Raw genomic sequence first — 115,343 nt, 5'->3', positions numbered from 1 at the left:
AAACGAGCACGGCCGCGTAACGCTCGTAGGTGATGGCTCTGTTGTGCCAAGTGAGCAAGCACACACTTTACTTGATAACTATATTGCCCTATACCCCGAAGCCGCTAGCTATCGCAATGCGCACGACTTTCAATTATGGCAACTAGACGTAATTCGTGTGCGTTACATTGGCGGTTTTGGCAAAATATTTTGGCTTGAGCAAAACGAATGGCAATACGAGGCAAAAAACTGGGATGAAAACCAGCAGCAAAGCATGATAAGTCACATGAACGATGACCATCAAGATGCTATGTCGCTCATATTAATGCAGCACTACAGCGTAGCTGATAACACCCCAATAATGAGCGGCCTATTACCCACTGGTTTTTATATACAAAGCCAAAAGCGTAATTACTTTATTAACTTTAATACCCAGTGCAACAGCCCGTTAGAGGTTCGTAAAGCGCTGGTTGCGCTAACCAATCAAGCACGCAATAACCTAACAGCAGAGGAAACAGTATGAAAAAATTAACACTCTTACTAAGCACTGCACTACTACTTAGTGCCAATGCGGCATATGCAGACGAATGTACACTCAGCCTAGATGCAAACGATATGATGCAGTTTTCAACTAAAACATTAAGCGCCCCTAAAAGCTGTAAAAAAGTAACCGTAAAGCTTAGCCATGTGGGTAAATTACCTGCCAATGTAATGGGTCATAACTGGGTGCTTGCTAGCGAGCAAAACATGCAAGCTATAATAACCGATGGCAACGCAGCAGGGCTTAGCAACCACTACTTAAAGCCTAACGATACTCGTGTGCTTGCAGCTACAGACATTATTGGCGGTGGTAAATCAACGCAAGTTACCTTTAACACAAGCACTTTAACCGCCGGGACTAATTACACGTACTTTTGCTCTTTCCCTGGACATTACGCCATGATGAAAGGCACATTTACGCTTAACTAAATATCAAAGGTGTATTGCACTAACACAGTGTAATACACCCAACTTTATTATTGGCAATACGTTTGCTCGCCGCGTTTGGCTAACGCTTTAAAAGCAGCTTGTTGATGCTGTGTTTGCACATAACGAGGTGGCAAAGGGTTAACCTGCAACTGATACCCTGTTTGGTTAGCTTGCACACTTGTAACCGGCGATATCCACACAACATTTAGCTCTGGCGCTAAACGCTTAATAACGCGCGCTATACCTTCGCCATTTTTCACATGAAAATCGCCCGCTATATGCATTACCTGCGCATCTTTATGATTATTTAAATAGTTAACGATAGACTCCCCCATGGTTTCATCCCAGGTAACTTGCGCAGCATAATAATTTTCGTTTTGACTTGGCGTGCCATGGTGCATTGAGGTCATAAAACGTTGTTTATAATCACTGGGGGATGTATCAATAGCGGCTGCAATATAGCTCTGCTGTGTTTCATCAAGCTTATTTAGGTAACTTATGCCTTGCCTGCCAATACAGGTAACAATATTTTTAGGGGCATTTGCAGCTATTACATCGCTATTGTTCGTTTTTGCCAGCTCTACTAGCGCACGGTAGTCACTTTTGTAGTTAGGCCACGCTTGGGTTTTATCAATTAAGTATTGCTCACCAATTTCACTCTTAACGTACTGGTTTAAAGTATGCTGATCGGCGCGGCTAAATTGCTCAAGCGACAGCGCAGTGTGTTTATTACTTTTGCTTAATTGCTCAAATAACTCAGCCTGAAATAAATGCACACCCGGGTGCGTATGCCATTCACCTACTAAAACCACATCGGCATTTAATAGCTTGGGCTCTAATAATACAGAGCTAACAGGCTTTGCTTGTGCATTGTAAAGTGCTGAGTAATATAACGATGAGCTTTTATCAGGCGGCACCGTGGCTGTTGTGCTACAACCACTCAAACCCGCAACTAACGCCAAAGTTAACATAGACTTTTTCATACACACCTTTCAAAACCTGTTAATACAAATAATTATCAATATCATATACTTGTAATACCTATTAAGCCAGCCAAACTGCTGCTTACCTACATAATCAAGGAAATGAGCGAAACGCGCATTTATATGCCTTAACTTTGCTTGTAAATATTAAATAGCTTTTGATAGCAATGCCTTAGGTAATTTGTTAAAACTGTATAAAGTAGAAACATGAGCGTGACATCGGCAGAAGTATGCTCGATTCGCGGCCTATAAAATTGTTAGATGTTAAATGGAGTTCTATGAAGCATCCACTTTTTAGTGAAAACATGGAAGATGGTTTTAGCCTATTCTTACTAAAATGTTCAGAATCAAGAAGCTGTCTCTTATTTGGTACCTCAGCTCTTTTGTTATTTATATTTGCAAGTCAAAACACCAGTTTTATGAGTTTCCTTAATGAACACTGGTTTGGTAACATTCTTAAGATTTTATGTGTAATTGGAGCTTTATTAAGTTGGTTTTCAGCACAAGCACATTCATATAAAAATGGACACTTTAAACTAGTAGCTTCCATATTCTTACTTTGGCCCATTAGCTATATATACTTGTTTTATATACATTTAACTAAAAAACCTAACGTAAATATCAAATGAAAAAATTATAGCTGGCTGTTTTTTGTTCCTAAAACCATCTTGGTCAACTATATTTTTCCGCTTATGTAAGCGTTAGGCACTGGAGAAGGTTTAATAGATGGAACCAAATTATTCAGAATATTCTATTACTGAATTGCAAGAAGCTATCACGTCTATTGATAGGGCTTTGTACCCTGAACGCTTTGAGCTATTAAAAGCCGAACTATTAAATAGAGACGAGGAAGAGCATAATGCTTCTCAATTAGTAAGTCTTTCATCAAAGGACTTACTTATTAAGCTCAGCAATGCATTTTTTGTAATTCCGTTGATGATCTATGTAGGAGTAGATGCACTTAATAGCGGTGAAATACTCCTTAAAGGAGCAGCTATATCAAAAAATGAAAACTTTATATTATTTACATTAAGCGTAATGTTTTGTTTTTTAATCTCAGCGGTACTGACATGTAGCCTGTTTGTGGATAAGAGCAAAAGCTCCTGACAAATACATTATGTCGTTCATAAATTCACTAGGACACAGTTCGATTGGTAGTGTTTTTCTGGAGGTTGATAATATTTTCAACTCAGGGCAAAACATGCTGCACAAGCTAAGCAAAAACAAGTTATAGAGAATAAGAAGACGGTGAAGTGTATTTAAAAACTCTATAACTGAAATAAAAAGGCCGCAGTAATAAATACTGCGGTCTTTGTTTTTAGCTAAATGCTTTTAGTAAGCGCCTGCGCTGTAAATAAGCTCGTAGCTGTGGCTGTAAATTTCAAGGATATTACCAAACGGGTCTTCCATGTAGATCATGCGGTACGGCTTTTCACCCGGGTAGTAATAACGAGGGGCTTGCATACGTTTTTTACCGCCAGCTTCTACAATACGCTCAGCTAAACCTTCTACATCTGGGTCTTGAACACAAAAATGAAAGATGCCTGTTTTCCAGTATTCAAAATTGTCTTTTGGGTTTTCTTGGTTTTTAAATTCGAAAATTTCGACACCAATACGATCCCCTGTAGATAGGTGTGCTATTTTGAATTTTTCCCACTTTTCGCCAAATACTTCTGTGCACATTTCGCCAATTGGGCTTTTGTCTTCGGTAATTAAAGTCGGTTCCATTATGGTGTACCAACCCATAACCTTAGTGTAAAACTCGACTGCTTTTTCAACGTCGGGAACCGAAATACCAATGTGCGAAAAACTACGTGGATATGTATGACTCATAATGCTTCCTCTTTAACTTGTGACTTATCTTGTGACTAGTTGATGGAGTTAGTTTACGAACCGACCAACATTAAGTAAAATTATCATTAATCATCATTTTGAGTACGTTTTGTAATGATAAATCCAACATGGTTAAATACGTTTTGTACTTTGGTTGAGGTAAATCATTTTACCCAAACAGCTGAGCGCCTTTATATGACCCAATCTGGTGTAAGTCAGCACATTAAAAAGCTAGAGCAACAAGTTAACTGCGCTTTGCTTGAGCGCTATGGTAAGCAGTTTTCGCTTACTCCTCAGGGCCAAAACTTATATCAGCAGGGCAGCCTGCTTCTTAAAGATTGGCAATTTTTAGAACAACAATTAAAAGATGATTCGCCGTACAGCGGAGCGGTAAAGATTCAATCTCCGGGCAGTTGTGGTTTAAAGTTTTATAATCAATTATTAGCACTGCAATCTGAGCATAAAGAACTAATTATTGATTACCGCTTTGCGCCCAATGTAAGTGTTGAACAAGCTGTAGCAAACCATAGTGCCGACATTGGGTTTTTAACTCAAGCTCCAACATTTAGCGAACTAACCAGCCATAAAATAAGCCAAGAGCCACTACTACTTGTAACGCCTGCAGGTATAAACATGCCTAATTGGCAAACCCTGTGTGAGCTAGGGTTTATTGCTCATCCCGATGCAAGCCATCATGCGCAGCTACTACTAAGCGAAAACTACAGTGAGTTTGAGCATATTGACCAAATAAGACGTACGGGATTTTCTAACCAAATTAGTTTAATACTAGAACCTGTAAGCTTAGGGCTGGGTTTTACGGTATTACCTGCTCATGCTGTTGGCGCATTCAATAAACCACAACTTATAAAAACACATCATTTAGAATGTCCGGTTAGTGAATCTATTTATGTGTGCCATCACCGAAATAGGCCGTTGGCAAAACGTATGAATACAGTAATTGAGCTAATAAAGGCGGGAGTAAATAGTTAAAACGTAAACCCCCTTTACACCCACGGCACTTAATACCATAAGCAAAAGGGGGAATAGAAAATTAGTTAACGCTTTCTAATTTTGCTTTTAAATCGAGTAAGTCGGTTGCGATAGTATTTGGCTGTATTTCCCACGGATCGAAAATAGATTCTTTAGATCGTTGAATCCACGCCGCGCGCATGCCGTGCGATATGGCACCGGTTACATCAAACGGGTTACTTGATACAAGCCACGTGTTTGCGCCTGTTGAATTGGTTTCGCGTAAAAAGTGGCTATAAACCCCTGGGTTTGGTTTAAAGGTTTTAACGTCGTCGGCACTTACTACCCCTTCAAAAAGTTCACTAATACCTGCGGTTTCTAATAAGGTATGAACTGCGTCGGCAGCTCCGTTTGAAAATGCAAACAAACGGTAATCCTTCGCTTTTAATTGCTCAAGGCCTGCTTTTACATCGTCGAACGCAGGAAGCGTTTTATAAAGCTCTAGCAGTTGCCCCTTTTGATCTTCACTTAGCTCGGTTTTGTGCGCTAAGCAGGCGTAATCGAGTGCGTGTTTTGTACATAGCGAGAAAGGAATATAATTTTGCATTAATCCACGTCTAAATGAATACTCTAATTGCTTTTCGCGCCATGTATTTGAAAATGCTTGGGCGTTATCGCCAATCATGTCGTCGAGTAAGGACAGTACGCCGTGAGTGTTTATTAGCGTACCGTATACGTCAAATGCAAGTGTAGTTGCCATGTTTGCTCCGCAATAAAATAAATTAAGTTGGTTTTAGAGTACTTGCTTACAGCTTAACTTAATTTGAACGAACGCTCAAATTAATAAAAATTATAAGCATCGAGTGCTAAAATATCCATTTCTATATCTTCATGTATTTTTTCAACTTTACCGTCACTACTTCCAAGCGCTGCAAAAAGAGGTAAAAAGTGCTCCTGGGTAGGGTGATTAAATAAAGCATGGGGTGCTTCATTTAAATAGTTAAGTAACGCTTGGGTGTTTTGCGCTATTAATTTTTGCTCAACCCAATGAGTAAACTCATTAACCATTTGAACACGATTAGGTGTAGCAGGGCTTTTAAATATTTCACGTAGATTGTGACTAATACCGCCGGAGCCAATAATTAATACGTTATCGCTGCGCAGTGGTGCAAGTAACTGCCCGTATTTATACATCGCCTGAGCGCCTAAACGCGTGTTAATAGACACCTGAACAATGGGAATATTAGCTGCTGGGTACATTAAGCGCAGCGGGATCCACACACCATGATCCCACCCTTGATCTGCACTTTTCACCGTTTTAATACCCGCTTTGTAAAAGTACTCACTAATCGCATTAGAAAGCTTAGGGTCCCCTGGTGCGGGGTATTGAATTTCATACAGGGGCTTGGGGAAGTTATAAAAGTCGTGAATAGTATGCGGCGCATCTCCTGATGTAATAACTATATCGTGCGCTTCATCAAAGTGGGCAGAAAACACCACAATAGCACGAGGCTTACTAAGCGTTTGAGCTAATGATGCAAAAAAATCTGACGTAGCCGATTGCTGAACAGCCATCATTGGCGAGCCGTGAGATATAAATAAAGCAGGCTGAGTCATACTAAAACCTTAAACAAGTAGATGCGTTATAAACACTATATAAGTTTCTATTTTGACGATAAATATGATACTTATTTATACATTATCAACAAAGCATTGTTAAAAAATGGATAAGCTCACCACCATGAAGACCTTTTTAGCCGTTGTGCAAGAAGGATCGTTTTCAAAAGCGGCCGATAAACTCGATATTTCGCCGCAGTTAGTCAGCAAATATATTTCTGCATTGGAAGATAATCTACGCACGCGTTTATTACACCGTACAACGCGAAAAGTAAGTGTTACAGAGGCTGGAAATCAGTATTATCAGCGTTGTCAGCAGGTGGTTATTGATATTGAAGACATGGAAAACTCACTAAACAACTTAAGCGAAAATGTATCGGGTGTGCTTAGTATTAGTGCGCCTATGTCGTTTGGTACTAAGCATTTAGCAGGTTTGTTGGTTGATTTTCAAAAGCAGTATCCAAATTTAAAGTTAGATTTACGGCTCACAGACCAATATGTAGATATAGTAGAGCAGGGTATTGATATTGCTCTGCGCATTGGTGTATTAAAAAACTCAACGTTGATAGCTAAAAAAATTGCACCTATACACCTAGCGGTGTTTGCATCACCCGACTATTTAGAACGCCATGGCACGCCACAAACGCTTTTAGATTTACAGTCACATAATTATTTACGCTATTCCCACAGCGAACCCACAAAACGATTATTTGGAGTTAATGAGTTAAAAAGCGAGCTAAAGCTTGAAAGTAACTTTGTGGCTAACAATGGTGACTTACTACTAAATACAGCCATTGCTGGAGGTGGTATTGCTATGCAGCCCACATTTATTGCTGGCGAAGCGCTGGCTCAAGGCAAAGTAGTGCGCATTTTAAATGACTACGAACCCGACCCAATGGGACTGTATATGGTGTACGCTAACAGACAGTTTTTACCTAGTAAAGTACGTGCATTTGTTGATTTTACAAGTGACTTTTATGGCGATACACCTTACTGGGATTTAGCGTAATAAAAAGTAAACCGCCTAACAGGCATTATATAAAAGCTAAATTTTTAAAAAATTCCGTAGTAAATTTCTTAGTACTTTAAACACCTCTTGATTACTGTGTTGCTGATGCTGTAATACATCAACATTAGCCAACCAACCCATTTCTTCAAACTCAAGAGGAAGTTTAACCAGCTCACCACTTTGTACTGCATCTACAGCTACATGGTTTGGTAATAAGCACCACCCGTTACCTTGTATTGCTAGCTCGAGTAATACAAAGTAATTATCGGCATACCAAATCTCTGGGCTAATTTTTAGCTGAAAGCTGCTTGTTTGTGTATTGCGCGAACGAAGAAGAAGTTGTCGATGTAGCCGAAGGCCATCCATATTTTCACATCTGATTCCCGCTAAAGGGTGCGACTTAGCAACATATAAATCAAATTTTACCGATCCAATACATTCATAGTCTAAGTAACTCGGTATATTTAATTCACTAAAAATAATACCCGTTATAGGCTTTTCGCTGTTTAGCATGTCAATTATGTCATGGCTCGATGCACTTAAAAACTCAAGCGATACGTAAGGATACTTACTTTGCTGCTTGCTAATAATACTCGCGATAGTTTTAAACGGGATCCCTTCGTCAAGTGCGATAGTGATTTCGGTTGGTGTTTTTTCGTTTAGTGCTAATGCAGAGTTTGTTAATCGCTGGTGTTGATTAAGCACGGCCCTAGCCTGGGGTAGTAACTGTTTACCGGCTTCGGTTAATTGTGGATAGCGCCCTGTGCGCTCAAATAATGTCGCATTACAGTCTATTTCTAAATTAATAATATGCTGGCTTATTACCGACTGCGCTTTACTTAAACCGCGCGCAGCAGCTGAAAACGATCCAGCTTCAACGGTAGCCACAAATGCTTGAAGCTGTTCAATACTAAACATATCGCTTTTCCCGATATTAAGTAACTAACACATATCTTTATAATGAATGAAAATACAGCCATCGTCATCAACTTAAGAAGTTATTTATATATGAACACAGCAGAACGTATTTTTCAGGCACTAATATTTGAGATGATAGCATTATCTTTTGTTGTACCTGCATCATCTTATTTTGGTGGGTTTGCAACAGGAAAAATGGCAATAGTAGGTATTGGTTTATCAATCTTCGCCATGCTTTGGAATTACATTTACAACATAGTGTTTGATAAAATAGTTGGGCATAACCGAATCGAGCGAGGTTTAGTAACCCGCATTACGCATGCATGTGGCTTTGAGCTGGGTATGGTGGTTATAACGCTGCCAATACTTGCTTGGTATTTAAATATTACATGGCTAGCCGCTACAGCATTAGAAGCTGGCTTTTTAGTTTTTATACTTATATACACGTATATTTTTAATGTGTTGTACGATAAGTACCAACCTTACAAAAAATGGGTTAATAAATCGCAATGTGCTTGATATTTTTAAGTTTATAAAAGCAACGTTGTGGGGTATTGAGATCGTTTTGGCAAAAGCGCAATGGCAATAAATAACGGTAAACGTGGTTTTTAATTAAACCAATTAGCACTGCTCAATTGACTAAGTAGTGCTAATTTACTATTTGTACAATTTACCGGCTAACTGTAATGGGGGTTTACAGTAACTTTTTACTTTATATATTTAGCTCTTTCGATATGTTCCACACGCTCTCACCACCTGGATGAAGCGCTGCATGATACCGATATGCGTAATATGTAATAGGCACGTAATATGTAATAGGCACGTAATAATGCTTTTGACTACCTAATAACTAAGTTTAAAAACTTCGTTTTTAAACGCCAGCAAGCTGCGCTTATACAAATGCCCAACAATCAATGTACTTACTACTAAGCGTTGCTTGAAAATCAACCTCATTAGCTATAACGAGGTGTGCCAAGCAAATGGCACACCTATTTTGTTATGTGGGTATGGGGGCGTTTTCTGCAATAAGCTGTTTAGATTTCAACTCACTCCAAAATTCGCTTGGTATGGTAACTTTCATTGAAGCTACATTAGCTTTAATTTGCTCTTCCGTGCGTGCGCCAGGAATAATTGAGGATACCGTTGAAGGCGCCTCTGCGAATTGCAGTGCAGCTGTTTTAATATCAATCCCATGTTTAGATGCAATATCGCTTATTGCATTAAACTTTTGCTGCATAGGCCCTGGAATTTTAGGTGAATAATTAAAGCGGTTACGACCGGCTAAAAAACCACCATTAAGCGGAGCACCAATGACTGCTGAAACACCTCGTTTATCAAGCATAGGAAAGGTTTTATCAAGTGCCTGCTTATGATCTAAAATTGAATATTGCAGCGCTAGTAAGCAAATATCAGGGTCTGACATATCAAGCGCTTTATAAATAGCATGAGGTGTATTTATTCCAAAACCCCAGCCTTTAATTATTCCTTCATCACGCATTTTAGTTAACTCAGGAATAGCCCCTTTTGCTGCCTGATCAAAATACTTAAGCCAATCATCTCCCATATCACTATTTTGCGGTGATAAATCGTGAATATAAACAATATCAAGTGAGGCAACACCAATACGATGCAACGTGTCTTCTATTGAACGACGCGTACCTGATGCAGAGTAATCATATTTATAATGAAAAGGTGAGTGATCAGCCCAATGCCAACTATTTTCTAGAGGCTCTGCTGAAGGGGTAAGAAGGCGACCTACTTTTGAGGATAAAACATAATCTTCACGCTTTTTGTTTCGAAGTAAATCACCGAAGCGCCTTTCACTTAAGCTTAAGCCGTAAAAAGGTGACGTATCAAAATGACGAATACCAGAATCCCATGCTGCATTTAGCATTGTTAAAATTTCTGCATCGCTTGATATAGTATTAAAGCCATTCCCTGCGGCAAGACCGCCTAAGCCCATTCTTGATTCAGGCCGGTAATGCCTAGCGTTAGTAACATCGTTTGTGGGCAGACCAGCGCTTTTATCTATTGATCCTTTAGTTTGCATAACACTGCCGTTAGACATTTTTACTTTTAATTGTTCAGCCAAAGCTGAAGCACTAAAAATAGAGCCTAAACTTAAAGCAGCGCCTGCTTTAATAAAATTTCTGCGAGATACCATGTAACTATTCTCCTTGAGTAAGGTTAAATATCTACGCTATAAACTAGTATAAATACCAACCAAACTCAAGCAAGAGGAAAGCAATAAATACCAATAGTTTCAATAAGATGACTAAATTAACAAACGCTGAACGCGCACTTTAATTAACATTTTAGAATGATTATTTTCTTTACTCGTACAGTACTTTAATATGCACAAAATAGTGCACTTTAATAGCTTGATAAAAAAGCAAACTTCCAAATTGGTGCACGCCTTAATACTCATTTACACAACATAAAAATGGTTACATTTATTCAAGTGTAAAAATTAGTAAACAAAATCGGAATACATAAAAAGAGTGAATACCAAAGCTTAATTAATCTCACTAGCAAAGCGATTGCGGTAACGCTTAGTTAATTTAACCGAACGTAGCTGGTCGCTAATTAAAGTAAATATTAGTGAAGCGTTTGTTTTTACAGGTTTACCTTGGCCTAAACGGCGTATTTGCCTTTTTACCAGTGCCATAGTGGCAAGCCCTGCGAGGGTTTTATCTTGCCAAGTAACATTGGGTAATACGGCTAGTTGCAGTGGCTCATTTTGCCATTTGTTTGGTAAATTTGGTTGGTATGCAAGCGCAGTGGCAATACCCACGAGGGCCACTCCACTTTCAATCACGTTGTTGGCAATAGATAAGCGACTAATGCCGCCGGTGGTCATTATTGGGATTGATGAGCGGTTGCTAATCGCTTTTGCAAACTCTAAAAAGTATGCTTCGCGGGCAAGTGTGCGTTCGTCACCTGTTTTACCTTGCATTGCAGGTGCTTCGTAGCTACCACCCGATAACTCCACAAAATCAACATTGAGTTCATTCAATAAATCCACTACAACTTGCGCGTCACTGGGTTCGAACCCACCACGTTGAAAATCTGCAGAGTTTAACTTTACTGAAACCGAAAGGGTGGGGGAGCAAGCTGCTTTAATACTGCGGGTTATTTCGAGAAGTAAACGGGCTCTATTTTGTAAACTTCCCCCCCATTTATCGTCGCGCTTATTGGTAAGTGGCGATAAAAACTGGGCAAGTAAATAGCCATGCGCTGCATGTATTTGTACGCCATTAAAACCGGCTTTTTCGGCTTGTAGTGCAGTTTGTGTAAAGCGGGTAATAACATCGTCAATGTCGGTTTGCGTCATCGCCTTTGGTACGCCAAATAAGTGCGAGTGCTTACCCATATTAAGTGCAACACTTGACGCTGATAGAGCCTTTCCACCCATTTTTTTAAATACTTGCCTACCAGGGTGATTAATTTGCATCACCACTTTGCAATTATTTTGCTTTGATAAACGAGCAAGCTCTGCAAAGGCAGTAATATCGGTACTTTGCTCAAGCACAAGGCCACCAGGGCCTGTCATCGCTAAATGATCAACCATTACATTGCCAGTAATAATTAGCCCTGTACCGCCTTTAGCCCATGCGCTATAAACGTTTTTAAGTGCTTGGGAGGGCGTTTGGTCCTCTTGTGCTAGGTTTTCTTCCATAGCGGCTTTGGCAATACGATTTTTTAATACTAAACCACTTGGCAAGGTAAAGGAGGTAAACACAGGGTTGCGCATAATTATTGGCTAATTAAATTGACATTAAAACAACTATAACCTTAAAGTTAGCTTGAAGGTCAACCTACTAAGTTTATGTAAAGTGGAGTTATTATTAGTTATGAAAATAGGCGAACTTGCAAAACTTACCAACATACCTGCCAGCACTATTCGTTTTTACGAAAGCAAAGGGTTATTAGCACCAACCACTCGCAGTGCTAATGGTTATAGGCTTTACACCCAACAAAACTTAGAAAAACTGCAATTAATTAAATTTTCACAAAGCTTGGGGTTTTCACTCAACGAAATACCTTTATTACGTAACGAAAACGGCGAGCTAAACCACACAGTAATAATCGAACGTTTAGAAAAAAAACAAAAAGAAGCTGACATTTTGATTGAGCAAATGCAGAAAAAGTCACAGCGTATTGGCAGTTTAACTGAGTTACTAAACTCTTATTGGGATAAAGGCGAATGCCTGCCAGAAAGTAAATTAAATGAATTACTAGAAGTGATGGATTACAAATAAACTAATACAGCTTATTCAGGGCCTGTTTATCTTTTGAGGCTAAATTTGCAGCAGTATGTTTGGTATTTAGGCAAGGCAGAGTCTATGTAGTGTGGTTATTCCCCATAAACAGACGATAACGTAGTATAAATGCCAAACATGCGCTGCCCTAAGGGTTCTGCCTGAGGCAATTTACTCTTTGTAGCTCGGTTTTTACTTATTATTACATGGATGTAAGCCATTAGAATAACGCAGGAGCAGTTATCGAGCCCACTAAATTACAAACCTCGCGCCGCGATTAAATAGCCCCTAGATTGAACAAACTTTATCCTGAGAGGTCAACAAGCCCCAGTAAGCTGTATTTTATTTATGTTACTTAAGCTTTTTAATGCCAATTAACACACAGATGGCACCGCCAATAATACCCGCCCATGCTTCTATTGGTGTATCACCACTAAATGCGCGGCTTAACTGCGAAGCAGCCGCATCATACACGTCATATCCCCACATAATTAAAGCGATACCTATAACGATTAAAACAATACCTATAATCTTATTATTCATAAACACCTCTGGTTTCTAACGTACATTATTCAACATACTTAATTGAAAACACTTAATAAATCTAATCAAGCTCTAGCTGCGCACGTTCAACGCTCTCACTAGGTAACTCTTTTTGTACCGATACACCAAGCTCTTTAAACTCTGATGCTTGTTTAATTAAATTACCTTTACCGCGGTATAATTGCGAGAACGCTTTGTCGTAACTTTCTTTCGCTTTATCAAGCTGCTTACCTACGCCTTCCATACTTAATAAAAAACCATTGAGCTTGTTATAAAAACGCTCAGCCCGATTTGCCAGCTCTTTTGAGTATTTGGTTTGCTCTTCAAAACGCCAAAGCTGTTTAACAATATTTAAACTAGTAAGCAGGGTAGTAGGTGTAGCTACCAGTATATTTTTTTCGATTGCTTGTTGGTAAATATCACTTTGATATTTAAGTGCTTCTACAAAAGCTGATTCTATTGGTACAAACATAACCACAACTTCAGGCGAATTAAGCCCTGGTAAACGGTCGTACGATTTACTCGCAAGCTCATTAATACGTGCTGTAACGGCGTTTACATGCTCTTTAATTGCTTGATTAGCATCTAGCTCATTTTCAGCGTTCACATAGCGTGTATAAGCATTTAATGATGTTTTAGCATCAATGACTAAGTGTCGACCTTGTGGTAAGTAAACAACTACATCAGGGCGCAAGCGGCCATCTTCAGTGTTAAACGACACTTCGCGCTTATAATCAACGCCAGCACGTAAGCCAGCGCTATCTAAGACGTTTTCGAGCATGAGTTCGCCCCAATTACCTTGGGTTTTCTTTTGCCCTTGTAGCGCGTTGCTGAGCTTGTCGGCTTGATCTGTTATAGCTTGGCTTTTAGCTTGCAAATGCAATAGCTCGGTTTTAAGCGCGGTTCGTTGTTTTATGTCTTCAACATGTATTGATTCCATTTTTTCTCTAAAGCCTTTTAGCTCTCCTTGAACCGGTTTTAATAATTGTTCAATGCTTTCTTGATTTAAGGTTTTAAAGCTTTGTGATTTTTCTTCTAGAATCTTATTGGCTAGGTTTTCAAATTCTTTTTTGAGCATATTTTTACTTTGCTCAATTTGCGCGAGTTGCTCGGTAAAGCTTTGTTGTTTTTGCTCGAGGGTGGTGCGCATATTATTATATTCAACATCGCGTTGATTATATTGCTCACGAAGCGCTGCAAGCTCGCCTTCGGCTTTACGCCAAAAGTGATTGTATTGAATGCTTTGTTTTTCTTGTTCGCTAAAACGCGTTTTAAAATGCTGGGCTTCATCGCGCTGTTCTTGGTGAGTATGTTCTAGCAGTTCGTGATCTTCTTGCAAGGCACTATATTGCAGCTCTTTATTATCAAATTGATTTTGTAATAGGGAAAGCTGTTGCTGCTGTTCGCTTATTTGTAGATGTAGCTTTTTGCGAAGCTGTGTTGATACAACGCCGTAAAATACAACGCCTAACGCAACACCAGCACCGGCGCTTAGCCAATCAATATTAGTGAGTACTTGAGTGAGCATAAAATAAACTTATAAAATTTAGAGACATGCCATCATAACCAATAACACGCAATAGAAGTAGGGGAGCAAAGAAATTACAGACATAAAAAAACCAGCTCAAAATAAGCTGGTCAAGTATTACTAAATTAAGTAATCAAAGGGAAAATCAACATGTGCCCGAGTAAGCTGCAACTTAAATACATAATCACCAAAATAACTAATATTACTGGGTGAGGCTATATAACAACAGGCATTAGAGTAGACCGGAAAACAAAATAATTAATTCAAATTAATTTACGAAAGATCATTTATTTTTATTCGGGTTGATTTAAAAAAATCAAATTATGGGCATAAAAAAAGCCAGTTCAAAATGAACTGGCTTAATCATTACTAAAATTAGTAATCAAATAGGGGGAAATCAACATAAAACCTGTATTAACTGCAATTAATCAACAAGCATAATAGTAGACGCCGCTCTTTGAATTAAGTTCATAAAAAGATCAAAACTTTTAAAATAAAAATTGAATGCTAAATTTTGGACATAAAAAAAGCCAACTCAAAATGGGCTGGCTCAATCATTACTAAAATTAGTAACTAAATGGGGGGAATCAACATGAAAACTTGTATTAACTGCAATTAATCAACAAGCATAATAATAGACGCCACTTTTTTAATTAAGTTCATAAAAAAATAAAAACTTTTAAAATAAGTACTGCACACTAAATTTTGGACATAAAAAAAGCCAACTCAAAATGGGCTGGCTCAATCATTACTAAAATTAGTAACTAAATGGGGGGAATCAACATGAAAACTTGTATTAACTGCAATTAATCAACAAGCATAATAGTAGACGTCCGTTTTTTAATTAAGTTCATAAAAAAGTAAAAACTTTTAAAATAAGTGCCGAACGCTAAATTTTAGGCATAAAAAAAGCCAACTCAAAATGGGCTGGCTTAATCATTACTAAAATTAGTAACTAAATGGGGAATCAACATGATGCTTGTGCTAACTGCAATTAACCAACAAGCATAATAGTAGACGTCCGCTTTTTAATTAAGTTCATAAAAAGATCAAAACTTTTTAAATCAATTTAGTTTTTAATTAGCGATAACATTTGTTGTTCATCAAACTTTGTAAAGCTCATTGATTTATCAGTAAATAACGCATCTACAAGGGCCTGTTTGTCTTGTTGCATTTTAAATACTTTTTGCTCTATTGAATTACTCATTATGAGCTTATACACAAATACAGGGTTAGTTTGGCCAATACGGTAAGCTCTATCAGTCGCTTGTTTTTCTACAGCAGGGTTCCACCATGGATCAAAGTGAATAACTGTATCGGCTTGTGTAAGGTTAAGGCCTGTACCGCCAGCTTTTAAGCTAATTAAAAACACTGATGTTTTACCACTGGTAAACTCGTCGATTACTTTATCGCGATGGCGCGTTTGGCCTGTAAGCATACTAAAGTTAATGTTTATTTCTTCGAGGCGTTGGGCTATTAAATCAAGTGCCGATGTGAACTGACTAAATATAATAATTTTACGACCGAGACTTAACATAAGCGGTAAGTGTGTTGTTAACCATTCAAGCTTAGCAGAGCCTGCTTGAGTGTCTGGATCTATTAATTTAGGGTGGCAACAAATTTGCCTTAACTTTAAAAGTGCCTCTAAAAATGCAAGTTTACTTTTTTGTGCGCCTTGTTCGGCAAATAAGTCTATTAGCTTCTCTTCTAATGAACGTGTAATACCTTGATACATTTCTTTTTGCTTAGGCTCAAACTCAAACTCTTTAGTTAGCTCTGTTTTTTCAGGCAGCTCTTGCGCTACTTGTGCTTTAGTGCGGCGCATTATAAAAGGCATAATTAACGCTTTTAACTGCTCAGCTCTCTCCATATCTGCTTCACGCTCAATAGGCGTTTGAAAGTGCTGCTTAAAGTGGGCTTGAGACCCAAGTAATGATGGCATAGCAAAATCGAGTAACGATTTAAGCTCAAGTAAATTATTCTCGATTGGAGTACCACTTAAACAAAGCTTAAAGTCGGCATTTAAGCGTTTAACTAATCGCGAAACCTGTGCGGTATCGTTTTTAATGTATTGTGCTTCGTCGAGGATTATATTTTCAAAATATAATGGCGAATAATATGCAATATCACGCTTTAAAAGTGGATATGTAGTAAGTATACACTGCGCTTGCGCTAAGTGCTGTAAAGGATCGTTACGATTTGAACCAAAAATAGTGGTGACTTTTAAGCTTTTAGCAAACTTAATAATTTCGTTTTTCCAGTTACTCACCAAACTAGTTGGACACACTATAAGTGTAGGGCCTGCTTGCGGGCGGTTAAATGTACTGGCTAAAAATGCAATAACTTGCAAGGTTTTACCCAGGCCCATGTCATCAGCTAAAATACCACCTAATTGGTGACGTTTTAAAAAGCTAAGCCAGTCAACACCTTGCTGTTGGTACTCACGAAGTGTTACTGAGTCATTTAAGCCATGTAATGAAACCTTAGTAATTGCTTTATCGGGACTATTTAGCTCTTGTAAGTATAGCTCTAATGAGTCGTCGTGAAGCTCTACGTTTATAGCAGTGTGCTTTACTAATTCAGGTAAATACGAAAGCGGAATATTAAATTCGTCTCGTGTTTTTACAAATTCAAAACGCTCTTTAAATTCATTTAATAAGTTAATTGCTGACTTATTAATAACCCCAAACTCACGACCAAGCGGATAGTAGTAAAAAAGTTCACTTTGGCGATTTAATGACTGATATAGCGGGTCAGTATTAGTAAACAACAGCGATGCCTTAGCATCACATAGCAATACTTTGCAGTGCATTTGATGCCCTGCTGCGCGGTGTACATGTAAACTAACTTCACACTGCGGATTAGGACTCGTTACTTTACTTACACTTACTTGCCAACCGCGTTGCTTAAAGCCAGGGAATACTTCGTATATTAGCCAATGCAAATGGATTGAAGACTGCTTTGTAAATACCAGTTCACTTTGTAAACCCCCTTTACAAAATTCAAATCCTAAGTTAATTAGTTCGTTAGTTACAGTATTTTCAAATGCACTATTAATCGTACTTGCAGGTGCAGCACCTGCTAAATAGTTTTTATTTTTATACTTAAATAACAACGAAAGAGATAAACCTTGATCGCCCATAGTTACTTTTAAAACAGCATTACTAGAGATTTTAGGCAATGTTGGCTGTAAATTAGTAGGGTGGGGTATTACACCTGCACCAAAGTTATCGGCAAGCTGCTTGTATATTCTATCAAAGTTAGCGTCATGCAAAGCAGGCATAGTTTGTAAATGTGCTATTTCGTCTGCACTCAATGGGGTGCGAAGACGGCCCGCTTTTAAATGATCTAAATCGAGGTAAGTAGGTGGTGTTGTTTTTAATAAAGCCCAGTTTTGTGTTTGCTCAAGCTTAATAACTAATTGTGAGAGATCTTTATCTTGCTCCCAACTAAAACTTAATGCTTGGCCCGATTGCGCCTTAATTGGCACTCGAGAACGCTGGAAAAACAGGCGCTCTGTAGCTATCAACTGTTGTAAGGCACTAAAACCCCACTGGCCTTTTAGCTCAATACTTCCCACTGCATTTTGTGAGCGTATCCAACTAAATAATCTAAAATCACTTTCGAGTAAGTCACTCGGCGTTACAAAACTATTTAACTGCTGCTCGGTCAGGTTTCGACCTAGCGTGTAATTCTTTTTAGTCTCAACATTCGCTATTTTAGGTGTTAAGAATACTTTGTTATTTTCAATATCTAATACAAATAATAATACTTGCGATGGCGTGTTTTGATCACCACTTTTAAGTGCGCTTAATTCGCTAAACCAGTCATTAATAAAGTAATCTTCGCCATATTCACCAGAGTGCTCTATTTTGAGCTTAAATAAAATAGCAGCTAAGTGTCGGCATTTAGTTTTTACATTACACGTACAATGCGTATCAACAGAATAACCAGTTGGTACTTTACTGATCTCAATACGTTGGTTAAACGATGATCCATTATCCACTTGTACAGTAGAGTCTACTACAGAAAAATTAGGGGTGTGTTCTAGCCAAGTGATTTGACCTTTCTTGTAATATTCTTTGCCTTTATCTAAAACATTTACACGGAAAAGTTTTTTAATAAAGCGTTCAGACAGAGGAAACTGGGTAGCCTGCTCATTTTTAATTTCTTCAAAAATAGCCATTAAATCATTTTTTGATAAGTTAGCAGACATGTCACTCTAAGCATTAAATTTTAAAAATAATCCTGCCAGTATATGCCTTATGTGCTCTGAGCTAAAGCACTATTAACAAGATATAAACTGGTTGGAGCTGATAACTTAGTAAAAAATCAGTTTGTAAGTAAAAATAAGCATCCAATTTTACAAAATAATATTTAAAACAACTGCAATGGTAGAAGTTACATATAGTTAGAAACATAGAAGTAAGCATTACAGATCACGATTTTACTAACAATAATAATAAATGAAGGAATGTAGCTAAAAAGAGGAGATTAGTTAGTAAAAAAGTGATCTTGAAGAAGGAATATGATTATTTGAAGAGGAAATAGGCTAGTAAAGATCAGATTTTTACTAACAAAACAATCTGCCAGATCACTATTTAACTAAGTAAATATGCCTGACAGATCATTATTTAACTAACTAATTAAAGGCACTTAATAACTTAGTTAATTGCTCTAAGCGCTTGTCTGTCATTACTTTATTATCAATTTTGATAGAGACATCACCGCTTTTTAAATTGCGTTGTACCGATATGAAGTTATTTTCTAGTACAGCTTCGCGCTTAACAGCTACTTGTGGCTCTGAAGTTAGGCATTTAGTGATCGCCATTGCACGCTTGTCGTCGCTTGTAATCGCATTTAACTCTTCATCACTAGCAAGGGCACTAACAAGTTGATTAAACGCCTCTTCGTCTCGCTCCTTTGCGCTAACAAGCTTTTTAGCGACTTCGCGACCTACGTGATTAGCAGTCGGGTAAAGCGCAATAACATCAGCAGGAATTTGCTCATAAGCTTTAATTGCATCTGCAATTGCAGTATGCGATACACCTTCTATCGCGGCAATCTCTCTATAAGATCCTTTTTTACCTTGCTCAATAAGTTCATTTTTAGTTTGTTGGTATGCTTGGCCAAGCTCCCATAAACTCGGAGCAATGTATTGATCTGAAGATACCGCTAAAATTTTTGCATCTTGATCAGTAAAATCGCTTGAACTAAGTACTAAATAATCTGCGTTACCTAAAATACAGGCCATACGACGACGTGAACCTGCCAGAACTAAACTTTTGTCACCTTGATCCCAAAGTAGGGCAGGATGTTGATTTCGGCCATCCTCACGAATTGCAGGAAGAATGTCTGATACTGACTTTTCGTTTAGAAGTGCTTGTACACGACGATTTTTGCCATATACACCGGTGGTAGATTCAATATCAGCATGTGCGATCACTTTACAAACAAGCGTAATTTGACGAGCAGGGTCACTCGGTGCAGGCATTCTAATTACATCGCCAGCATTCGCTTGTTCTAGTAATGCATCAAGACTACTGCTGCCTACAGCAGTTGCAAATGGATCTAAGCGGGTGTCATTTTTACGTTTTTTAGCCATTTTTATTTAACATCCTTACTTAGGGGTATTGAGTGTTGATTGAGTTGACTGCCAATTTGAACGAATAAGCATTTCTAGCTCATCGACCACATCTTTAATATTTTCTTGAGCGCGCATTAATGACTCACGACTTGCTAAGCTGTCTGATGCTTTTTGATCAAAAATAGTGTTGAAAGACGATGAACTAGCGGTAATCGCGGAGCTGTGATTGATTGGGTAGCTCATTACTTGGCGACCAAATGCACTACGAACATCTTTAACGATATCGCGCTGTGAGTGATTACCTTTCACATAGTTGGTCACTAAAAATTGCATAAAGTCCCAGCCTTCATGGCCAAGTGCTGCAACTGTATGGTAAATCTCACCTAGTCGTTTTAAATATTTGTTATTAGCATCAAAATCTACAGCTTCCGGATGAACAGGAATAAGCATCGCAGTAGAGGCCATTAATGCATTATAAAACATAAAGTTAAGGGTAGGTGCTGTGTCAATTAAGATAATATCAAACTCGTCTTTAACGGGGTCAATTACTTTCTCAAGTAACTTGTGGTAATGGCGAGTTTGCTCATAATTTGAGGTATCTTTGAGCAATGTTGCCGTTTCGTGCTCAAAGTAAAAGTCATCCATACCCGATGGTAATACACGAATATTTGGGATATGCGTTGGTAAAAATGAGTTAGACACAAATTCAGGCCATGTTTCACCCTCGTCTAAATCTATGCAATCACGCATTAAATCACCAACTGTAATCGGGTCGTGCTCACTTGAAGGAAAAAAGCTTGAAGAAGAGCCTTGTGGGTCTAAATCTATAATACCAATGCGATAACGTTTAATATTTGTAGTTGCAAGCGCTGCCGCTATATTAACCATACTGGTAGTTTTACCGCAGCCGCCTTTGAGAGAATTAATTACAATAACTTGCAGTTTGTCATCACCAGTACGATGATCTGGTTTAATGTCCATAATATCGGCCATAGCAAAAATATTTACTAATGTGTAAGCATAGTGACCGTTAGCACCGCGTTTTATGTTTAAATCATCGAAGTCGCCATTATCATGACGTCTTTTTAAAGTACGATTATTACAACCTAATAAATCAGCAGCTGCTTTTTGTGTATACGTTCTTAATTCTTTTTCTTCTGATTTAAGATGGGCACGGTAGTGCTGAATACGTCCTTCTAATGATTTTTCAGCAACTTCAGCTGTGGCTTTCAAAAGCCGATAGGTACTTAATGCGTTATTGTTGATAGACATACTTTCTTCCTCAAAGTTAGGCAGTTAGTATAATGTCCATTCAAATAGCTGTAAACAACTATTTAAGACGACATGCATTTTAAAAACAAGACATCTAAAAATATTTTTACACCTTTAATATTGCTTAGTATAAATAAAGAAGTTTAAAGGTGGTTAAATATATAAGGTAATAAAGGTTAAGGGTGTAAAATCAGCACATAACATTATGATTTATATGAATAATGTTTAAAAAAGCAGATCAGGTTTATACTTGGTTAAGATCAGATCTTTATCTACCTGCGGATCAGCTTTTTACTAAGGTCAATTTTAAATATAGAGTTATGCACAGGTTACGCATGAAGTTATGAACAAAAAGAGCCCTGCAGATCAGTTTTTTACTAAGTAAATTATAAAGTTATGCACTAGTCGCAACATCAAAATACGCTTTTAATTAGTATAGATCTGATCTGTACTTGGTACAGATCAGATCTATTCTAACTCGATAAGGCTTTATCCACAGGGGAATATATTTTTTGGTGTATTTGTCGTGCTTAATTTTAAAATTAAGCCATTGTAATGGACAAAATAACAGCTGAGTTAGTAAAAATTAGATTTGTGATAGTCCACTTAGTATAAATATGATCTGAAATCGTAAGTAATGTACATCACTTAGTATAATAGTGATCCAAACGTTTTATTTAAAGTCAGATCACTTTTATACTAACTTAAACATTTAACTTTTGTTGCTTAATGTGTTGTTATTAGCTGTCGCAATAAAAATGGAAATAAGAACAATGAGCCGAAAGGTCAACATCTCGGTAGATAACTTGCCCGATACACTTAGGGGCCAAATCCACGGGGTGGAAAGTGCAATAGATAACGAAAGTTTAGCACTATTTACAGACAACAAAGACGTGCGAATTTCTATTGAAAACGCAGCACATGGATTACGTGCATATTCAAACACGTTTAATCACTATGATTTGTGGGGACGCTTTGTTCGCTCGGGCTATAAAAAATTGCCACTTGAAGAAGCGCCTAAAAAAACAATTATTACGCGTAAAATATCTGAAAAAGTAGATGGTATTTTGTACGATGGCGAAATAAAAATAACGCCAGCTGTTGTAAGTACACGCAAAGATGGCGAAGATGTTGAATACCTTGTTTGGCCATCAGATAGAGAAGAAAAAGTAGAGCGAGCACTTATTCGTTTAGCTTCTAAAGGCAAAATAGTTAAAATTAATTTTAAATCCGGTATTCAATACGCGGTTGTTTTTTCTATGAACGAATTAGCACAAGAACTCAAAGCGGTAGGGCAGTCAATGCCATATCCTGCAATAAAAGAGTCACTTGAAGCATTGCAAGGTTCTAAACTTTCATTTAAATATTCGGCAACAGATACTAAAAATTCTGATATAGATGATTCGTTTTACGAGTCAAACATGAACTTTTTATCGTCACTGCATTTTAGTGGCAAAAAAGGTCAGGGTGGCAATGTAAAATGCGTCGCCTGTTTAAATGCATTTGTTCATAACATGATTGATAACCTTGAATACAAAGGGTATTACTTTAATAGCGCTCAAGAATTAAAACGTGGATTATCGCGTTGGATGATGCTTCGTTTGTATCACCTTTGGCGTTATGCAGCACCAGGTAAAACGTACCATTTTAGATTACTTTCTATTATGGAAAAATACGGATCTATTTATTCAACTGATGATATTACCGAAAATAAATTAAAAGCACTTCGTCGTGATATGACCACCACAATGAAAGATTTGATTGAAAAAGGTGCAATATCAGAATACAGCATTACAAACGTTAAAGATGACAAAACCGGTAACATTATCGATTACACATACGAAATGCACCCGTCTGATCAGTTTTGCGATGAAATACTTACATTGAACAAACACAATAAACGCATTGAAATCCAAGGCGGTAAACGCATTGTTGAAAATGCCGTGCTGATTGATGAAGATAAAATTGAAGAAATAGTAGAAAAATAATAACCGTTATTTTAAATACTGTACGCATAACTAAAAAGGCCACACTATGTGGCCTTTTTAACATAATGACTACCGCTCAACCTGTTCTAAATATAACCTATCAACCAAAAAATCATACTCGCGCTTACGAGGGTGAGTTTCGGGTTTTTGATAATCAGGTAATATACCTAATTTTACGTCTGGTTCTGGATTAATCAGAATAAAGGGTAATGCAGCACTCACATGATAGCGATTTTGCGCTGTGTATCTCACATTTACCTGTGGACTCACTCGAGTAGGGCGGCGAATTCTAAGTTTTTCCTTTTCGCCTAAACTAGCAACCCGTAATTGTTCTTGAGCTACAAGTGATTGCCATTTTTGTTGATCTATCATTCTTGGATTTCGATAACTGGCCGATTTGTCGAGCATTTCGAGAGCCATTTTTTTAGTCAGCGTTTTAGTTGCGTGTTTGTGCATCCAAGTAAACCTAACCGAAAATGGCGATTCGCTTTCACTATGAATTTTACGATATGCGGCAAGCGTTATTAAATTTGGTATAGCATTGTGAACTGCTTCAAATCGAGCATCGTTGCTATCAATAGCTAAAATACATTCTTTAAACGTAGCTTTAGCTTTATTTACTTGAGCTATACGATTATTTAAAGCGTGTTTATCTGCATTTTTAATAACGAGCAAACCAGGGTGCCTTTTTAAAACACGACTGCTTAATCCTGATTTTTTATACATGTCTGAAAAAGAGTTTAGGATTGCTTTTTGAGCAGGTACTCCAGTGATTTTAGAAACAAGTATAGATTCTGGAACTTTACTCTCATCGAAACTACTTACATCTGGTAATTGATAATATTCCGCTTTGGAGAATTCACACTCTTTTAGTTCTTCAATCAACCTCAAAGTTAATTCGTTCATTAAATCAAACTGACTTCTAATTTGTACCTTAGTTACCATTACACACCTCAAAGAACACATCTTACTAGCCTTATATTATTACATGCACTTTGCTTTGTCTAAATAAATAACAAATAGTACTCGGGGTTTATAGTTACATAATAAGTAAATTAAGCATGATGTGTTCTTTAAGGGGTATATAAATGAAGAAAGATTGAAACTCCTTACTAATTCATATGACATTGGAGTATTTACTTTGTCGTATATAAAAAGGCTAATACGCCAAGTACTAGATTATCTACGTAGTAGGTGATAAAACTAAGTTTAGAAAAATGAGTTAAGCGGATTTATATAATTTTCATATATTTATCTAACCGTCTTAGCATTCATTATTATTTATAATTACTGACTCATATTACACCGTGTTGGCAGTACGGTGATCAGGCTAAAGGTTACAATGACTACAAATGCTTTTTGATATCAGTTCCTCTTTAAAGATACTTCTAGCAGGAGGGGCTTTAATCATGGCGAATTGTTAAGTAACACTATCACTTTGAAGAGAAAACTTAATGGCCTACCACACCTTTAAGTTGTGGCACTTGTGAATATAGTCCTGCATACGAGTGCTATACAAGACTATGCATCTAGGATTTAAAGCGCAGATAAATGATTACCACAAACGCTCATATCATACATTAAGGTCTGCACATAGCACTTGATAGCTATTAATTAATTATCCGTGTAAAGTTAAGATTACAGAAGCTGTCATTTAAGTATGATGTGTTCCTAGCTAAATTACGTATAACATACCCTTATGTACTATTTATTCTCAATGCGTTAAAATTGTAAATAGTTAGCTCTAAACTCATGTATTTAAACACTTTAGTTTCTTCGAAATAAAACTAAAGTGTATGTTATGTAACCACATAGGTTAAGTAAGATTACTATTATACTTAACTCATAACTAAATAATTGGAAAATAGTGAATTTAGTCCTTGAACATAGGGGCCTGCATACGTTAATTTCTTCTTATCAGGTAATGTAGGAATGAGGAAAAATTATGCAATCGTGGAACCCAAATAGCTGGAGAGAGCTGCCTATACTGCAGCAGCCACAGTACCCAGATCAAGAAATACTTAAATCAGTAGAAAGCCAATTAAAAACGGCACCACCTTTAGTTTTTGCTGAAGAAACAAGAAGCCTATTCAAACAACTTGAAGATGTATGCGAAGGTCGTGCTTTTTTACTTCAAGGTGGTGACTGTGCAGAATCATTTAGCGATTTTAATGCCGCTAACATTCGCGATACATTCAAAACAATCTTACAGATGGCTGTTGTATTAACTTACGGCGGTAAATGCCCTGTAGTTAAAATAGCGCGCATGGCTGGTCAATACGCTAAACCTCGTTCAGCAGACTTAGAAACAATTAATGGCGTGTCTTTACCATCTTACCGTGGCGACATTATTAATAATATCGAGTTTACAGAAGAAGCACGTATACCCGATCCACAACGCTTAATGACTGCATACCATCATAGTGCCGCTACGTTAAACTTATTACGTGCTTTTGCACAAGGTGGCCTTGCCGATCTTCACCAGGTAAACCGTTGGAACATGGGCTTTGTTGCTGCAAATCCACTTAAAGAAAAATACCAACAACTTGCTGATAAAATTCAAGACGCACTAGAGTTTATGGAAGTGTGTGGAATTAACTCTACAATTGCGCCAAGCTTAAAAGAAACCGATTTATACACTTCTCACGAAGCGTTATTACTTGGTTACGAAGAGGCGCTTACTCGTCGCGACCACTTATCTGGTGATTGGTACGATTGTTCTGCTCACTTTGTTTGGATTGGTGAACGTACTCGTCAACTAGACCATGCACATATTGAGTTTTTTAAAGGCATTAAAAACCCAATTGGTGTTAAAGTTGGCCCAGGTATGGACCCAGATGACCTAATTCGTTTAATTGATGCATTAAACCCAGATAACATTCCTGGTCGTTTAACGCTAATTACGCGTATGGGTGCAGATATACTTCCTGAAAAACTTCCAGCACTAGTAAGAAGAGTTCAACAAGAAGGCCGTAAAGTAATTTGGAGCTCAGATCCAATGCACGGTAACACTGAAAAAGCGACATCAGGTTACAAAACACGTAACTTCGACAATATTATGCGCGAGATCAGTCAGTTCTTCGCTGTACACAAAGCTGAAGGTTCATACGCAGGTGGTGTTCACCTAGAAATGACAGGCCAGCACGTTACAGAGTGTACTGGCGGTGCTTACGGTTTATCTGACGATGACCTAGCACAGCGTTACAAAACTCAGTGTGATCCACGCCTTAACGCCGACCAAGTATTAGAGTTAGGCTTTTTAGTAGCTGATTTACTAAAAGACGCACGTAAATAATATTTATTGATACAAAAAAAACCGCTTAGTTGCGGTTTTTTTATTTCTTTGATGAGTAAGTTAGTACTTACGTCGCTCCAAGTCTGTTTCTATCAATATTTTTGCAGAAATCTCTTCAACAGAATGATGCGTAGAATTAAAGTAAGCTATTTTGTGACGCTTATACAACATTTCCACTTCGCGAACCTCAATACGACACTGTTTAATTGAAGCATACTTAGAGTTGGCCATACGTCGATGCCTAATAGCCGCAAGTCTCTCGGGGTCAATCGTAAGTCCAAATAACTTATGTTTATAAGGGACTAAACACTTAGGCAAACCTTCATTGTCTAAATCTTCTTCTGTTATAGGATAGTTAGCTGCTTTAATGCCGTACTGCAGTGCTAAGTATAAGCTTGTGGGTGTTTTACCACTTCTACTAACGCCAATTAAAATGATGTCTGCTTCAGAAAAGTTTTTAATATTTCCGCCATCATCATTCATAAGAGCATAATTAACGGCATCAATTCTAAAATCATAACTTTTTTCGTGGATAGAATGCGTACGATGCATTTTTGGAACAGGGGCTACATTGAGTTCTTTTTCTATTTTTTCGCTATATGTAGTTAAAAAGTCATACGTGACTGCATCAGCCGATTTTATAATTTCACTTAAATTGTGGTTAACAAAAGTAAAAAAAACAAATGGCTTTTCGCCTGTTTTTGCAGCGGTTGCATTAATTAATGCTTTAATTTCGTGCGCTTTTTCTTCAGTTTCTACAAATGGAATTGTTTTATGATTAAAATCGATAGGAAACAACGACAAAGTCGCATGCCCAAACACCTCTGAAGTAATAGCTGTTCCATCTGATATATAAAAAGCAGTTCTCATAATTAACCTTTTTATTGCGTTTAAATCCCTAAAATGGGTTTCTCACGGTTTACGTGAGGACTATTGCCAGTGTAGAATGATGATGACCTTTATAAAAGGTTTTCTTTCTTAACTCTCACAGTTAGACCTACAATTTGTTTTTTTTGGAGAAAGATCCGTGCAAGAATACGTTCTCTGGTATCAAGAGCTTGGTATGCAAGATGTTCCTCGAGTTGGCGGTAAAAACGCTTCACTTGGCGAAATGATTTCAAACCTAGCAAACGCTGGTGTACAAGTACCGGGTGGTTTCGCAACTACCGCAGATGCTTTTAATGAGTTTTTAGATCAATCAGGACTCACAGCAAAAATTCACAACATCCTAGATACACTCGATGTTGATGATGTAAATACACTCGCTACAGTCGGTGCCGACATCCGCCAATGGATAATCGACACACCATTCCAACCAAACCTAGATCAAGCCATTCGCGACGCATATAGCCAACTCCATGGCGATACTGCAGCAGATGTATCATTCGCAGTACGTTCATCAGCTACCGCTGAAGATATGCCAGATGCATCATTCGCAGGCCAGCAAGAAACTTTCCTTAACGTTGTTGGTATCGATTCAGTCATGGTCGCTATTAAACACGTATTTGCTTCATTATTTAACGACCGTGCAATCTCATATCGAGTTCACCAAGGTTACGATCACCGTGGTGTGGCCCTATCAGCGGGTATTCAGCGCATGGTACGTTCAGATAAATCAGCATCTGGCGTAATGTTTAGCATTGATACAGAGTCAGGTTTTGAAGACGTTGTATTTATTACATCAAGCTACGGCTTAGGTGAAATGGTTGTACAGGGCGCAGTTAACCCTGATGAGTTTTATGTTCATAAACCAACACTCCTTAAAAATAAACCTTCAGTAGTACGTCGTAACATTGGTTCTAAAGCCATTCAAATGATTTACTCAGAAGATAAAGCACACGGTAAGCAAGTAGACATCGTTGATGTTGCCCCTGAGCTTTCAAATAAATTTTCGATTACAGACGAAGAAGTGCAAGAACTTGCCAAGCAAGCTGTAATCATCGAAAAACATTACGGTCGTCCTATGGACATCGAATGGGCAAAAGACGGTAACGACGGCAAACTATATATAGTTCAAGCACGTCCAGAAACTGTACGCTCAAACGAAGACTCTAACGTAATGGAACGCTTTCAATTAAATGGTACAAGCAACGTTGTTGTTGAAGGCCGTGCAATTGGTCATAAAATTGGTAGCGGTGTTGTTCGTGTTCTTGATTCAATCAAAGAAATGGATCAGGTACAAGTAGGCGACATTTTAGTAACCGATATGACCGACCCTGATTGGGAACCAATCATGAAACGTGCTGCAGCGATTGTTACAAATCGTGGTGGACGTACGTGTCACGCGGCAATCATTGCACGCGAACTTGGTATTCCGGCAGTGGTAGGCTGTGGTAACGCAACTGATTTAATTAAAGCGGGACAAGAAGTCACTGTATCGTGCGCCGAAGGCGATACCGGCTTTATTTACGAAGGTATTTTAGATTTTGAAATACTAACGTCACGCGTTGATAAAATGCCAGAACTTCCAATGAAAGTTATGATGAACGTGGGTAACCCCGATCGTGCATTTGACTTTGCACGCTTACCGCATGCAGGTGTTGGCCTTGCGCGAGTTGAATTTATTATCAACCGTATGATTGGCGTTCATCCTAAAGCGTTATTAAATTTTGATGCTCAAACAGATGCATTAAAAGCAGAAATTACTGACATGATTGCCGGTTACGAATCACCAGTAGAGTTTTACATAACAAAACTGGTTGAAGGTATTTCTACTCTAGGGTGTGCATTTGCACCAGAGCGTGTAATTGTTCGTATGTCTGATTTTAAATCAAACGAATACGCAAACCTAGTTGGCGGTCAGCAATACGAGCCAGAAGAAGAAAACCCAATGATTGGTTTTCGTGGTGCAGCCCGTTATATCTCTGAAGACTTCCGCGATTGTTTTGCACTAGAATGTGAAGCTATAAAACGCGTAAGAAATGACATGGATATGGCTAACATAGAAATCATGATCCCATTCGTACGTACCCTTGAAGAAGGCAAACGCGTAATTGAATTACTAGAAGAACATGGCCTTAAACGCGGCGATAATGGTCTTAAAGTAATCATGATGTGTGAGCTACCTTCAAATGCATTACTTGCAGATGAATTTTTAGAAATGTTTGATGGTTTTTCTATCGGCTCTAACGATTTAACACAGTTAACGCTTGGTCTTGATCGTGATTCTGGTTTAATCGCACATTTATTTGATGAGCGTGACCCTGCAATTAAAAAGCTACTTTCTATGGCAATTAAAACAGCTAAAGAAAAAGGCAAGTACGTAGGTATTTGTGGTCAAGGTCCTTCAGATCACGAAGACTTTGCAGCATGGTTAGTAGAGCAGGGCATTGACTCTGTTTCACTAAATCCAGATACAGTAATAGAAACATGGTTATACCTAGCTAAAAAATTAGCAAAGTAATAAATATGTAAGCTATAAATAGGTAAGCTATAAAATATGCCAGCAATGTATTGCTGGCATTTTTTTTATACCCAATTAAAAGTAAGTTAACGGGCTAATTTTTTATCTAAATAAGCACATGATTTAGTTAACGCCTTTTGACAAAGTGATAAGTAATGTCGCGCTTTAGGGTAGTAAAACGAAAAACACAATAAACCCGCCATAAAAAATATAAGCGATGGGCCAGGCATAATCGCAAAAAATAGCCCTAGCAAAATAAATAGCACGCCACTGATCTGTAATAGTAATTTTTTCATATAACACACCTCATTACTCGTTAACTTGAGTATAATTTAAGCTGCATTAAAATCGACTAAAAGAGTGTTACAAACTGTAAAATCTTCAATTTCTATTCGCCATCACCATGATATAATTAGTCAAATGCCCTAAAATATCGCCGTCATGATAGCAACAATTACACAGCAAGATGCCGCGACAGAACTTGTCGCAAACTACCTAAATACCATTGCAAACCAAGGTTTTACCGGAGATACCGACGCAAGTTATGCAACGCGTATTACCGCTTCAACCGATAACAGTGTGTATCAGCAAATACCGCAAGGTGTTATTTTTCCAAAAAGTGAAAAAGATATTCAGCTCGCATTGCAAACAGCATCTCGCGACCCGTTTTTATCATTAACTTTTGGTCCTCGTGGCGGTGGAACAGGCACTAACGGACAATCGTTAACACCTGGTATTGTTGTAGATTTGTCTCGCTATATTCGCGAAATCCTCGAAATAAATGTAGAAGAAGGCTGGGTACGCGTTCAAACCGGCGTAATAAAAGATCAACTTAATGACTTTTTAAAGCCTTATGGTTTTTTCTTCTCACCCGATTTATCTACCAGTAACAGGGCAACTATTGGTGGCATGATAAGTACTGACGCATCGGGGCAAGGCTCGTTAGTTTACGGTAAAACGAGCGATCATGTTTTAGGGCTAACAACTTATTTAGTTGATGGCACACCTATGTGTACCTCCCCAATAGACATCGACAAGGCACAAATTATAGCGAATCAAGACTCACTAATTGGCAGTTTATATAAAACAGTTTTAGATATATCAGTTAATGAACGCGCTGCTATTTTAGCTAAGTTTCCACGGTTAAATCGTTTTTTAACCGGCTACGACCTAGAGCATGTACTAAGTGATGACTTACTTACTTTTGACATGAGCCGACTAATAACGGGTTCAGAAGGCTCATTAGGTATAGTAACTGAAGCTAAATTAAACCTAACGCCTATTGCCGAATTTAAAACGCTTATTAATATTAAGTACGATAGTTTTGACTCAGCACTTCGCCATTCACCATTTTTAGTCGATGCACGCGCAACATCGGTAGAAACCGTTGATAGCAAAGTTTTAAACTTAGCGCGTGAAGATATCATTTGGAATTTAGTATCGGACTTAATAACTGACGTACCAAATAAAGATATGCAAGGCCTTAACATGGTCGAGTTTAATGCAGTATCTAACGATGATATAAAAGACAAAGTAGACACGCTTTGCAAGCTTCTAGATGAATGCGTAATAAATCAAACTAATGGCGTTATTGGTTATCAGTTAACCAGTGATAAAAGCGATATACTAAAAATTTACGCAATGCGTAAAAAGTCAGTGGGTTTATTAGGTAATGTAAAAGGCAGCCAAAAACCGCTCGCCTTTGCAGAAGACACCGCTGTACCGCCTGAAAATTTAGCAGATTATATTGTCGAATTTAGAGCATTACTCGACAGTCATAATTTACAGTATGGTATGTTTGGCCATGTTGATGCGGGGGTTTTACATGTACGCCCAGCACTTGATATGTGCGACCCAGAACAAGAAAAACTACTTAGAACTATTTCAGATCAGGTAGTAAAACTAACCGCTAAGTACGGTGGTTTAATGTGGGGCGAACACGGTAAAGGTTACCGTAGTGAATATAGCCCTGAGTTTTTTGGTGAGCATTTATATACGCAACTTCGAAAAATAAAAACAGCTTTCGATCCTAACAATCGCATTAACCCCGGTAAAATATGTACTCCTATCGATAGTGAAGACTCACTAGTTAGTGTAGATGGACAAAAGAGATCGCACTTCGATAAGCAAATATCAATAGAAGTTAAAACCAGTTTTAACAACGCAATGACCTGTAATGGTAATGGCATATGCTTTAATTACGATGAAAATTCACCTATGTGCCCATCGTATAAAGTAACTGGCGATCGCCGTAATTCACCAAAAGGACGCGCAAGTTTAATGCGCGAATGGCTTCGTCTACAAGAGTCAAAAAATGTAGATTTGCTCGAAGTAGAAAAGCAACTTAACAAAGGTGAAGTCATTACCTGGTGGGAACGTTTTGTTCATAGCCGCGAAAAACGAAAAGGTATTTACGACTTTTCTCACGAAGTAAAAGCGTCAATGGATGAATGTTTAGCGTGTAAAGCATGTACAACTGCATGTCCAATTAAAGTAGATGTACCCACTTTTCGTTCGCGTTTTTTAAATTATTATCATAGTTATTATGCACGCCCGCTAAAAGATTACCTTGTTGGTAACATAGAAAACAGCGCGCCATTAATGGCAAAGTTCGCTAAAGTTATAAACCCAATTGTTAAAACATCATTAGTTAGTAATGTTATTAAAAAAACGGTTGGCTATGTTGATACACCACAGTTAAGTATTCCTGCACTTTCAAAGCGTGTTACTAAAACACAAAAATTCGATTTTGATTTACTAAATAAATTAAATGCAGAGCAACAAAGTGAATATGTATTAATAGTACAAGATCCATTTACGAGCTTTTACGAAGCGGAATTAGTAGAAAGTTTTATTACTTTAATAATCCAACTTGGCAAAAAACCAATGCTATTACCTTTTAAACCAAATGGTAAACCGCAACACGTAAAAGGTTTTTTGCATGAATTTAAAGTTACAGCTAAAAATGCAGCCGAGTTTTTAAATAAATTAAATGATATTAATGCACCGTTAGTCGGTTTAGATGCGTCACTCGTTATGTGTTATCGCGATGAATATAATACAATTTTAGAAAATAACCGTGGTGAATTTAATGTGCAACTTGCCCATGAATGGCTCGAAACACAATCGTTTAAATCACTAAGCGCAAAACAAAATACAGATACCGAATTTACATTACTGAGTCATTGTACTGAAACAACTGCGCTGCCAAAAGCAGCAAATGTATGGCAAACAATTTTCAATGATATTGGTTTAACATTAAAAACAACAAATACAGGTTGCTGTGGAATGGCGGGAACTTATGGCCATGAAGCACAAAATCAAGATAACTCACGTGCACTTTACGAAATGAGTTGGAAACCAATTGTAGATAAAAATAAACCAGAGCAACTTTTATCTACGGGCTTTTCTTGTCGTAGCCAAGTTAAACGTTTTGAGAAGTTTAAACCAAAACACCCAATTGAATTACTCGCACAGGTCCTTAAATAACTTTATAAAATAAGAGTGCTTAAATAAGATCACTTATATAAGAGTACTTAAATAGTTTTATCTAAATACCAATTTAGTAAATTATTTATTAAATACAAAAAGGCGCAACGATTAACTTCATCAGTGATGAAAATAACCGTTGCGCCTTTTTTAATACGTATTCTTAATTTACCTAGTTTAAATAATTATTTTTTAACAAAACTATCGGCAATAGGTTTAGTGCTAATACCATGTATAAATACACTAAACAAAATAGTCGTCATTGCTATTGTCGCTATTTGATATTTGTTTTCTATTTGCGTATCTATCACCATCAATGTAAAAACAATTGATGCTAATCCTCTTGGTCCAAACCACGCAAATGTAAAACGCTCTTTAATACTCAATGCCGTAAACTGCAGAGACAGCATAACTGGAATTATTCTAATCAATGTTGTACTTAACAAAGCGTAAATTATAATTTCAGTATTTAATTTAGGAATAACTAAGTAAGCACAAACAAACCCGAACAAGCACCAAATCATTAGTGATGTGAAATCTGCGATGTGCTCTGAGTCTTCAATTAATTCTGTTCTAACTTCTTCGGTCGAAAATTTATCAAATAATAAGCCTGCAACAAACACCGCAATAAATCCACTGCCATGAAAATACTGAGTAACAGAAAACACAGCCATAGCAAAACCGAGTAATAAAAATGGACTGGTATTTTGTGCAAAGTAATGACGTTTCATTGCAAAGTTTAAACTCGGTATAAAAACAACAATACTTGTAATAGCTATTAATAAAGCCAAGCTAAGCTCTCGTCCAAACACACTTAATGTTTGTGTTGCAGTAATAGCTGAATCAGGATTTTTAGCGAGTAATATAAATATTAAAAATATGGGTACACATAATCCATCGTTCAAACCACTTTCAGTATTTATTCCTTCGCGTATTTTTTCAGGCACTTGTGTACTTGCTAGTAACCCTTTACTTAATGCCGCATCAGTAGGTGTTAAAATAATAGCGAGCAAAGCCGCTTGAATAAGTGAAAGCTCAGCAAAGAAAAATAAAGCAACAGCAATACCGAGTAATAAAGTTAAGGGTAGGGCAACAAACAACAGTAAACTAGGATACTGAAAACTATGCCTTAATACACTTAGCTTTGATTTAGCTGCATCAGAAAATAAAAATATACTTAGCGTAAGCTCTATAAATGGTAATAAAAGATCAACGCCTTCTTTTATTTTATGCCCTTCGTTGGGTAGCATTAAAGCTAAACATATTCCGCCAACAACAAAAAACATTGGGCCTGTTACTTCTGTTTTTTCTAACTGGCGAAGTGTTAAAGAATAAATTAAAAATAACCCGCCTATAAATGCTATTACTAAATACTCCATTAAATTTTCCTTTTAAGTCCTGATTTTGCTCGCTCTTTAATATTTGTTTGAATATAAATTTGATCGGTAGTCGCAATTTTAGAATGACCTAAATCTTCTGATAAATGTTTGAGCGGTCTGGTTTGCGCATCATGAGTTGCACCAGTATGGCGAAGCCAATGCGCAGTTGCAGCGCCAAGTTGTTCAGCATCATCTTTAAAACCATCATCGAGTAATGATTGCTGTGCATAATCAAAACTTTGTTGAACTAAACGCCTAATTTGCCTTACGGTCATACCACCTTGCCCGCGAATTTTATGAACCAAAGGATCTGATTCATCAACACGGGGAAGGGCAGGTAAACCTCTGTATAGTCTATAACGTTTTAAATATTCAACAAAATCATCGCTTAAGGTTACATCTCGTAATTTATTACCTTTGCCCATAATACGTAAAAACCAGAAACCATCATTATCTTGCCAAAAATGAGACATCACCGGCGACCACTGTGGGCGCTCAGATAATTCTGAGATTCGTAAATAAAGACCTTTTAAGCAGGCAAGCGTAAATAAGTTTCGCTCTAAATCAGGGTTATGTTCGCATAAATCACGCGTTACACCAAAAACGTATTCCCATTGAATATCGCTTAATGTGTCTGGAATTTGAATTTGTGATTGAACAACTAAGTACGGACTATTTTTTTTAACAACAGGGACAAAGTTAGCAAATGTTTTTTCTTCTAGTAAGGCAAACTTATAAAACACATTTAATGCTGTAAACATAGACGATAAAGTTTGCTGACTAGCAATGGATTCTTTAAGCATAAAAGGGCGCCAGTTTTGGTTTAATCGACGAATTCCTTGTTCATCTTTATAACGCCATTGCACTGAAGTTGCAGCCCATGCTTTATCGGGTTCAACCATAAAATCAACGTAAGCTTCAATATCTTCACGTTTTAAATCGAATACTGATTTTTCTGCGATTAACCATGACCATAAATAAAAGCGTTCAAGCTCATTTCGAAAACGACTATAAGTGGCTTCTGATTTTCGGCCATAAACATATAAAAACTGATACAAGAATGTCAGATCGGCTTTTGATTCAGTTACAGTCAAGCCAATTTCCTGTATAAAGGATGCAAGTTCTGGGTATTCTGAATTGAGAGTACCGTCATCTAGATGGGCAATTTGATATCTTAATTGTTTTAACGTATCAACCAAAGCAACAAGCATAATGTATAAATATTCAATTAAATAATAGACTTACAGAATAACGTTAAAGTCCGATACTGTCTAGTATTGGACATAGTAAAGCTCTAATTATTTTAATACCGTGATTATTCTATGGTTGTTGGTTGCTATATCTTATTAAGGAAAACATTATGAAGAAACTAATTATACTAAGTGTACTTGCTTTAACTGTTGCGTTAACTGGGTGTGCTACTACAGGTAGTGCATCGCCAAGCGAAAAACGTTCACTTGTACAAAGTATGAAAGCAAACACATTAGATAAATTATACGCTGAAAAACCTGATGTTAAAAAACAAATTGCTAACTCTGCTGGTTATGCTGTATTCGATAACGCGAATGTAAATGTAGTGCTTGCTAGCTTTGGCGGTGGTTACGGTGTTGTTAGAAATAATCTTACAGGTAAATCGACTTACATGAATATGGGCGAAGCCGGTTTAGGACTTGGCTTAGGCGTTAAAGATTTTAACGTTGTAATGGTTTTTCATAACCAAGCTGCATTAAACAGATTTATTGAACATGGTTGGGCATTTGGCGGAAACGCTGATGCAGCAGCAAAATATGAAGATAAAGGCGGTGCATTGGTTGCCGAAGCGATTGCAGATCAAGTTACTGTATATTCTGTAACCGAAAATGGCCTTGCACTACAAGCTGTATTAAAGGGAACTAAGTTTTGGGTTGATTCAGAGCTTAATTAACCACCAAATTACTCTCCTAAAAGCGAGCTGGTTTGTATAATCACGCTCGCTTTATTAAAACCCACTCAATTTAACATAACGTAATTTATGGGTTGTTTCTATTTATTCTAAAATTTTTCACTACGGTATATAAGCTACCAAAATTAAAATTTTAATTTCATCGAGTTATTTTACTTATTTTTATTTCGTTATTAATCTCTTTAGCTTCCATTTTGAAAGCTATATCTCTGATATTACCTATGTCTAGATTCATTGCATCATCAGAAATATTATTAGGATAGAATGCAAACCTGTATTCCTTTTGATGTGAAAACTCTATTCTTTTCTTAAATATCGCATCATCATCTTTGAATTTTCCTGAAAATATTTCAGGGTCATAATATTCGATTAAACCAGCTTTAAAATTTAATTGCTGTTGTTCAGCTTTATTAAATACTCTATTAATAAATTCTTCTACATTTGTCACAATCACAGCTTTTCTACCCAGCCCCAAACAGCTTTCAGATATTTTTAATTCTTCAATTAGTTTTGGCAGATTTTCTTGAGTCAATTCAAAATTTTCCGTTTGGTAAGATGCATATAAACAGAAGATGTTAACATTATCATGGTAGTTCATATTCATTGATACATTACCAACAACATCTTTTAAAGTAACACCATTTATTTCAATTATTAATTCTTCTGCTTTATACCAACTAATAACTCCTTCATGCTTATCACCTCGATTTCCTAAAGCTTCATCATAAAGTTTTCTAAAATAAGAAAGTTTTTTTGAGTGAAGAAATCCATCTAAAAACATTTCAGCATGTTTATCTTCATCAAAAATTTTTATTAAAAAATATATATACTTATCCATAACAATCCTTATTAATTTATATTTATAGTTCCTAACAGATTTAATCTATTATCTTTATATAACCATCTTATATTCTATAAGTACATAATTTAAAATATTTAAATTGCCATAAGATATCATCCATACTGTCAAACTAGACCTTTGATTATCTACTTCTAGGATATTAAACATACCGTAATTTATGTGTTGTCAGTAATTAAATTATTAATATTACTTCAAATCAAAATTATCATTATTTAATTTTTTATCAAACGCTTCAGCCAATTTTTCGGTTTCACTAAAAACGGTATTCCAATATTTAATGCGTGTATCGGCATCGAGATCGGTAAAGTCATTTCTGTCTGGAATTTTTCCGTAAGGTAAGCTTGCTACAAATTCTTTTGATGGGGTGATCATTACTACTTTGTCGTAATTAAGTGGCGACACTTTACGTTTTAAATTTTTATCGAACCACCCTGCTTTTGGCTCGCTATTAAAATGCGGATATAAAATAAGTCCTGGATTATTAATTTTTAAATCAAAGTGGTAATCAATTATTCCGCCATCGCGATATATTCCTTGCGGCGAGCCTGCAATATTTTTTATGCCTTGCATAACAAGTGGTATAGAGCCCGATGCAAGTAATGCGTCTTTTAAATTATTTTGAGTAAGCGCTATGTTTTGCGTTTTAAAATTGTAGCTGTCGGTAATTGATAAGTCACTTGTTGCTGGGCCAAATATAAAACGCTCATACTGCGAGCCTAATAATTTTCGGTTAACGCGGTTAAGCATGTAACTTTTTGATAAACCCATTAACTGTATTAATTTATTTTCGCTGGCAATAAAACCATTCGATTTCGCTACAATAAAGTGCGCTTTAAATACGGGGTTATTTATAATTTCGGCCACACCGTTATCGCCAAAAACACCTTCAAGTAATGCGCGCGCTTTTATTGTTATTTCATTTGGTGTTGGTTTATTACTTGAGTACCTAGTTTGCGAATACGATTTTGCTAAGCGCTCAATGGCAGCAACGGGATCATTTTGTGCAAAACACGCAGAGCGAAAAGCGCCAGCAGATGAGCCGATTAAATTAAGTGGTTGGGTACGATTTTTAAAAAATTCACCAAAAATATATTTATCTAAGCCAAATAATGTAAACCATTTAGGACCGCCACTTGCACCTAAAAAAGAGGTGAAAAGTTCAGGTTTAAAGCCCTGTTCGTTAATAATTTTAGCCGCTGTTTTCCCTGCGTGAATCTCGATCATCTAAAAAATAATGCCTTTTATTTTGGTTGCTTCAGTTTTTTACAACACTGGAAGTGAATATTTATGCAAAATAGAAAGCGGCTTTATGTTGCCATAAAACCGCTTTCTATAGTTAAGTGTGCTGAATTAGTCCCAAATGCCGTCTTCGCATTTGCCCTGTACTTTTACATCTTTTACTTTAAATTCGGGCTCTAAACCTTTGTCTCTTTGTGCGTGGTAATCGCTCGTGACAGACAAAATAGTCGGCGTTAACAGTATAATAGCGATAACGTTAACCACTGTCATTAACCCTAAGGCAATATCGGCTAAATCCCAGACTTCTTTTAATGTGGCCGACGCGCCCCACAACATCATTGATAAATAAAGCAAAGTGTAAATGCCGCGCCCTACTTTGTTGTCGAGCTTAAATAAATGCAAGTTACTCTCTGCATAGGCGTAGTTTGCCACCACCGATGTAAAAGCAAATAAGGTTATAGCGGCTGCTACAAAGTAAACTCCACCTTGTGCTAAATGAGCGGTCATCGCGCTTTGTGTTAAACGAATGCCTTCCATTTCGCCGCTTATGTCTATATCGGCCAATAAAATAATCACAGCGGTACAGCTACACAGTACTATTGTATCGAAAAATACGCCTAGCATTTGTATGTAACCTTGCGTTACTGGGTGATTAGGAATAGGGCTCGCACTTGCTGATGCATGCGGCACGCTACCTGCGCCCGCCTCGTTAGAATATAAACCACGTTGTATACCGTTTTTAATGGCTGCGCCCATCGCACCGGCACCGGCTTCTTGTAAACCGAACGCCGATAAAAATATATCTTTAAGCATGGCGGGTACTTGCGTGAAATTTATAATCGTAATAATAACGGCGGCAAGTACAAACACAATGCCCATTATTGGCACAACACGTTCTGCAAATCGGGCAATTGCCTTAAAGCCACCGAGTATAATTGAGCCTGCTAGTACGGTAATAACCAGACCTGAATAAAATGTAGGAACTTCAAACGCGTAATTAAGTGCGTCGGTAATTGTGTTCGTTTGCATTGCGCTAAACGTAAAGCCGTAACCTAAAAATAAACATGCGGCAAACACAATTGCGAATGCTCGGCTACCCAAACCTTGTTGAATATAATACGCAGGACCCCCTCTAAACTCGCCGCTACTATCGCGCACTTTATATACTTGCCCAAGTACGCTTTCAGCAAAGCCTGTAGCCATACCCAATATGGCTATTACCCACATCCAAAATATAGCGCCGCTGCCACCAAGTGAAATTGCCACTGCCACACCGGCTAAATTACCGGTACCTACTCGTGCGCAAAGCCCTGTACACAACGCTTGAAATGACGAAATGTCGTCTTTTTTACATTTGCTACTTCCTTTTAAAAGGCTAAACATATGTTTAAATTTAAGTATTTGAATTGCTTTTAGTCGTACCGAAAACCATATACCTGTAAACAAAAGTATATAAATAAGTACCTGACCTTCTCCCCATAAAAGGTTGTTTACACTTTTGACGACGGTATCGAACATTACTAATCCCTTTTTATTTTATACTTTTACTTTATGTTAGCACCGACTTTAAACTCTGCATGTAGCGCTACTTAACTTAAAAACTCCGGCAGCTCATTATGCATTAAACATAATAGTGTTTAAGTTTGGCTTTACCCGATAGTGAAGTGTGTATTGGTGTTTAATAATCTGTAAGTAAGCACATTCAAGATTGAATTTTATTTCTATAAATATGAATAATAAATCACACCTACACTTTATATTGATTAGTTAAAAAATCAATAATATCTTTTTAAGATTCAGTATTTTATTTTGCGCATAGGCGCGGGATGCAATATTTTTTATTTTGATGCAGTAAGGTTTATATTAGGCGTAATGAGGATTAAGAATGGCAAAAAAATAGCGCATAAAATTATGCGCTTTTTTTAAATTATATTTAATTGGCTATCGCTGTATTACTTAGTTATAGCTGTATTGTGTAGGTGCACTGTAATGGTTGTTGCTGTTAATCTGTAAATTTTGCATTGCTAAGTATGAGCGACCGGCATCTAAACCTAATTTATGATCAAAACGTAAATCGTTATTTGAACTACCTAATAATTTGCTATGCAGTTTTTCGTCTGCAAAAATTTGTATTATTTCCACATCACTTGGTGGGTTTGCAATAAACTCAAGCTCATCTAAATACGCTTTCTCGTGCTGTATTAAGTAGTCCAATGTTTTTGGACAATAGCCTGATGCTATAGCAAATGATCTTAGCTTTTGTACCCATGCAGATTGCGCTTGAAAATTAGCGTCAACCGTTCTTATTACAACAATTTTACGAGCGCCTCGGTTGTAAGCTTCACGCACTGGTAATGGAGCGGCTAAACCGCCGTCTAGATAAAAATCGCTCTGTACTTGCTCTTCAGCAAGGTGTATTTCGTTAGCTGCTTTTGCGTTTAACCAAGGTGTTAATTTTACACCTTGTTTGTATAAAAACGGGAGTGCGCTAGAAGCCTTTAACAAATCACGCCATTGGCCACTCTCACCCGTAGGTGATAGGTAATATGCTTTTCTGTCTCGTGCATTAGTGGCTGTTATAAGTAGCTCACGCGCGCCTAAACTCGTTTTAGCTGTTTTAAAATCTATGGCTCTTTTTACCTCAGTAGTTTTGTCAAAGTACCAATCTAAATCAACTATGTGTTTACCCACTAATCCGCGACCAAGCTGAAAAAAACGTTTGTTACGCGAAAGCCCTCTAATTAGGCGTTTTGCATAGCCTTTTTGACGCGCTAAGTAACTAGTTAAGTTTTGCGAACCTGCAGAGGTGCCAATGAATAAATCGAATGGGTCATATTCTTGCTCTAACCACGCATCAAGTACGCCAGCTGTAAAGATCCCTCGCTGCCCGCCACCTTCAGCAATCAGTGCAACTTTTGGTTGCGCTGTTTTGTTAACTGAATTAGCTGTTGCGCTATTTAGAGACTTCACGGTGAACCTACCTTTATTTAATGATGTTTGGTTTAATACGTACATTATAAAAAATAAAAGTGATATCTTAAAATTGATTGTTTAAATCAGTTCGATTGAAAAAACAGAACGGTATGTAAAGCAAAATATATACTAAAAATAGCAATCAAATTTACTTTGAATATTTAAATAACAAATACAGACATCACTTAAAGTTAATAAAATGAGTTAAAAAAGTTTAACTTTTGATGATGTCTGTATGTTAGCAAGCCCAGAGTGTACGCTTGCTTAACTAACTATATTTTAGTGTTTTATTTCCATTAAAATTTCGAGTGCACGGTGGCGTTTTTCACTATCGAATACATCATTGGTAAATATAAACTCATCAACTTCTAGTTGTTTCGCTATCATCTCTAACTTGTGTTTAATACTTACATGTCCGCCTACTACGCTTAGACTTAAAAAGTTCTCTACATGAGCGCGTTCTTGTTCGCTCCACAACCCATCCATGCTTTCAACCGGTGGTTTTAGCCACAGCTCGTTACCACGTATGAGTTCGAGCACACGTTGCTTAGAAGTAGTCGACAGGTATTGCGCTTCATCGTCGGTGTCTGCTGCCACTAAAGGCAGTGCAAGCATAACGTATGGTTTATCAAGGTCGCTTGATGCTTTAAATTCGCGCTTATACAACGCTATTGCATCGTGCACAAAGCGCGGTGCAAAATGCCCTGCAAATACATACGGTAGTCCTTTTTGCGCCGCTAGCTGCGCGCTAAATAAACTCGAGCCTAATAACCAAATAGGCACGTTTGTGTTCTCACCCGGTATAGCACGTATAGGGTGCGTACCATTGTAAGGACCTAACAATGTTTGCAGCTCAGTTACTTCACCTGGGAAGTTTTCTGCGCGGCTCATATCGTTATTTAGCGCACGACTCGTTACTTGGTCGCTGCCGGGTGCACGCCCTAGCCCTAAATCTATTCGCCCAGGATATAAGCTCTCTAATGTGCCAAATTGTTCAGCAACAACTAAAGGTGAGTGGTTTGGTAGCATAATACCGCCCGATCCAACGCGTATCTTTTTAGTATTACCTGCAATGTGACCAACCAAAATAGAAGTGGCAGCGCAAATTATACCTGGCATATTATGGTGCTCAGCAAGCCAAAAACGGTTAAAGCCAAGTTCATCAGCACGTTGTGCGTATTTCGTGCTTTTATGAAGAGTGTTAGTAACGCTGTCCCCTTTGATCATGGGGGCAAGTTCTAATAACGAAAAAGGAATGGAATTTAACAAAATAGCAGCTCCTAAAAATGCATGCTAATAATGGATTACATCATTAGCATAAAACACTTAAATGGGTCTGCTATTAGCTCAATTCAAGTTACGCAGAGGTATTAAAGCAAAATAGGTATATGTTATTTTGCTCTAAGGTATTTAGGCGAGCTGTGCATCACGTTGGCGCTGCTTTTTATAGCCTTCTGAGTCAACGCCTTTTTTCCAATAACCGGAGGAAACAATATTACTGCGCGGTATATTAAATTGCTCTGTTAGCAGTGTTTTTACTCTACGTACAAGCCCAGCTTCTAATGCCATAAATACAATGGGAGGGTTTTCTGTAATGTGCAAATTTTTAAGTGCGCTTAGCATTACTGTATCGGCATTATTGGTAATTACCCAGTTTATATCGCGATTTGTTTCTAAATTAATTATATCTTGCTCAGTGGGCGCATGTACAAAGGCATCAATTTTTGAAGTTAAAGGTAATTGCTGTACATACCCTTTTATTGCATTTACCGATGTTAAATCGCCTAGCAATACATAATGCGAATGCGCATAATTATCTAGCTTTTTAGGGCCTGGGCCTGCAATACCTAGCTCGTCGCCTACTTTTGCAATTTTAGCCCAGTTAGTTGCAGGGCCTTGGTGCATATTTATAACAAAATCAAGTGTTAGCGCGCCTGTTTGTGCATCTACATGCCTTATTGTGTATGATCGCATACAGGCTGTTTTTAAGTTAAAATCTACTTCACCATCTTTTGGAAATAGTACTTTTACATAGTTACCAATAAACTGTGAGGTTAAGTCGTTAAAATCTTCAGAGCCTACAACAATGCGCTGTAAATGCAGTGTGATTTGCTCTGTACTTAATACGTTGGCTTTGCGAACTTGTTTACTCATGTATTACCTCGTTTTACAAAACTTAGACTTTAATACCAACCTGCTATAAAAAGCAGGTATTGCACAACGCCCCACTGGTTGATAAAATCAACTATAACAAGTTAATTGACTTTGTCAACTATATTGAGAGTGCTATGAATACACCTTTATCAAATACGCTGTTTGAATTAATGCAAAATTACCGTGTAACAATTCGAGAAGCAATTAACGCAGGCGAACTGGGTATTAATGCTATGCACGTACGCTGCATACATATTATTGCGAACGAAAATAACTGTACGGCTAACGATATTGTTACTAAAACGCAGCGCGATAAAGCGCAAATAGCACGTTTAGTTAAAGAGCTTATTGGCTTAAATTTAATAAATAAACAGGCAAGTGAGCACGATAAGCGCTGCTTTATTTTGTCCCTTACAGAGCAAGGTAAAGTTCTTTTTGATAAGTTATTAGCCTCAGAGAAAAAAATAAATAATCAAATGTGTAAAAACTTAAACCCTCAACAAATCAAAGACTTTTTAGATACCGCACAACAAATGATCAAAAACATGGATTGATCAGCCATACATTCTTGGCATAACTTACACAAAACGCATATACTGTACACTTATACAGTATATGCGTTTTAGGTTGTGTTATGTTTGTCATTCCCATTTATATAGAAGCAGGCGTGTGTGGTTTTGAATCACCCGCAGCGCAGTACACCGAGCTAGGTGTAACCCTTGATGAGCTTTTAATAAAGCATCCAGATGCTACGTTTATTGGTATTGCATCGGGTAACTCTATGCAAGAAGTCGGAATTTTTGAAGGTGACTTATTAGTTATCGACCGTGCAGAGCCAGTAAAAAATGGTGACGTTATTGTTGCTAACTTAAATGGTCTTTTTGTATGCAAACTGCTTGATAAAACCAATGCGCGGCTGCTTTCAGCTTCTTCTTTACATAAGCCTGTACAACTAACCTCTGCAGACGAGTTTCAGCTTGAGGGCGTAGTAACGCTATCAATAAGAATGCACAGGCAAAGCCCAGAGTTACTAAAATGTATGCCTTAGTTGATGCTGTGTCGTTTTATGCCAGTGCCGAAAAAGTATTCGACCCTGCTATTCGATCCAAACCTGTGGTTGTACTTACCAATAACGATGGCTGTGTATGCGCTATTTGCCCTATTGCTCGGCGTTTAAATATTCCTAAATTTGGCCCGTACTTTAAAGTTAAGCATTTACTTGAGCAAAACAACGTTGTTATTCGCTCTAGTAATTACGAGCTTTATGCTGATTTAAGCGACAAAATGATGAATATTATTGGCCGCTTTTGCGATACACAACACATATACAGTATTGATGAATCGTTTTTGCACTTTAATGGCTACACATCATTAATTAAAGATTGGCATGAATATGGCCATATAATAAGGCGCACAGTATGGCGCGAAACAAAACTTCCTGTAGGTGTTGGTTTTGGCCCAACCCCTACTTTAGCTAAAGCCGCTAACCACGCTGCTAAAAAGCTCAGTGGTTTTAATGGTGTAGCAGTAATAAATAGCGAGCAAACTCGCCAAGCTATTTTACAAAGAATGAGCTGCGAAGATGTCTGGGGAATAGGCCGGCGACTAGCTAAAAAGCTTAAAATAATGAATATACACACCGCTTGGGACCTTGCTCAGCAAAACCCTAAAGCAATGCGCCGTGCATTTAGTGTGGTTGTTGAACGTACTGTAAGCGAGCTTAACGGTATAACATGTTTAAACTGGGATGATGTACGACAGGACAAGCGGGAGATTTATTCGACCCGTAGTTTTGGAGAGCGCATATGCGAGCCAACCGCCCTTAAAACAGCGCTAATTAACCATGTAACCACAGTGGCTAATAAACTAAGAGCGCAACGTTCGCTCACCCACCAGCTTTATATTTTTGCAGCCAGTGGCGCGCACGAAAACAGATATTATAAAAAGTCGTTTGTGTATAAGTTCCCCTCACCCACTAACGACACCTGCGTAATGGCTAATGCTGTATCTGAGGTATTTAATAATATTTACCAACCGGGGATCCGATTTTATAAGTGTGGTGTGGGCGCGGTAGAGCTAATATCAGAACAGTTTCAACAAAATGACTTATTTAATAAGAGCCCTGATAATCCAAAGCTTATGCAATGCCTAGATACAATTAACAATCGATACGGAAAAGGGATGCTCAGCCTTGCAAGCAGTAAATTAAATGACCGATGGCACATGAATCGTGATTTTTTATCGCCGCAGTACACTACGCGTTGGCGCGATATCCCTAAAATATACTGCGAATGATTTACTACTTACTAGATGCTTTATTTGCTCTCGTCTGCTTTTTTAAATGTGCACTCTACACTAGGTTCGCTTAATGTATATTTTAGTGTGTTATCAGCTAAAAACTTGATACTTTGACTGATTGTTTTTTCGTTTGCAGGGTTTTCACAACGGCTCATTCTTAAACCGTTTTCAAGGCCATCACTTTTATATTTAAGCGTACTGGTTATAAAACAAAAGTTTGGTTTTTTAATAGTGCGAGTACCATTGTGGAGCGATCCAAATACAATTTGTTCTCCAAGTTTAAAACCTGCACTTAAATCACTTTCGTCTGTCAAACTCAAATCGCTATTAACGCATAACCCTGAATTGGTCGACACAACTTCGTATGCCCCCAGTTTTGACTTTAAAAACGGTATAAATCGTGTTTTATTACTCGGCTCAGAAAAAGCATTTGCACTTGTAAAAGCGACAGTTAATAAAGCGAGTGTTAAATATTTCATTTCGTGGGTGTATCCTCGTGAGTCAGCGTGTTAAATAATAGCAAAATGCCTAATCACTTAGCTTTTATAACTTTTAACAACTATAACAGAGATTTACTATAAAAGGAGAGAAGTCGTATTACAGGAGCGAGCGCGTGAGTAGGACGCGGAAGCTTTGCTCGGTTTTTATTATTCTTACATGGATGTAAGCCATTAGAATAATGCAGGAGCAGTTGTCGAGCCCACTAGTTTACAAATCTCGCGCCGCGATTAAATCCTTCTTGGATTGAACAAATTCAACCACCAAAGGTAAACATGCCCTAGATACTCATTACAAACCATTTTGTTGTTAAGCACTTTATTTAATACGTACTTAAACAACAAAACGATTTATACCAATGCGCCTAATTGTAAGGGTCAATTGAACTCATTAGATTATTTAACTAGTTATACGAATTGGTATTTATTTTATTGCCAGTACTTTGCAAATAATAAAGGGTAGCTTTGCTTTAAAAACTTAGGTTTGTCTTTAAAACGTTTACCTTTGGGTTCATCACTGCCAGATGGGATAAACGGCAATTCGTCTTCGTTACGTTCTTCAAATAATAAACCGGCTATTAAGTCATACTCATCAATGTACGGATAAGGCTGCTCGTTTAAGTAATAAACAGGTGTACACTGCGCTATAGAATCAGCATTTTCTAAGGCGTTTTCGAAAACTGTTTTACCGCGCGAAATTAACCAACATCTAAATTCGCTAAAGCCGTAATCATCGTTGCATCCAGCCATTACAAAGGCGGCACCAAACAAATCCCAGGTAAAACACTTGCGCATATGTATGCCAAAATGCTTATCAAAATCAATAAGGTGTTGATCGCTTAAGTCACTAAGTTTAGTTTTTAGATTATCGCTCACACTTTGCGGATCGAGCCCTAAATCAGGCGTTGTTACTAATTCCCAAAAAGCCTGTTCTGTTAACGCTGCCATTATAAAATCTCTTTTACTCGGCCAACTTGACCATCTTCTAAACGTACTTTAATGCCGTGTGGGTGATTTGGTGATTTTGTTAAAAGGCGCTCAACAACACCCTCAGTTAATGTGCCGCTGCGTTGATCTTCTTTTAATACAATATTTACTGTGGTACCTGGTGAAATTTGCGAACGCGTAGGAACAGCCATAATTTAAACCCTAAAAATAATTTATCTAATTATAACGTCCATGTGCTATCAAACCAACAAAAGCTCTGTTAATTGGCGGAAAATGAAATATGTGCTGGTTTTGCGTTCAACTTAATACTCGTAAGCTCTTTGAGTATTATATTTGTTAATTCGTTAAGTTGCGGTTTTGCACTTTCAAGGGCTATATCATCATTAAAATAACACTGTACTTTTAACGTATTGGCCTCGTTATTTAAATCAATGGTATGCGTTAGATAATCAAAACCAATTACGCTTTCTTTTATTGCCTCGCATGCATTAGTAAGTGCTAGTCGAATGTGCTTATCGCGCTGCTTTTGAGTTTTAGTCATAAATATAAAGGTTACTTATTTAGTTTCTGCTTGTTGCTGTTTTTTAAACTCTTCGTAGTTAGAGTCTTGTTTATCTAGGCATTCGTAATATTCTTTGTCGGCTTTATAGTTACATTCATCAAGGCGCGCCGATTGAACTTCATGAAAACGCGCGTCAGAGCTACAACCAGCTAAAACACATAATCCAACAATAAGTAATGCGCTACTTTTTAGTTTATTGATAAACATTAAATTTCCTTACACTTTCTATATCGAAAAAGCGTTAAATTATTACAATATTATTGTATATTAGCGCCATAAAATCTTAATCTCCAAAGGATCTATTTCTATGATGTCGCAGTTACAAAAGTTGTTTCAGCGTATAGACAAAAGCAAGATATTTCAATCATTTGTTATAGCTGTAATTATTGTTTCTGCCCTGACAGTCGGTGCGCACACTTACTCACTACATCCTACCGTAGAGCTTGCTCTAAATTGGATGGACGTTGGCATTACCGCATTCTTTTTAATTGAACTAGTAATCCGCTTTATTGCAAGTAAAGGCATAAAACACTTTTTTTCTAAAGGATGGAATATATTCGACACCATCATAGTATTGGGCAGTTTATATCCTGCTGCTGGTTCTACTATGTTAATTGCTCGTTTACTGCGCATATTTAGAGTACTGCGATTGGTATCGATGATCCCTGAGCTGCGCTTATTAGTTAACTCATTGCTTAAAGCCATTCCGCAAATGGGTTATATAGCCCTATTAATGTTTGTTATTTTTTATATATACGCTGCAATGGGCAGCATGATGTTTGCTGAAATAAACCCCGTACTTTGGCAAGACGTCTCAATCTCAATGCTTACCTTGTTTAGGGTGGCAACATTTGAAGATTGGACCGACATAATGTACGAAACAATGGCGGTGTATGAATTAAGCTGGATTTATTACCTTACGTTTATATTTTTAACTGCATTTGTATTTTTAAACATGATGGTAGGTGCAATACTTGAGGTAATGAGTGAGGAGCACCGCAAAGCACGAGAAGAGCTCGCAGACGACAGCTCATTACCTGCAACGCAAGGGCAAGTAAACGAACTAAAATCCCAAATTGCTGAGCTTAAAGAGCTATTGAGTAACCGCAAAAACTAATCTGATAAGAGTACTAAAGCACCCACTTAAAGTTTAAAAGTGGGTGCAGCTTAGGCATTTAACTCAAACATGCATTCCCAGAGTGCTTTAATTCCCATTGTTATCAGGTTTGTTATCCGTATCTTCAAAAGAAATGACGTTATCTACCTTCATCTTAAACGCATCAAAAAAAGCATTTTTTAAAACCGAAGTAACTGCTTGGAAAGTCGAAACATCCGCATTGTCTAATTGCCCTTCTATAGGAATGCGTGCAGCAACAAGTTTAGACTCATCGTTTTCGAGGATAGAGCCCAGTAAATCAACACTGCCTTCAAATATGGCTGTAAATATGCCGTCGTCATCTTTTTCTATATCTTCGCGCCACGAAAAAACACGCAAGTTTTGAACGCCCGCTTTTACATAACCATTTAAGTTATTATCTTTAGCCACAAGTTCCATAGCGCCATCAATGCCTCCCGCTTCAATATCAAACGGTGTATACACTTTAAATACAGTGTCTAAATTTTTAACTGAAAAGCGCTGTACCTCTGCATTAAAATCAAAATTAGCTTGCTTGCTAAAAGGGTCTAATTTGCCATTAAGCTTTAATGCAGCCTCGCCCATTAATGCTCCTTCAACATTTAAAGTTGTTACAAGTGTTTTTGATAAGTTTTGAGCATTCGTAATATTTTTAATTTCGGCGTTAATATTTGATATAAAAGTGGGTTTTTCACCGCTATTGGTTGAGTTAACTAAGGTTAACTTTCCTTGCTCAATTGTTAAGGTATCAATAGAAAACAGTACTAAGTTATTGGCGAGCCCTACCCAGGTAGTTTCGTCTTTTACTTGTTTATTTTGCTCAGAAGCATTGGGGTCTTTATCGTAAATAACTATTTCAGGACGCGTAAAGGCCATGTTTGTTACTAAATTACCCTTTAAAAGGGCTGACCACGCGAGTGAAAAATCAAGAGTTTGAATGCTCAATAAAGGCTTAGGAGTTGAAGTTGCATCAACAGCGTAAATTTCAACGTCGTCAATCGCGTAGGCACCGCGATATAAAAACAAATCTACATCACCAACATGCCCCGTAACACCTTGTGTATGTTTTAACTGATAATTTACGTAGTATTGAACTACATAAGGCGCGGCTATTCTGGCAATAATAATGATTAATAAAATAACCGCTAATGAGTTAAACCATTTGCTATGCAATACATTAGAAACCGAGCTCATTATAATTTCCTTTACCTAATACTTTAAAATGAGCATTTTAAACATGTAAATATTACGCAAAGTTGTAATAACACTACGTATACCGCATTTAAAATACATCGTTAATAGCCTAACTGTAGTTAAAGTGGCTAACTTAAGTATTAAAAGCAAAGGTTATACCAATTTAAATAAAACAATAACTATGCAGATTAAAAAGTACGAGAAGGGAAATGTACTGCGATAGTAAAATGCGTTAAAGATTTAAAAATTCTCTTAAATTGAATATAAATTGCTGCAAAAATCTGATTTATGCAGCAATGCTTAACTGAATATAAAGCTTTAATTTATCAGTGCTAATGCTTGATCAAATCTAACTGGTTTACTAAATATAAAGCCTTGGTACTTGTCAACTTTTAAGCTTTTTAATAATTTTAACTGAGCTGTATTTTCTACGCCTTCCGCTATTACTTGGCAACCAATCATATGAGACATATTAGTTACCGCAGATACAATACTTTTGTCTTTTGAGCACTCACAAATATTATCAATATAAGATTTATCTATTTTAATGTAATCAACTGATAGCTCTTTTAAAACCGATATAGAAGAAAACCCAGTACCAAAGTCATCAATAGAAATACGCACACCGGTATTTTTTATGGCCGTAATCACTTTTGACAAATACGGTAAATTTTTAATCATCACTGTTTCTGTTATTTCTAAATGCACATTGTATGGTTTAACAGCATATCTATTTAGAAGAGCAACTAAAAAATCTAAAAAATTATGGTTTTCTAGTTGCAACACCGACACATTAATCGACAATCCAATCTTACTATTCACAGCGTTTAACTTACTTAAACTCGCGATGGCTTGTTCTAGTACAAATTCACCTAATATATTAATTTTTCCATATCGCTCTGCAATATCTATAAATTCTGAAGGGGGAATAAATTCATCATTAAACTGCCAACGAAGTAGTACTTCAAACGTGGTTATTTCATTTGTACTTATATCAACAATAGGTTGATAACACAGATGAAAGTCACCTTTTTCTACGCACTCTTTAATTGAGCTACGAAGTACTTCTTCTCTTTTAAGCGATTCATGCATTCGCTCGTCAAATACTGATATTTCATTACGGCTTTTCTTACCTTCATACATAGCAACATCAGCATATTTAATCGCGTCTTCAAGGTTAAAATTTTCACGCGTAAAATACAGCCCAACTTTAAAAGAAGGGTTTACTTGATAGCTATCCATGCTTACTGTTTTCGTTAAAGTTTTAACTAATCTAAAAACACAGTCAAAAAGTTCGTCTTCGGTGTTACTACGAGAATAAAAAATAAACTCATCCCCTCCCCAACGACAAGCAATAAAATCGCCCTGAGTTTGTGTTTCAACTAATCGTTTACCTGTTTGGGCCAGAACAAAGTCACCAAAATCGTGACCGTATTTATCGTTGATGATTTTAAAGTCATCCATATCTAAAAATAAAACGGCTTTAATATCATCATTTTGATTGGCTAAATCAAGTTCGACATTAGAAACAAAGCTCCCTCTATTAAACAATTTAGTTAAATTATCTTTTTGCTCTAAAAGGATTATTTGTTCGGTACGAAGTTGCACTTCGTTTTCTAAGTTTTCAATAAATTGATCTAACTTAAGTTCATTATTAATTGATGACTTTACATCTTTAGCAGAACGTACAGCGGTAACAAAACACAAAATAAACCATAAAACGAGCCCTAAAATACCTAGTACATTCTCATCTTCAATAGGCTGTAAAAGTAATAAAATACTAAAAGGAACCAGTAAACAGGTTATATACGACAAGGAGGAACGAATATCAGAAGCTAAAACATTTACACCGCCACCAGCAAGGGAGCTAAAAACAACGAGTGATACAAACTTCTCCTGCATTGGCATATTTTCATAAAACAAAATGGGGAAAGCAGCCCATGTTAAAGCCGTTAATAATAAACCTATAAAATACAGATGATATTTAAAAGCATGGGTGTTGTTAACAAATACATGGCTGGCTATTCGAAGTAATGAAATAAATGATAACGTAAAAAGCCAGTAAAATTTTTCTTGCGAGGCGCTGTGGTTAATACTGCTAAAAATAAGAAAACAAGAAACAACCGTGTTTATAGCAATTGCAGAACTAAAATAGGAGCTAACAAATGCTAATCGCTTATTGGCAAAGTTATTTATGTGAGAGGTCATTAATGTTACTTGAATAGGCTGTTGCACAATGTAAACAGTTTACTTAAGTTCAATAATAAACAACAGTGAACATTCATAAAAAAGTATTGTTTAAGCCTCTTAAGCGGTTTTATGAGCCATTAAACTAAAAAGGGCTGGCAAATTGCCAACCCCTTTTGTTAATACTGATTATATATTATACCAATTCGCTTAATTAAGTGATCTATTTTGAGGGAAGAAAAATCGTGTCGATAACAAGGCAAAAATTTCGTTATATAGTTGCTCTATATCAGAAATATTTAACGTAGTAAGCGTCAGATTTAACCCCTCAAATTGATTAAGTATTATTGCGAATTGGTATTACTCACCATCAACAATTATGCGTAGCATACGACGAAGTGGCTCTGCCGCGCCCCATAAAAGCTGATCGCCTACTGTAAATGCGCTAATGTATTTTGGCCCCATCGCTAATTTACGAATACGGCCAACAGGAATGCTTAAAGTGCCTGTTACTTTAACGGGTGTTAAATCTGTTGCGCTAATTTCGCGCTCGTTCGGAATGACTTTAACCCACTCATTATGAGACGCTAAAATTTCTTCAATTTTTTCTACGCTAATATCTTCACGTAATTTAATGGTCATCGCTTGTGAATGACAACGCATAGCGCCAATACGTACACATAAACCATCAATTGGCACTGGTTGCTTAGAAGAACCTAAAATTTTGTTCGCTTCTACTTGCGCTTTCCATTCTTCTTTAGACTGACCGCTTGGCATAGGTACGTCAATCCACGGGATTAAACTGCCCGCTAATGGCACACCAAATTGGTCTTGTGGTAAGTCTTTTGACGCCATTGTTTCACTTACTATTTTATCAATTTCTAAAATAGCAGAGCTTGGGTTATCAATTTTGTCGGCAACACTTGCATGAATAGCGCCCATTTGTGCAATAAGCTCTTTCATATTTCGTGCACCAGCGCCCGACGCCGCTTGGTAAGTCATTGGGCTTACCCATTCAATTAGGTCTTGCTCAAATAAACCACCTAATGCAAGTAGCATCAGCGATACAGTACAGTTACCGCCCACAAAGGTTTTAACGCCTTGCTCTAAGCCTTGTTCAATAACATCTTTGTTTACGGGATCTAGCACTATTATGCTGTCCTCACTCATACGCAGTGCTGAAGCTGCATCAATCCAGTAACCATCCCAACCCGACTCTCGAAGTTTTGGATATACCGCATTGGTGTAGTCACCGCCTTGGCAAGTAACAATAATATCCATTTTAGCAAGTTCGCTAATGTCACTTGCATCTAGTAATGGTTTTGCGTCGCCTGCTATATCTGGGCCTAGTTGACCCGCTTGTGAGGTGGTGAAAAAGGTGGTGTCGATATGGGCAAAATCACTTTGCTGCTGCATACGTTCTAATAACACAGAGCCAACCATGCCACGCCAACCGACTAATCCTACTTTTTTCATTGTTTGTTCCACTGTTTGATTCATAAAAGATGCCTTAATACATTAAAAATTAAATTCATTGCGTGAGATTTAATTTTCATTAACGCTAAACTAACACTGGCTGAAAGCTAAAACTAGCGAATAAAACAGAACTTAAATATTTTTCATACTGAGCATAAACACAAAAAAGCTCTGTATTAAAATACAGAGCTAGTAGATAGTGAAGTTTATTATTTCATTCCTTGAGTTTTATTTTAAATAAAGCTTAAAACTCATAGCTATAACTTAAACTAAACTCAGTGCCGGTGTCTTGTCCCCAAAGGGTAAGACCTTCTTGTTCAATTTCTTTTTCTTGGCCAAGCATATTCTTAACCTTAAAATTAACTTTAGAGTTAAAGTTAGGGAAGTAAGAATAAACTAAATCAACTGAATGAAACGACTTTTCTTCGGCATCTTCATTACCACGTGTACCAGGGACAATTATACGAGGACCAAACACATTATAAATTAGTGAAGTAGAATGAAATCCATCATCCGAGTCATAGCCCATTTGTAAGTTTGCAACCCACTCAGAATGACCAACTAAACGACGCTCATTGTTAGTTACAATATTCGATACCGTATCGGCCTCAAGGGCTTCTTTAAGCTGTGTTTCAAACAGTGAGTCAACACCGTCTGAATCATTAATCCCCAAATTAACACTTGAGTCAGATAGCGTAACGTTGCCTGACAAGAATGCTGAGGACCAATCTTTATTTATAAAGCCAAAGTCAGTTAAAAAATCAACTTCAATACCCGATAATTTACCCGACTGAGCATTTGCGGTTAATAACTGTGGAGATGCTCCCCCTACGCCCGCAAGCTCAACCATTTCAATTGGGTTTTCAATGTCTTTATAAAACAATGCAACAGAAAGGTTATTACCTGATGGCATATACCATTCAAACCTAAAATCAACATTTTTTAAATTAGAACTTTGTAAACTAGGAGACCCTCTCACCAGAAACTCAGTTAACGGGTCAACAAAGAAAGAAGAGCTTACATCACGTAGATCAGGGCGAATGGTTGTTTCACTTAAATTTAAGCGAAATTGCATTTCTTCATCCATGATGTACGTAACAGCTAAAGAAGGAAAAAAGTTATCTTCATTAATAGCTACATCTTGGATTTCTTGTAGTGTATTTTCAAAGAAATTAGTATGCGCTTCATAACCGACTGAGACTTGCGAAAAATCTTCCCATCGAACGCCACCAGTAAAACGCCAAGTGTTTTGATAGAAGTAATCGGCCATAAAATAATAAGCATCTAATTTATGCGCTGCACTGTACTTATCACCATCAGTGGTCCCGTCATCAAAAATACCTGAGCCAGTTACACTTGCATAAAAAGCGTCATTCGCCGTGTTTTCATCAGCAAAAATATCGCTTACGTTAGAACCGAACGAGTACTCATCGCTTATACCACGGTGCGTAATGCCAAACTTCACATTACTTGCATCACGTTTTTTCTCTGAAAAATCGCCGCCTATTTTTAACTCAAGCTCATAGCCGTCACCATAAAAAGGCATACCCATATTCCAACCAAATGTTTCAACATCGTCGTGTAATACTTGATACTCACGGGTGATATTTGTTGCAGCTACATCTTGTAGTTGTTCAGATTCAAGCACGCCATCAACTAAATTTTGCTGATAAACAACATCTAAACCACCTGGTGCATTACGGTTTGCTCGACTTAAACCGCCATACCAATCAAAAAATAAATTATTTAGCTCTGGAAAGTTGTGCGTCCCCTTAAGCTGAGTCGAAAACATTTCGCGCTCTTCGTACGTAATATCTACTCGGCGTAATTCGGTGACACCTTCTTCGGTTTCATTTGCATCAAAGTAATCGCGGTTACGTACGCGGTCACTCATGTCATGAAGTGCAATATTAGTAAGCTCAAACTTATGGTTTGAATTTAACTCATATCCTAAATTTAATGTGCCGCTCCAACGTACATTTTGCTCAGTCGATGTACCATCGTAATACTGGGCAAAACATTTGTCTTCACAGCCTAAACTACCAAGGCTTGAGCCGCTTTGCTCTTGAACTACTTCCCACTCGTTATCGTAAGATACGGCTGCAAGCACACCAAAAGTACCGGCCTCACTTTCAAATCTATCACCTAAGGCAATAGAGAAGTTCATGGCAGGGTCAACATCCTTTTCTGAAATACCTACATCCCAATCAAGCGATTGAATCAAGTTTTTACGCTCAGCTAACGTAGTGTTTATATTGCCCTCAAGACCAGCATCACTGGTAAGCGCAGTAGTAAACACATCCGATAATGCTCGCGAACCATCATCTCGACCCATCCAGTCATCATCACCGCCACTGTAAAAGTAACCGGTATCGCTATTAGAAGTATTGTACGATGTACCCACTTGTACTTTTAATAAAAAGTCAGAAGGAATTGATTTAGTGCGAATATTTACATTACCACCACCAAAATGCGCTGGCATATCCGGTGAAAATGACTTCTGTACACTCAAGCTTTCAATAATTTCAGATGGAAATAAATCCAAAGGAACCACTGAGCGAGTAGGATCAGGACTTGGTACATACATGCTATTTAGCTGAGTACTAGAATAGCGTTCACCTAAACCACGCACATAAATAAATTTGCCATCGACTAACGTTAAACCAGTAACACGACGAAGTGCAGAGGCGGCATCGCCATCACCAGTACGTGATATTTGGTCTGCACCCATAATATCAGCAACAAACGCTTGGTTTTGACGTTCTTGCAGTACAGCACCTGCACTGCCCTTTAATCGTTGCCCTACAGCAACAACTTCTTCTATTTCTTGCTCTTCTACTTGCTGCTCAGCAGCCGTGGCTGTATTTACTGATAAACCAAGTAAGGCAGCCATTACAGCGTAGTTTAACTTTGATAAAGCAAGTGTAGAGGGTTTAAAAGATTTCATTTTTATACTCCGAAACAAAACAAGACATTAGCCGAGCTTTCGCTCGGCTATAATGTGGTTTGGGTTAAAGGCCTACTTTTACCCAACCTGCTGTCCAGTCTGTTTGTGCATCCATCGCACCAATGTAATCTACAGAATCAAAGTAACTATCTAAGCTTGATGAATCAAAGCCATTACCGAGTAATAACGACTCAGCAGTTGGCATATAGCCATTATCTGCTAAACCAAGGTCTGTGGCTGCTTGAACTGAATTGCCTGTTTGTCCTAAGAACCAAGATTCAACATTACCTGTACCAATTGCTTGCGTACCAAAGTTGTTCGCGGTTTCACACGCAACAACTGAGTGAGTAACAGTTAATGTACCGTCCTCTGCTCGCGGCGCTGAATCAGAGCCTACTCGTAAACAATTTGAATAGTCTGCACCACCTGTAACCACTACATTTTTAAGCATACCCGCAGTACCTGCACGTAGGCGGATACCATTTACACCCACATTACCAATAATTGTTACATTAGAGATAGTTGGCATTGTTAGTGGCGTTGCACTTGAATCAAACTCAGAGTTATCAGCTTCAATTGCATTGTCGCCCTCAGAGTCTGATTGTTTAATCAGTACATATTGCGCTTTACCCGTCCAACCGAACGACCAATCAAGTGAATCATCGCCTATGCTTGTTAAAACAAGGTGACTAATATTTGCAGTACCACCAAAAAATTCAACACCATCGTCTAGATTTTCATGAACGTGAATGTAATCTAGTTCAGTCTGACGACCAACACCCGCAAGTGTAATACCGTTAAGTTCATCGCCATTACCCAGTGTTTTACCCGCTTGCTTAACTGCAACATACTTTAGCGTACCTGAATTATCTTCAGGGTCATTACCACCGAACTGGCCTGCGTCACCTTCAGCAGACACACCACAGTTTGCAAGTTCATCTGCGGTAGCTTCACCTTGTTGGTCGCCACATGAGTTAGCAGGTGCATTACCCAATAATACTAAACCGCCCCATTGACCAATCGTAGTTTCGCCGCCCGTCATATCCTGGATTGACGTCATAGTAATTGGTTGATTTACACTGCCTACCGCTTCAATTTTAGAACCACGGCGAACAACTAAGAAGTCATCACCCGACTCACCAATTAACGTTGTACCAAACTGAACATAAAGTGTTGTGTTGTCAGCGCGGTCATTACCAACGGCTGTACGTCCTTTTAAAATCCAATGCGCATCGTTAGTCAGTGTTACATCAGATGTAAATACAACATCAGAGGTTAATTGATATACAGGTTTGTCTGTAATTGTAGGGAAGCTAGCAGAAACATCTGTTGCAAGTCCTTGTGCTAATGCATTAGCAATATCGTCAGGAAAGCTTGGCGTAATAGCAACTGTCCAACCATCCATCCAATTATTATCGCCATCGAATGCACCGATGTAATCTGTTTTGGTAAAGAACGAGTCAAGTTCAGATGAATCCCCACCAGCACCTAATAAAGGTGAACCCGATTTTGGTGTAAAGCCGTCTGTCGCTAAATTAAGTGCTGAAGCCGTAAGCGTTAAGTTACCCGTTTGACCTTCAAACCAAGACTGCACATTGCCACTACCAATTGCTTGTGAACCAAAGTTATTATCTTCACTACATGCAACAGCTGAGTTTTCGATAGACAACTCACCCGATTCTGCATTAGCAGCAGAGTCTGAGCCTACACGTAAACAGTTTGAGTAACCTTCAGGGCCCGTTATAACAACATTTCGTAGAACGCCCGCTGTCCCTGCACGTAAACGAACACCGTTAGTACCATCAGCACCAACAATTGTTACGTTAGAAATTAGTGGTTTAGTCAATGGTGTCGCATTTGAATCGAATTCTGAGTTATCAGCTTCTATTGCGTTATCACCCTCAACTGAACTTTGTTGAATATAGATATTTTGTGCACGACCCGACCAACCAAATGACCAATCGAATGCATCGTCGCCAATATCAGTTAGTACAATGTTACGAACATTAACTGTGCCACCAAAAAACTCAACACCATCATCTAGGTTTTGGTGAATTTGAATGTATTCAACTTTCGTTTGTGAACCAACACCTGCAAATGAGATACCGTTAAGTTCATCGCCATTACCCAGCGTTTTACCTGCATGTTTAACAACAATATAACGAAGAACACCTGAGTTATCATCGATAATATCACCACCAAACTGACCAGCGTCACCCTCAGCTGATACACCACAGTTAGCTAATTCTTCAGCTGTCGTTTCACCGGTTTGATCGCCACACGAGTTAGCGGGTGCATTACCTAATAATACTAAGCCGCCCCATTGACCAATCGTTGTTTCAGCGCCTGTTACATCTTGAATAGATGTCATAGTGATTGGCGCAGTTGCATTACCATTGGCATTAATTTGTGAACCACGACGTACAACTAAAAAGTCATCACCTGTTTCACCAATTAGCGTTGTACCCGCTTGAACATATAATATAGTTGCATCTGCACGGTCATTACCAACTGCAGTACGACCATTTAAAATCCAATGTGCATCGTTAGTAAGCGTTACATCTGCTGTGAACGTTGTATCTTCAGTTAAACGGTATACTGGTTTATCTGTAATTGCTGGAAATTCACTAGAAACATCTGATGCTAAGCCTTGTGCAAGCGCGTTATCAATATCAGTAGGGAAGCCGCCATTAATACCGACAGTCCAACCTTCCATCCAGTTAGTTGATCCATCAAAAGCACCAATTTGACCATTTGCGATAAGCGGTGAACCAGCAAGTGGCGTGTAACCGTCATCAGCAAGCATAAGCTCTGCAGGCGTAAGTACTTGGTTACCATCTTGTCCTTCAAACCAAGATTGTACATCGCCACCGTTAATTACTTCACTACCAAAATTATTTGCCGTTGTTTGACACGCCACAATAGAGTTTACAATCGTTAGTGTGCCATCTTCAGCGCGAGGAACTGAATCAGACCCTACACGTAAACAGTTTTCGTAAGTAGCAGGACCCGTTACAAATACATTTTTAAGAGCGCCCGCAGTACCAGCGCGTAGACGAATACCATTATTACCTTCTGCACCGACGATTGTTACGTTAGATATAGTAGGCAGTGTTAATGGCGTGGCGCTTGAATCAAACTCAGAGTTATCAGCTTCAATAGCGTTATCGCCTACGTTAGCCGCTTGTTGAATGTAAACATTAGTAGCCGAACCCGTCCAACCAAAAGACCAATCAAGTGAATCATCACCAATGTTAGTCAGCACTACATTACTTACATTAACCGTACCACCAAAAAACTCGATACCGTCATCAAGGTTTTCATGAACCTGGATATAATCAACCGTAGTTGCAGAGCCAACACCGGCAAACGTAATACCATTTAACTCATCACCATTACCAAGCGTTTTACCTGCTTGCTTAACAAGTACATATTTTAGAGTACCTGAATTATCATCACTGATATCGCCACCAAACTGACCTGCATCACCTTCAGCTGACACGCCACAGTTAGCAAGTTCGTCTGCTGTTGCTTCACCTTGTTGGTCTCCACATGAGTTTGCAGGTGCATTACCAAGTAATACCAAACCACCCCATTGGCCAATTGCTGTCTCGCTACCCGTAACATCTTGAATTGATGTCATCGTAATTGGCTGGCTTGCAGTGCCGACTGATTCAATTTGTGAACCACGACGCACAACTAAAAAGTCATCCCCTGACTCACCAATAATCGTTGTACCTTGCTGAATATAAAGCGTTGTACTATCTGCGCGGTCATTACCCACAGCAGTACGACCACTCACAATCCAATGTGCATCATTAGTTAGTGAAACATCAGCAATCAATGTTGTATCAGCACTTAAGCGATACACTGGTTTATCTGTTATTGCTGGAAATTCACTTGAGACATCCGTTGCTAAGCCTTGAACAAGTGCATTGTCGATATCAGCAGGGAAACCCGTAGTTGCATTTTGAGAATCATCACGCGATGATGTTTCATCTACTGTACCACTGCCACCTTCAACAACATTAGTAACTGTGTCGCCTTCATTTATTGTTGTGTCGCCTTCAGATACTACTAAGTCACCACCACAACCCGCTAAAGATACTGCAGTTGCAATCAAACTAACTTTAAATAAGTCAGATAATTTCATTGTTCACTCCGTTAAAGTATTTAATTATTTTGTTAAGTGCTTTAAATAAACTCAAGTCACCTTAAAACATTAAGTAATGCTTTAAGGTCACTTGAGTTATCAGCAGCGCCTACCTTACGGTAGCTATATGACATTACAGTTACACTTTAATAAACATAAGATGACAAAGTTATTTACATAAAATTCAAGTAGTTAATTTATTAAAAACATAAAAAAACCACACTAAAAATAGTGTGGTTTGGATTTGCGATTATGAAATTATATTTAAAAGTTATTACTAAAGCTTAAAGCAGTGCCGTTCTTAATGTTTCTGCATGCACTTTCTCGCGCTTTACATATTTAATCCATTGCTGCGCTAAACGCTGTGATTTTTTATGTTTTTCTGCCTGTTCGAACGCTAAAATTGATGCATCAAAATTTTGTAAGTTGTACTGAGCCATACCCAAGGCAACAAATGCATTTGATTCAAAATCAAGTGAGCCTTTATTAAGTGCTTTACGCGCTGCGTCGGCCGCTTCCTCGTATTGCTCAGTATTAACATATACTTCAGCTAAGCGTTGGTCATATTTACCACTGGGTGATAAATCGGCTGCTTTTACAAAGTATTTTATTGATTTTTCGTCTTCTTTTGCTTGAATCATCGCCTCAGCTACAAAGGCATAGTTTTTAGCGTTTTGCTCTGCAATCCCTTTTTCAATCGCATCACTCATAACGTCTGCGGCTTTAAATGCTAAGCCGTTATATAAATACACTTGCGCTAATTGGCGTAAATCAGATTTAGACGTTAAAAAACCTTGCTGGTAAGCAGCCTCAATAATTGCTAGCTGCTTTTTTTCTTGCCCTGTTTCACCATACATACCCGATAACTGTACCCAGTACTCAGGTTTGTTATAAAGCTTTACCATACGCTCAAGTAGATCAACTACTTTATCTGTTTGATTAAGCGAGTAATACATTGCACGCTGCAGCACTAACCAGTTTTCCTTAGGGATTTTGCCTTCGCTGTCGCTTAAAGCAATCACTTGAGATATGTACTCAAGGCCTTTTTTATAATCCTTTAACTGATAGTATGTTTGAGCCCTTAACAAGTAATAGCCTTCTGTTTTAGGCTTAGTGTTAATAGTGTCCCAGTCATCTAAAAATGCGATAACTTTAGTGTAATCACTATTAGCCATAGCTAGTTGCGCTAAACTAAAGGTAGTACTTAAACGAAGCGACTCAGGAATGGCTTCCTCTGCTACGACCTTTTCAAACGAAGCTATCGCTTTTGGTAAATCGTTTTCGTTGTAATAAATAAACCCATAAAAATTATGCATCATCGCAATTTCGTACGAGTTCATGCTCGATGAACGCTCATTAATGCTATCAAGCGCTTCAAGGCCTGCTTTAACATCGCCATCATCAGCGAGTTTTTGTGCACGTGCGAGTTGGCTGTAGACCTTTTCGCGAAGCGCTGGGACACGTTTTGTTTTTTGCTCTTGCTCAGCATATGCCGTAGCTACATTTAGCCCTGGTATCAGGCTTAGAGCACTTGGTGTAACAATACTTGTACTGATCGCAGCGGTACAAAATAGTGTTAATTTTAAAAATTTAGCTGTAGGGTTTAATTTCATAACTGATTTAATCAATGGTTTCATAATCGCCTCGCATTTCTGTCCGTTTACTCGTGGTTAATTACTAAATTAACCGCTAATTTGGAAAGATATTTTGTTCTGAACACCCGCAACTTCAACGGCTTCACCATTTACTACGCGCGGTTTATATTTAAATTTAAGGGCTGCATCCATCGCCGCTCTATCAAAGAGAGACTCAGGCTCTGCTTTAACCACTTGTGGGTCGCGTACAGTGCCTTGTTTAGTTACTATAAATTCAACAATAACGTAGCCTTCGATACCTCGCGATAATGCGCGACGAGGATAAACAGGCGCCACTTTAACAATGGGTAAATACTCACCATCACTTGTTTCAAGTGCTAACCCGCCGGCTAAATTTACATCCGCATCAACGTTTGCACCAAAGTCAAAGTTGTTAGCATTAGCTGTAGCATCACTATTTTGCATTTGCGGTGATTCCATTGGTGGTGGCGGCTCTTTTGGTGTTGGTGGCTTTTGTGGCTTACGCTCTTTTTTTTGTACGGTTTCTTCTTTTTTCAAGCGAACAAAATCAAGTACGTTACCCTTTACCGGATCCGTCATAGCGCCTTCACCGCCAGTGATCAGTGCCTGCATGCCTAAAAACAACATAAAGGTCACTACACCAGCTATCACTAATGCAACTAAATATCGCAACATAACTAGCCCTTAAGACGCATCTTGTGCGGCAATTGATACATCAAATGCGCCCGCCGCGCGCGAGGCATCCATCACCTTTATTAACATTTCGGTAGTGGCTTTTTTATCCGCTTGAATCACAACGCTACCTTGTGGATTTTCTGCTTTTAAACGCTCGATATTGGCTTGTACTGCTCGTACATCAATTTGACGTTTATTAATCCAAATTTCACCTGTATCTGAAATCGCCACAAGGATATTTGCACGCTCTTTTTTAACCGCAGTTGCTGCTTCAGGGCGGTTAACATCAATACCGGCTTCTTTAACAAAAGAGGCAGTTACAATAAAGAAAATAAGCATGATAAATACAACGTCTAGCATTGGGGTCATGTTTATTTCTTCAGCTTCATCTTCTTGAAATAGGTTTCCTAACGGGGCTCTCATTTTTATTCTCCTAGGATGAGCGACTTTATATAAGCCGCTTATCAAAATTTTGCTTAATGGTCTAAAACCATGCTGTCTTGTAGTAGTTCTACTTCGCGCTTAGCTTTTCGTTGTAAATACGTTGAGGCAAATACCCCAGATAACGCACCTACCATGCCTGCCATTGTCGGGATAGTTGCTTTAGATACCCCTGATGCCATTGAACGCGCACTCCCTGTGCCGGTAATTGCCATTACATCAAACACTTCTATCATGCCCGTTACAGTGCCTAACAAACCAAGTAGTGGGCACAAAGCAACCATCACATTAATCAAAGAAAGATTGGTGTTTAAGCGCATACCTGCTCGCGATATCATCGCTTCGCGTATTTGCTCTGCATTCCAGCTATCACGTTCTGCACGGTTAATCCAATTGGCTTTTAGAGCATGTTTATAGCTTCGAAAACCGTTGAAAAAGTAAATAAATCGCTCGAGTATCAATAACCACATCGCGAAGATTAACACCCCGATGACCAAGAGAACTTGGCCACCAGTGTCGAGAAAATCACGGATAGCATTGATTGAGTCAATCAATAGCACCATGGTTTATGCTCCCTTCTCGCTTCGCTCTGCAATAATACCGGCGCTCTGCTCTTGAATAGTTAACAAAATATTTTTAGCGCGCGTATTAAGTAAGGTGTATAAAAATACCGTTGGTATTGCTACCACTAAGCCTAGTACCGTTGTTACTAGTGCTTGAGAAATACCACCCGCCATTAATTTAGGGTCGCCGGTACCAAATAAGGTGATTGCTTGGAATGTATTGATCATGCCTGTTACCGTACCTAATAAACCTAACAGCGGTGCAACAACAGAGATGATTTTGATAAGTGTTAAATTACGCGTCACTTTTGGCATTTCACGTAAAATAGCTTCACTTAATTTAAGCTCCAGTGTGTCGTGTGAAACACTTGGAAATTGATCTTTTACTTTCATTACGCGTCCAAGCGGATTGTCATCACGTGCAACTGAATCTTTAAGTTGACGACGAATTTTACCACCCATAATCAATAATGAGAAAAAACGCTCTAGTGATATAAGGAGTGCAATAACACCCACACCTAAAATCACATAACCAACAGTGCCACCTTGATGAACACGCTCTTGGGTATCGGGTGCTTGAACTAATAAACCAAGAATAGAGCCGCCTGTTGGGTCAAGTGCGAATTGCACCACACCGCTTTTAGTGCTTTGTAGCTCTTCTGCCGTTGCAGTAAAGCGCGATACAGGTTGGCGAGTTAATTCGCTCAAAGAATTAGTCGAGGAATTAAACTCTAAATACTTACCGTTTGATATAAGGTTAAATGCTCCCACTCGCACAACTTCTTGCTGTGCTTTAGTACCGCCTTCAACAATGACACTTGCGTTAAAACGACTTACTTTGCCTTGCTCGGTCATTTCGCGCTGTAGTTCAAACCATACTTTTTCAATATCTTCTATTGAAGCAAGTTTTGAAGTTGAACCCATTTTTTGAGCTAGGTCATCCATAAACGTACTACGCCCAGCAATCTGGGAAGATATAATTGATGTCGCAAACTTATTACTAGAATCACCTGCTACTTGCTGTAACACGCCAAACAATTCTTTAAGGGAACCCATTCGTTTAGAAAGCGTGTCTGTTAAGTTAGCAAGTTTTACTTCATTTTCTTCAAACTGCGTTTCTAAGCGCTCAGATTCCACCAGCATTTGATTACGCTTTGCTTGGGTATTTTTAAGCGTTTGTACTTGCTCGTTTTGACGAGCAGTAAACTCTTGTTCGCGCTGCTTATTTTGCTCGCTTTGAGCTGATTGACCATTTTCGAGCGTTTTAAGTAATGAATCTAAGTTCATTGGCTCTGCCGCTATACTTGCACCAGTAATGCTTAGGCTTGCAGCAAAAAGAGCTATTTTTGTCATTTGAGTAAACAATTTCATTTTTAACCTCTTATTCTGCTGCATGTACTGGCAGAGTTAACATATCTGGGGCAAGTTGCTTACGCGCAATACGTAAGCCTTTATTAATTTGGCTTATTGTAGAGTCTGGTAATGCTTCAAATGATTTTGTCTCTGCATTCCAACTACCTGCTTTTTTACCATCGCGTGTTAAGTAAATAAGCTCTAAACGGCCAATGCGTAAAAAATCGACTTCACGCTCTTTGTCATCCACGTTTAAAAGTGCGGTATAGGCTTCAATAGTGCGCCCGTAGTCTACTTCTACTTGATAGGCTTCAAGTACACGGCGAAATTTTTCACTTGAATTGATATCTGCACGATTCATCATTTCATTTAAAGATGTAACGCGCTTAGTGCGCTCATCAGCTAAAAATGGAATATCTAAAGATACAAACTGCTCAAGGCCTTCAATCATTCTAAGCATTAGCGGCGTAATTTGACGTTCAATAATAGAAACCTGATCCATAGACAGGTTTAAAGATTCCATCTCTTCTACTTGATTATTTAACTGTTTAGTTAGCTGAGCGTTGTAAACAGCTAAACCGTCAATTTCTTTATTGAGGGTTTTAAATTGCTGTAAACGTCCTTGCATTGAATCTGCAATCTTGTCTATTTTTGTTTGTGATTGCGCAGCTGATTTATTAATTTCACTGCTTTTATCAATAACCTTATCTAAATCGTTTGCGTGTACTGCTGCACTTGCGGCCACAATACCAGCTAAGATTAATGGTTTAACGCCTTTCATCGCATACACCTTTACTTGTTAGTTAGCGGATTTGCTAGTTTGTTTTTTTAGGTCATAAACTTTGTTATATAAATAATTTATAACTTAATAATTTCAATGAGCAGGAGTTTATAGATGAAACATGACAAGGATGTTGCGCAAAAAAGTCGCTTTTATGACAATGGTAATAATTAAGACTTACGAGGGGGTTTTTTAAGATGATAAGAGCATTTGTTAGCCAAATGCCCTATGAACAGGCTGGATTATTTTAAAATTGAATTAATTTGATTAAGGGAATAATGCCAATCAGTGTAATTTATTTCAATTGGGTATGCTTTATTACCTTTAATAAGCACTAGTGAGGGAAAACCTTGGATTGGTAGTGTACGAACAAAGGATAACTCAGCTTTAAATTCATCATTAAGCTCGCTTGACGTTAGTTGCGCGGTAAACTCATTTTTATCTAAGCCAATCTTTTCAGCCAAACTAATTAATGTACTTTCATCTGACGGGTTTTGCGCATTTAGGTAATAAGCATTTTGAATTGCAGCCACCATTTGAGCTTCTTTATCCGCTTTACGCGCTATAAGTGCGGCTCTACATGCGGGATACGTTGAACGCCTTGGCTGGCAATCGCGCCAAAAGTTATAATTAAATTGCGTACCTAACTGCGCTGAAATTTTATGCCAAGTACCCTCAAGCATCTCTTTCATATTTTGTGGCATTGGGTCTTGGCTATCGGGTGCTAGGCCACCTACTCTATATTCTATTGCCACTTTACCAGCAAGCTCTGATTTTAGCTTAAGCCAGGTTGGTGAGTAACCCCAACACCAGCTACACATTGGGTCATGAACATATATTAATTTACTTTGAGACATATTAATCCTTCAACTAGTTCGAGACGACTCTATTACGACCAGCAGCCTTTGCTCTATAAAGAGCTTCATCCGCTTGTTTTAATGAATCATCATAATCAGTTACTTTATTTACTTGGGAAATACCAATACTACAGGTGATTGAAATACGCTGCTTGTCATCGGTAAATATAACGTGCCCTGCAACAGCCTCTCGAAATTTGTTTGCAATTAAAGTGGCTGTAGTAACAGTAACCTGCGGTAAAATAACAACAAACTCCTCACCGCCATAACGGGCCTTTAACGCAGTTGCCAAGAACTGAGATTCCAGGAGTTTAGTAAATTCAATCAATACCGTATCACCAAAACCGTGACCATGCGTATCGTTTAAAGATTTGAAGTTATCTAAATCAATTAACAAAATTGAAAAAGGTAAGTACTGCTCTGGGCGTGTTTGGGCAAGCTTTAAAAAATGAGAGGTAATGAAACGTCTGTTTGCTATACCAGTAAGGGGGTCGGTATAAGCATCTTGTTTTTGCTCTAGCGTAATATCGGCAATAGCCATGTGGCTTTTATGCCTAAAATACTCACCAATAAATGAGAATAAAAACACCATAGAAAAGGACGCTATAAATCGTGTTTTTTCTACATTGCCATAGCTAACTTGACCAAAATCAGGGCCGTATAAAATAACAATACAAGAAAACAGTAAAGTAAAACCTAACCAAGCACCTAATCTGACCCCTAAAGATGCAAACGTCACTACAGGATAAAACATAAGCCAATATAGCGCGGTGTTATCTTTACCACCGGTATAAACAAGTGCAACAAACATCATGCACACAATGCCCATACTTATTAATGCCACTACTTGAAGATTACCCGTTCTTATAAAGTAGATAGAACAGCTTATATTTGTAATGTTAACGATAATTAATGAAGCGGTAAGTATCGGTGAGTAAACCTTATAATTCAAAAACACTAATACAGCAATCACCACAATTGATATCCCAATCATGGTAAATAAAGAAAACGCTTTGCGTTGCATGTCTGAGCTATAAACACTGTCGATATTTATTAGACTGAGCCAGTTTGGTTTATTTACATTTTTTTTAGTCATTAATTTTATACTTTAAACTTTTGAACCATATTTTCTAAAGCACTAAACTGCTGTTTTAGTTTGGTACATTCGTTAAGTGTGTCATTTAAGTTAGCCTTGCCTTGTATAGAAAGCGCACTAATTGTTTGAATATCAGTATCTAATAACTTAACAACTTGGTTTTGCTCATCGGTTGCACTGGCTACAGAATGATTTGCATCGTTAATTTGCTTAATAGCTTGTATAACATGACTCATTAAATTGCCGACCGCATCTGCTTGTTGTACGCTTTTTTCACTATCTTGAAGGCTTGTTTTCATAAGCTCTACAGCAAGGTTTGAGCCTTTTTGTAACTGGCTCACCGTGTCTTCAATTTCTTGTGTTGATTGTTGAGTGCGGTGTGCTAATTGACGTACTTCATCTGCTACAACGGCAAAACCGCGTCCAGCCTCTCCTGCTCTAGCGGCTTCGATTGCTGCATTTAGTGCCAATAGATTAGTTTGCTCGCTTACACCTTTAATAACTTCAAGCACTTGCCCAATACTGGCTGTGTGCGTATTTAAACTGTTTATAGTTTGCTGAGCTTTCTCCATATTAGCTGAAAGCTGGTGGATGGTTGCAACGCTGTGGCTTAATGCTTCTTGGTTTTGTGTTGAGTGCTCATCTGCATTTTTAGCAAGCTGCGATGCACTCTCTGCATTATTTGAAATATCCATTGATGTAGCTGAAAACTGGTTAATAGCCGCTGCAACACTATCGGTTCGTTTACTTTGATCATCATACATAGACAGCGATGAATATGTTTGTGATACCAAGCTCTCAATTGCTGTATCTAATTGCTCTGTGGACTCTTTTACTTGCTCTATTGAATGCTGAATTTTTTCGATGAAAATATTAAATGAATGGCTTAAGTCGCCAAACTCATCATCATTTTCAACGGTTAAGCGCCTTGTTAAATCGCCTTCGCCTTGTGCTATATCTTTAATGGCATCGTTTAAGCGGTTCATAGGCTGCATTAAATAGCGTAATAAAAGCTGCATCATAATAATGATAGTAATGATCCCTATCACCATAAATACAGCCGCAGTTTGGCCAAAGTTAGAAACGCTGACATACGCTTTATCTTTATCTATGACAACACCTAGGTACCAATCTACGTTTTCAATACCACTAATTTTTGTAAACGAGATAAGCTTAGACTCTCCGTTTATATCGTATTGGGTAAACTCACTTTGCAAAGGCGTATTAGTACCAAAAATGTCTGATGTATTTTTTAAGTTTAACTTAGCATTAGGATGGCTTAGCACTTGACCTTTGTTATCGAGTAAAAAACCATAACCAAGACCTAAAAAATCAATATCGTTAATAATTTTAGTCACGGTTTGCATATCAATATCGGCACCTGCAACGCCGCTAAACTGGCCATTTTGTAGGATGGGTACTACCGCTGAAATTGTAAGCTCGTTAGTTGTTACATCAATATAGGGAGTTGTAAATGCGGTATTTGATTTGTTTTCGACTAATTTATACCAAGGGCGAGAGGTCGCATCAAAATCAGCAGGTAAAACAACTGATTGATCGTTTAATATAAACGTGCCGCTGGATTTACCTATATACGTATTTTTAAAGCTTCCGGCAAGCTCTGCAGTATTTAATTGTGAAAGGGTGAGTGCTTTAGAATCATTAGCTTTATGGGTTTTAGCAATTGATATAACAATCGCCAACTTTGCATTTAACCAACTCGCTATATTTTGTGAAACAGATTCGGAATTTTGTTGTAATACTAGGCTTAACTGCTGCTCGGTTTGCTTGCGCATCGCAATGTAGTTATTAAAAGTAAATAACCCTAGCACCAAAACCAAAATTAAAGAGGCTGCAATAGTCACTTTGGAAGTAAATTTCAACGAGTTAAGCATATACATCCTTTTTATTATTTATCTTTATTATCCATACAGTTTTAGCAAAAATTTAGCTAAATGTCCTAATAAATAAGGCTTGTGACTAGGTTATTATATAAAAATAAGGATAAAGGATTAAAAACAAAAGGCTGTAGGGGGTAACTGACTAATATTGAAATAAATTGTGACTCGTATTAATTACTTATGGAACGTTCCTATTAAATGTAACTTTATAAGTGACTGAATACGTATTCAGTCACTCTTGTATAGTCTGTTATTTCCACTTATTAGCTAAGCGAACAACATTTAATCCGTACCATGCAATAAATACATAACATAGCATTGGAACAAAAAAGCTTTGCTGTATATTTACTGTGTCAGCTATAAACCCTTGCAGTAATGGTACAAGTGCACCACCTACAATAGCTAAGCACAACCAACCAGAACCCTTACTGGTCAATGATCCTAGTCGCTCGATTGCAACTGAAAATATAGTCGGGAACATAATTGAGTTAAATAAACCAATTGCCAATACTGAATATAAAGCGACGTCACCTTGAGTAAAAATGGTGATCAGCAATAGCGCAATAATACTAAATGCATTAAATGCGATCGCCTTAGAAGGCGCTATTTTTTGTAATAATACAGAGCCAATAAAACGCCCTACCATTGCCCCGCCCCAGTAATAACTAATAAGTGCAGCCGCAGTATGCTCTTCAAGTCCTGCTATGTGCGCCTCACCAAAGTAGTTAACTAAAAAGCTGCCAATGGCAACCTCCCCGCCTACATAACAAAATATAGCAAGTACACCCATAGTTAAGTGCGGTGCTTGAGTTAATGAACGAGATTCTACTGCAGCATTATTTTCCTCTTTATGGGCTTCAATTTCTGGAAGCTTTATAAAGGCAAATATAATAGCGATAAGTAATAAGGCACCAGCAAGCATTAAATAAGGCACTTTTACAGACTCTGCAGTTGCTGCAGAAGCGGCTAGACTACCTGCTGTACCAAAAAATAATAAGCCACCTACATAAGGCCCAACGGTAGTACCAAGCGCATTAAGTGCTTGTGCCAAATTTAAACGAGAAGAAGCTGTTTTTTCGCTCCCAAGAGCAGCAACATAAGGATTGGCAGAAACCTGAAGCACCGTTACACCAGCGGCAAGTACAAATAAAGCGCCCAAAAATAGCCAGTACTCATGTACTACAACAGCAGGATAAAACAACATGCACCCAATTGAAGCCACAATTAAACCAGTTAAAATCCCTTTTTTGTAACCAAACTGCTTAACTAAAATCCCCGCAGGGATAGAAACAATAAAATAAGCACCAAAAAAGCAAAACTGTACTAGCATCGCTTCAAAAAAACTTAAATCAAATACGCCTTTTAATCGTGGTATTAGTACATCGTTTAAAACAGTAATAAAACCCCATAAAAAGAATAGGGTCGTCATTGCAGTCAGTGGAAACAGATAATTTTTATTTGGCTGTTCGTTGACCGCGAATGATTGATTTGTATTTATTTCACTCACGTCGTTTTCACTCCATTAACAAGTTGAAAACGATTTTACATGTTTATATATAAATTAGTCAGCGCAACAAAGGAACGTTCCAATTTTATGGCTTGCATTGAGTATTTGTCGTATTGATAATACGGTCTATCTCGCCACTATTATGAAACTGATAAAGCCCTTCATTTATGTCCTCTAAGACTAAAAGCCATTTAGGTGTAAGCTTACTAATAGCAAAATATAAAGGGTTGTACTGCAGAGGTATGCTTTCTTGTTCAATGGAAGAAAGCAGAGATTGTTTTTCAGGTTTAGTTAAAGAAGAATAAGTCACTGAGAATTTAAGTACTTGAGGGTCACCTATAATCAAATCAACACGTTTAGCAACCAGAAGCTGAACAAGCTGTAAATCATCAACAGAGGTGATAACTTCAAACTCAGCATTGTCCATCATGGCATCAAACTCAGGCGTATTTTGATACCCTCGAACAACACCAACTTTTTGCCCTTTAAGCGATTTTAAGTTTCCAGTGAAACGGTCTGTATCGCCTTTCCTTTTTAAAAATGCAATTTCTCCGCCTTTAAACGAATTAGATAAACCGAGTAATTCTCGACGTGTTTTACCATTAACATAATCGGAGGGGGCTGTATCTTCTATAAAATATTCAGGCATTAGTATATCAGCTTTGCCTAGTTCTACATTTCGTACAGCTCTTGCCCAAGGCAAAAATTCAATATATACGCTGTAGCCCTTACTATTTAATAGAGCAATTGAAAATTGATAAACCCAGCCTTTATTACATAAATTATTACCAATATAAGGAGGCCAATCGAGTGTGGCTAAATGGAGTGTTTGTTTGGGGTTTTTCGCTTCATAGAGCACTCCTGATTTGTGGTAATGTCCAGTTAAAACATGTTGAGTACCATTTTGATAATACTCAACTGATGTTTCAGCAAAACAATTACTACTTGTCAGTAATAATATAAAATAAAACCAGCGCATTTTAGTATCTATTTATGATTTATAATGTTTTTAAGTTTAGCCAAAACTAACATTTTTGCACAAATAAACCTTAACTAATCAGCTTTTTTGCCACCTCATTTTATTGTTTGTATCACGAGAGCTAATAATAGTATCGTCACTACTCTCAACGCCGCCTAATTTAGCTAAGCGATCATACAAAACAACATTACAGGTAGCCGCCAAGTTCATACAGCCAATAGTTGGAATATATACCACTTCATCACACCACTTTAAAACGTCTTTTGGCACAGAGCCATCTTCAGGGCCAAAAACATAGAACGCATTTTCAGGATGCTTAAACTCAGGTAAAGGTGTTGCACCTTCAATAAGCTCAATAACAACAACGGTTGCGCCCTCTGGTTTTACCGCTTCTAAACTATTAGTTTCAGTTAAAGGGATACGCTCAAGTGCGTTCTTAGTATCGGTATGAAACTTTTTAGCGTTTAAGTAACGATTACCGGTAAAAAACACCTGTTTGGCATCGTAACAACCTGCTGCACGTAATACACCGCCAACATTAGTCGGGCTTTTAGGATTGATTAAACCAATTACCGCTTGTTGTTTGCTCATTACTCAGCGTCCTTTGTTGGCCACTCTGCGATGTACAAGTCAAAGTCGTCTAGCTTTACATCGCAATCTTTTACTGTTTTGTCTTTTACAGAAATACCTAGCTCATGCATCCTTGTTTTATCGCCACTATTTAATAGTGGGTGCCAAGAAGCCAAACCCCGGCCTTCATGTAAACGACGGTAACTGCAGCTTTGTGGCATAAAAAAGATGTCTTTAAGGTTTTCTTTTGTGAGTTTTACACAAGAAGGAACAAGCGTTTGGCGGTTTTCGTATTCGCTACAACCACAGGTGTTGTTATCAAGATACTGACATACAATATTAGTAAATATTAATTGCTCACCTTCGCGTAACTGATCGGTGGCGGTAAATTCGTCTTCGTCTTCGCTATCAATAAACGTATTTAAACAACATTTTCCGCATCCATCACAAATGGCTTCCCATTCGTTTTGACTCATGTCGCTTAAGCTTTTTTTAAGCCAAAATTGTGTATTTGCTAATTGTTGATCAAACATAGTTTACTCGTGCCCCCTAAAGAGCGCGCATTCTACCGTATTGCTGTAAATGGCGCAAAGCCAATACCCTTTCAAAGTACAGGCTTTGCGCTACAAATTAGCTTTGAGATTTAACCCAACGCTTAATTTTTTCCTCAAGGATTGGCATTGGCAATGCGCCATCAATTAATATTTGCGTGTGGAACGCTTTAATATCAAATTTATTGCCGAGTTCTTTTTTAGAAAAATCACGTAATTCTTGAATTTTAAATTGCCCTAACTTGTAAGAAAGCGCTTGGCCTGGCCATGCTATATAGCGCTCTACTTCAGCAATCACATCACTTTTAGCCATAGACGAATTTGCAAGCATGTAGTCTATACCTTGTTGACGCGTCCACCCTTTTGCATGAAAACCAGTATCAAGCACTAAACGCATTGCGCGTAATTGCTCATCCGATAAACGTCCGTACCACATATAAGGGTCGGTAAATAAGCCTAGCTCTTTGCCTAAGCTTTCTGCGTAAAGCGCCCAACCTTCTGCAAACACAGTGTAGCCACCAAATTTACGAAAATCAGGTAAGCCCTCTATTTCTTGCTGAAGTGCTATTTGAAAGTGATGGCCCGGGGCTGCTTCGTGAATCGATAAAGTTTCGAGTAAAAATTTAGGCTGCGCTTTTAAGTTATAAGCATTGATATAAAAAATACCAGGGCGAGAGCCATCAGGCGCCGGAGATGCGTATGATGCACCAGCTGCAGACTGCGCTCTGTATGCTTCAACAGCTTTTACAACGTAAGGTGCTTTGGGTGCGATGTTAAAAAGCAGAGGCAAACGTGCGTCTATTTTTTTCTTAACGTTTTCATATGCCGCAATTAACTCCTCGGGCGTGTCGTAGTAAAATTCATCTGAATCGCGTAAATGGTCAAAAAATTCTGATAACTCACCTTTAAAGCCCACGGTTTCTTTTACTTTTTTCATTTCGCTTAAAATACGCGACACTTCACTTAAACCAATGTCATGAATTTCATCTGCAGATAAGCTAAGCGTCGTGTTTTTCTTAATTTGGTATTCGTACCATGCTTTACCGTTTGGTAAGTCACTATAACCAACGCTTTCTCGGCTATTTGCAATATACTGATTAGCTAGAAAGTCACTCATGCCTTTATAAGCTGGTACTAAGTGCTGCATAATCAATTGACGATACTGCGCTGTAATTTTTTGCTTTTGCTGTGCGCTAAACGAGTCTGGTAATTTTTTAATTGGTCCCCAAAATAGTGAGTCTTCGGCATTTTTAACTACATGAGCTGCAAATTGTGGCTGCAGTTTTTCAGCAAGTGGTTTTGGTAACGTAATACCTAGTTTAATGCCTTGCGCCATTGAACGCTCTACACTGGCAAGCCACTTTACAAAACCTTCGCTGCGCGAGATAAAAGCCGTGTAATCTTCAGCGGTATTAAACGGCTGAGCACTTTGACCTGAACCAAAACCTGCAAAGGTGTTATGCGCACCCGCCATTTGGTTAATTGGTAGTAAATAATCAGGAAACTGCATGCCTTCTAATTTAAGTGCAAGGTCGCGCTCTAATATTTCAAAACTTAAAAGCGACTGCCCTGTTAACTGTGCTTTATCTATAAAGTTTAAACGCTGTTGATATTTTTTATAAAAAGCCGCTTTTTTAGCTCTATTTTCTTTTGAAATCTCAGGCGTAAATTGATCGTTAAACTCGTTACGACCATTATAAGTTGCGCTGATGGGGCTATATGTAAGCGATTCATCGTAATACTGTGCAACAAGTACATCGAGCTGTTGCTCTGCCGAAAGCTCTGAAACAATACCTGCCGATGCGTTAACGGTGTTTAACTGCGCACTGGTATTAGTGTGTGTACTAAGCTCAGTATTCATACAGCCACTTAAAGCAAACATAACGCCACTGGCAACTAATGCTAATTTAATTGATTTCATGATAATCCTTTTTAATATCGTTTTTTGATTATGCGCATTAAGCCTTACTTAATAAAGTAATTACGATAGATTGCGTTCATCGTATTAATTTGCACTTTTATCTGAGCTTGTTACATTTCTATTAATTCAAATATGATTTAAAAGAAAAATAAAATGAAAAAACAACTACTCAGCACCTCTATTGCCTTACTTTGTTTAACTACTTTTAATGCCCATGCCGTTACATACCTATCGGCTAAAGCCATGGTTAATGTGGAAGATGGCAAACTCATTAAATCGCCCTTGATTACTATTGATGATGGCGTAATTACAAACATTGAACAAAATAAAAAACCAACGCTGACTAAAGATGATAAACATATTCAACTACTTGATTTAACCCTTATGCCAGGTTTAATGGATATGCATGTGCATTTAACAAGCGATCCGACGGTTCCACGCAGTGAACGTTTAGGCCAGTCAGTTCCTAGAATGGCAATTAAAGCGGCTCATTTTGCTAAAAGAACCTTAGAAGCCGGATTTACAACAGTTCGTAATGTTGGCGCTGAAGGTTACAGCGTTATAGCAGTGCGTGACGGCATAAATGCAGGTGACATAGTTGGCCCTCGTATTTGGGCTGCAGGCCCATCACTCGGAATTACTGGCGGGCACTGTGATAACAACCGATTACCTCCTGAACTTAAATATACTTCAAGTGGCGTCGCAGACGGTCCATGGGCTGCGCGTATAAAAGTACGCGAAAACATTAAATACGGGGCAAACGCTATTAAGTTTTGCGCCACAGGTGGAGTATTTTCAAAAGGGACTAAAGTAGGTGCACAGCAGTATTCTTTTGAAGAAATGAAAGCCATCGTTGATGAAGCCCATATGCGAGATTTACCTGTTGCAGCTCATGCACACGGTACAAGCGGGATTAAAACAGCCATTAAAGCAGGTGTTGATAGCGTAGAGCACGCCAGCTTTTTAGATGACGAAGCCATAGCCCTTGCCAAAGAGCATGGAACTTGGCTTTCTATGGATATTTATAACACCGAATACACGCTAACTTATGGCGAGCAAAATGGTGTTGACGAAGAAAATCTAAATAAAGAACGCCAAGTATCAAAAAGGCAACGTGATAGCTTTAACCGTGCTGTAAAAGCGGGCGTTAAAATGGTCTTTGGAACGGATGCAGCAATTTACCCGCATGGCGACAATGCAAAACAGTTTAGCCGCATGGTTGAATTTGGCATGACAGAACTACAAGCCATTCAAGCATCCACGATTAATAGCGCTAAATTACTAAAAATGGATGCTCAGTTAGGACAAATTAAAACCGGATTCGCAGCTGATATAATTGCTGTAAAAGCAAACCCTCTTAAAAACATTAAAACCTTAGAGTCAGTACCCTTCGTAATGAAAGCAGGTGTTGTTTATAAAAACCAATTGTAAATACACGCTATTAAGGCTGAGCTTACTTAGCCTTAATAAACCCCTCACCCATCTCAAATAGCCTAATAAAGGTACACCGTACCTTTATTAGACTTAACTTTGTTTATTAATTATCCGAACAGTTTTATTTAATCAAATAAAATGAACTTTCTATTCACTTTAAAAACAATAACCATTATCATTCGCGCAAATTCAATAACGCGAATAGTTATCACTCTATGAAAACGTTTAAGTACTCTCTTATTACTCTTGCTTGTTTAAATGCAAATATGGCATTTGCCCAAAATACACAAGTTGATGCTGATATTGAACGCATCAGCGTATACGAAAAACAAAACCGCGTGGTGATGAGCTCAGGTCTTGCTACTAAATCAGACATGTCTTTAATGGAAACACCTGCACCGGTTGTGATTATTGACCGTGAACTTATTGAATCTCAAGGTGTAGATAGCCTACAAGATTTAGTTAGAAACGTAAGTGGTTTAACACAAGCAGGTAATAACTACGGTATTGGTGATAACTTAGTAATTCGTGGTTTAGATGCAAACTACACCTACGATGGTATGTATGGTGGTGCAGGCCTGGGTAATACATTTAACCCAACTCGTTCACTTACAAATGTTGAATCTGTTGAGGTTTTAAAAGGCCCAGCAACAGGTTTATATGGCATTGGTAGTGCGGGTGGCGTAATTAACCTAATAGAGAAAAAGCCAGAGTTTGAAGAGAAACACAAAGTATCCGCTGAGCTTGGCCAGTGGGATAGCTATTCATTATCGTTTGATAGCACTAACGCTATAACAGATGACTTGGCCTATCGTGTAATGGCTAAAACAGCGTCAAGTGACGGCTTTCGCGATTTAAAAGAAGATCGCGACGAAATTTATACTTCGCTTAAATACGTGCTAAACGACAGACAAAACATCATGCTTTCTGCAGCATATATAAAAGATGAAATAGCGGTTGATTCTATTGGTCACCCTATTCGTATTTACAATGCAGAAACTGCAAATGGTTTAAGCGCGGGTGAAGTAACCGGTGCCGATTTAGTAAACGATCCGACAGGAAGCGGCGTACAGTTAAGTGATGCACAACGCGACCAACTTGCTAATTCGCTATCTTCATCTGATGGATTAACACCTTATAGCTTTGGCACAAATGGTATTATTTCACCAATGGCTGATGCTAACGAAGGTGAAGAACTGCGTTTTAAATTAACGCATAACTATTACATTACTGACGATTTGTTTTTAAACCAGCAGCTACAGTACCGTAACTACACATCAAGTTTTGCGCGCCAAACAGGTGCTTATAACTACGTTTACTCTACTCGTGATGGAATTATAAATAATGACCCACGTGCTCCGTTAGTTGAAGACGGTGTACTTTACCCGTATGCAGCACGCCGCCAAGAATACCGCCAAGTAGAAGCAGATGAAAAATCATGGCAGTACTTTTTAGATTTACGTTATGACTTTATGTTAGGCGACGTAGATAACGAATTACTTGTTAACGCAAACTACGAAGATAGAGATATTCGTTTTAAACAATTCTCAATATGGGATCAAGATTACGTACTCACAAACAATGATGGTGATGTAACGTACCAAGGTTCATTGCCGTATATTTACGATATAAGAGAACCAAATTGGCCATCTGGCAGCTTTGATGACTTCGATCCACTTAAAACCAGCGACTACAATAAAAAAGTACAAGCATGGGGCTTAGGCATTCAACATGTTGGTTATCTTACTGAAGAGCTTACAACGCGTATTGGTGTAGCATATAACCGAATTGAGCAAACTTACGAGCACTTTGGTGTAGATGAGCGCTATAGCTCAAGCCGCGCAGAGCCAACACCTGAAGCGAGTACATCAGATTCTGGCTTAACGTATAACCTGGGGGCAACGTACCAGCCATCTGAAGATTTATCTGTATTTGTAAATCATTCAAAAGGCCGTACAGCGTATAGTGTATTAGGCTCAGTTGCGGGTAATGAAGCAGACAGAGAAGATTCTGAATCAATGAGTAACGATTTAGGTTTTAGATTTAAAGCGTTTGATGATCAACTACTAGCTTCTGTTGTTATATTCGAAAGCTCTCGTACTAATTTAGAATACGCAAATCCGCTTTATGACGCTTTAACATCAGGCTCAAATGTACCTGAAAGCTATTATGATGGTAAAGAAGAAACAACAGGTATTGAACTTGATTTAAACGCTTACTTAAATGATAAATGGAAAGTAAACGTAAACGGTATTTATCAAGATGCACGTGACAAAAGTAATCCTAACAGCAGCAGTTACGACACACGCCAAAAAGGTGTGCCTTACGTAACAGCAAGCACGTGGGTAACTTATTACGCAGATATGTTTAACTTACCTGAAGCTGTAAATATAAGTGGTGGTATTACATTTGTAGATAACAGAAGTACTAATTCAAGTTCATTCTCGATTCCTGATGGTTACGTACCAAGTTACACGATTTACGATACAGCGGTATCGTATACAACTGATAAATGGCATATGCAGTTAAACTTAAATAACTTGTTCAACAAAAAGTATTACTCAAAAGCAATGTTTTTAGGTGGTATGCCAGGCGAAGAGCGTAATGCAAAACTAAGTTTTAGTTACACTCTTTAACTAGTTAACCTGAACTCTGGATAATAAATCTATCTCAAGCAGAGCTCAGGTTAGTTAAATACTTAAAAAGCACGGTTTTCTAATTTAGAAGCCGTGCTTTTTTGTGTTTTATAAACGCTTAATCTAAATTAAATAGTAACCACTATGCGACCGTTAATTTCACCTTTGAGCATATCATCAAAAATCTCGTTAATGTCCTCTAAGCGTTTTTCTTCAATAATCGCTTTTACTTTACCTTGCGCTGCAAATTCCAAGCATTCTTGCAAATCTTTACGTGTACCAACAATAGAGCCCACTACTGACACGCCATTAAGCACAGTATCAAAAATAGGAAGTGGCATATCCTCTGGAGGTAATCCCACTAATACACATTTACCGCCACGGCGTACACTTTTATAAGCTTGTTCAAACCCAGCTTTAGATACCGCAGTACACACAACGCCATGCGCGCCACCTACTTGTTCAAAAATAGCGTCGCTAGGAACAACTTCTTTAAAGTCGAGTGTTATATCTGCGCCAAGCTCTTTAGCAAGTGCGAGTTTTTCTTTACCTGTATCAACAGCTATTACATTAAAACCCATTGCTTTAGCGTACTGTACTGCTAAATGTCCAAGCCCGCCTACACCAACAATAGCAACCCACTGCCCAGGTTTAGCACCGGATACTTTCAATGCTTTATAGGTTGTAACACCTGCACAAAATAATGGAGCAGCTTCAGAAAAGCCTAATCCCTCAGGTATTTTTACAACGTAATCACCGTGAGCCAAACAATATTCTGCATAGCTACCATCAATAGAATAGCCAGTATTATGCTGCGATAAACACAGTGTTTCTTTGCCATCTAGGCAAAACTCACAGTGCCCACATGCACTATAGAGCCAAGGAATACCCACTCTATCGCCAACTTCTAAGTGCTTAATGTTGCTTCCAACTTTATCAATAACACCAACTCCTTCATGCCCTGGAACTAATGGCATTTTTGGCTTTACCGGCCAATCACCATGACAGGCATGTAAATCGGTGTGGCAAACGCCACAAGCGGCTATTTTTACTAAAACGTCGTTTATTCCAACCTCAGGAATTGGCAGATCTGTTATTTGTAATTTACCTTTGTATTCATTATTAATTGCAGCTTTCATAGTCATTCCATCGTATGTGAAAAAAAATTAAAAATAAGGATTTATTTACGTATTGTTGTGTACAACATATCCCAATATAGATGTATAAATATTAATCTAAATCATACTTTAGTCGTTAAAATCAATTTATAAAATGGCTAAGAACTTGCTATCCAAAATGAGCGTGCTAGCATTTACTTTCTGAAATTACTGAAAGTTACTAAGCTATGAGTTTATCCGAAAAGAATTTTGCCTTTGTAATGCATTGTGGTGAGATGGGCAGCCGCTGGGGATTCAATCGTACGATTGGGCAAATGTGTGGTTTGCTGATTATTACTAAAAATCCAATGACAGCCAATGAGATTGCAGATGCGCTTAGTATTTCTCGCGGTAATGTAAGCATGGGTATTAAAGAGTTGCAATCGTGGCAATTAATTAAAGTGCAGCATATTCCTGGCGATCGAAAAGAGTACTACGCCCCTGCTGGCGATATTTGGGATATGGCAAATCGCGTATTTGAAGAACGTAAAAAGCGCGAAATTGAGCCCACCTTAACATTACTACGCGATAACTTATTAGATGAAGCCAGTAACGACGATGAGCTTTATGCACAAAAACAAATGGGGGAAATTCACAACCTACTTGAAACCGTAACTAAATGGTCATCAGAGCTGCAACGTTTAACGCCAGAGCAACTTAATAAGCTGATGAAGCTAGGTTCTGGAATTGGTAAAGTTATTGACTTAAAAGATAAAATATTCAAAAAAGAATAAAGCCGCAATTGCGGCTTTATTTATAGGTATATTTTAAAATTAGATTTTTGGATAACCAATTCTATCCGACAAGTAACCTACGCTAGTAGCAAAGTAATACGAGCGATTCCAATGCATAAATACTTTGTAGTTGTCGTACGCTAAGTACATACGGCCATTTATATCATCAGGCATAACCAGCGCAGCACGCACGTCCACATTAGGTAAATCAGAGCCATCAGCTTTACGAACACCCAGTGCTTGCCAATCAGCTAATGAGCGCTCAGAATCATTCCAATATTCTAGCCACTGCTTGCGCGTTTTTGTACCACGCACTAAAACGTATTTACTATCAAAGTTTTCAGGTAACTGTACTTGGCGACCCCACGTAAGAGAGTCGTTCCAGCCTTCTTGCTTTAAATAGTTAGCAATTGAAGCAAAAGCATCTTCCTTTGTGGTCCAAATATCTTTACGGCCATCATTATTGTAATCAACCGCGTAAGCATTAAATGAAGTTGGCATAAATTGCGTTTGCCCCATTGCGCCTGCCCATGAGCCTTTAAATTTATCAAGCGTGATATGGCCCGATTTTAAAATGTCGAGTGCAGCCCAAAGTTGGCGTTTATAAAGCGCTTCTCGGCGTCCATCAAAAGCAAGCGTTACTAACGATGCGATAACGTTATGACCACCTTGAATAGCACCAAAGTTACTTTCAAGCCCCCAAAGTGCCACTATAAAGCGTGCTTGTACGCCAAACTCTTTAGCAACTTTTTCAAGTACATCTTTGTTTTCTGCATAAAGCTTGCGGGCGCGGTCTATTTTCCACTGAGGTACGCGTTTTGGTAAATACGTTTCAAGGGTTTCTTTTACTTCTGGCTGGTTTTTATCAGCCGAAACCACTTTTTCTTTATATGTTGCTGTTGCAAAAGCATCATCAATAAGTTTTGCTTCATAGCCTTTTGAGATGGCTTCTTGCTTTAAATTTGCTAAATAATCTTGAAATTCGGCCTGTGTTTTTGCCATCACAGATGAGCTTAAACATACACCACATAATATAACGATAAGTTTTTTAATCACTATCAACTCCATTTTCTTTTCGTAACTGACTTAGCAAATTTTGTTCCGGTGGAGGAAGTTGTAAATAATAACCCTGATCACTTAGTGCACCTTTTACAGCTTCTAAATCAGACCCACCTAAATGCTCACGTTTTGCTAAGTTGATGATCATCACATAAAGAGGTTGACCAAACATAGCCATTAAAGGTTCCGGAACTTTGTCAAAATCATCTCTTTTTTCAACAAATAAGAACGTATCCGCTTTTTTCTTACTTTTATATACTGCAGTGAGCATTATGACCCTATAAATTCTTGCTTAACAATGCCGCACACTATAACATGAGAGTAATAATAAGTTAGAAAAATTAGATTAGAAATTTCAATAAAGGCCCTATTCAGCCTACGTTTATCTAAAATTAATTTCTAATCAGACAATTCAATTGAGCGTGTATGTCGGACCAAATTTTTGAGTTAAAAGGGAATCTTTTTACGTTATCAGTTTTGCATCTTTATAGTACTGATATAAACCTTTTAGCAGAACAACTATATATAAAAATAGCCCAGGCCCCTAAGTTTTTTGAGGGTGCTCCTATTGTTGTTAATTTAATTGAAATTAAAAACAGTTCACTTGATTTTGTACACTTAAAGTCATTAATCGAGCGTATGAGCTTTAACGCTGTTGGTGTATGCAATGGCTCAGATGAGCAACATACACAAGCTAAAGCTGCTGGCTTGTCTGTTTTGAATTATTCACAAGACGTTAAGAGCGAACCTGTTAAACAAGAGGCTAATACGTCGATTGTAGAAAAAACAGTGCATTTACCAGCGCAAATTATTAGCGGTACAGTTCGCTCTGGACAACAGGTGTATGCAAAAGATAGAGATTTGATAGTACTTGGCGCGGTTAGTCATGGTGCTGAAGTTATTGCCGATGGAAATGTGCATATTTATGGCACGCTACGCGGTCGCGCTATTGCAGGCGCAAAAGGTTTTAAAGAAGCACACATTTTTTGCCAAAAACTTGAGGCCGAGCTGGTTTCAATAGATGGTAACTACTGGATCAGTGATTCACTACAAGGTGAACATTGGGGAAATGCAGTGCAAATACAACAAAAAGACGAATCATTAGAAATTTCAGCTTTGGTTAAAGGATAAATCTCATGGCAAAAGTAATTGTCGTTACCTCAGGTAAAGGCGGTGTTGGTAAAACAACATCAAGTGCTGCAATTGGCACAGGCTTAGCGTTAAAAGGCTATAAAACAGTTATTATCGACTTTGATATTGGTTTACGTAACTTAGATTTAATTATGGGTTGTGAACGCCGTGTTGTTTATGACTTTGTAAACGTAATTAATGGTGAGGCAAACCTTAACCAAGCGCTTATTAAAGATAAACGTGTAGATAAATTATTTTTACTACCCGCTTCACAAACTCGTGATAAAGACGCATTAACTCGTGAAGGTGTTGAACGCGTATTAAACGAATTAAAAGAAGACTTTGATTACATTGTGTGTGATTCACCAGCAGGCATTGAAGCTGGCGCTATGATGGCAATGTACTTTGCTGACGAAGCAATCGTGACAACAAATCCAGAAGTGTCGTCAGTTCGAGATTCAGATCGTATTTTAGGTATTTTACACAGTAAATCAAAACGTGCTGAAGAAGGCCTAGAAAACATTAAAGAACACTTACTATTAACACGCTATAATCCTAGTCGTGTTGAAAAAGGTGAAATGCTATCGGTAGAAGATGTGCAAGATATTCTGTCAATCCCACTATTAGGTGTTATTCCTGAATCGCAAGCGGTATTAAGTGCTTCAAACTCAGGCCAACCTGTTATATTGGATACAGAATCTGATGCAGGCCAAGCTTATTCTGATGCAATTAACCGCTTACTAGGTGAAACCGTCGATTTTCGCTTCTTAGACGTTGAGAAAAAAGGCTTATTTAAACGGATTTTTGGAGGTTAACGTGTCTTTACTTGACTACTTCCGCTCAGAAAAGAAAAACAGTGCGTCACTAGCAAAAGAGCGATTGCAGATCATTGTCGCGCACGAGCGTTCTCAACGAGGAACGCCGGATTACTTACCACAATTAAAACAAGACATTTTAGATGTGATCCGTAAATACGTGAACGTAAGTACCGATGCAGTTCAGGTTCAGTTTGATCAGAACGAAGACGATTTAGCCGTACTTGAGCTAAACGTTACACTACCTGATGAAGAAAAGAAGTAATTGAAGAAAGGGCGCTTTATAAGCGCCCTCTTTATTTTCGCAATAACTTTCTAAATACCTACGTTTTAATCCCCTTCGTGCAACTAAAACTTTTAACTATGTAACACAAAAACTATAGATAAGTATTACACAGTTAAAGAAAATATTTAGTCTTAAGTATCCCATTCTTTTAAAGCGTCTTTAACGTAGGTATATCGCCAAGAGCTCAATAAATCAGGCTTTATATGACTCTGTTTTTGCTCATTGGTTAACTTCCAATTCCAACTAATCAGTTGATTGACTTGCTTTTTAGAGGCCATAACATCTTCTGGTATATTGTGCTCTTTAGCTACTTTAGTGATTTTTTGTTTTATATCTTTTGCTACTTTTTTATAAGTAGGAAAATCAATTAAGCGCTTAAGTACATCAGGGTGCTGAGCATCTGGAACTTCTTTAGCAGCTTCAATACACTTTATTATATCGACACCAGAGCGATTAACTTCAATAGCTTCAACCCCTGGAATTTGACGTAGAGCGTTTAAACTTGAAGGACCACGTTTGGCAATTTCAGTCATGTTATGTTCTTTTAACACAAAATTAAGCGCCAAATTTTTCTTGATAGCTTTATTTCTTCGCCATACAGCAAGCTCTTTTAACACCGCTAGTTCGTGCGGTTTAAGTTGCCATGCATTTTTAATATCTTTATATAAAAGCTCGTCAGGTGTTTGAAATGCACGTTTTTTGGCAATCAATTCACTTTCGTTTATTACAATGTCAAAGAAGCCAGCGGCATTAATGCGATCGATAATCAGCTCAAAACACGGTAATAAGTAAAAAGTATCAGCAGCCGCGTAGTCTAATTGTTTTTTAGTTAACGGGCGTTGCAGCCAGTTAGTGCGTGACTCGCTTTTATCTATTTCAATACCTTGCAGCTCTTTTACCATAAGAGCAAAACCCATACAATTACCTTCACCGAGTAGCTGCAACGCAAATTGTGTATCAAATAATGGGGCTGGGACAAAGCCTGCGTACTTTTGAAAAACTTCAATATCTTCTGAAGGAGAATGGAGTACTTTTAAAACTGCAGGATCTTTAAGTATTTCCCAAAAATCAAATAGTGAAAGTTCCGCTAATGGGTCAATAAGCGCTAAATGCTCACCATCAAAAACTTGGATAAGTGCAACTTCTGGATACAAAGTACGACGACGCATAAACTCAGTATCAATAGCTAAAATAGGTTTATTTTTTATTTGTTCAACAAAAGTGTTCAGTTGATTTTGGGTTTCGATCAATTGGTATTGCACTTAATCTCCTACAATAAAAAAGCCGACATATGTCGGCTTTTTTATAGGTTGCTAATCTTTCAAGGCTCTTCGGAGTATCTTACCTACGTTAGTCTTAGGTAACTCATCCCTAAACTCTACCAGCTTGGGGACCTTGTAATTAGTTAAATTATCACGACAGTGACTTATTATATCTTTTTCAGTTAAAGAAGGGTCTTTTTTCACAACAAAAACTTTAACTTGTTCACCACTTACATCGTGAGGAATACCGATAGCAGCTACTTCAAGCACACCTTCGTGCATAGCCACTACTTCTTCAATCTCATTAGGAAAAACATTAAAGCCAGATACGATGATCATGTCTTTTTTACGATCTACAATAAAGAAGAAACCTTCGTCATCATAAGTCGCAATATCACCTGTAGCAAACCAGCCGTCCTTTAAACATTCAGCGGTTGCATCTGGTCGTTTGTAATAACCAACCATGACTTGCGGGCCTTTAACACAAAGCTCGCCAGGTTCACCTTTAGCGGCTTCTTCGCCGTTATCTAAAACCAATTTAATATCAGTGTTAGGCGCTGGTAAACCAATAGAGCCATTATATGCTTTCAAATCAAAAGGACTAATAGTAACTAAAGGAGAACATTCTGTAAGGCCATAACCTTCCATTAATTTTGAGCCAGTCACTTTTTGCCATTTTTCAGCAACAGGACGTTGAACGGCCATACCGCCGCCTAAAGACATTTTTAAATGACTAAAATCAAGTTCAGCAAAACCTGGTGTGTTTAATAAACCATTAAATAATGTATTAACACCGGTAATAGCTGTGAAATTGTGCTGACCCAGCTCTTTAACAAACCCAGGCATATCTCGTGGGTTTGTAATTAATATATTTAAACCACCGTACTTCATAAATGTTAGGCAGTTAGCTGTTAAGGCAAATATATGATAAAGCGGTAAAGCAGTCACAACCACTTCTTCACCACGGTTTAACACTTTGTCTAAACAACCTGAAACTTGTTCAAGGTTACCAACCATGTTGCCATGGCTCAGCATTGCCCCTTTAGATACACCTGTTGTGCCACCGGTGTACTGTAAAAATGCAAGATCAGACAAGCTCATTTCAGGGCGCGTATATTTAGCTTCATCTGCAGCTAAAACGTCTGAAAATTTAATTGTGTTAGGCAAGTTGAACTTTGGCACCATTTTTTTAATGTGCTTCACAACAAAGTTAACTACATGCTTTTTAAGCCCGCCAACCATATCGCCTACTTGCGTGACCACAATATGCTTAACATCAGTATGAGCAAGTGACTTTTCAAGTGTGTCAGCAAAGTTTGCTAGGATGAAAATAGCTGTAGTGTCAGAGTCTTTTAGCTGATGCTCTAATTCACGTACTGTGTAAAGTGGGTTAACATTTACAACCACACAACCTGCACGCAAAACACCTAAAATTGTGACTGGTGTTTGTAGTAAGTTAGGCATCATTACGGCAACTTTGTCGCCTTTTTTAAGACCCAAATCATTTTGAATATAGGAAGCAACTTTTTTTGTTGCTGTGTCTATTTCATCGTAAGACATCGTTTTACCCATATTCGTAAATGCAGGTAAATCGGTGTAGTCACTAAAACTTTTTTCGAACACTTCGAGTAACGAGTTGTAATGCTCAGGATCGATTGTTTCAGGCATACCCTCTGGGTAGCGCTTAAGCCAGATTTTTTCCACTCTTAGCCCCTGTTTATAATTATATTTTTATTAACCTTAATCTAAGTAAGGCGCTTTAACAATTGAGCAAATACTCTAATGCAGGAATAATCCCACATTTAACACAAACTTACAATTAACATGCACCATTTTGCAGCATAAAGTCTTGAATATGCTCAAAACATAGTTCACTGCTTTGCATGTGGCAATGATGCCCACCATCTACATTAATGACCTTCAAGCTATTGTAATAACTAATATACTTTGCCAAATTTTGTTTTACAAACGAATAACCTTCGTTACCTAAAATTAATTGACATGGTGCAATTAAATCTTTTATTGCACCAATACATTGCGCTTCATTAAACCTAAAACCTGAGTGATTTTTGAGCTTTGGATCTGTTGTTAGCGAAAAACCATCTAGAACCTGTTTTATATTTCGCTGCATTAATAGCGTAATAAGCTCGCTATTTAAATCGGTTGTTTGAGCGCGTGCTTCATAAATAAGTTCTTTCGACTTATAAATTCTCGACTTTTTATTTTTTAAACGCTCTCTATTTAGTACTGCACTTTTTAACTGTTCACACACACCTTCACTCGGGGTTGTAACACAACCAATTCCCTCAATAAAGGTAACAGACTTTACATAATCGCTAAAGCAGCTTGCAAAAAGTCCTGCAACCATAGCCCCCATTGAATGACCTACTAAATGTACTTTTTTAACACCAAGCGCATTTATAAGTTGGTACACATCGTCAATATAATCAACAAAATAATAGTGTGCATCATCACTTCGCCAAGACGATAAACCGTGCCCAACAAAGTCAATGCAGTACCAAGTGTGTTTTGGGTTAACGTTGTTTAACATTGGCATAAAGCTATGGCAGTTGTCTAACCACCCATGCAACGCTATTACTATTTCGTTCCCTGAACCTACTTTTAAGCCATGAATATTTAAATTATTGGTTTCAATATTAAATGGCTGCACGGTAAGTCCTTTATTAATTTAGAGCATCATTATTTATAGCATACAAGTTGTCAGACCACTAACTTAGAAAATGGTGCCAAATTCACGATTTAATTATCTTCCTGGTATCAAATATAGCACTGAGTAGAAAACCAAACTCAATATTTTCAATAACTTAAAAATGGAGTAATAAGCAAAGTTTTTTTAACATATTAATTTTGAGTACCTTTTAAACAAATAAAAGGTGAGAGCACCATATATAGATAGCTTATAACTAGTATAATTTAAATAAATAGAACTAACAGCGTTAACTACAATTCTATGTATATAAAATCAAAGTATAAATTATAAATATCTCAGATATTCATTTATTTATCATCCTATCTGTATACAATATCAGCGGCTATTAAATAAGGTACACTCATAAGGTACAACCATGAAAAAACAGATCAGCTTATTGGCACTTTTATGCACCGCTTCTGGTGCTTACGCAGAATCAGCACCTAAAAATGTAATTTATATGATTGGTGACGGCATGGGTCCGGCTTACACCACGGCTTATCGCTATTTTAAAGATGACCCTGCAACAAAAGAAGTAGAAGGCACGGTTTTTGACACTATTTTAAAAGGCATGGCTCATACCTACCCTGACGACCATACTTATGTAACAGACAGTGCTGCGGGTGCTACAGCGCTTAGTAGCGGTCATAAAAGTTATAATGGCGCAGTTGCTGTAGATACAGACAAGAAACCAGTTAAAACTATGCTTGAAATAGCAAAAGAGCGTGGTATGACAACAGCGCTTGTTGTAACGTCACAAATAAACCATGCAACACCTGCTAGCTTTACAGCTCACAATGAATCTCGTTACAACTACGATGATATTGCTAACGATTATATTGATAATAAGATTGCTGGTAAATTACCCGTTGATTTAATGCTAGGTGGCGGTACTAAATATTTTATTCGTGATGACCGGAATTTAGTTGAAGAATTTAAAGCGGCAGGTTACCAATACGGTGACGATATTAATAATCTGGGCCAAATTACACAAATACCTGCCATAGGTTTGTATGCAAGCAAAGGCCTGCCATTTGCACTTGATATAAACCCAACTCGCCTTACTCAGTTAACATCTAAAGCGCTTGGTTTACTAGATAACCAGAACGAAGAAGGCTTTTTTGTGATGATTGAGGGCAGCCAAATTGATTGGTGTGGTCACTCTAACGATATAGCCTGTGCGATGGCTGAAATGGACGACTTTGCTAAATCAATCGAAAAAGCAAAAGCGTACGTTGATAAAAATAAAGACACGATACTTGTAGTTACAGCCGATCACTCAACGGGCGGTTTAACTATTGGTTCGCACGGCCAATTTAAATGGGAAACAGACGTAATTAAAGGTGTTAAGGCAACGGCTAGTAAGTTAACAGACAAACTTATGGAGTCTAAAGACTTAAAACCAGTATGGACTGCTAACACCAATATTGAATTTACAACCGAAAACCAAATCAAACTAGAGCAAGCTAAAAAAATGGGCGAAAAAGCGCTTAATTTAGCTGTTAAAAGTATTATTAGTGATGCGAGCTTTACTGGCTGGACAACCGGCGGACACACCGCTGTAGACGTTCAAGTATTTGCCTATGGCAAAGGCAGTGAGCAATTTATTGGCTCACAAAATAATACTGATATTGCCGATAAGCTAATTGGCTTTATTGAACAGTAATACCAATCCGCAATAATACTTAATCAATTTGAGGGGTTAAATCTGACGTTAACTACGTTAAAAATTTCTGGTATAGAACAACTAAATAACGAAATTTTTGCCTTGTTATCGACACGATTTTCTTCCCTCAAAATAGATCACTTAATTAAGCGAATTGGTATAATTCACCTCGTTTTTAACACAAAAAGCCCGAACACATGTTCGGGCTTTTTATTGAATTTTATCGCTGTATTTATCTAAAACGTTTGAATGAGCTTTAAGCGTATATATCAACGCCTATTAAATTTTGTACTTCGGCTCTGCGTTCTAAATTGGCAAATTCAGTATAAGTAGAAATCGCTTTACTTACTTGAGCTGTCGGTTGGTCGTAAATTGTTTGGCTGTATTCATTGCTTTTAGCACTGCTTTTAAACAGTTGATTAGCCAGTTCGACGCCCTCGACACTGCTTTTTACATAATCGGTATTCGTTTTTTGAGCAGCCGGCTGGCCTAATAAACTCTGTGGTTTATTAGTAACAACTTTAGTAGGGCTAACCCTACCCAGAATATCTCCGGTAAAAAAACCTGAACCAATAGGCAGCGTCATTACGCGTCTCCAACCTTAATATTGCATAAAATTATGATTTAAAAACAACCAATTTGCAAATAATATGATTACTCACGTCCTGGTAGCTTTTTCCACGTTACCGTATCGCGCACATATTTAGGTTGAGCGTCACTCGCTTTTACAACGTCACCCGCTAAAAACGCGGCTTCAACATGCGCTAACATATAACGCGCATCAGGCAATGTAATATCAGTATTAATTATCACGTTTTCAAAGTCATTAAGCGCATCAGGATAGGTTTTAAAGCCCGTGCCTACCGCTACAGATGGCTCACTGGTCGCTATATAATCATTGTTTAGTAAATCAGGTTTTATAACGCACTCTTGGTTAACTAAAAGCATTAGATTATTTTGCGCTTGGTAATGTGCAAAGTATATCTCCCCCATACGCGCATCTATGCTTGGATAAACACTAAGACTACCGTTTTGTTCAAACGCTTGTTGCGCCATAATAGCCAAAGTAGACACACCTACAAGCGGCAAATTAGTTGAATACGCTAAACCTTGTGCTATTGCTACACTAATACGCACACCAGTAAAACTGCCCGGGCCTTGCCCAAAACCAATGGCATCTAAGTCTTTTAATTTACAGTTTGCTTTAGTTAATAGCTCATCCACAAGTGGAAGTATTTTTTGGCTATGTTGCTGCGGACATTCTTCAAAATGATGAAATGTTTGGCCCTGAAAATGTAAAACAATTGAAAGTGCTTCAGTTGAAGCATCAAGGGCAAGAATATTACTTTTGATCATTTTATTACTCTAATTAATTTGTTTTAAAAATGTATTGGCATCTTCTAAGCTTCGCGTGCGGCGCATCGGCGGTAAGCTTTTTAAAAATACTTGGCCATATTGGCGTGTAACTAAGCGATTATCGCATATTACAAGTACGCCTTTGTCTTTACTATCTCGAATTAAACGCCCTACACCTTGTTTTAGCGCAATAACAGCCTGCGGTAATTGTATGTGTGAAAAAGGGTCTTTTCCCTGCATTTGGCAATCTTGCATTTTAGCTTGAAGCAATGGATCGTCAGGGGCTGCAAATGGCAATTTGTCTATAATAACACAGCTTAGTGTACTGCCGCGTACATCAACACCTTCCCAAAAAGAAGCCGTGCCGAGTAATACCGCATTACCATGGCGAGTAAATTTCTCTAAAATAATACGCTTAGACATTTGCCCTTGCATATAAACTGGGTAGTCTATTTGTGTGGTGAGCCCTTCGGCAACTAAGTGCATCATTCGATAGCTCGTAAATAACACAAAACAACGCCCTTGCGCTGACTTTATAAGCTCAAGTGTTAATTTTACAATCGCATGCGGCATATTATCAGCGTGCGATTCAGGTAAGTAACGCGGTAAACACAGCAACGCCTGATTAGGGTAATCAAATGGGCTATCTACCATCATGCTTTGCTTTGGTTTTAAACCAAGGCTTGCATTAAAGTGCTCTAGTTTGTTGTCGACCGAAAGTGTTGCTGAAGTAAATACAAAGCCTGCGCCCGTGTCTTGCATCATTTGAGCAAACTTAGCTGATACATTTAATGGCGTTATATTAATTGTTAAATAACGGCGCGTTGTTTCATACCAATAACTAAAGCCGGTTTGGGCTGTATCAAAAACCCGCTCTAACTGTCCTTTAAACGCAAGTGCACGTTCAAATGGATGCTCAATTTTGTCGCTTCTATCTAGGCAAAGTTTAAGTACTTGATAAACAAAATCTAAATCACTGATCACACGATGAAGTGCCGCGCATATTTGTTTATCACTTAGCTTTTCTCGCCAATCGCCTCTACTGCCATCAACACCAAACTGTAATCGTAAATCAGCAACGCTTGTTTCAAGCTTATTTAAGCTTTTACCTAGCTGCAGCATATCGGGAATTTCGGCTCTATAAATAGCACGTAAATCATTAATTAAATCCACCAGCTTTTTAGTACTAATACTCTCACCAAAATAATCACTGGCAATTTCGCTTAACTGGTGGGCTTCATCAAATATATACGCGTCGGCTTTTGGCATAAGCTCAGCAAAGCCACTTTCTTTTACGGCCATGTCGGCAAAAAATAAATGGTGATTAATCACAACTACGTCGGCATCGGCCGCAGTTAAACGTGCTTTGCGTATATAACAGCTTTGAAAATCTGGACACTCTTTACCTAAGCAATTATCGGCTGTTGAATTTACATAAGGCAGTACTTTCGCGTCATCTTCTATACCAATACAATCGGCCAAATCTCCTGATTGCGTTTCACTGGCAAACTTAGCCACCATCGCTAGTTGATGCATTACGTCGGAGTCGTCAGTAGGCACATGCGCAACATGCTGATTAAGTCGGTAGGTACATAAGTAATTGGCACGCCCTTTTAATAAGGCGGTTTTTTTAGAAGCACCAAGCGCTTTCACTAATTGAGGTAAATCGCGGTGGTATAACTGTTCTTGTAAAGCTTTAGAACCAGTCGATATTATCGTTCGGCCTTTTGATTTAAGTGCAGGGGCTAAATATGCAAATGTTTTACCAGTACCCGTGCCTGCTTCAGCAACTAATTGCGAACTGTTTTTTAATGCATCTGCAACAGCTACTGCCATATCAATTTGTGGTTGGCGAGGCGTATATCCATCTAACGATGACGCCAAAGGCCCGGTTGCACTAAACAGCTGTTTGATAATACCAATCACTTTAAAATAAATAATAGCGGGATTTTACGTAAGCAAAGCATTTAGGGCAAGTAATTACAAAATCGACTTTTATTTTATGATGCAACACACGTTTCAATAATGTGATTAACCACTAAAGTTTACAACAAACACTGTATTTATAACGTACATTTAATTTAATAATGACAATATTTACAAAGCCTAATTTCCTATTAACTCTTACTAAAAACAATCCGTATTAAAAGCTATATTTAGGCATAAATACTGTGACTCTCAAATATTACAGGAGTAACATACGCGGGTTTATAATCCTCCTTTTTGTGTGTCGTTTAAAAAATAGTTAAGGTTAATCAATGAATGCTTGGTACCTCATTTGTTTTCTCTCTGCAATTGCAATTTTTATAGCCTTTGCAAACCAGTACATCCTCAAAATGCAAACTACCATTGCCATTACTACCGGCTCTGTGGTTATTTCTTTATTACTGATTATTGCAGTAAAATTATTAGGCGATCAGAACGCATTAGCAATGACCCAAATTGTTTCCAGTATTGACTTTAACGAGTTACTACTTAAAGGCATGTTGGGGTTTTTACTTTATGCGGGTGCGCTCGAAATAAACCTACTTGCCCTGCGTAAGCAGCGGTGGGAAATTACTGCCCTGGTCTTGTTTTCAACCATTGCTTCCACATTTATAGTGGGTTATTTAAGCTTTTATTTATTTTCAGTTTTTGGTTTTGATGTCCCTTTTATTTATTGTTTACTGTTTGGTGCGCTTATTAGCCCAACCGACCCTATCGCTGTACTTGCTATTATTAAACAAATGCGAGCGCCAGAAGGCATCTCTGTTCAAGTAGAAGGTGAGTCGCTATTTAACGATGGTATTGGTTTAGTTATATTTACCACTATATTTTCTGTTGCTTTTTATGGCACAGATGCACAATTTGGTGACATAGCAGAGCTATTCTTTGTTGATGCAATAGGAGGCATTGCGTTTGGTTTAGTCATTGCATTAGTTGGCCACTTTTTAATTATTAATAGCCGCGATGTAAATATTCGCCTATTAATTACCTTAACTATCCCAACAGCAGGTTTTGCTGCAGCAAATATTTGGGAAATATCTGGCGCACTTGCCATGGTAACCAGTGGCATATTAATGGGTAATATTACCCGCACTAAAGCAACCGAGCGCACGGGCCCCGAAGACACGCGCTACGTAAAAGATTTTTGGCATGCAACCGACAGCTTTCTAAATGCTCTACTGTTTTTAATAATAGGTATGCTAATAGTCACTATGCCAATCACGCTTGGAGAAATTGGTTTAGGCTTATTAATGGTACCTGTTGTACTGCTAGCACGCTTTATAAGTGTAGGCGCACCATTTGTAATTTTTAAACGCTTTAGAACTTACGATAAACACAGTGTTAAAATTTTGACCTGGGGTGGACTACGTGGTGGTCTTGCTCTGGCAATGGCGGCAGCAATCCCACGCGAGCAAGTTTTTGTAGGCGGTTCAGACCTACATAACCTAATCGTTATTGTTACTTATGTAGTGGTTATATTTTCTATTATTGTACAAGGCTTAACTATTTCGCCGCTTATTCAAAGTAGCATTAAGTCAGCTGAGCAAGCCAAGTAATAAATGCTTTGTCTGCAACACATTCAGTAACCAAGTTATTATAAAAATCACTTGGTTACTGTTACTCACGTGTTACAAAAACACTTTAAAGTTCTATAAATTGTTATTCTTTTTATTTATCTGCTTTGTTTAAATTAATCCGCTTGAAATGCAAATGAAAACAATTATAATTTTGACTTTTCCTCTACAGGGCTTTTCGATGTCCATAAATAATTCTCACATGTTTTTAAATTTTGTGTCTCTGAGCAAACGACAATTTCAATGTTTTTTTATGCTTTTTATTATGGTCATGGCAAGCTTTAGTGTTTCAGCCTCGCCTAATGAGCAAACAAAAATAAAACAAATTGCACAGCTTGCAGAGTATGTAGGTGTTGATTACGTGGCAGCTGTTGGGAATGGTGAAATACTTGATCCTGACGAATATCAAGAAATGACTGAATTTTCGCACGTTATTATTGAGCAAGCTGGACAGCTATCAAGCCAAACAAATGAGTTTGATACAGTAAAGGCACAAGCTAAAGCCCTGCATACAGCGATTGCCAATAAAGCGAGTGTTGCCGATGTACGTGCAGCAAGCTCAGCGCTTCGTGAGTCGCTACTTACCTTTATGCCGCAACTATCGTTACCTACATCACTACTTCCTGTTGAGCAAACCAAAGCGCTTTTTGCTGCTAACTGTTCAATGTGTCACGGCCCAAGTGGTCAAGGCGACGGCCCGCTTGCAAAAAACTTATCGCCAGAGCCTACCAACTTTACCGATGAAGAACGTGCAACTAACCGCTCATTAATGGGTTTATTTGACGCTGTAAGTAATGGTATTAACGACACGCCAATGGTTGCTTTTACTCAATTTAATGAACAACAACGTTGGTCTTTAGCTTTTTATGTAGGTAGCTTGGCATTTAAAGATGTTCAAAAACCACAAAATCTAGAGCAAAACATTACCGCTTCGCAGATTGTAAACTTAAACCCTGCACAATTATCGGCAGGTCAAAGTGAAACACAAGCACATTACGTTAAATGGCTTCGTGGTAATCCAGAGCAACTATTTACCGGTAAAAAGAATCCGATAACGGTTACTCGCACGCAGTTACTTGCAGCGCAAGCCGCGCATGCTAAAGGCAATTACTCACAAGCAAGTGATTTAGCAATTAGCGCTTACCTAGATGGCTTTGAGCTTGTTGAAAACAACTTAAATGCCTACGACGAAACACTGCGTAAAAACATCGAAGTACAACTGATGAACCTGCGCCAAACATTTAAAAACGAGAAAGATACAGCCATCGTTGGCGAAAAAGTAAGTGCAGCGCTAGCTCAACTCGCTAAAGCAGATAGCATGCTAAACGAAACCAAACTAACTGATGGTGCACTCCTCTCAGCGAGTTTAGTTATATTACTACGCGAAGGCCTAGAAGCACTCTTAGTTATTATTGCCCTTATGACCGTACTTATTAAAACTAAACGCCAAGACGCACTTAAATATGTACATGTTGGTTGGGTAACCGCACTTATTGCTGGTGGCTTAACGTGGGCTGCGGCGCAAACATTAATAGAAATAAGTGGTGCAAGTCGCGAAGTTATGGAAGGTGCTGGTGCATTGTTTGCCGCTGTAATTTTACTTTATGTTGGCGTATGGATGCACAGTAAAACCAGTGCGCAGCAATGGCAAAAATACATCAAAGACAATATAGATAAGCGCCTTGAGTCGGGTACATTATGGGGTTTAGCAGGGCTTTCTTTTATTGCCGTATACCGTGAAGTATTCGAAACTGTATTGTTCTATCAGTCTTTATTAACGCAAAGCTCGCCTGCCCAATATTCATCTATTGCTTCGGGTTTTGCGATAGCTGTAGCAATACTGGCTATTATTACGTGGGTATTAATTAAGTACTCAATTAAATTACCGGTTGCTAAGTTTTTTGCAATTACTACTTACCTATTATTTGCACTCTCGTTTGTACTTATGGGCAAAGCCGTTATTGCATTACAAGAGGCCGACATAATAGGTATTGCGCCGCTACCAATGAGCTTTGATATTGCATGGCTTGGTATAAAATCAACATGGCAAGGTATTGTGGCTCAAATATGTGTGTTCGCTATATTTAGCTTTTATATATTTAAAAGCAAAAACCAAGAGTAATGCCAATCTGCTTAAGAGTTTAAGCTAATTGGCATAAGCAAAATACATAGTAAAAAGGCCCGCAAGGGCCTTTTTGAGTTAATTGCTTATGTATTTAGTAAAGTTGGTATTATCAAGCCCATGTATCTAAATGGGTGTTTTCGTCATCATCTAGGTTGGACTTTTTTTTACTATTTTGATCATCAAGCATATTGAGCTTTTTCTTTTTTTGTAACTCACGCCTTTTTTTATTCTCTAGTTCAACTTTTTCAGCGGCAGCCCCACTTTGCACACCCGCAATATGAAAAGCACTTTTTGACTCAACTTCTAGCCTAGTTATTCTTCCTAAATAAGGGATCATAATATCCATAAGTACTTCCTTATTTTTTCATTTTATTCGTTAACCATTTGGTTTGAGTGATAAACAACCAATTGTTGGCGAAAATTGCGCTTATTATCTTAATATTATCGACAGTTATAACATATGCTTTAATTAAGCTAAAAAAAACTTGCCATAATATAGCTGTTTATGTTTTTATGAATGCGAAATTTATTTAAACAGATAACAACTGCACGTTACTATAACAACGAGCAGTTACATAGGATAAAAAATGCGCTTAAACCTGACAACAGTACATCATCACCACCATTCACCGGAATAACCTGTCAGGTCTTTCGCTGAGAGGTTATTCCTAAAAGGAACCTCTGGCGATTCAAATAACATTGATTCATTTTCGCCCTGAGGTTCCCCTCGGGGTTTTTAGTTTTTAAATTAAAGGAAAATGAATAATGAACAACAGTAATCGTCTACGTATCGCCATCCAAAAAGGCGGCCGCCTATCTAAAGATTGTCAAGATCTGTTAAAACAGTTAGGTGTTAAACTTAACCTTCGTGAACAACGCTTAATTGCACACTCAACTAATATGCCAATTGACGTACTACGTGTGCGCGATGACGATATTCCTGGTTTAGTAATGGACGGTGTATGTGATTTAGGTATCGTTGGCGAAAACGTACTAGTAGAAGTTCAAGCAGAACGTGAACGTCAAGGTGTTCCAAGCGAAGTAAACAAACTTTCAAAACTAGATTTTGGTTACTGTCGTCTTGCACTTGCATGGCCACAAGAGCTAGGCGCTCGCGATAAGAGCTGGTTTGAAGGCAAACGTATTGCAACTACTTACCCAGAAATTTTAACTCAGTGGTTAAAGCGCGAAGGCATTAACGCAAGTACAGTAATGCTTACTGGCTCTGTTGAAGTAGCACCGCGTGCGGGTTTATCTGATGCAATTTGTGATTTAGTATCTACTGGCGCAACACTTGAAGCTAACGGCTTAATTCAAGGCGAAACAATTTTAGAATCAAACGCCTGTTTAATTCAAAATAAAGATCTTCAAGATGCTGACAAACTAGCACTAATCAATAAGCTTATGCCGCGCCTACGTGGTGTTAGACAAGCTAAAGAAAGCAAATACATCATGCTACACGCACCAAAAAACAAACTTGATGAAATTTGTGAAATTTTACCAGGTTCTGGTCAACCTACTCTACTTGCCCTTGCTGGTAACGATGAATACGTAGCACTTCACATGGTAAGCAGCGAAACATTATTTTGGGAAACAATGGAGCAGTTAAAAGCCTTAGGCGCTAACTCTATTTTAGTTATGCCAATTGAAAAAATGATGGAGTAAGTGCCATGCTTCGTTGGAATGAGGAATCTTCACAAGTACAAGCAGCGGCGCTAATGCGCCCTGCAGTTTCTGCCAGTGCCAAGGTTGAAGCTATATGCAAAACTATTTTAGCTAACGTAAAAGAGCAAGGCGATGAAGCCTTACTTAGCATGGCTAAAGAGTTTGATAATAGATCTAACCCTCGCTTATGTGTTCCGCTTGATGAAATTAACGCATCAGAGCAAGCACTAAGTGCAGAGCTTAAATACGCAATTGATACCGCTTATGCAAACGTTAAACGTTTTCACGAAGCGCAATTGCCAAAAGATATTAAATTATCGACCCAACCAGGCGTTGTATGTGAACTGAAATATCAAGCCATCGAAGCAGTCGGTATATATGTACCCGGTGGCAGTGCTCCACTGCCATCGTCGGTTATTATGCAAGGTGTATTAGCACAGTTAAGCGGCGCTAAAACCGTTGTACTTGCTACGCCGGTACAAGGTGATAAAGCAATTAACCCTGCTATTTTATATGCAGCTAAGTTATGTGGCATTACTACTTTGATAGAAAGTGGTGGCGCAGGCGCAATTGCAGCAATGGCTTATGGCACCGAATCGGTTCCTAAAGTGAACAAAATATTTGGCCCAGGTAATAGCTTTGTAACAATGGCTAAACAGCTCGTTGCGCAAACTATTCCAGGTATGGCAATTGATATGCCAGCAGGTCCGTCTGAAGTACTTGTTATTGCAGATGAACGTGCAAACCCAGAATTTATAGCCGCCGATTTACTCTCACAAGCAGAGCACGGTGCAGACTCGCAAGTTATTTTATTATGTAACAGCGAAAGTATAATAGAACAAACTCAGCAGGCACTTACACGCCAGTTGGCTAATTTGAGTCGCAAAGAAACAGCCGAACAAGCGCTCGCTAATTCATCGCTTATTTTAGTTGATTCAATTGAGCAAGCATTTGATGTATCGGCGCAATACGGGCCAGAGCACTTAATTTTACAACTAGGCGATGCAACACCATACCTAGATAAGGTTAAAAATGCAGGCTCAGTATTTGTAGGTGACTACACGCCAGAATCTGCAGGCGATTACGCATCAGGTACTAACCACGTGTTACCAACATATGGTTACAGTGCAACATATTCTAGCTTAAACTTGCTTGATTTTTTTCGTACATACACAGTGCAAACAATTACTAAAAGTGGTTTAACACAGCTTTCAAAAGCTATTTTACCACTTGCAGATGCAGAAGGCCTTGATGCCCACGCTAATGCGGTTTCAATTCGTTTAGAGGCAATTAAAAATGAGCAATGAGAGCGCACAAGCGTCTAGCTTATTACCTAAAAATATTGCAGCCCTTGCTGCATACAGCTCTGCAAAAAGTGAAAAGCTAACCGGTACTACGTGGCTAAACGCTAACGAAAGCCCGTATGCTAAAAACCTTGAACTGAGTATTGAAGATTTAAATCGCTACCCCGATCCACAACCGCAACTGGTTATTGACCGTTACGCCGCTTATACAGAGCTTGAAAGCGAAAATGTATTAATGACGCGCGGCGCAGATGAAGGCATTGAGCTTTTAGTGCGCACATACTGTGAGCCAGCTAAAGATAGTATTGCGCTATTTTTACCAACCTACGGTATGTACAAAGTAACCGCCGATACACACAACGTTGGTATTAACGCGCTTACCCAAGAATTATTATTAAGTGGCAGTGCTGACGAAATAGTCGCAGCTGTTGGCAGCTCAAAACTGGTATTTATTTGTAACCCAAATAATCCAACGGGCAGCCTAACACCACTTGATAAAGTAAAAGCGATTGCAATAGCGCTTATGGGTAAAGCACTGGTTATTGTTGATGAAGCCTATATAGAGTTTTGCCCAGAGCAAAGCGCGACTAAGCTTATTAACGAGTTTAGTAATGTAGTGGTTTTGCGTACGCTTTCTAAAGCCTTTGCACTGGCAGGCCTTAGAACGGGCTTTACCCTTGCACAAGCAGCAACTCTTGCGCCAATTCGTAAAGTCATTGCGCCGTATCCGGTATCTGGCGTAGTAGCAAGTATTGCAGCGCAAGCAATTGCACCCGATGCAATTACATCAATGCGCCGCCAAGTCACTATTTTAAATAGCTTAAAAGCTAAGTTGGTAGATTGGCTAAACGCCTCCCCTGCTGCATTAAAAATTCTCACTGGTGAAGGTAACTTTGTTACTTTAAAATTAGCCGATAAAAACTACTTTAAAATTGCACTTGAGCAAGGTTTGGTTATGCGCGCTTTTACGCTATACGGTGAAGACGACTGGCTACGAATTTCAATTGGTAGTGAACAAGAACTTGAACAAGTAAAAATTTGGTTAGATGGCTTACAAACGCCAGCTTCCACAGCATCTTTAGCAGGAAACGAAGTATCATGAGTAACCCCTATTTATTTATCGACCGCGACGGCACTATTATTGAAGAGCCAATTACCGACAAACAGGTAGATAGCCTTGAAAAGCTAGCATTTTTACCTGGTGTTATTCCTGCGTTATTACAATTACAAGCCGCAGGTTACCGTTTAGTAATGGTATCTAACCAAGATGGTTTAGGCACAGATAGCTTCCCGACTGCTGACTTTGATATTGCACAAGACAAAATGATGGACATAATGCAAAGCCAAGGCATTAGCTTTGACGAAGTATTAATTTGCCCTCACTTTAACGAGCAAAACTGCGATTGCCGTAAACCTAAAACAGGCTTACTTACCAAGCTTATGCGCTCAGGCAAAGTAGATTTAGCACGCTCTTTTGTTATTGGCGACCGCGAAACTGATATTGGCCTTGCTCAAAATCTATGTTGTGAAGGTATTTTATACGACGGCGATTGGAGTGCGATAGTGACTAAGTTGACCACCGCAAACCGCGAAGGTCGTGTTACACGAAACACTAAAGAAACCCAAATTGATGTAGCCATAAACTTAGATCAAACTAAAAATGGCAGCATAGACACCGGCCTTGGCTTTTTTGATCACATGCTTGATCAAATTCGCACGCACGCAAACATTGGCTTAAACATCAAAGCCAAAGGCGATTTACACATAGACGAGCACCACCTTGTTGAAGACATTGGTATTGCTCTTGGTGTCGCACTTAAACAAGCCCTAGGTACTAAATCGCAAATTGCACGCTATGGTTTTGCTCTTCCTATGGATGAATGTAAAGCTGAAGCACAAATTGATTTATCGGGTCGTGCATCGTTTGTATTAAACGCTAACTTTAGCCGCGAAAAAGCCGGTGATTTAGACGTACAAATGGTTGAGCACTTTTTCAAAAGCTTAAGTGATAACGCCGCCATTAGCCTTATTTTATCGGTAAGCGACGGTAACTGTCATCACCAAGTAGAAGGCTTATTTAAAGCGTTTTCACGTGCTCTTCGTATGGCCGTAGCACAAGACACGACCCAACAAACAGCCAGCTCTAAGGGATGTTTATGATTGCCATAATTAATACCGGTTGTGCCAATATAAATTCAGTACGCTTTGCGTTTGAACGCTTAGGCCAAACGCCAACAGTTATTACTTCACCAGAGCAATTAGCGGGTTTTGAGCGCGCTATATTGCCAGGTGTAGGTCACGCGTCGGTTGCCATGAAACGCCTAGTCGATAACGGCTGGCAACAAGCTATAAATGAATACCAGCGCCCGCTTATGGGTATTTGCTTAGGCATGCAGTTACTGTGCGAAAGCACCGAAGAAGGTAACGTACAGTGCTTGGGTAAAATACCAGGGCAAGTAAAAGCGCTTGATGTAGGCAATTTAACGTCGCCGCATATGGGTTGGAATAACTTAAGCGTTAACAAAGAGCATGCATTAACTAAAGGGCTAACGCTTGATGAGCAAGTGTATTTTGTTCACAGCTTTGCGCACACCGTAAACGACGCCACACTAGTGAGCGGCGAGTACGGTCAAACCTTTTCAGCCATTGTTGCTAAAGACAATTACGCGGGCATGCAATTTCACCCAGAGCGCAGCGCAAAAGTTGGCGCACGTTTATTACAAAATTTTGTTGATTGGCAGTTGTAAGCTGCCCATTAACTAACAAAAAAGAGATTATTTGTGATTATTCCAGCATTAGACGTATTACAAAATCAAATTGTGCGCTTGTACCAAGGTAAATACGACACAGCACAGTTTTACCCTTTCGAACTTGGCGCGCGTTTAAAAGAATACGCCGACAGTGGCGCAGGTAAACTACACCTTGTGGATTTAGAAGGTGCACGCGATCCAAGTAAAAAACAGTGGAAACATATTCAAGCTGCGACCAAAGCACTCAACGTACCGTACCAAGTGGGCGGCGGTATTCGCTCAGAGCAAGATGTAAGTGATTGGCTTAAAGCCGGTGCAAACCAAGTGGTTATTGGTTCAATGGCAGTAGAAAAACGCGAACAAGTAAAAGCCTGGATTGAACAATTTGGCGCAGAGCACTTTGTAATTGCTCTTGATGTAAATAAAACAGCCACGGGCTGGGCACCTGCTACGCACGGTTGGTTAAGTGAATCTGAATTTGGTTTACTTGAGCTGGTAGATTTTTATGTAGGCTTAGGTGTTATCGACTTTTTATGCACGGACATCAGCAAAGATGGCACCATGACGGGTCCATCGTTTGAGCTTTACGAAGATCTAACTCGCCACAACAGCAAAATTAAAGTGCAAGCCTCAGGGGGCGTAAGCTCACTAGATGACATTAAAAAACTTAAAGAGCTCGGTGTGGGCGGCGTTATTTTAGGCAAGTCACTGCTTGATGGCGCATTTAGCGTTGAGGAGGCATTGGCATGTTATCAAAACGCATAATTCCATGTTTAGACGTTAAAGACGGTCAAGTAGTTAAAGGCGTTAAGTTTAAAGGTCATGAAGTTGTTGGTGACATTTTGACAATGGCTAAAGCCTACAGCGAAGCTGGCGCCGATGAACTTGTTTTTTACGAAATCAGCGCAAGCGTTGAAAAACGCCTACTTGATGTAAATTGGGTAGAGAGTATTGCACGCAATATCGATATTCCATTTTGTGTAGCGGGTGGTATTAAATCTGTCGCTGATGCAGCGCGTGTACTTGAGCGCGGTGCTGACAAAATAAGCATTAACAGCCCTGCTATTGCACGCCCTGAACTTATTAAAGAATTACACGATGAGTTTGGTAAGCAATGTGTTGTTGTAGGCATAGACAGCTTTTTTGATGAAACGACTGGTGAATATTTAGTGTATCAATTAACTGGCGATCCTAATGCATCAAGCCGTACACGTTATAAAACACAAGAATGGGTTAAACGCGTACAAGATTTAGGCGCAGGCGAAATTGTATTAAACTGTATGAACCAAGATGGCGTTCGTAACGGTTACGACAACGAGCAGTTAAGTAAAATTCGCGAGCTGTGTGACATTCCTTTAATCGCCTCTGGCGGTGCAGGTAGTATGCAAGATTTTGTTGATGTATTTAAACAAAGCAAAGTAGATGGTGCATTAGCCGCCAGCGTTTTTCATAAAAATGTGATTAACATTGGCGAGCTAAAACAATTTTTAACAGATAACCAAGTGGCAGCAAGATTATGCAAGTAACACAACAAAACCAAGCTCAGGTCGATTTCGCTAAAAGTGACATGATCCCTGCTATTATTCAAGATGCCCGCTCGGGTGTTATTTTAATGCAAGGCTTTATGAACAGCGAAGCACTCGCTGTTACGCTTGATACCAATAAGGTAACGTTTTACTCGCGTTCAAAATCGCGTTTATGGACTAAAGGCGAGTCATCAGAAAACTACTTAAACGTAGTATCTGTGCATACAGATTGTGACTACGATTCAATTTTAGTACTTGCCAATCCAGAAGGCCCAACGTGCCACTTAGGCACACAAAGCTGTTTTGGTGATGAAGCAAAACCAAGTTTAAGCTTTTTAGCACAGTTAGAAGATGTGATTGTAGCGCGTAAAAACGACGACCCTGAAAAAAGCTACACTGCGTCACTATTTGCAAAAGACTTAAGCCGTAGTTGTCAAAAAGTAGGTGAAGAAGGCGTAGAAGTTGCCCTTGCCGCTATGAAACACGATAACGATGAGCTAACAAACGAATCTGCTGATTTAATTTATCACCTTACAGTATTACTACAACGCCAAGGCTTAGCCCTTGAAGATGTAGTTAAATGCTTGCAAGGTCGCCATAAATAGCATTAGTTGTGACTAACAAAGAGGCTCATATTTATATGGGCCTTTTTATTTTTACAGTAAATCACGTGTGATATAGTGCGTGGCTAAATTAATCGGTTACTGTGAACTATGAAAAACTATATTACTCCTTCTATTGTCGCATTTATTTTAGCCGTCGCGTTTATTTTAGCGGGCTGTACCAGCAAAACTAATCAGACTACAGCAACCACTAATACAACAAATCAGTCTGTAAAAACCTCAGTAATACCCGATGAATGCAGCACCATCAATAACCTAATAAATGGTTATGAGACTGGTTTTAATTCAATCAAAACAGATAAAGTAAATAACCAGTTTACTAATCAATGGCGTACTAATACTCATATAATTGGAGCAACCTGTACAGTTACTTTAAATAAGTCAGAACAAGCAAGCTACCAATGCCAAACACCTGTTAAAACACAAACGCAAACAATAAAGTCTCATCAAAAACTGGCTAAGCAATTACGCCAATGCTTAACCAAAACAGGTTGGTTGGAAAGGCAAAAAGAAACAGCAAGTTCAATTTACAGCACCTTTGTACTTGATACTAAAACCCCAGTCATTACACTTGCTACCAATCAAGAAGGTATTGGGTTTTCTACTCGCTTTGAAATTGCACCACCATTAGGACTTTAATATGCGCCAATTAAATCAAAACAAAAAACCATCTAAATTAAAAACCGACTGTTTAGGCATATGTGAACGCCGCAGCGGTTACTGCACCGGTTGTGGGCGTACTAACGAAGAAATTTTTGATTGGATAATATTATCTGAAGATGAAAAAAAAGCGATTTTAGAAACACCACGAGCAGATATCTCAAAAGCGTAATGAAGCTAAAAGCCTCGATACCTAGAGGCTATAAATTAACGTTATGCTTTATCGAGCGCTTGGCTTACATCGGCAATTATGTCAGAAATGTTTTCAATACCAACCGATAAACGGATTAAATCGCGACTTACACCCGCATTAGCAAGCTCTTCATCATTTAATTGGCGGTGTGTGGTTGATGCAGGATGGCACGCAAGCGACTTGGCATCGCCAATATTAACTAAGCGTAAAATCATGTTTAGCGCATCAATAAAACGAGTACCCGCTTCTAGGCCACCAGCAATACCAAAGCTTAAAATACCCGATGCTTTACCACTAGTAATTTTTTGACTCATTTCGTTATACGGGCTTGATTTAAGCCCTGCGTAATTAACCCAAAGCACTTTTGGATGATTTTCTAAATACTCAGCCAAGTGCTGTGCATTTTCGCAGTGGCGATCCATTCTTAAGCCTAAGGTTTCAAGGCCGATTAAAATGTCAGATGCGTTTTTAGGCGCAAGCGCTGCGCCGGTATTTCTAAGTGGCACTACTCTGCAACGGCCAATAAATGCAGCTTCAGCAAAAGCTTCGGTATACACCACATTGTGATACGACGGATCGGGCTCGTTCATCATTGCAAAACGCGTGGCATTCGCTTTCCAATCAAATTTTCCTGAGTCGACAATCATGCCGCCAATGGCAGTACCGTGCCCGTTAATATACTTTGTCAGCGAGTGAACCACTATATCAGCGCCCAGCTCAAATGGGCGGCATAAATACGGCGTAGCCACGGTATTATCAACAATAAGCGGCACACCTTTGCTGTGTGCAATACGTGCTAAACGTTCAATATCAACAATATTACCTGCAGGATTACCAATAGATTCACAAAAAACAGCGCGGGTGTTGTCGTCAATTGCATTCTCGAACGCGGTAAAGTCATCAGCTTTAATCATGCGCGCTTCAATACCTTGCCTAGGTAGTGTATGAGCAAATAAGTTATACGTACCACCATATACTTGGCTGGTGCTTACAATATTAGTGCCTACTTCGCACAAGCATTGAATAGCATACGTAATAGCGGCCATCCCAGAGGCAACAGCTAGCCCACCAATACCCCCTTCCATTGCAGCAATACGTTGTTCAAGTACGGCATTAGTTGGGTTCATTATGCGGGTGTAAATATTTCCAGGTACTTTTAAATCAAATAAATCAGCGCCATGCTGCGTATTATCAAATGTATAAGAAGAAGTGTGATAGATAGGCACGGCTGCCGACTTGGTCGTTGCCTCAGATTCGTAACCGTGGTGCAGTGCTAATGACTCTAATTTCATAATTATTTCCTTCAATTAATTTACCACTAACCTAGCACTTCTTGGTTATAAAATGCACATGAAATATATTAAAGGGTGTTGAGGTGGTTTGATTTAAGTTAAAGGCAGCTCAGAGCGATAAGCGGTCAGTCGGACTTTTACATTGTATGACTGCTTCAAGCTCATGCTGCCTGTCGTGTATCATCACTAAACACTAAACTTTACCAAAAATCGGACATTATATTATAACCTTCAAACAATAGTTCGATTTAGATTTTGCATCAATAATCTGGATGAAAGCAGAAAAGCAGATATGGTTAATGTCTACTTTCCAAAAAATCTCTCTTTTTCTCATACTCAATTGACTTAATTTTATGTTCAATTTGTTCTTCAACATATGCTCTATGCTCAAGTAACTCCACAGAATTGAATAATGGCAATATAGAGGCAAGATAGTTCTTTTCTCTTTCCAGTATAGGGACTCTACTTCCTGACCAACTTATTGTTGTGAACTCGTAATAAAGCGTTTGAAAGTCATTATAATTATTATTACCTTGTAAAAATAAACTTAAGAGTTCTCTTCGAAAATCTTCGCTCATATAGTTAGCAAGGTTAAAAATAAAACAAGAATATTTGATGTCATCAATATTGTTCAAAATAGTGTGTTTGATGAATGATTGTTTTTTTTCAATCAATTCTTCGGCTTCATTTCTCCCTTTTTCTTTCAAAAACAATTTGCAAAAAATATTATCACCAATGCCGTATGAATCTTTTTCTTTGTGATAAACATACTTACCGTATTTCTCTATATCGTCTATAAAGTTATCTCGTTCCCATAAAAAGTCTAACTCTGGCATGTTTGTATGAGAATCAGGCCAGCGTTCACTATCATAGATACTATCTACAATTTCGCCCAAGAAAGTAGTGTTACGTTTTGTCAATATATCTAAGGCTTTTCCTTTATAATCCCAATACCGTTCAATCTTGAATACTGCTAAATAAGCATCAAATATTAGTTTTTCATCTGATTTAAATATTTCAAACCAAGAGCCAAATATTTCAGAGTTATCACTGAAAATATGGCCTAATGATTTAGCGTAATTTTTGTCTTCCTTTGATTTATCTACCAATAACTTTACCGCTTTTACATATATTTCTTTATCTACGGTCTGGTACTTAGATAAGAAATCTAACCAATTTCTTAACTCATTACTTGGCGTGTTGTTTAAATGTTCAAGTAACGATTCAGCATCCGCTTTAGTGATACTTTCTTCTGGCAATAACGAAAAATAAAATGAGGACCAATACTTCTTCCAGCGATAATCTTTTGAGTTAATTAATTTCCATACTTTATTAGCATCTTGAGTCTTAAAAAGGTTAGAAATAATTGAAAATGGGTTAACTTCAAATAAATCGTCATAATCCATATATAAAGACACATAATCTACAAATTCTTCGGCATGAGTTTCACCAATGGCTTTTAAACTCATTTCAATACCGCTTTTAAGTGAATAATCTCTTTCTCTACCAGAAAGAGCATTATGTAACGAAACGCACTGCTCCATGAATTGGGTAAACTGCTCTTTTGTGAGAATCGAAAAATACTTTACAACGCACTGATGGCGGTATTTATTGTATTCTTCATATCCCATGTCTAGCATTCTTCGATCTTGCCTATCTTCAAGAAGTAAGTTTGAAAGTTCAAGAGTTTCACTTGCAAAATCATTTTTCCATTCTGCTGGATATTCAATTTCAAGTGAGTCTAAATGATCACAAAGATCTTGCACAATTAAGCAATGCGAAGTGTTATTCGAATCTAAACTATTGACAAAACATTCTTTTATATATGGCAAATCAGCCTCTGCCATTTCTTTTCCTTCAAACCTTAGCTGACTTACGTACTCCTGAAAGATTTCCTGAATAGTTTTTTTGTAGCTTAACTGACACTGTAGAATTGATAAATTGGCAATTAATTTCTGTCTTATTGGCATGAGGTATTCATCTGGCGATAACCTAAAGGTTATAATATTAATGGTATCGCCTCGGCTCCATTGATGCTCTCTATATTCAATTTTTAAAAATGATTTAGCTACTAAGGTAAAAATTTTAGAAAATAAATAATTTTTACCACATTCACTTCTCTCAATCAGAGTATCAACAACATGAGCCTGAATATAATAACCATAACGCCAATCATTAGGCTTAAAGCTATACTTTTCTGTTAATTCTTTAATAATGCAACCAAGAGACTCTTTACTTTTTGATAAATATTGTAAAAGCAAATCAAAAGACATTTTAAACTCAGCTTCACCATAGTTTCTAAAATTACTTAGCAAAGTAACTAATGACGATTCGGTTGGTTCTCCTTTTTCTTCTTCAAACGACTCATCTTCCCAAGAGTCTTTTATACAGGGCATTTCAGAAATTAACTTTTTGGCAAAAATTAATGTTTCCGTGGGCAGCGCAAACCAAAATGAATTCAAAAATTCAATTGAACTCCTTATATCTCCAGATTCAGAAATTACTTTGAATGTTCCCTCTATTTCACACCTGATTTCTTTTACTATTTTTTTGTGGTCAAAAGCACTAATTACAGGGTTTAAGGCATCAACTATGGTTCTTTTAAAATCTGGATAAAAGTCATTAACGATTAATGAAAATGGTATTGTTTTCTTTTCAAATACGGATAGGTAAAATAAATAGGTCGATAAAACTTGGTCTGATATTTTTACAACTTCATCTTCGTATAAATCTACAAGTTCATTTTTATGTAAAATACCAACATATTCCCAAAATTCTTCAGACGAAATGCCAAATGAATTTTGTACCCACCCCATATGAGAATCATTTAGCTTATCTACTTTTCTAAAGAAAGAGATAGCACACGCTACCGCCATTAACTTCTCATTTTCTACAACTTCTTTTATGTTTTCGTTTTGACCAAAATAATCATCATATAAAGATGCGACATTTTGTATAGAGTTGATTTGATTAGTTTCAATGGCTACTTTTGAAGCCATCATTGCCAACCTTGCATTACCACCTGATATCTCTTGAATTCTTTGTTGATATTCACTGTTATGAATATCAAACAACTCAACAATTAACTCTTTAATTTGTTCGTCTGTTAAGGGGGATATATACTGCTCATGTATATTTGTGAATTTACTAACCTGACTTACTACTGAATCGTGAGCGTAATCCCTAACGGTAGCAATAATACGAAATGTTCTATTGCCATCATTTTCATTGAGGTAATGTAAAATGTAGTCAAGCCTATTATCTAGCCTGTTTGCATCATCAACAAAGATTAAGTAATCACCAGGCTCACTTAAATGTGCAGTTATATCTCTCGTTAGGTCTGCCCCCTTATCAAACAGGCAATATACTTTTAGAGCTGAATTTTTTTCCTGCATTGTCTTAGCTAAATTTACAGAAAATAATGTCTTGCCTACGCCTGCTGCACCTGATACCAACAATAACTGTTCTTGCTCTAATTGAGCCATGCCTTGCTTAATTAATTCATCCTGAAATAACATTTTATTGTCTATGGAGGTCGTTAGGTTGTTTTTCCCATACCTAATAATAAAGTCGTCTACGGGAAGTAGTTGCCCTGTATCTAGAGGTAAAGCTAAATATTGTTCAGATAAAACGGGATAGCAGTTTTGAATGCTAAGAGACATTGAATCGAGTCCATTCAAGCTTAATCTGGTATTTCTTTTTTGGCAAAGACTTGTTAAATGATTAATTTCATGTGTTGATAGTTTTCCTAAATAACAAATTATTATTTCGCTAATTTTCTCACTTTTAATGCCCGTTTTTTTTTCATCAAAGCATTTATTAATATCATCTTCAAGTTTAATAGCTAATCGATTCTGTTGGACTGTATATTCAGAAAAAACATAAAAACCATCAGGCTGTATAAATAAACAATCAGGGGTGCCTTTCGTTACTCTATCAGTTGACTCCATCATCCCTATAGCATTGATATTGTCATATCCTTTACGATGCAACCAATCATCACATAAACGTTGAAATATCCCACCTTCAAGTTCTAATAGCTTTGCTCTAATTTGGTTCGTGGCATTCATAAGTATCCTTACACCTGAAATGTTTATCTAAAAAGTAAGTGCTGTTATATTGCGTTTTTTTATTATTAAAAGGAATCTAAACCTGTAAATATATTTATGTAATTGAATGTTAAAATAGTTAGGATTGATGGAATTATTTGAACGGCCTTGCCGTTATGAAGTTCTAGTAACGAATTCATTAGAAAATATATAGTAAAAGCTTTACTGTTAAGCCTTTATTTTAAAACCCTAATGTTTTCAGATGGTATTATCGCAAGCATATTAAATAACTTATTAATAATTTAGGAAGGATTCTCTTGTCAAAAAATAAAATATCAAACTTTGTTTCTTATTGTGAAAATGAACTAGGTAATGAAACATGGATTCCTTTATATAAGAACCTTGATTCTGATGATAAAACGATTGATGGTTCACAATACTCTTGTTTAGCTCCTATAGTTGGACGAGAAGTGTATATGGACTCTTACGGTTGGGATTTATCATATGGTAGTGGTAGTCCTTCAATTATATTATGTGGTGATGATGTAAGTTATGAAGAACATACATCTGAGTTTTTACCGTTAGTTTTTGTTCGAGATTTTATAGGAAGAAAAGAAAAATATAATGAAATTCTTCAAGAATTAGTATTGTACTTGGGGCTGTACAATGACACTAAAAACTCTAAATATATTATTGATGATGATAATGGAAAAGAGATTGAAGTAATTCGATACTCTAAAAAAGAAATTGTAATTAGAACTTCATTCTTAAAAGCATTTATGGCAGCTAAACAAATGAATTTGCTTTTATTTTTTGAAAGCTCTTTTCATTTTAACGAAGAATTTGATAACGAATTAATTATTAAAAAAAACAACATTAGATATGATAAATTCTCTAATGATTCATATGTAAAAGGTTATAAAAACTTTACAAGAGTTGTTGGTAAAAAATTAATTGATTGCCAAAAATTAACAGAAAAAAGTGCCTCACCTTTTAGTTTAGAAGAAGAATACGAAGATTTTATAATTGAAGGGGACGAGCACGATTCAAAATATCATTCCTGTAACCCATCAATTCTAGCTGACTATTTCGGTGGTAATCCTGATGCACCACACTATTTAACTCAGATATTTTTTAGTAAAGATGTTATGCAAAGATATTATAATGCATCAACAGAGTATGAAGTTTCAGATAGCATGATATATAAAGTTGGTTATTGGCAGTTAAAAATTGACAATAATTCAAAAGATCATGTCTGTGTGTTTTTGGGTGATTTAGGGAAAAGCATACCTAATTCTGAACAAAAATATTGGAAATGTTTCAATATTGGGGCTGAAAATAAAGAGATGAGTAATACATACTTTGAACGGAGTATGCTTGGTAAATGGTCAAATCCTGAAAGCCCTGATTTAATCTTTAAAGGGGCGTTTAAAAGGTTTCAAAGTGAATGGTTTGAACGCTTTGGTTGGTATTTATTTCTTCCTTTAACTAATTCAGATCTGCATTGTTTTAACACATTACATTGCTTAACAAAAAATGAACAATCTGAATTTGACTCTCAAGTTTTATCACTTGTTAAAATCACAATAGACTCAATAAATGTGAAGGGAGTTAAGGCTGTAATGCCTTGTGATGAAAGTGGATCTATAAAATTATTTTCAGCTTTTCTTAAATCTAAAGGCATAAATTTTGATGCTGCTAGTTTCTTGGGTGGGCTTCAAGGAGTACGTTCAACAGGTGTCGCTCATAGACGAGGTTCCAAGTATGAAAAGACAATTAATCGCCTTAATATTGATGATAGCGATCTAGTCTTCGCATTTGATAAAATTTTAGAGCAAATGATAGAGCTTTTAAACTCTCTTACAAAAATATTAGAATAATCATTTTTTCTATAAATTGGTAATTTGATTTTAAATTCCTATGACCGCTTTGGTGGCTTAGCTGTCCAATTCAGAGGTTTTTGAAAAGTAATGTCAATGTCTGCTCATGGCACTAAGCCGAACTTCGGCAAAGAGCGATAACCGGACACTGAAAAAGTTAAATTTATTCCTACTTCTTTGACTAAGAGCCTAACTTTGTCCGATAACATTATTAAACGCCGTTTTGGTGTGTTATAAACCACCAAAATGGTGTTCAATAAGCCGTTATGTTTTTAATGAGGGTTCCGAGTGTTAATTGACTTTAAAGAGATAGCTGACGATCACGCTTTTGAAAATTTTTGCATGCAACTTATTAACTCTATGGGGTTAACAATACCTGTCGCACCCGCAATCGGACCAGATGGAGGTCGTGATATTGTATGTGAACAACCCAGCCACTTTGACCACGTAAATGGATATCGTTGGTTAGTTAGTTGTAAGCACTTTGCTAAAAGTGGTAAATCTGTAGGTGTAAACCATGATGCTGCTATTCCCCATAAATTAGCTGAGCATGGCTGCAATGGTTTTATGTTCTTCTTTTCTACTGCATATACAGAAGGTTTTCGAACATCCGTAGCTAAAGTATGCAATCAAATTAGGAGCCAATATAAAATATTTAACTCATATGATATTGAAAATATTTTATTATCCTCTCCACGGTATTACCCTTTAATTCGTCAATACTTTCCAATTTCACATGGCAAAATAATAACACTTCAAAATACACAGCCTTGTTGTGAGCAAGTAACGCCCCTAGACGCTCTATATGTTGTATACACAAAAGATAACTTAAATGTTGTTTCTGAAACAGTCCTAGGAGAATGCTGTATTCATAGCTATTTAGAGCATCTTCAAGATAATTCATTTGAGTATAGTGTTTCACGGATTAGAAGCTCTACAGAGTGGTAAAAACATAACAAGTGACTATGGTGTCAATTCCTAATTTCAAACCATTTTAGGATCCCACATGACACCATCCCTCACCATAGAATTTATGATTACTATAAGCTTTCTTATACAGGCAATAATA

Annotated in this window: 96 protein-coding genes (1 of these 96 running past the window's edge); 37 read left to right on the top strand and 59 right to left on the bottom strand. The window is 38.0% G+C overall.

Features of this window, described 5'->3' with window-relative positions; translation table 11 throughout:
- Both I6E70_RS05400 and azu read left to right on the top strand, forming a co-directional pair.
- Window positions 1-502: the 3' portion of a HugZ family pyridoxamine 5'-phosphate oxidase gene (locus I6E70_RS05400; RefSeq protein ID WP_197188227.1), read on the top strand. It extends 239 nt beyond the left edge of the window; only the last 502 of its 741 coding nucleotides appear in the window; its start codon lies beyond the left edge, outside the window; it ends in the stop codon at window positions 500-502.
- On the top strand, window positions 499-948 hold the full coding sequence (gene azu / locus I6E70_RS05395; RefSeq protein WP_197188226.1) for an azurin: 450 nt from the start codon (window positions 499-501) through the stop codon (window positions 946-948). Before I6E70_RS05400 ends, azu begins: the two co-directional genes overlap by 4 nt.
- 47 nt (window positions 949-995) lie before the next feature.
- Here the strand turns inward: azu and I6E70_RS05390 are convergent, their stop codons facing one another.
- Window positions 996-1,931: a ChaN family lipoprotein gene (locus I6E70_RS05390; RefSeq protein ID WP_197188225.1), complete on the bottom strand. Its 936-nt coding sequence runs from the start codon at window positions 1,929-1,931 to the stop codon at window positions 996-998.
- 726 nt (window positions 1,932-2,657) lie between these two features.
- Between I6E70_RS05390 and I6E70_RS05385 the strand changes: the two genes are divergently transcribed.
- Window positions 2,658-3,038 (top strand): hypothetical protein, encoded by a 381-nt coding sequence (locus I6E70_RS05385; protein WP_010552898.1) that lies wholly within the window; start codon window positions 2,658-2,660, stop codon window positions 3,036-3,038.
- A gap of 225 nt (window positions 3,039-3,263) precedes the next feature.
- Here the strand turns inward: I6E70_RS05385 and I6E70_RS05380 are convergent, their stop codons facing one another.
- A complete protein-coding gene (locus tag I6E70_RS05380) occupies window positions 3,264-3,764 on the bottom strand; it encodes a lactoylglutathione lyase family protein (RefSeq protein ID WP_007583656.1) in 501 nt (166 codons plus the stop codon).
- A 114-nt stretch (window positions 3,765-3,878) separates the two neighbouring features.
- On the opposite strand from I6E70_RS05380, the gene I6E70_RS05375 reads away from it, so the two are divergent.
- Window positions 3,879-4,754: a LysR family transcriptional regulator gene (locus I6E70_RS05375; RefSeq protein WP_197188224.1), complete on the top strand. Its 876-nt coding sequence runs from the start codon at window positions 3,879-3,881 to the stop codon at window positions 4,752-4,754.
- Window positions 4,755-4,815: 61 nt separating this feature from the next.
- Here I6E70_RS05375 and I6E70_RS05370 read toward each other — a convergent pair whose 3' ends face one another.
- Together I6E70_RS05370 and I6E70_RS05365 are read right to left on the bottom strand one after the other, a co-directional pair.
- A complete protein-coding gene (locus I6E70_RS05370) occupies window positions 4,816-5,493 on the bottom strand; it encodes a haloacid dehalogenase type II (protein WP_002959247.1) in 678 nt (225 codons plus the stop codon).
- Between the two features lie 80 nt (window positions 5,494-5,573).
- Complete coding sequence (locus I6E70_RS05365) at window positions 5,574-6,350, bottom strand: DODA-type extradiol aromatic ring-opening family dioxygenase (protein WP_197188223.1); 777 nt, start codon at window positions 6,348-6,350, stop codon at window positions 5,574-5,576.
- A gap of 106 nt (window positions 6,351-6,456) precedes the next feature.
- On the opposite strand from I6E70_RS05365, the gene I6E70_RS05360 reads away from it, so the two are divergent.
- Entirely contained in the window at window positions 6,457-7,359 is a 903-nt protein-coding gene (locus tag I6E70_RS05360) for a LysR family transcriptional regulator (protein ID WP_197100413.1), read from the top strand.
- A gap of 36 nt (window positions 7,360-7,395) precedes the next feature.
- Here I6E70_RS05360 and I6E70_RS05355 read toward each other — a convergent pair whose 3' ends face one another.
- Window positions 7,396-8,277, bottom strand: a complete 882-nt coding sequence (locus I6E70_RS05355) for a LysR family transcriptional regulator (RefSeq protein WP_197188222.1) — start codon at window positions 8,275-8,277, stop codon at window positions 7,396-7,398.
- Window positions 8,278-8,367: 90 nt separating this feature from the next.
- Here I6E70_RS05355 and I6E70_RS05350 point away from each other — a divergent pair, with 90 nt between their 5' ends.
- Window positions 8,368-8,796 carry a PACE efflux transporter gene (locus tag I6E70_RS05350; protein ID WP_010552903.1) on the top strand — a complete coding sequence of 143 codons (429 nt, stop codon included), beginning with the start codon at window positions 8,368-8,370 and terminating at the stop codon, window positions 8,794-8,796.
- 478 nt (window positions 8,797-9,274) lie between these two features.
- On the opposite strand, the gene I6E70_RS05345 is transcribed toward I6E70_RS05350, so the two are convergent.
- Both I6E70_RS05345 and I6E70_RS05340 read right to left on the bottom strand, forming a co-directional pair.
- Window positions 9,275-10,441 carry an aldo/keto reductase gene (locus tag I6E70_RS05345; protein WP_197188221.1) on the bottom strand — a complete coding sequence of 389 codons (1,167 nt, stop codon included), beginning with the start codon at window positions 10,439-10,441 and terminating at the stop codon, window positions 9,275-9,277.
- Between the two features lie 351 nt (window positions 10,442-10,792).
- Window positions 10,793-12,031 (bottom strand): NADH:flavin oxidoreductase/NADH oxidase family protein, encoded by a 1,239-nt coding sequence (locus I6E70_RS05340; RefSeq protein ID WP_197188220.1) that lies wholly within the window; start codon window positions 12,029-12,031, stop codon window positions 10,793-10,795.
- 100 nt (window positions 12,032-12,131) lie between these two features.
- Here I6E70_RS05340 and I6E70_RS05335 point away from each other — a divergent pair, with 100 nt between their 5' ends.
- Complete coding sequence (locus I6E70_RS05335; protein WP_197188219.1) at window positions 12,132-12,539, top strand: MerR family transcriptional regulator; 408 nt, start codon at window positions 12,132-12,134, stop codon at window positions 12,537-12,539.
- Window positions 12,540-12,890: 351 nt separating this feature from the next.
- On the opposite strand, the gene I6E70_RS05330 is transcribed toward I6E70_RS05335, so the two are convergent.
- From I6E70_RS05330 to I6E70_RS05310, 5 genes are all read right to left on the bottom strand, one after another.
- Complete coding sequence (locus I6E70_RS05330) at window positions 12,891-13,082, bottom strand: DUF3185 family protein (RefSeq protein WP_007583678.1); 192 nt, start codon at window positions 13,080-13,082, stop codon at window positions 12,891-12,893.
- A 61-nt stretch (window positions 13,083-13,143) separates the two neighbouring features.
- Window positions 13,144-14,610, bottom strand: a complete 1,467-nt coding sequence (gene rmuC / locus I6E70_RS05325; RefSeq protein WP_007583680.1) for a DNA recombination protein RmuC — start codon at window positions 14,608-14,610, stop codon at window positions 13,144-13,146.
- Between the two features lie 1,069 nt (window positions 14,611-15,679).
- Complete coding sequence (locus I6E70_RS05320; RefSeq protein WP_197188218.1) at window positions 15,680-18,826, bottom strand: DEAD/DEAH box helicase; 3,147 nt, start codon at window positions 18,824-18,826, stop codon at window positions 15,680-15,682.
- A 426-nt stretch (window positions 18,827-19,252) separates the two neighbouring features.
- Window positions 19,253-20,215, bottom strand: coding sequence for a transcriptional regulator (locus I6E70_RS05315; RefSeq protein WP_010552908.1), 963 nt, complete (start codon window positions 20,213-20,215; stop codon window positions 19,253-19,255).
- A gap of 15 nt (window positions 20,216-20,230) precedes the next feature.
- Complete coding sequence (locus I6E70_RS05310; RefSeq protein ID WP_007583176.1) at window positions 20,231-21,469, bottom strand: AAA family ATPase; 1,239 nt, start codon at window positions 21,467-21,469, stop codon at window positions 20,231-20,233.
- A gap of 773 nt (window positions 21,470-22,242) precedes the next feature.
- On the opposite strand from I6E70_RS05310, the gene I6E70_RS05305 reads away from it, so the two are divergent.
- A complete protein-coding gene (locus I6E70_RS05305) occupies window positions 22,243-23,457 on the top strand; it encodes a hypothetical protein (protein ID WP_024591590.1) in 1,215 nt (404 codons plus the stop codon).
- A gap of 69 nt (window positions 23,458-23,526) precedes the next feature.
- Here I6E70_RS05305 and I6E70_RS05300 read toward each other — a convergent pair whose 3' ends face one another.
- Window positions 23,527-24,402: a DNA replication terminus site-binding protein gene (locus tag I6E70_RS05300; RefSeq protein WP_197188217.1), complete on the bottom strand. Its 876-nt coding sequence runs from the start codon at window positions 24,400-24,402 to the stop codon at window positions 23,527-23,529.
- Window positions 24,403-25,402: 1,000 nt separating this feature from the next.
- Here I6E70_RS05300 and I6E70_RS05295 point away from each other — a divergent pair.
- Window positions 25,403-26,752: a class II 3-deoxy-7-phosphoheptulonate synthase gene (locus tag I6E70_RS05295; protein WP_008167282.1), complete on the top strand. Its 1,350-nt coding sequence runs from the start codon at window positions 25,403-25,405 to the stop codon at window positions 26,750-26,752.
- 60 nt (window positions 26,753-26,812) lie between these two features.
- Here I6E70_RS05295 and ppsR read toward each other — a convergent pair whose 3' ends face one another.
- The gene (ppsR, locus tag I6E70_RS05290) at window positions 26,813-27,622 is read right to left on the bottom strand and encodes a posphoenolpyruvate synthetase regulatory kinase/phosphorylase PpsR (protein WP_007583184.1); all 810 of its coding nucleotides are present in this window, start codon (window positions 27,620-27,622) and stop codon (window positions 26,813-26,815) included.
- A 157-nt stretch (window positions 27,623-27,779) separates the two neighbouring features.
- Here ppsR and ppsA point away from each other — a divergent pair, with 157 nt between their 5' ends.
- A complete protein-coding gene (gene ppsA / locus I6E70_RS05285; protein WP_197188216.1) occupies window positions 27,780-30,155 on the top strand; it encodes a phosphoenolpyruvate synthase in 2,376 nt (791 codons plus the stop codon).
- Window positions 30,156-30,241: 86 nt separating this feature from the next.
- Here the strand turns inward: ppsA and I6E70_RS05280 are convergent, their stop codons facing one another.
- Entirely contained in the window at window positions 30,242-30,451 is a 210-nt protein-coding gene (locus I6E70_RS05280) for a PGPGW domain-containing protein (RefSeq protein WP_197188215.1), read from the bottom strand.
- Window positions 30,452-30,596: 145 nt separating this feature from the next.
- Between I6E70_RS05280 and ydiJ the strand changes: the two genes are divergently transcribed.
- Window positions 30,597-33,644, top strand: coding sequence for a D-2-hydroxyglutarate dehydrogenase YdiJ (gene ydiJ, locus I6E70_RS05275; protein WP_197188214.1), 3,048 nt, complete (start codon window positions 30,597-30,599; stop codon window positions 33,642-33,644).
- A gap of 185 nt (window positions 33,645-33,829) precedes the next feature.
- Here the strand turns inward: ydiJ and I6E70_RS05270 are convergent, their stop codons facing one another.
- Both I6E70_RS05270 and I6E70_RS05265 read right to left on the bottom strand, forming a co-directional pair.
- The gene (locus I6E70_RS05270; protein WP_197188213.1) at window positions 33,830-35,023 is read right to left on the bottom strand and encodes a cation:proton antiporter; all 1,194 of its coding nucleotides are present in this window, start codon (window positions 35,021-35,023) and stop codon (window positions 33,830-33,832) included.
- A complete protein-coding gene (locus I6E70_RS05265) occupies window positions 35,023-36,234 on the bottom strand; it encodes a tyrosine-type recombinase/integrase (protein WP_007583195.1) in 1,212 nt (403 codons plus the stop codon). The genes I6E70_RS05270 and I6E70_RS05265 overlap by 1 nt, the downstream gene beginning before the upstream one ends.
- A 149-nt stretch (window positions 36,235-36,383) precedes the next feature.
- Between I6E70_RS05265 and I6E70_RS05260 the strand changes: the two genes are divergently transcribed.
- On the top strand, window positions 36,384-36,947 hold the full coding sequence (locus I6E70_RS05260; protein WP_007583197.1) for a YSC84-related protein: 564 nt from the start codon (window positions 36,384-36,386) through the stop codon (window positions 36,945-36,947).
- 157 nt (window positions 36,948-37,104) lie between these two features.
- Here the strand turns inward: I6E70_RS05260 and I6E70_RS05255 are convergent, their stop codons facing one another.
- The 6 genes from I6E70_RS05255 to I6E70_RS05230 all read right to left on the bottom strand — a co-directional run bounded on the left by I6E70_RS05255 (window position 37,105) and on the right by I6E70_RS05230 (window position 44,193).
- Entirely contained in the window at window positions 37,105-37,803 is a 699-nt protein-coding gene (locus I6E70_RS05255) for a hypothetical protein (RefSeq protein ID WP_197188212.1), read from the bottom strand.
- A gap of 210 nt (window positions 37,804-38,013) precedes the next feature.
- Complete coding sequence (locus tag I6E70_RS05250) at window positions 38,014-39,051, bottom strand: patatin-like phospholipase family protein (RefSeq protein ID WP_197188211.1); 1,038 nt, start codon at window positions 39,049-39,051, stop codon at window positions 38,014-38,016.
- Between the two features lie 126 nt (window positions 39,052-39,177).
- On the bottom strand, window positions 39,178-40,584 hold the full coding sequence (locus I6E70_RS05245) for an alanine/glycine:cation symporter family protein (protein ID WP_010552913.1): 1,407 nt from the start codon (window positions 40,582-40,584) through the stop codon (window positions 39,178-39,180).
- 438 nt (window positions 40,585-41,022) lie between these two features.
- Complete coding sequence (locus tag I6E70_RS05240; protein WP_165725541.1) at window positions 41,023-42,036, bottom strand: patatin-like phospholipase family protein; 1,014 nt, start codon at window positions 42,034-42,036, stop codon at window positions 41,023-41,025.
- A gap of 282 nt (window positions 42,037-42,318) precedes the next feature.
- Entirely contained in the window at window positions 42,319-43,308 is a 990-nt protein-coding gene (locus I6E70_RS05235; protein ID WP_197118992.1) for an LLM class flavin-dependent oxidoreductase, read from the bottom strand.
- A gap of 141 nt (window positions 43,309-43,449) precedes the next feature.
- Window positions 43,450-44,193 carry a siderophore-interacting protein gene (locus tag I6E70_RS05230; protein WP_197188210.1) on the bottom strand — a complete coding sequence of 248 codons (744 nt, stop codon included), beginning with the start codon at window positions 44,191-44,193 and terminating at the stop codon, window positions 43,450-43,452.
- Between the two features lie 134 nt (window positions 44,194-44,327).
- On the opposite strand from I6E70_RS05230, the gene I6E70_RS05225 reads away from it, so the two are divergent.
- From I6E70_RS05225 to I6E70_RS05215, 3 genes are all read left to right on the top strand, one after another.
- Complete coding sequence (locus I6E70_RS05225; protein WP_197188209.1) at window positions 44,328-44,747, top strand: MarR family winged helix-turn-helix transcriptional regulator; 420 nt, start codon at window positions 44,328-44,330, stop codon at window positions 44,745-44,747.
- Between the two features lie 80 nt (window positions 44,748-44,827).
- Window positions 44,828-45,241, top strand: a complete 414-nt coding sequence (locus I6E70_RS05220) for a S24 family peptidase (protein WP_007377584.1) — start codon at window positions 44,828-44,830, stop codon at window positions 45,239-45,241.
- Entirely contained in the window at window positions 45,229-46,488 is a 1,260-nt protein-coding gene (locus tag I6E70_RS05215) for a Y-family DNA polymerase (RefSeq protein WP_197188208.1), read from the top strand. Before I6E70_RS05220 ends, I6E70_RS05215 begins: the two co-directional genes overlap by 13 nt.
- Window positions 46,489-46,508: 20 nt before the next feature.
- On the opposite strand, the gene I6E70_RS05210 is transcribed toward I6E70_RS05215, so the two are convergent.
- From I6E70_RS05210 to I6E70_RS05190, 5 genes are all read right to left on the bottom strand, one after another.
- Complete coding sequence (locus tag I6E70_RS05210) at window positions 46,509-46,970, bottom strand: hypothetical protein (RefSeq protein ID WP_010552920.1); 462 nt, start codon at window positions 46,968-46,970, stop codon at window positions 46,509-46,511.
- A 447-nt stretch (window positions 46,971-47,417) separates the two neighbouring features.
- On the bottom strand, window positions 47,418-47,936 hold the full coding sequence (locus tag I6E70_RS05205) for a DUF4240 domain-containing protein (RefSeq protein ID WP_197188207.1): 519 nt from the start codon (window positions 47,934-47,936) through the stop codon (window positions 47,418-47,420).
- Entirely contained in the window at window positions 47,936-48,127 is a 192-nt protein-coding gene (locus I6E70_RS05200; RefSeq protein WP_007583223.1) for a YwbE family protein, read from the bottom strand. Before I6E70_RS05200 ends, I6E70_RS05205 begins: the two co-directional genes overlap by 1 nt.
- Before the next feature lie 68 nt (window positions 48,128-48,195).
- A complete protein-coding gene (locus I6E70_RS05195; RefSeq protein WP_007583225.1) occupies window positions 48,196-48,477 on the bottom strand; it encodes a hypothetical protein in 282 nt (93 codons plus the stop codon).
- Window positions 48,478-48,492: 15 nt separating this feature from the next.
- Window positions 48,493-48,705: a hypothetical protein gene (locus I6E70_RS05190; RefSeq protein WP_007583226.1), complete on the bottom strand. Its 213-nt coding sequence runs from the start codon at window positions 48,703-48,705 to the stop codon at window positions 48,493-48,495.
- Between the two features lie 100 nt (window positions 48,706-48,805).
- Here I6E70_RS05190 and I6E70_RS05185 point away from each other — a divergent pair, with 100 nt between their 5' ends.
- Complete coding sequence (locus tag I6E70_RS05185) at window positions 48,806-49,615, top strand: ion transporter (protein WP_010552921.1); 810 nt, start codon at window positions 48,806-48,808, stop codon at window positions 49,613-49,615.
- An 87-nt stretch (window positions 49,616-49,702) separates the two neighbouring features.
- Here the strand turns inward: I6E70_RS05185 and I6E70_RS05180 are convergent, their stop codons facing one another.
- The 19 genes from I6E70_RS05180 to I6E70_RS05090 all read right to left on the bottom strand — a co-directional run bounded on the left by I6E70_RS05180 (window position 49,703) and on the right by I6E70_RS05090 (window position 76,401).
- Window positions 49,703-50,827: a DUF748 domain-containing protein gene (locus I6E70_RS05180; RefSeq protein WP_197188206.1), complete on the bottom strand. Its 1,125-nt coding sequence runs from the start codon at window positions 50,825-50,827 to the stop codon at window positions 49,703-49,705.
- A 318-nt stretch (window positions 50,828-51,145) separates the two neighbouring features.
- Window positions 51,146-53,035 (bottom strand): putative bifunctional diguanylate cyclase/phosphodiesterase, encoded by a 1,890-nt coding sequence (locus I6E70_RS05175; protein ID WP_231620059.1) that lies wholly within the window; start codon window positions 53,033-53,035, stop codon window positions 51,146-51,148.
- Between the two features lie 339 nt (window positions 53,036-53,374).
- Complete coding sequence (gene asd, locus I6E70_RS05170) at window positions 53,375-54,514, bottom strand: aspartate-semialdehyde dehydrogenase (protein WP_197188204.1); 1,140 nt, start codon at window positions 54,512-54,514, stop codon at window positions 53,375-53,377.
- A gap of 220 nt (window positions 54,515-54,734) precedes the next feature.
- The gene (locus I6E70_RS05165) at window positions 54,735-57,437 is read right to left on the bottom strand and encodes a TonB-dependent receptor domain-containing protein (RefSeq protein WP_024593984.1); all 2,703 of its coding nucleotides are present in this window, start codon (window positions 57,435-57,437) and stop codon (window positions 54,735-54,737) included.
- 64 nt (window positions 57,438-57,501) lie between these two features.
- Window positions 57,502-61,590: a hypothetical protein gene (locus tag I6E70_RS05160; protein ID WP_197188203.1), complete on the bottom strand. Its 4,089-nt coding sequence runs from the start codon at window positions 61,588-61,590 to the stop codon at window positions 57,502-57,504.
- Between the two features lie 284 nt (window positions 61,591-61,874).
- Complete coding sequence (locus I6E70_RS05155) at window positions 61,875-63,203, bottom strand: tetratricopeptide repeat protein (RefSeq protein ID WP_197188284.1); 1,329 nt, start codon at window positions 63,201-63,203, stop codon at window positions 61,875-61,877.
- Between the two features lie 69 nt (window positions 63,204-63,272).
- On the bottom strand, window positions 63,273-63,878 hold the full coding sequence (locus I6E70_RS05150) for an energy transducer TonB (protein WP_193371817.1): 606 nt from the start codon (window positions 63,876-63,878) through the stop codon (window positions 63,273-63,275).
- 12 nt (window positions 63,879-63,890) lie between these two features.
- Complete coding sequence (locus I6E70_RS05145; protein ID WP_004334764.1) at window positions 63,891-64,304, bottom strand: ExbD/TolR family protein; 414 nt, start codon at window positions 64,302-64,304, stop codon at window positions 63,891-63,893.
- Window positions 64,305-64,357: 53 nt separating this feature from the next.
- Entirely contained in the window at window positions 64,358-64,885 is a 528-nt protein-coding gene (locus I6E70_RS05140) for a MotA/TolQ/ExbB proton channel family protein (protein ID WP_010552929.1), read from the bottom strand.
- Window positions 64,886-64,888: 3 nt separating this feature from the next.
- On the bottom strand, window positions 64,889-66,256 hold the full coding sequence (locus I6E70_RS05135) for a MotA/TolQ/ExbB proton channel family protein (RefSeq protein WP_010552930.1): 1,368 nt from the start codon (window positions 66,254-66,256) through the stop codon (window positions 64,889-64,891).
- 10 nt (window positions 66,257-66,266) lie between these two features.
- A complete protein-coding gene (locus I6E70_RS05130) occupies window positions 66,267-67,019 on the bottom strand; it encodes a DUF3450 domain-containing protein (RefSeq protein WP_024593979.1) in 753 nt (250 codons plus the stop codon).
- Between the two features lie 242 nt (window positions 67,020-67,261).
- Window positions 67,262-67,876, bottom strand: coding sequence for a DsbA family protein (locus I6E70_RS05125; protein WP_197188202.1), 615 nt, complete (start codon window positions 67,874-67,876; stop codon window positions 67,262-67,264).
- Between the two features lie 13 nt (window positions 67,877-67,889).
- Entirely contained in the window at window positions 67,890-68,972 is a 1,083-nt protein-coding gene (locus tag I6E70_RS05120; RefSeq protein ID WP_197188201.1) for a GGDEF domain-containing protein, read from the bottom strand.
- 5 nt (window positions 68,973-68,977) lie between these two features.
- Window positions 68,978-70,867 carry a methyl-accepting chemotaxis protein gene (locus tag I6E70_RS05115; RefSeq protein ID WP_197188200.1) on the bottom strand — a complete coding sequence of 630 codons (1,890 nt, stop codon included), beginning with the start codon at window positions 70,865-70,867 and terminating at the stop codon, window positions 68,978-68,980.
- A gap of 256 nt (window positions 70,868-71,123) precedes the next feature.
- Complete coding sequence (locus I6E70_RS05110; protein ID WP_101163500.1) at window positions 71,124-72,380, bottom strand: sugar MFS transporter; 1,257 nt, start codon at window positions 72,378-72,380, stop codon at window positions 71,124-71,126.
- A gap of 85 nt (window positions 72,381-72,465) precedes the next feature.
- Complete coding sequence (locus tag I6E70_RS05105; protein ID WP_197188199.1) at window positions 72,466-73,359, bottom strand: substrate-binding periplasmic protein; 894 nt, start codon at window positions 73,357-73,359, stop codon at window positions 72,466-72,468.
- 78 nt (window positions 73,360-73,437) lie between these two features.
- Window positions 73,438-73,950, bottom strand: coding sequence for an RNA methyltransferase (locus I6E70_RS05100; RefSeq protein WP_007583259.1), 513 nt, complete (start codon window positions 73,948-73,950; stop codon window positions 73,438-73,440).
- A complete protein-coding gene (locus I6E70_RS05095) occupies window positions 73,950-74,462 on the bottom strand; it encodes a YcgN family cysteine cluster protein (protein WP_197188198.1) in 513 nt (170 codons plus the stop codon). Before I6E70_RS05095 ends, I6E70_RS05100 begins: the two co-directional genes overlap by 1 nt.
- A gap of 97 nt (window positions 74,463-74,559) precedes the next feature.
- Window positions 74,560-76,401 (bottom strand): DUF885 domain-containing protein, encoded by a 1,842-nt coding sequence (locus I6E70_RS05090; RefSeq protein ID WP_197188197.1) that lies wholly within the window; start codon window positions 76,399-76,401, stop codon window positions 74,560-74,562.
- Window positions 76,402-76,554: 153 nt separating this feature from the next.
- Between I6E70_RS05090 and I6E70_RS05085 the strand changes: the two genes are divergently transcribed.
- Window positions 76,555-77,832, top strand: a complete 1,278-nt coding sequence (locus tag I6E70_RS05085; RefSeq protein ID WP_197188196.1) for a Xaa-Pro dipeptidase — start codon at window positions 76,555-76,557, stop codon at window positions 77,830-77,832.
- A gap of 218 nt (window positions 77,833-78,050) precedes the next feature.
- Window positions 78,051-80,471: a TonB-dependent receptor gene (locus I6E70_RS05080; RefSeq protein ID WP_169060531.1), complete on the top strand. Its 2,421-nt coding sequence runs from the start codon at window positions 78,051-78,053 to the stop codon at window positions 80,469-80,471.
- 128 nt (window positions 80,472-80,599) lie between these two features.
- Here the strand turns inward: I6E70_RS05080 and adhP are convergent, their stop codons facing one another.
- Window positions 80,600-81,610, bottom strand: coding sequence for an alcohol dehydrogenase AdhP (adhP, locus tag I6E70_RS05075; RefSeq protein WP_197188195.1), 1,011 nt, complete (start codon window positions 81,608-81,610; stop codon window positions 80,600-80,602).
- A 206-nt stretch (window positions 81,611-81,816) separates the two neighbouring features.
- Here adhP and I6E70_RS05070 point away from each other — a divergent pair, with 206 nt between their 5' ends.
- The gene (locus I6E70_RS05070) at window positions 81,817-82,362 is read left to right on the top strand and encodes a GbsR/MarR family transcriptional regulator (protein WP_010552940.1); all 546 of its coding nucleotides are present in this window, start codon (window positions 81,817-81,819) and stop codon (window positions 82,360-82,362) included.
- Window positions 82,363-82,401: 39 nt separating this feature from the next.
- Here I6E70_RS05070 and I6E70_RS05065 read toward each other — a convergent pair whose 3' ends face one another.
- Together I6E70_RS05065 and I6E70_RS05060 are read right to left on the bottom strand one after the other, a co-directional pair.
- Window positions 82,402-83,418 (bottom strand): lytic murein transglycosylase, encoded by a 1,017-nt coding sequence (locus I6E70_RS05065; protein ID WP_024594339.1) that lies wholly within the window; start codon window positions 83,416-83,418, stop codon window positions 82,402-82,404.
- Window positions 83,411-83,692, bottom strand: a complete 282-nt coding sequence (locus I6E70_RS05060) for a YcgL domain-containing protein (RefSeq protein WP_007583270.1) — start codon at window positions 83,690-83,692, stop codon at window positions 83,411-83,413. Before I6E70_RS05060 ends, I6E70_RS05065 begins: the two co-directional genes overlap by 8 nt.
- A 155-nt stretch (window positions 83,693-83,847) precedes the next feature.
- On the opposite strand from I6E70_RS05060, the gene minC reads away from it, so the two are divergent.
- Genes minC through minE form a run of 3 tightly spaced genes read left to right on the top strand, consistent with a single transcriptional unit; the run spans window position 83,848 to window position 85,632 of the window.
- Window positions 83,848-84,552 (top strand): septum site-determining protein MinC, encoded by a 705-nt coding sequence (gene minC / locus I6E70_RS05055; protein WP_007583271.1) that lies wholly within the window; start codon window positions 83,848-83,850, stop codon window positions 84,550-84,552.
- A gap of 5 nt (window positions 84,553-84,557) precedes the next feature.
- The gene (minD, locus tag I6E70_RS05050) at window positions 84,558-85,367 is read left to right on the top strand and encodes a septum site-determining protein MinD (protein WP_007583272.1); all 810 of its coding nucleotides are present in this window, start codon (window positions 84,558-84,560) and stop codon (window positions 85,365-85,367) included.
- A gap of 1 nt (window position 85,368) precedes the next feature.
- On the top strand, window positions 85,369-85,632 hold the full coding sequence (gene minE / locus I6E70_RS05045) for a cell division topological specificity factor MinE (RefSeq protein WP_004334706.1): 264 nt from the start codon (window positions 85,369-85,371) through the stop codon (window positions 85,630-85,632).
- Window positions 85,633-85,784: 152 nt separating this feature from the next.
- Here minE and rnd read toward each other — a convergent pair whose 3' ends face one another.
- From rnd to I6E70_RS05030, 3 genes are all read right to left on the bottom strand, one after another.
- Window positions 85,785-86,915, bottom strand: coding sequence for a ribonuclease D (gene rnd, locus I6E70_RS05040; protein WP_007583273.1), 1,131 nt, complete (start codon window positions 86,913-86,915; stop codon window positions 85,785-85,787).
- A gap of 51 nt (window positions 86,916-86,966) precedes the next feature.
- Window positions 86,967-88,619, bottom strand: coding sequence for a long-chain-fatty-acid--CoA ligase FadD (gene fadD, locus I6E70_RS05035; RefSeq protein WP_007580629.1), 1,653 nt, complete (start codon window positions 88,617-88,619; stop codon window positions 86,967-86,969).
- A 115-nt stretch (window positions 88,620-88,734) separates the two neighbouring features.
- Entirely contained in the window at window positions 88,735-89,586 is an 852-nt protein-coding gene (locus I6E70_RS05030) for an alpha/beta hydrolase (RefSeq protein WP_197188194.1), read from the bottom strand.
- A 415-nt stretch (window positions 89,587-90,001) separates the two neighbouring features.
- Here I6E70_RS05030 and I6E70_RS05025 point away from each other — a divergent pair, with 415 nt between their 5' ends.
- Window positions 90,002-91,291: an alkaline phosphatase gene (locus I6E70_RS05025; RefSeq protein WP_007580632.1), complete on the top strand. Its 1,290-nt coding sequence runs from the start codon at window positions 90,002-90,004 to the stop codon at window positions 91,289-91,291.
- A gap of 256 nt (window positions 91,292-91,547) precedes the next feature.
- Here I6E70_RS05025 and I6E70_RS05020 read toward each other — a convergent pair whose 3' ends face one another.
- The 3 genes from I6E70_RS05020 to I6E70_RS05010 form a co-directional block, all read right to left on the bottom strand.
- Window positions 91,548-91,877, bottom strand: coding sequence for a hypothetical protein (locus I6E70_RS05020; protein WP_197188193.1), 330 nt, complete (start codon window positions 91,875-91,877; stop codon window positions 91,548-91,550).
- Window positions 91,878-91,945: 68 nt separating this feature from the next.
- On the bottom strand, window positions 91,946-92,647 hold the full coding sequence (gene tsaB, locus I6E70_RS05015; protein WP_197188192.1) for a tRNA (adenosine(37)-N6)-threonylcarbamoyltransferase complex dimerization subunit type 1 TsaB: 702 nt from the start codon (window positions 92,645-92,647) through the stop codon (window positions 91,946-91,948).
- 9 nt (window positions 92,648-92,656) lie between these two features.
- A complete protein-coding gene (locus I6E70_RS05010; protein WP_197188191.1) occupies window positions 92,657-94,573 on the bottom strand; it encodes an ATP-dependent DNA helicase in 1,917 nt (638 codons plus the stop codon).
- A 332-nt stretch (window positions 94,574-94,905) separates the two neighbouring features.
- On the opposite strand from I6E70_RS05010, the gene I6E70_RS05005 reads away from it, so the two are divergent.
- Together I6E70_RS05005 and I6E70_RS05000 are read left to right on the top strand one after the other, a co-directional pair.
- A complete protein-coding gene (locus I6E70_RS05005; RefSeq protein WP_007580638.1) occupies window positions 94,906-96,189 on the top strand; it encodes a cation:proton antiporter in 1,284 nt (427 codons plus the stop codon).
- Between the two features lie 283 nt (window positions 96,190-96,472).
- On the top strand, window positions 96,473-98,329 hold the full coding sequence (locus I6E70_RS05000; RefSeq protein WP_197188283.1) for a cytochrome c/FTR1 family iron permease: 1,857 nt from the start codon (window positions 96,473-96,475) through the stop codon (window positions 98,327-98,329).
- 112 nt (window positions 98,330-98,441) lie between these two features.
- Here I6E70_RS05000 and I6E70_RS04995 read toward each other — a convergent pair whose 3' ends face one another.
- Complete coding sequence (locus I6E70_RS04995) at window positions 98,442-98,678, bottom strand: hypothetical protein (RefSeq protein WP_024594333.1); 237 nt, start codon at window positions 98,676-98,678, stop codon at window positions 98,442-98,444.
- A gap of 419 nt (window positions 98,679-99,097) precedes the next feature.
- On the opposite strand from I6E70_RS04995, the gene hisG reads away from it, so the two are divergent.
- From hisG to I6E70_RS04945, 10 genes are all read left to right on the top strand, one after another.
- On the top strand, window positions 99,098-99,997 hold the full coding sequence (gene hisG / locus I6E70_RS04990; protein ID WP_197188190.1) for an ATP phosphoribosyltransferase: 900 nt from the start codon (window positions 99,098-99,100) through the stop codon (window positions 99,995-99,997).
- 5 nt (window positions 99,998-100,002) lie between these two features.
- Complete coding sequence (hisD, locus tag I6E70_RS04985) at window positions 100,003-101,304, top strand: histidinol dehydrogenase (protein WP_007580646.1); 1,302 nt, start codon at window positions 100,003-100,005, stop codon at window positions 101,302-101,304.
- A complete protein-coding gene (hisC, locus tag I6E70_RS04980) occupies window positions 101,294-102,403 on the top strand; it encodes a histidinol-phosphate transaminase (protein ID WP_197188189.1) in 1,110 nt (369 codons plus the stop codon). The genes hisD and hisC overlap by 11 nt, the downstream gene beginning before the upstream one ends.
- Window positions 102,400-103,461: a bifunctional histidinol-phosphatase/imidazoleglycerol-phosphate dehydratase HisB gene (hisB, locus tag I6E70_RS04975; RefSeq protein WP_197188188.1), complete on the top strand. Its 1,062-nt coding sequence runs from the start codon at window positions 102,400-102,402 to the stop codon at window positions 103,459-103,461. Before hisC ends, hisB begins: the two co-directional genes overlap by 4 nt.
- On the top strand, window positions 103,458-104,048 hold the full coding sequence (hisH, locus tag I6E70_RS04970) for an imidazole glycerol phosphate synthase subunit HisH (protein ID WP_002960265.1): 591 nt from the start codon (window positions 103,458-103,460) through the stop codon (window positions 104,046-104,048). Before hisB ends, hisH begins: the two co-directional genes overlap by 4 nt.
- A gap of 33 nt (window positions 104,049-104,081) precedes the next feature.
- Window positions 104,082-104,816, top strand: a complete 735-nt coding sequence (locus tag I6E70_RS04965; protein WP_197188187.1) for a 1-(5-phosphoribosyl)-5-[(5-phosphoribosylamino)methylideneamino] imidazole-4-carboxamide isomerase — start codon at window positions 104,082-104,084, stop codon at window positions 104,814-104,816.
- The gene (gene hisF, locus I6E70_RS04960; protein ID WP_170071461.1) at window positions 104,798-105,577 is read left to right on the top strand and encodes an imidazole glycerol phosphate synthase subunit HisF; all 780 of its coding nucleotides are present in this window, start codon (window positions 104,798-104,800) and stop codon (window positions 105,575-105,577) included. The genes I6E70_RS04965 and hisF overlap by 19 nt, the downstream gene beginning before the upstream one ends.
- Complete coding sequence (gene hisIE / locus I6E70_RS04955) at window positions 105,568-106,182, top strand: bifunctional phosphoribosyl-AMP cyclohydrolase/phosphoribosyl-ATP diphosphatase HisIE (protein ID WP_007376299.1); 615 nt, start codon at window positions 105,568-105,570, stop codon at window positions 106,180-106,182. Before hisF ends, hisIE begins: the two co-directional genes overlap by 10 nt.
- Window positions 106,183-106,290: 108 nt before the next feature.
- Complete coding sequence (locus I6E70_RS04950; RefSeq protein ID WP_197188186.1) at window positions 106,291-106,839, top strand: hypothetical protein; 549 nt, start codon at window positions 106,291-106,293, stop codon at window positions 106,837-106,839.
- A gap of 1 nt (window position 106,840) precedes the next feature.
- Window positions 106,841-107,032 (top strand): DUF1289 domain-containing protein, encoded by a 192-nt coding sequence (locus I6E70_RS04945; RefSeq protein WP_197188185.1) that lies wholly within the window; start codon window positions 106,841-106,843, stop codon window positions 107,030-107,032.
- Window positions 107,033-107,073: 41 nt separating this feature from the next.
- Here I6E70_RS04945 and I6E70_RS04940 read toward each other — a convergent pair whose 3' ends face one another.
- A complete protein-coding gene (locus I6E70_RS04940) occupies window positions 107,074-108,345 on the bottom strand; it encodes an O-acetylhomoserine aminocarboxypropyltransferase/cysteine synthase family protein (RefSeq protein WP_197188184.1) in 1,272 nt (423 codons plus the stop codon).
- Between the two features lie 296 nt (window positions 108,346-108,641).
- Entirely contained in the window at window positions 108,642-112,415 is a 3,774-nt protein-coding gene (locus I6E70_RS04935) for a DNA replication protein (RefSeq protein WP_197188183.1), read from the bottom strand.
- Between the two features lie 296 nt (window positions 112,416-112,711).
- Here I6E70_RS04935 and I6E70_RS04930 point away from each other — a divergent pair, with 296 nt between their 5' ends.
- Together I6E70_RS04930 and I6E70_RS04925 are read left to right on the top strand one after the other, a co-directional pair.
- Window positions 112,712-114,274 (top strand): hypothetical protein, encoded by a 1,563-nt coding sequence (locus tag I6E70_RS04930; protein ID WP_197188182.1) that lies wholly within the window; start codon window positions 112,712-112,714, stop codon window positions 114,272-114,274.
- Window positions 114,275-114,562: 288 nt separating this feature from the next.
- On the top strand, window positions 114,563-115,222 hold the full coding sequence (locus I6E70_RS04925; RefSeq protein WP_197188181.1) for a restriction endonuclease: 660 nt from the start codon (window positions 114,563-114,565) through the stop codon (window positions 115,220-115,222).
- The last annotated feature ends 121 nt before the right edge of the window (window positions 115,223-115,343 follow it).

Source organism: Pseudoalteromonas sp. NGC95, assembly GCF_015864705.1.
Classification (GTDB): Bacteria; Pseudomonadota; Gammaproteobacteria; order Enterobacterales; family Alteromonadaceae; genus Pseudoalteromonas; species Pseudoalteromonas arctica.
This window is presented reverse-complemented; position numbering and strand designations above follow the sequence as displayed.

What these genes read in the sequence shown, in the direction of transcription:
- I6E70_RS05375 (WP_197188224.1), top strand. Translation starts at nt 3,879, where the DNA reads ATGATAAATCCAACATGGTTAAATACGTTTTGTACTTTGGTTGAGGTA.
- hisF (WP_170071461.1), top strand. Translation starts at nt 104,798, where the DNA reads ATGTTATCAAAACGCATAATTCCATGTTTAGACGTTAAAGACGGTCAA.
- I6E70_RS05070 (WP_010552940.1), top strand. Translation starts at nt 81,817, where the DNA reads ATGAGTTTATCCGAAAAGAATTTTGCCTTTGTAATGCATTGTGGTGAG.
- I6E70_RS05120 (WP_197188201.1), bottom strand. Translation starts at nt 68,972, where the DNA reads ATGACTAAAAAAAATGTAAATAAACCAAACTGGCTCAGTCTAATAAAT.
- I6E70_RS05385 (WP_010552898.1), top strand. Translation starts at nt 2,658, where the DNA reads ATGGAACCAAATTATTCAGAATATTCTATTACTGAATTGCAAGAAGCT.
- azu (WP_197188226.1), top strand. Translation starts at nt 499, where the DNA reads ATGAAAAAATTAACACTCTTACTAAGCACTGCACTACTACTTAGTGCC.
- I6E70_RS05000 (WP_197188283.1), top strand. Translation starts at nt 96,473, where the DNA reads ATGGTCATGGCAAGCTTTAGTGTTTCAGCCTCGCCTAATGAGCAAACA.
- I6E70_RS05355 (WP_197188222.1), bottom strand. Translation starts at nt 8,277, where the DNA reads ATGTTTAGTATTGAACAGCTTCAAGCATTTGTGGCTACCGTTGAAGCT.
- I6E70_RS05350 (WP_010552903.1), top strand. Translation starts at nt 8,368, where the DNA reads ATGAACACAGCAGAACGTATTTTTCAGGCACTAATATTTGAGATGATA.
- I6E70_RS05210 (WP_010552920.1), bottom strand. Translation starts at nt 46,970, where the DNA reads ATGAAATATTTAACACTCGCTTTATTAACTGTCGCTTTTACAAGTGCA.
- I6E70_RS05125 (WP_197188202.1), bottom strand. Translation starts at nt 67,876, where the DNA reads ATGTCTCAAAGTAAATTAATATATGTTCATGACCCAATGTGTAGCTGG.
- I6E70_RS05250 (WP_197188211.1), bottom strand. Translation starts at nt 39,051, where the DNA reads ATGATCGAGATTCACGCAGGGAAAACAGCGGCTAAAATTATTAACGAA.
- rmuC (WP_007583680.1), bottom strand. Translation starts at nt 14,610, where the DNA reads ATGCTCACTCAAGTACTCACTAATATTGATTGGCTAAGCGCCGGTGCT.
- I6E70_RS05390 (WP_197188225.1), bottom strand. Translation starts at nt 1,931, where the DNA reads ATGAAAAAGTCTATGTTAACTTTGGCGTTAGTTGCGGGTTTGAGTGGT.
- I6E70_RS04950 (WP_197188186.1), top strand. Translation starts at nt 106,291, where the DNA reads ATGAAAAACTATATTACTCCTTCTATTGTCGCATTTATTTTAGCCGTC.
- I6E70_RS05215 (WP_197188208.1), top strand. Translation starts at nt 45,229, where the DNA reads ATGTATGCCTTAGTTGATGCTGTGTCGTTTTATGCCAGTGCCGAAAAA.
- I6E70_RS05220 (WP_007377584.1), top strand. Translation starts at nt 44,828, where the DNA reads ATGTTTGTCATTCCCATTTATATAGAAGCAGGCGTGTGTGGTTTTGAA.
- I6E70_RS05255 (WP_197188212.1), bottom strand. Translation starts at nt 37,803, where the DNA reads ATGGATAAGTATATATATTTTTTAATAAAAATTTTTGATGAAGATAAA.
- I6E70_RS05115 (WP_197188200.1), bottom strand. Translation starts at nt 70,867, where the DNA reads ATGCTTAACTCGTTGAAATTTACTTCCAAAGTGACTATTGCAGCCTCT.
- hisC (WP_197188189.1), top strand. Translation starts at nt 101,294, where the DNA reads ATGAGCAATGAGAGCGCACAAGCGTCTAGCTTATTACCTAAAAATATT.
- I6E70_RS05080 (WP_169060531.1), top strand. Translation starts at nt 78,051, where the DNA reads ATGAAAACGTTTAAGTACTCTCTTATTACTCTTGCTTGTTTAAATGCA.
- I6E70_RS05270 (WP_197188213.1), bottom strand. Translation starts at nt 35,023, where the DNA reads ATGGAGTATTTAGTAATAGCATTTATAGGCGGGTTATTTTTAATTTAT.
- I6E70_RS05180 (WP_197188206.1), bottom strand. Translation starts at nt 50,827, where the DNA reads ATGAGCTCGGTTTCTAATGTATTGCATAGCAAATGGTTTAACTCATTA.
- I6E70_RS05140 (WP_010552929.1), bottom strand. Translation starts at nt 64,885, where the DNA reads ATGGTGCTATTGATTGACTCAATCAATGCTATCCGTGATTTTCTCGAC.
- I6E70_RS05225 (WP_197188209.1), top strand. Translation starts at nt 44,328, where the DNA reads ATGAATACACCTTTATCAAATACGCTGTTTGAATTAATGCAAAATTAC.
- hisD (WP_007580646.1), top strand. Translation starts at nt 100,003, where the DNA reads ATGCTTCGTTGGAATGAGGAATCTTCACAAGTACAAGCAGCGGCGCTA.
- I6E70_RS05360 (WP_197100413.1), top strand. Translation starts at nt 6,457, where the DNA reads ATGGATAAGCTCACCACCATGAAGACCTTTTTAGCCGTTGTGCAAGAA.
- asd (WP_197188204.1), bottom strand. Translation starts at nt 54,514, where the DNA reads ATGAATCAAACAGTGGAACAAACAATGAAAAAAGTAGGATTAGTCGGT.
- I6E70_RS05100 (WP_007583259.1), bottom strand. Translation starts at nt 73,950, where the DNA reads ATGAGCAAACAACAAGCGGTAATTGGTTTAATCAATCCTAAAAGCCCG.
- I6E70_RS05085 (WP_197188196.1), top strand. Translation starts at nt 76,555, where the DNA reads ATGAAAAAACAACTACTCAGCACCTCTATTGCCTTACTTTGTTTAACT.
- I6E70_RS05340 (WP_197188220.1), bottom strand. Translation starts at nt 12,031, where the DNA reads ATGCGCAACCCTGTGTTTACCTCCTTTACCTTGCCAAGTGGTTTAGTA.
- adhP (WP_197188195.1), bottom strand. Translation starts at nt 81,610, where the DNA reads ATGAAAGCTGCAATTAATAATGAATACAAAGGTAAATTACAAATAACA.
- I6E70_RS05190 (WP_007583226.1), bottom strand. Translation starts at nt 48,705, where the DNA reads ATGTTTATCAATAAACTAAAAAGTAGCGCATTACTTATTGTTGGATTA.
- I6E70_RS05370 (WP_002959247.1), bottom strand. Translation starts at nt 5,493, where the DNA reads ATGGCAACTACACTTGCATTTGACGTATACGGTACGCTAATAAACACT.
- I6E70_RS05265 (WP_007583195.1), bottom strand. Translation starts at nt 36,234, where the DNA reads ATGCTTGTTGCTTTGGTTGATACGTTAAAACAATTAAGATATCAAATT.
- I6E70_RS04945 (WP_197188185.1), top strand. Translation starts at nt 106,841, where the DNA reads ATGCGCCAATTAAATCAAAACAAAAAACCATCTAAATTAAAAACCGAC.
- I6E70_RS05095 (WP_197188198.1), bottom strand. Translation starts at nt 74,462, where the DNA reads ATGTTTGATCAACAATTAGCAAATACACAATTTTGGCTTAAAAAAAGC.
- I6E70_RS05205 (WP_197188207.1), bottom strand. Translation starts at nt 47,936, where the DNA reads ATGGCAGCGTTAACAGAACAGGCTTTTTGGGAATTAGTAACAACGCCT.
- I6E70_RS05165 (WP_024593984.1), bottom strand. Translation starts at nt 57,437, where the DNA reads ATGAAATCTTTTAAACCCTCTACACTTGCTTTATCAAAGTTAAACTAC.
- I6E70_RS05300 (WP_197188217.1), bottom strand. Translation starts at nt 24,402, where the DNA reads ATGGTAACTAAGGTACAAATTAGAAGTCAGTTTGATTTAATGAACGAA.
- I6E70_RS05005 (WP_007580638.1), top strand. Translation starts at nt 94,906, where the DNA reads ATGAATGCTTGGTACCTCATTTGTTTTCTCTCTGCAATTGCAATTTTT.
- ppsR (WP_007583184.1), bottom strand. Translation starts at nt 27,622, where the DNA reads ATGAGAACTGCTTTTTATATATCAGATGGAACAGCTATTACTTCAGAG.
- I6E70_RS05020 (WP_197188193.1), bottom strand. Translation starts at nt 91,877, where the DNA reads ATGACGCTGCCTATTGGTTCAGGTTTTTTTACCGGAGATATTCTGGGT.
- I6E70_RS04935 (WP_197188183.1), bottom strand. Translation starts at nt 112,415, where the DNA reads ATGAATGCCACGAACCAAATTAGAGCAAAGCTATTAGAACTTGAAGGT.
- I6E70_RS05380 (WP_007583656.1), bottom strand. Translation starts at nt 3,764, where the DNA reads ATGAGTCATACATATCCACGTAGTTTTTCGCACATTGGTATTTCGGTT.
- I6E70_RS05185 (WP_010552921.1), top strand. Translation starts at nt 48,806, where the DNA reads ATGATGTCGCAGTTACAAAAGTTGTTTCAGCGTATAGACAAAAGCAAG.
- hisH (WP_002960265.1), top strand. Translation starts at nt 103,458, where the DNA reads ATGATTGCCATAATTAATACCGGTTGTGCCAATATAAATTCAGTACGC.
- tsaB (WP_197188192.1), bottom strand. Translation starts at nt 92,647, where the DNA reads ATGATCAAAAGTAATATTCTTGCCCTTGATGCTTCAACTGAAGCACTT.
- I6E70_RS05260 (WP_007583197.1), top strand. Translation starts at nt 36,384, where the DNA reads ATGAAGAAACTAATTATACTAAGTGTACTTGCTTTAACTGTTGCGTTA.
- I6E70_RS05295 (WP_008167282.1), top strand. Translation starts at nt 25,403, where the DNA reads ATGCAATCGTGGAACCCAAATAGCTGGAGAGAGCTGCCTATACTGCAG.
- I6E70_RS05060 (WP_007583270.1), bottom strand. Translation starts at nt 83,692, where the DNA reads ATGCTCACTGCAGTATATAAAAGTAAGAAAAAAGCGGATACGTTCTTA.
- I6E70_RS05155 (WP_197188284.1), bottom strand. Translation starts at nt 63,203, where the DNA reads ATGAAATTAAACCCTACAGCTAAATTTTTAAAATTAACACTATTTTGT.
- I6E70_RS05280 (WP_197188215.1), bottom strand. Translation starts at nt 30,451, where the DNA reads ATGAAAAAATTACTATTACAGATCAGTGGCGTGCTATTTATTTTGCTA.
- I6E70_RS05335 (WP_197188219.1), top strand. Translation starts at nt 12,132, where the DNA reads ATGAAAATAGGCGAACTTGCAAAACTTACCAACATACCTGCCAGCACT.
- I6E70_RS05160 (WP_197188203.1), bottom strand. Translation starts at nt 61,590, where the DNA reads ATGAAATTATCTGACTTATTTAAAGTTAGTTTGATTGCAACTGCAGTA.
- I6E70_RS05345 (WP_197188221.1), bottom strand. Translation starts at nt 10,441, where the DNA reads ATGGTATCTCGCAGAAATTTTATTAAAGCAGGCGCTGCTTTAAGTTTA.
- I6E70_RS04940 (WP_197188184.1), bottom strand. Translation starts at nt 108,345, where the DNA reads ATGAAATTAGAGTCATTAGCACTGCACCACGGTTACGAATCTGAGGCA.
- I6E70_RS05200 (WP_007583223.1), bottom strand. Translation starts at nt 48,127, where the DNA reads ATGGCTGTTCCTACGCGTTCGCAAATTTCACCAGGTACCACAGTAAAT.
- I6E70_RS05315 (WP_010552908.1), bottom strand. Translation starts at nt 20,215, where the DNA reads ATGGCTAAAAAACGTAAAAATGACACCCGCTTAGATCCATTTGCAACT.
- I6E70_RS05025 (WP_007580632.1), top strand. Translation starts at nt 90,002, where the DNA reads ATGAAAAAACAGATCAGCTTATTGGCACTTTTATGCACCGCTTCTGGT.
- I6E70_RS05245 (WP_010552913.1), bottom strand. Translation starts at nt 40,584, where the DNA reads ATGTTCGATACCGTCGTCAAAAGTGTAAACAACCTTTTATGGGGAGAA.
- I6E70_RS05090 (WP_197188197.1), bottom strand. Translation starts at nt 76,401, where the DNA reads ATGAAATCAATTAAATTAGCATTAGTTGCCAGTGGCGTTATGTTTGCT.
- I6E70_RS05175 (WP_231620059.1), bottom strand. Translation starts at nt 53,035, where the DNA reads ATGACCTCTCACATAAATAACTTTGCCAATAAGCGATTAGCATTTGTT.
- I6E70_RS05320 (WP_197188218.1), bottom strand. Translation starts at nt 18,826, where the DNA reads ATGTCTGCTAACTTATCAAAAAATGATTTAATGGCTATTTTTGAAGAA.
- I6E70_RS05195 (WP_007583225.1), bottom strand. Translation starts at nt 48,477, where the DNA reads ATGACTAAAACTCAAAAGCAGCGCGATAAGCACATTCGACTAGCACTT.
- I6E70_RS05135 (WP_010552930.1), bottom strand. Translation starts at nt 66,256, where the DNA reads ATGAAATTGTTTACTCAAATGACAAAAATAGCTCTTTTTGCTGCAAGC.
- hisG (WP_197188190.1), top strand. Translation starts at nt 99,098, where the DNA reads ATGAACAACAGTAATCGTCTACGTATCGCCATCCAAAAAGGCGGCCGC.
- I6E70_RS05145 (WP_004334764.1), bottom strand. Translation starts at nt 64,304, where the DNA reads ATGAGAGCCCCGTTAGGAAACCTATTTCAAGAAGATGAAGCTGAAGAA.
- I6E70_RS05105 (WP_197188199.1), bottom strand. Translation starts at nt 73,359, where the DNA reads ATGCGCTGGTTTTATTTTATATTATTACTGACAAGTAGTAATTGTTTT.
- hisIE (WP_007376299.1), top strand. Translation starts at nt 105,568, where the DNA reads ATGCAAGTAACACAACAAAACCAAGCTCAGGTCGATTTCGCTAAAAGT.
- I6E70_RS04995 (WP_024594333.1), bottom strand. Translation starts at nt 98,678, where the DNA reads ATGGATATTATGATCCCTTATTTAGGAAGAATAACTAGGCTAGAAGTT.
- I6E70_RS05365 (WP_197188223.1), bottom strand. Translation starts at nt 6,350, where the DNA reads ATGACTCAGCCTGCTTTATTTATATCTCACGGCTCGCCAATGATGGCT.
- I6E70_RS05330 (WP_007583678.1), bottom strand. Translation starts at nt 13,082, where the DNA reads ATGAATAATAAGATTATAGGTATTGTTTTAATCGTTATAGGTATCGCT.
- minC (WP_007583271.1), top strand. Translation starts at nt 83,848, where the DNA reads ATGTCGGACCAAATTTTTGAGTTAAAAGGGAATCTTTTTACGTTATCA.
- I6E70_RS05305 (WP_024591590.1), top strand. Translation starts at nt 22,243, where the DNA reads ATGAGCCGAAAGGTCAACATCTCGGTAGATAACTTGCCCGATACACTT.
- I6E70_RS05230 (WP_197188210.1), bottom strand. Translation starts at nt 44,193, where the DNA reads ATGAGTAAACAAGTTCGCAAAGCCAACGTATTAAGTACAGAGCAAATC.
- ydiJ (WP_197188214.1), top strand. Translation starts at nt 30,597, where the DNA reads ATGATAGCAACAATTACACAGCAAGATGCCGCGACAGAACTTGTCGCA.
- hisB (WP_197188188.1), top strand. Translation starts at nt 102,400, where the DNA reads ATGAGTAACCCCTATTTATTTATCGACCGCGACGGCACTATTATTGAA.
- minD (WP_007583272.1), top strand. Translation starts at nt 84,558, where the DNA reads ATGGCAAAAGTAATTGTCGTTACCTCAGGTAAAGGCGGTGTTGGTAAA.
- I6E70_RS05310 (WP_007583176.1), bottom strand. Translation starts at nt 21,469, where the DNA reads ATGTCTATCAACAATAACGCATTAAGTACCTATCGGCTTTTGAAAGCC.
- I6E70_RS05130 (WP_024593979.1), bottom strand. Translation starts at nt 67,019, where the DNA reads ATGAAAGGCGTTAAACCATTAATCTTAGCTGGTATTGTGGCCGCAAGT.